The organism is Ruegeria sp. H3 (genome assembly GCF_056533095.1).
In genome coordinates, this window is sequence record NZ_JBQFOD010000005.1 from 1 (window position 1) to 111,978 (window position 111,978).

The following is a 111,978-nucleotide window of genomic DNA, read 5'->3' on the forward strand; positions in this document are numbered from 1 at the left end:
AATAGATTACTCATGTTATACCCCTGAAACTCAGGGGTTTGAATCACGCAGCCGAGATGACGGCAACCAAATTAATGGGTCCAGAACCTAGTCTTCGTGGATGAACAATGCGTGTTAATATTTGTTCATCTTGCGATCTGGAATGCCTGCGGAACTTGGGCAATCCGAAACGCCTGCTGGACAAAAACGCGCCTTTGTGACAAGAGCCGCGCCAACAGGAGACATCCATGACCACCACCCGTTTCGCCCCGTCGCCCACCGGTTACATCCATGTGGGCAACCTGCGCACTGCCCTGATGAACTATCTGATCGCCCGCAAGGCTGGCGGCACATTCATCCTGCGCATCGACGACACCGACCCCGAGAGGTCGAAGGAAGAATATGTTGATGCGATCAAGCAGGATATGGAGTGGCTGGGCCTTCATTGGGATAAGGTCGAGCGTCAGTCGGACCGGCTGGACCGTTACGCCGAGGCTGCTGACAAGCTGCGCGAGATGGGCCGGTTCTATGAAGCGTTTGAGACTCCGACCGAGCTGGATCTGAAGCGCAAGAAGCAGCTGAACATGGGCAAGCCGCCTGTCTATGACCGCGCCGCTTTGAACCTTTCGGATGTAGAAAAAGATGAGCTTCGAGCTGAACGTGGCAATGGCGTCTGGCGCTTCAAGCTGGATCATGAGCGGATAGAATGGAATGACGGCATTCTGGGCGATATCTCGATCGATGCGGCTTCGGTATCCGATCCGGTGCTGATCCGGGGCGATGGTCAGGTTCTATATACGATTGCGTCTGTCGTGGACGATACGGAGATGGGCGTGACCGACGTGGTGCGCGGCTCGGACCATGTAACCAACACTGCAACGCAGATTCAGATCATCAAAGCGCTGGGCGGTCAATGCCCGCGCTTTGCACACCATTCACTGCTGACCGGTCCGCAGGGTGAGGCTTTGTCGAAACGATTGGGTACGCTGGCTCTGCGTGATCTGCGTGAGCAGGGCGTGCAGCCGCTGGCGCTGCTGAGCCTGATGGCGCGGCTGGGGTCGTCTGATCCGGTTGAACTACGCTCTGACATGGCCGAGCTGATCGACGGCTTCGATGTAAACCGCTTTGGCGCCGCCCCGACCAAGTTCGACGTGCAGGACCTGTTCCCGCTGACCGCCAAGCACTTACAATCGCTACCGCTGGCGGATGTGGCGGATGCTGTGGCGGATGCGGGCGTTCCAGCTGAGCTGGCCGAACCGTTCTGGGCCATGGCGCGCGAGAACATTACCACTCTGGCCGATCTCAAAAGCTGGTGGGAGCTGTGCCGCGATGGGGCCGAGCCCTTGATCGCCGATGAAGATCGCGACTTCATTGCCGAAGCGATTGCGCTGCTGCCCGATAGCCCATTTGATGGCGAGACCTGGGGCAGTTGGACCAAAGCGGTAAAAGACGCCACGGGCCGCAAGGGCAAAGGCCTGTTCATGCCGCTGCGCAAAGCACTGACGGGTATGGAGCGTGGGCCGGAAATGGCGGCGCTGCTTCCGCTGCTTCAGGTGATCCGTGTGCGGGGCTGAGCGCCCAGTATCGAAAGCAAGCTAGAATTTGAACGAGGCAGGCAGTTCGTCTGCCTCTTTTTGATGCTGCGGCAGGATGATCGTCACCGATGCGCGCTGCAGGCGGTCGTCCACAAATGCGGTCTCGTCAGGTCTGAGCTGTTGGTGGCGCGGATACCTTGGCTCGGCCCGGTCATTCAGGACTGGCGCATCCCATCCGTCCGTTGTTGCAAAGAAACGGTCCGCCCCGTCCGGCCCGAATGTGCGCAGATATCCCTGTATAACCACATCGATATAGCTGAGCAGCAAGGGGTGGTGATCCGAGGGCTGATTATGACGCTCCTCTGGCACCGCATAGACCGCGATTTCGACGTCGTGGGTCAGCGGATGGGAGACCGATTGCGTTGTCGGGATGCGATCATAGGCCCATTCCCGTTCATCCAACGCGGCCCAGTCGTTCTTGGGAACATGCGCGATCATGCCTTCGATCTCGGAGTCTGGATCGGGCACGGCGGTCAGGAAGGCAACAGACCGCAAATCTGTGTGCTTCCATGCTCTCCGCCACCCTTTGAGCTTTGCCGGTCGTGGATCTGGAAAATCATGGGTGGCCAGGTTCACAAGGCTGCCATAGCCAAAGAAATAGGGGTCTGCCATCTGCTTGGGGCCTTTCGGTCAATTGATGTATGTCAAACCGCTTTTTCGCCCGACATGCAATAAGGCTGCATATTTGAGTGAGGGAGGCCCCTATGCGGATTACCAAACGAACGAATATTGCTGTGCGCCTGCTGATGTATTGTGCGGCGCATCCGGATCGGCTGGTGACGAAATCCGAGATTGCTGAGGTGTGCAACATCTCGGAAAACCACTTGGCGCAGGTGATCAATCAACTTGGCCAGTTGAATTATCTGAGTACGCAGCGCGGCCGAAACGGGGGCATGTCGCTGGCGCGTCCCGCAGATCAAATCCGGATCGGCGCCGTGTTTCGGCATGTGGAGGGATCGCTGCCAATTGCCGAATGTTTTGCGGATGCCGACAACACTTGCCCGCTGACCGATGCCTGCCGCCTGCGTGTGGCGCTGCGGGATGCGGCCGAGGTTTTCTATGCATCGCTTGATGACGTCACGCTGGACGCGCTGATCTGTGACAATGATCCGTTGTTGAAAATCCTGCAGCCAGTGGCTTGCGCGCGCTAGGGTCAGTCGCTGGCGCGTAATATGCGGGCCGGTCTGACAGATAGGGGCCGTAAGGCGAATATTAGCCCTGCACCGAGCGTGACAACGACCCCTGTGATCACGATGCCCAATGCCGAGGGCCAGATCACCTGGAACCCCGTGTCGAAGATATAGGTGGCAACCGCCCAGCCGCCCAGAATGCCGACCAGCAAGGCAATACAGCCCGCGGCAGCCCCCAGCAGAGTGGCGCGCAGCGTGAAGCTCAACAAAATACGACGGCGATCAGCACCGATTGTTTTGAGGATAGCCGCCTCATACCGGCGGGCCGGTTCGCCCGCGGCCGCAGCACCGATCAGGACAAGAAACCCGGTCAGAAGTGACACGCCTGCGCCGTACGAGGTTGCCGAGGCAAGCCCTGCCAACAGGTCCGAGACCCTGTCAATGGCGTCCCGTACGCGCACTGCAGTGATGTTGGGGAACTGGCCTGCCAGATCGCGCAAAATGGCGGCTTCGGCCTGTTCTTCGGCATAGACGGTTGCAATGAAACTATGCGGTGCGCCGGCCAGGGCCGAAGGATTCATAGACATGATAAAGCCCATGCCTGCCGTCGAAAAATCCACATCCCGCAGGGATGTGACGGTAGCGGTGATATCCCGGCCCAGAATGTTCACGGTCAGATTGTCGCCGATGTTCAAACCCATTTCCTCGGCCTCTTCAGCGGCAAAACTGATCTGAGGGCTGCCTGCATAGTCTTCCGGCCACCATTCCCCCGCTGTGATCCGTGCGTTTTCTGGGGGAAGGACAGAGTAGGTGACGCCTCGGTCGCCTTCCAAAACCCAGTGATTCCCCGCGACCTCTCGCGCGGGTTGATCGTTGATCTTGGTAATGATCCCACGCAACATGGGCGCGCTTTCCAGACGGCTGACAGCGGGGTCAGTTTCCAACCGTTCAGCGAAACCGGGCATTTGGTCTTTCTGGATGTCCACAAAGAAGTAGGAGGGCGCGACCTCGGGTAGGTTGCCTGAAATGGCATTCCGCAAGGTGCCGTCGATCTGACCAACCGCTGCAAGGACCGAGAGGCCCAGGCCCAGAGACAAGATCACGGAACCGGCTCCTTCGCGCGGGTCAGAGATGGCGGCTAGGGCCCATCGCAATGAGGGGCGACCACGCGACCACGGAACACCCCTGCGCGCCAGCCAGCGAACGGCGATAGCAGCCACGGACAGAAGGACCAGCGCCCCGACCAATCCGCCGCTTGTCCAAAGCGTAAGCTCGGTTGAGCCGCTGAACCAGGCAGCGGCAGCGATCAGGATTGCCAGCCCCAGCCCTGTCGCCATCACATAGGCCAGCCGGGGAATCTGTCGGGCCGAGGTCAAGGCATCGCGGAACAGGGTGGCGGCGCGGACCTCCTCGGTCCGGGCGAGCGGCCAGAGGGTAAACAGAAACGCCGTGAGCAGCCCATAAAGCGCGGCCTCGGCCAAAGGTTGGGGGTAGATCGAAAACACAGCAGGCACGGGCAGTTGGCTTTCAATGATCGGGGCCAAGATAACGGGAGCGAGCCCGCCGAGGACAACACCTATTGCGATACCAACTCCGGACAGCAGCCCGATCTGGATCATATAGGTCTGAAACACGGTTGCTCGATCCGCCCCCAATGTGCGCAGCGTGGCGATGGTTTCGGTTTTCTGTGACAGATACGCCCGGACAGCTGCGGATACACCGATGCCGCCCACAGCCAGCCCGGACAGGCCGACCAGGACCAGAAAGGCGCTGAGCCGCCCCACAAACTCAGCGATGCCCGGCGCGCCGTTTCGCGCATCCGTCCAGCGCATACCTGTGCCATCAAACGTTTCTGCAGCCTCGGCCGAGATCACCTCCAGCGCGGTCGTATCCGGCAGATCCAGCCGGTATTTGGTCGAGAACAGAGTGCCCGGTTCCAACAGGCCCGAGGCGCTTAGGTCTTCGGTTTTAACCAGTGTTCTGGGGCCAAGGCCAAAGCCTCCAGCCGCGCCATCAGGTTCTGCAGTCAGCGAAGCCATCAGGACGAATTCCTGCGTGCCCAAGGCAAAGGTATCTCCGAGCGAAAGCCCCAGCCGGTCCATCAAGACCTGTTCCATCACGGCGCCCGGCAGATTGATGTCACCGCCCAGAGCATCGGACAACAGCATGACTGGGTTCAGTCCAACCTCGCCCAGCAGAGGATAGCTGGCGTCAACGGCCTTTACCTGCGTCAGTGCACGTTCGGGGCCTGTTTCTTGTTGAACAACAGCAAGTGAACGAAAATCCACCACCTCTGATACCGCCTGGGCTTTTTTTTGCATCCAAGCGCGTTCTTCAGGGGTGGCGAACCGATAGGTGAACTCCAGCTCGGCATCACCCCCGAGCAAGGCTGCACCTTCCTGCGTCAACCCGGTTTGAATTGCATATCGAACCGAACCAACCGCAGCGATTGCGGCGACGCCAAGCGCCAGACAGGCAAGAAAGATGCGAAATCCGCGCAGACCACCGCGCAGTTCACGTCGCGCCAGCCGTCCGGCCAGTCGCAGGCTCATTCTGCCGCCTCTTTTTGTGCATCTTCTGCGATGCGCCCATCGCGCAATCGAACCACGTGGTCACAGCGGTCGGCCAGTGTGTGGCTGTGTGTGACCAGAACCAGTGTGGCACCATATTTGTCGCGCAGGCCAAACAGCAGGTCGACAATGGCGGCACCGTTAGCCTCATCCAGATTGCCCGTAGGCTCATCCGCCAGCAGGATCTGAGGGCGCGGCGCCGAGGCGCGGGCGAGCGCCACGCGTTGCTGCTCACCCCCGGACAGTTGCGCCGGATAGTGATCGCGCCTGTGCGACAGGCCGACCGAGTCAAGTTCGGCCTCGGCCCGGGCAAAGGCATCCTTGTGACCGGCCAATTCCAAAGGCGTGGCGACGTTTTCCAATGCCGTCATCGTCGGGATCAGGTGGAAATTCTGAAACACCACGCCCATCGTATCCCGGCGGAACCGTGCCAGGTGATCCTCATCCATCCCCGTCAGGTCCTGACCCAAGGCCTTGACCGAGCCTCCGGTCGCCTGTTCCAAACCGCCCATCAACATCAACAGGGACGACTTGCCCGACCCCGATGGCCCCACCAGCCCCAAAGTCTCACTCTGGTTTACCGACAGCGTAATGCCGTGCAGAATATCCACCCGACCGGCATTGCCTTCCAATGACAAAGCAGCATTTTGGAGGGAGAGAACGGTCTGTGGCATAAGACTTTCCATATAGGAGCAACATCTTGGGATATGGAGCACTTACGAGAATGCGCAAGGGTCTGCTGGCGGGCCTGTTTACTTGTTGCGGTTTTGCGGCCACAGCAGAACCTGTTGTCATCGCAGCCTTGGGGGACTCGCTGACACAAGGCTATGGGCTGGTCGAAGAGGACGGGTTTGTCCCGCAGCTGGAACGTTGGCTTGCGGCTGAGGGAGCAGACGTTCGCGTAATCAACGCAGGTGTCTCTGGCGATACGACGGCCGGGGGTGCGGCACGGGTCGAATGGACCCTGACCCCCAAGGTGGATGGTATGATCGTGGCGCTGGGCGGCAATGACTTGCTGCGCGGGATCGACCCGGATGTGTCGCGCACCAACCTAGAAAAAATTCTGATGGTCGCGCAGGCGGGGGATGTTGAGGTCCTGTTAGTGGGCATGCAAGCCCCGGGCAATTACGGGCCTGCATACAAGCAAAGCTTCGATGATATGTACCCCGAGTTAGCGCAGGAATACGATACGCTTTATGCCACCAGCTTCTTCGAAGGTTTGGTAGCGGATGGCGATCCTAATACTGTTGGAGAATTCATGCAGTCCGATGGTATTCACCCCAACGCCAGGGGTGTTGCTCTTATTGTCGAGGCTTTGGGGCCCACGGTTCTGGAATTGGTCAACGCGACTACAGATTAAGGGGGGCATATGCCTGGGCGATTCTTTCTGACGCGACCAATCTCCGACATTGCCGATGTGCTTGGCGTTTCGGGCAACGTTCCGGCGCAAACTGCCCGCCGCAATATCCAACCCGGGCAAGAGATGTTGGTGTTGACCCAATCGGGTCTTGTGCCGATGCGTTGGGGCATGATCCCGGTTGGTCGGGTCAATGCCCGTGGTCGCCCGGTGATGGAAACGATCATCAACGCCCGCTCTGAGACCGTGTTCGACAAAACCGCATTCGAAGGCGTTGGGCGTGCCGTTGTCCCCGTCGACGGGTGGTACGAATGGACAGGTGAGAAGCGCCGCAAGACTGCATGGCGTATCAGTTCCGCCGAAGGGGCCCCACTGTACTTCGCGGCGATCACAGATACATGGCAGGCTCCAGGCGGGTTGCTGGTCGATCAGTTTGCGACCGTCACTTGTGAGCCGAATGGTGATGTGAAACCCATCCACCACCGGATGGGTGTCCTGTTGAAACCTGCAGATATTAACACTTGGCTAACCGGCTCCGAGGATCAGGCCAAGGAATTGACCCGTCCCTTGCCGGACGGGTTGTTGCATATCGAAGAAGCAACGGACGTAGATTGGACCGCGCCGTAGGGGCTCAGACCACCGTCACGACCGTTCCAATCGGAACACGGTTGTACAAGTCGACCACATGTTCGTTCAGCATCCGGATGCACCCGTTCGAGGCCGCCCGTCCGATGGTCTGCGGCTGCGTTGTGCCATGAATACGGAAATAGGTGTCGACCCCGTTCTGGAACAGATAGAGCGCGCGGGCACCCAGCGGGTTGTCGCCTCCGCCCGGTTGAACATAGTCATTGTCCTTGAAGCGCGCATAGGCGACCGGGTCGCGTTCGATCATCTCATTCGTAGGCCGCCAGGTGGGCCATTCCTTCTTGACGTCGATGGTCGCGGTTCCAGTGAACTCCAGCCCCGCTTTGCCGACCCCGCAGCCATAGCGGATCGCTTTGCGCGGCTCAGTCACGAAATAGAGGTAGAAGGAGCGCGGCACGACCAGCAACTGACCCGGCAGGAATTGCTTTTTGATCCGCACATATTGCGGCGTTGGATCATACTCCACAGCCTTCTTGGCGCTGGCAATGCCGGGCAGCAGGCTAACAGCCGTTCCGGCAAGAAACACGCGGCGTGTGAACATGGGCGAACCCCTTCAATTGACCAATACAATCATGACTATGCTGTCAGAATGATAGCAAATCTGGTCAATTCTAGGGCAGATATCGCGAAAATATGATCTGTTCCGGCTGCATACCGAAGCGCGGAACGGAAAAAGGGTGAGGATTTCCCCTCACCCTGTGCTTGGCTTAGGCCAGCTGGATATCGTCCGCGCTTTCGCGGCCGTCACGACCCGAGCGCAGCTCGTAAGTGACTTTCTGGTTGTCGGCCAGACCGGTCAGGCCCGAACGCTCGACAGCCGAGATGTGTACGAAGATGTCTTTGCCGCCATCTTCAGGTGCGATAAAGCCGTAGCCTTTGGTGGTGTTGAACCATTTTACGGTGCCTGCAGGCATATCCGTTGTCTCCTGTTTGGTGCTGCCCACGGGGATGCGGCAGCCCGGCGTCGTTGTCTGTATCGATAGACTGAGCGCCGGAATCGGAGACAGTGGGTCGAAATAGAAAAACGTAAGCCCTTTGCATATGGCATTGACGAGGGCATGTGGCAAGGGTGGAGTGTGCGGAATATACTTTGCTTTCAGGGCTCAACGGGTGTTTTGAACGGAAATCCGCCGAGTGAAAACTAACCGTCCGCTCGCCAGTATTCGTCAATCCATTGTGATATTCGCGCAGGCCGGGTTAATCCGGAGTGGAGCGGTGTGGTCCCCGATGGCACGTTCGGAGAGCCGTAGGATGGGGTGAAACCCAATCCTACACTTGTTTGATACCATACCTATCTTCAAGGGTGACGAGCGCGTCTTTGAGATTTGAGGAAACGGCAACCCTAATAGACAACGTCTGATAAGACCTCAAAATGGTTTTGTTATTGCCCATGCTGGATGCAAAAAACCAAGAGAAGCATCTAGCGGTGTTGAAGTCGATCAATCCTCGAACCAGAGACAGATAGTGATTGGCTTCCGATGCTTCCAAGCCTGCTTTTTCTATGAAATCAACCAAAGCAGCAACCTGACTAACAAAAAAGAAAGCGCTGTCAGCCCTGAGATCCAATCTTAGGTGTTCATCAGGTGCAATTTTTGAATTTAGTGCCAGTTCGATTGTTAGTTTCTCACATGCGTCCGCTATAACAAGTAGCTGTGGCCGAAAAGCGTCCAGAGAAGTATCGATGCTCATCAACCGGGATCTTTCATCGGCAAGCAAAGTCATTCTCGAGAAAAACGAACTTTCGAACAACTGCTTATCCAAAGCCGACTTTTGAAGCTTCGAGATTTTTTCCTGTCCGGAAAGCAATGTGCGTGTATCGTTCCTTTCTTCCTTTACCAAATTGAGTTCCTCACGTTGTGACAAGAACGCGAGGATAAGAAAGAAAAGAGCGGACCCTGAGAATAGCGCGTTGACGGCACCAAAGGTGTCGCCAAGCGTTCCACCTTCAGCTCCTGAGTTAAGCGCATACAAGAAATTTGCTAGATAGAGCGCCAGCAGGACCACAGCAGCGATGGCTACTTTTCCAATGCTAACCTTCATCGACTACCGCGCAAATTTCTTATGCTTCAACCGCTTGGGCTCCAGCGCATCCGGTCCCAGACGGCGTTTTTTGTCCTCTTCGTAGTCTTCGAAGTTACCCTCGAACCATTCCACGTGGGCATCGCCCTCGAAGGCCAGAATATGCGTGCAAATCCGGTCGAGGAAGAAGCGGTCGTGCGAAATCACAACGGCGCAGCCGGCGAAATCGACCAGCGCGTCTTCCAGCGCGCGCAGGGTTTCCACGTCGAGGTCGTTGGTGGGTTCGTCGAGCAGCAGGACGTTGCCGCCCTCTTTCAACAGACGGGCCATGTGGACACGGTTGCGTTCACCACCTGACAGTAATGAGACCTTTTTTTGCTGGTCGCCGCCCTTGAAGTTGAAGGACGAGCAATAGGCGCGGGAATTGACCTGCGCGTCGCCCAGTTGGATGATCTCAGCGCCGCCGGTGATCGCCTCCCATACGGTGTCGTTGTCTTTCAGGTCGTCGCGGGACTGGTCCACGTAAGACAACTCGACCGTGTCGCCCAGCGTGATGGTGCCGCTGTCGGGTTGTTCCTGACCGGTGAGCATCTTGAACAGGGTCGATTTACCCGCGCCGTTGGGGCCGATGACGCCGACGATGCCGCCGGGGGGCAGGGCAAAGTCCAGCCCTTCGATCAGTTGCTTGTCACCCATGTGTTTCGACAGACCCTCGACCTCGATCACCTTGCCACCAAGGCGCTGGCCGTTGGGGATGACGATCTGGGCGCGGGTCAGCTTTTCGCGTTCGGACTGCTCGGCCAGTTCGTTATAGGCGTTGATCCGGGCTTTGGATTTGGCCTGACGGGCCTTTTGGCCCTGACGCATCCACTCCAACTCGCGCTGCAGGGTCTTCTGCTTGGACTTGTCCTCGCGGGCTTCCTGCTCAAGCCGTTTGGCCTTTTGTTCCAGCCATGCGGAGTAGTTGCCTTCGTAGGGAATGCCGCGGCCGCGGTCGAGTTCGAGGATCCATCCCGTAATATCATCCAGGAAATAGCGGTCGTGGGTGACGATCAGGATGGTGCCCTTGTAATCGATCAGGTGCTGTTGCAGCCAGGCGATGGTTTCGGCGTCCAGGTGGTTAGTCGGTTCGTCCAAGAGCAGCATGTCAGGCGCTTCCAGCAGCAGCTTGCAGAGCGCCACGCGGCGTTTCTCACCACCCGAGAGGTTGGCGATGTTGGCATCGTCCGGTGGGCAGCGCAGCGCCTCCATCGAGACATCGATCTGGCTGTCGAGGTCCCAGAGGTTCTCGGCGTCGATCGCGTCCTGCAGGGTGGTCATTTCCTCCATCAGCTCGTCCGAGTAATTCTCGGCGATTTCCATGGCGATCTCGTTGAAGCGGTCGACCTTGGCCTTTTTCGCGGCGACGCCCAGCATGACGTTTTCGCGGACGGTGAGCGATTCATCCAGCTGCGGTTCCTGCGGCAGGTATCCGACCTTGGCACCCTCGGCGGCCCATGCCTCACCAGTGAAATCGGTATCCAGACCGGCCATGATCTTCATCAACGTCGATTTACCCGCGCCGTTGACGCCGACGACACCAATTTTCACGCCGGGTAGAAAGCTCAGGTGGATGTTTTCAAAGCACTTCTTGCCACCGGGATAGGTCTTAGTGACACCCTGCATGTGGTAGACATATTGATAGGCGGCCATGTCGCGTCCTCTGGGTCGGGGAAATTGGGTTGAAACGCTTGATATCCAAGCGGGGCGGGCGGGGCAAGCTGGTGGTTTCGTGATTTTTGCTGAGACCTTGGGCGGGCTAGAGTGGCTTCGGTTTGAGAGGCGCGTGAGATGTCAGAACTTGCGGAATTGATTGCTGGTTGGGCAAAACCAGGTCGGGTCGATTGGATCGGAGTGCGTCCAGCCCGTCGGGTCGAGATCGTCACCTTAGGCGACGCTATGATTTCCGCTGATGGCTTGGATGGAGATCGCAGTCGAGCGGGCAAGAGGGCGGTGACGTTGGTCCAGCAGGAGCATCTGGCAGCGATTGGGTCGTATCTAGGGCAGGGGCCGGTTACACCCGCAATCCTGCGGCGTAATCTGGTGGTTTCGGGGATCAATCTGGCGGCGCTCAAGGGGCGCGAGGTGCAGGTGGGGGAGGCGATCTTGCGATTCACTGTGATCTGTGCGCCATGCAGTCGGATGGAGGAGGCGCTGGGTAGCGGCGGCTATTCCGCCGTGCGCGGGCATGGGGGCTGGTGTGCTGAAGTCATCCGACCGGGATGCATCAAGCTAGGCGATGCGGTGCAACCTGTTGATTGACAACACCTCCCAGTTCTGAACATCAGCGTGGGATGGAGCGATACCACATTCCATATGCGCGGCCCGGGCAGGTGATCGGGTTGTTCGGCGGCTCTTTTGATCCGCCGCACAAGGGACATGTGCACGTGACGCTTGAGGCGATGAAGGCCTTCGGGCTGGATCGGGTGTGGTGGCTGGTGTCTCCGGGCAATCCGTTGAAGGAGCACGGACCGGCCCCTCTGGCGCAGCGGGTTGAGGCCGCGCGGGGGGTCATACAGCACCCGGATGTCGAGATCACGGATATCGAGGCGCTGACAGGAACGCGGGCGACGGCGGATACTCTGATGGCGTTGCACCGGCTCTATCCGCAAGTCAAATTCGTCTGGCTGATGGGGGCTGACAATCTTTCGCAGTTTCATCACTGGAAGGATTGGCGGCGGATCATGGACAGCGTACCGGTAGGCGTTGTAGCGCGGCCGGGGGATCGGATCTCGGCCCGGATGTCGCCTGCGGCGCGGCTCTATGCCAAATACCGGATCGACGGGCAGGCGCGGCACCTGCTGGGGCGGGCGCAAGCCCCTGCGTGGTGTTTTGTGAACGTGCCGATGGTGGATATGAGCTCGACCCAGATCCGCAAGCGTGGGGGTTGGAGCGTTCAGGTGTTGCCGGAATAGCCACACTATCTGCATATTCTCATGCAATGGTTGTCTGATTTTCATCTCTGGGATTTTAATTGACCCATGGTCGATCGTATTTCGCGTCGTTTGTTTTTAGGGGGTGTTGGGGCGTCTTTGATCCCGGCGATGGGTCTGGCCGAGGCGCCTTTGACGTCGCTTCGCCCTCAGTTGCGCGGCAAACAGCTGACCGGCACGGATCGCCTGGTTCAGGCCGCCGGGCTGCGCGGAGAGGTTGTCTTCGCCGTGGCCGATGTGGATACAGGCGCGCAGCTTGAAAGCTATAGGGGAGAGCTTGGGCTACCCCCAGCCAGTGTCGGCAAAGCTTTAACCGCGCTATATGCACTGGACGTGTTGGGACCCGATCATCGGTTTGAGACCAGATTGCTGGCGGATGGACCAGTTGTACACGGGGTTTTGCAGGGTGATCTGATCCTAGTGGGCGGATGCGACCCATTGTTGGATACGGACGGTCTGGCCACTATGGCGGCCAACTTGCGGAGTGCCGGGATCACCGAGGTGCGCGGGGCGTTCAAAGTTTATGACGGCGCGCTGCCCTTTGTTTTCAGTATTGATCCGGGTCAGCCGGACCATCTGGGCTATAGCCCGGCGATCAGCGGGATTTCGTTGAATTTCAACCGGGTGCATTTTGAATGGAAGCGGGAGGGCACTGATTACGCTGTCACCATGGATGCCCGCACCGCCAAGTATCGTCCAGATGTGGATATGGCTGCGATGCGGGTCGAGGGGCGCAGCCTGCCGATCTATACCTATCAGGCCAGTGCACGTCAGGACCGCTGGACCGTTGCCAAAGCAGCGTTGGGGAATGAAGGGTCACGTTGGTTGCCGGTGCGCAAGCCTGCGCTTTATGCAGGGGATGTGTTCAAAACGCTGGCACGGGCCAATGGGATTGTCCTGGGGCGGGTTGAGGTCACCCGAGAAATGCCCAAAGGCACTGTTCTGGTCGTGCATCAAAGTGATCGTTTGGACAGTATCTTGCGCGGGATGCTGAAGTATTCGACGAACCTGACGGCTGAAACTGTGGGGATGGCTGCGACCCGGGCGCGGGGGGTGATGCCGCATTCGCTCGCTGAGTCAGCGGCCGAATTGAACCTGTGGGCGTCGGAGACTTATGGCGTCAATCAAATTGCAATGGTGGATCATTCCGGCTTGGGTGATGCGTCGCGCATGGCACCGGGGGATCTGGTCTCGGCCCTGGTGCAGGCGCGTAAAACGGGGGCGTTGAGACCTTTGCTGAAACCCTTTGCCTTGACCGACAGCCAAGGCCGACCGGTCAAGGATCACCCGATCAAGGTTGATGCCAAAACCGGCACCCTGAACTTCGTATCGGGCTTGGGTGGTTTTCTGACAACGGCGGACGGGTCAGAGCTGGCTTTTGCGATTTTCACCGCAGATGAGGCCCACCGCGCCACGATCACACGTGCGCAACGAGAACGCCCCGAAGGTGCGCGCGCTTGGAATCGGCGGTCGCGCAAGCTGCAACGCGCGTTGATCGAACGATGGGGCGCGCTCTACGGCAGTTGAGCCTAAACCAAGCTCAGACAACGTGACGGGCGCGTGCACCGCGTTCGATTGCGGCGGCGTGCAGGCGGTCAATACTCAGTTCGTACCGGATTTCTTCCAACAGCCGCAGCTCTGTCTCGGCCAATGACCCGTCTGCTGCGGCCACGTCGCAGGCCAGAGCGTAAGCGGTTTCGTTCAGGCGTTCGGGCAGGTTGTCGCGGATCAGACCAAACAGAGCGTCCAGACCGTCTTCCTGTTCGAACAGATCGAACACGGTTTGCGATATATGGCGCATGCGATCGGCATCATAGCCCGCAAAAACCGGTAGCATATTCACGGCGCCCTGAATCTTGACCAGCTCAGCTGTGCGGATGTTTTCGTCCGAAGCGGAGATCGCAACCATGATCGCCACAAGGCAATCCTGCGGAGACATGGGATGAGGGGTTTGATCGGGCATGAATGCGTCCTGCGTGAAGGTTTTCAAGGCTGTACGATATGTGCGCGCACGTGCGGGTTCAACAGCTTGTTTGGTCGCATTCTTTGCCGTTGGTTCAGGTGCGCCGACCCTGCCAGCCCAGCAGGCTAAAACAGGCGAATACTAGTGCGGCCACGCAAACAATAGAAGGGCCGGCGGGCGTGTCGAATACATAGGCGGCCCGGAGGCCTGCTACCGACGACAGAGCGCCAATCCCGGCGGCAATTAGTGCCATCGATTCTGGCGAGCGGGCTAGGCTGCGCGCGGCGGCGGCTGGAATAATCAGCATGGCTGCGATCAGCAGAACACCCACAACCTTGATTGCGACGGCAACCGTAACGGCAAGAGCCAGAGTCAGGATTAGCTGCTCGCGTTTGGGGTTATAGCCACTCGCGTAGGCCAATTCTTCGTTCAGGGTCGCTGTTAGCAGCGGAGACCAGCGCCAAGTGATCAAGGCCACAACCAGTGCGGCCCCACCCCAAATGACGATCAGGTCAGCTTTTGAAACGGCAAGGATATCGCCAAACAGATAGGCCATCAGATCAATGCGAACACCCGACAGGAACGAGACGGCAACAAGACCGAAAGCCAGCGCAGAATGGGCCAGTACGCCCAATAGAGTATCCATTGCATACCCTCGGCCCGCCAATAGAGTCACCGTCATTGCCATGATCAAAGCTACAGCCAGCGCTCCGGTAAACACGGAAATCTGGAAAGTTAGAGACAAAGCGACGCCCAAGATGGCGGCATGCGCGGTTGCATCGCCGAAATAGGCCATCCGACGCCAAACGACGAAACACCCCAAAGGCGCAGCTGCCATAGCCACGCCAATCCCGGCGAGCGTTGCCCGAGTCATAAAATCATCAAGCATTATTCAGCGGCTTCCTGCGGGTTTGCGTGGTCGTGATGATCGTGGTCGTGGTGGTGATGATCGTGATCATGGCGATAAAGGGCCAGTGCGCCGCCGGTGCCCGTGCCAAAAAGGGCGCGGTATTCAGGGGCCGAGGCGACCACTGCAGGCGAGCCTTCGCAGCAGATATGCCCATTCAGGCAGATCACGCGGTCCGAGGCGCTCATCACCACGTGCAGTTCGTGACTGATCATCAGGATAGCGCAGCCGGTATTGCGCCGGACATCTTCGATTTGGCGATAAAACGCGGCAGAGCCGGGCTGATCCAACCCTTGGGTCGCTTCGTCCAACAGCAAGAGCTCGGGACGATTGATCAGGGCGCGGGCGAGAAGGACCCGTTGGAACTGACCACCGGATAGCTGCGACATCTGGCGTTTCAGCAGGTCCGGTACGCCCGCTGTTTTCAACGCTTCGGCGCAATCCTGTTTCGATACCCGGTCTGTCAGGCGCATGAAGCGATCAACCGAAATGGGCAGTGTTGGGTCGATGTGCAGTTTTTGCGGAACATACCCGATTTGTAGCCCTTGCTTGCGCTCGACGCGCCCGGCTGCGGGTTGTGTGGCGCCGATGATTGCACGCAATAAGCTGGTTTTACCCGAGCCGTTGGGGCCAACAATGGTAACGATCTCGCCTGGGTTGATGACCATATTTACATGGCTCAGCACGGTGTTCGCGCCATAACTGACGCCAAGGTCTTTGACGGAGACGAGGGCCATGATCAGCGTTTCTCGATGCAATCGGGGCAAATGCCTTCGGCCTCGACGACCGTGCGTTCGATCTCGAACCCGACGGCGCGTGCAGCGGCCCCAAGCGCACCCTTGGCAGGGGCCGAATAGGCCTCGGCCACAGCATCGCATTTGCGGCAGATCATGAAGGCGGGCGAATGGGAGCCGCCGGGATGGGCGCAGGCGACGAAGGCGTTGAGGCGTTCGATCTTATGGGCGAAACCATTCTCCACCAGAAAATCCAGGGCGCGGTACGCAACCGGTGGCTGTGATCCGAACCCTTCGTCGCGCAGACGATCCAGAATGGCATATGCACCAAGTGCGCGATGTTCGTGTAGCAGCATCTCTAACACCTTGCGGCGAACAGGCGTTAGTCTTAGCCCTTCTGCCTCACACCGTGCCTGCGCGGTGGCCAGCCCGGTTTCAACGCAGGAGGCGTGATCGTGCTTGGCAAAGCCAATCAGGTCGGCGTTGTCGGCCGGGGTCGAGGGTGTCTCGCTTGTCATGTTATTATATATCATGTATGTCGCTGCTGACGTTATAAAATCACATAGGGTGTCTGATGTCCAGAAAGCTTCTTCCTGTTTCGATCACGGCGGTTTTGATGGGGGGGACGGCCTTGGCCGAGGTCCCCAATGTCGCCGTCGATATCGCTCCGGTTCATTCGCTTGTCGCACGTGTGATGGACGGTGTTGGTGAGCCAGCCCTGATTGTACAAGCAGGCGCATCCCCCCATGAATACAGCCTGCGCCCGTCCGAAGCTGCCGCGTTGCAAGAAGCCGACCTGGTGTTCTGGATGGGGGAGGATCTGACGCCTTGGATGGAAGGCGCGGTCAAGACGCTGGCAGCCGGCGCGACCGTTACTACTTTGCTGGAATCAGACGGCACGGTCCTGCTGGATTTCCGTGAAAACGCGCTGTTTGAAGCGCACTCCCACGATGACCATGATGACCATGGGCATGACGATCACGATCATGAGGGCCACGACGATCATGCGGACGAAGGGCACGACGATCATGACCACGGGGATGATCACGCAAAACATGATGACCATGATCATGCCAAAGATGACGACCACGATCATGACGATCATGCTGATGCGAAAGATCATGATGATCATGACCACGGCGAAGAACACGCGGACCATGACGATCATGAACACGATGACCACGCAGGCCACGACAATCATGATGGGCATGATCACGGTGCGCATGATCCACATGCATGGCTATCGCCTGAAAATGCGAGCACATGGCTAAACCTGATCGCGGCACAACTGTCGGCTGCTGACCCGGACAATGCGGGCACCTATTTTGCAAATGCTGCGGCGGCTCGTGAAGAGATGGCGGCGCTGTCTGCTGAAGTTGCACAGACGCTCGAACCAGTGCGCGGTGGAAGCTTTATCGTTTTCCATGACGCCTATCAGTACTTCGAAAACGATTATGATTTTCCGGCGGCGGGGGCCATTTCGCTGGGGGATGCGGCTGATCCAAGCCCGGCGCGTATCGCTGAAATCCAGGGTCGCATCACCGGCGAAGGTGTGGATTGCGTTTTGGCGGAACCGCAGTTCAACCCAGGGATCATCGAAACGGTTCTGGCTGGAACCGAGGCGAATACGGGTGTGATTGACCCGCTGGGCTCAGAACTTGAGCCGGGCAAGGACCTTTATCCACAGCTCATTCAAAACATGGCCAAGACTTTGGCTGAGTGCCTCTAAAGTAGCACCGATCCCGACCGGATCAGTAAATTCGGTCGGGATATCCTGCTGGAAGTCGCGTCGCTGTTGAACACGGTTTCCAGTTTTCCCTTTTCATGTCCGAATTCGCCAGTTTGGCAGGCTGTTCCGATTGCCCGGCGCAGTTGTGACGAACCGGAAAAAGCACGTGTCGTTATTGACTCATGCTGCGCTCGCACAATAGGAGGGGTCGGTCCGATGGCATGGGGCGATCGGGACGGTTTTCCCTTATGGAGCACACCAAAAAATGTCTGAACTGCGCGATACCGCCATGACGTCCAAGGCCTGGCCTTTTGAGGAGGCGCGCCGGTTGCTCAAACGGTACAAACAAGGTGCTCCAGAGAAGGGATATGTGCTGTTCGAGACGGGCTATGGCCCCTCGGGGCTGCCGCATATCGGCACCTTTGGCGAAGTTGCGCGGACCACGATGGTCAAGCGCGCGTTTGAGGCGCTATCGGATATTCCAACCAAGCTGATCTGTTTCTCGGACGATCTGGACGGGATGCGCAAGGTGCCCAGCAACGTGCCGAACCCGGAGATTCTGGAACAGCATTTGCAGCGCCCGCTGACCTCGGTGCCTGATCCGTTCGGTGAATACGACAGCTTTGGCGCGCATAACAACGCGATGCTGCGGCGGTTCCTCGATACTTTTGGTTTCGAATACGAGTTCTATTCGGCCAAGGAGTTTTACGAATCCGGGCAGTTTGATGAGATTCTGAAACGTGCCGTCGAACGCTATGATGAGATCATGGCGATCATGCTGAAAAGCCTGCGCGAAGAGCGCCAGCAAACCTATTCGATCTTCCTGCCGCTGCACCCCGAAAGCGGGCGGGTCATGTATGTGCCGATGAAAAAGGTCTGCGCCGAGACCTATACCTTGACCTTCGATGATGAGACGGGCAAGGAATGGACCGTTCCTGTCACCGGTGGCAACGTCAAGCTGCAGTGGAAGCCGGATTTTGGCGCACGCTGGGCAGCGTTGGGCGTGGATTTCGAGATGTATGGCAAGGAACATGCGACTAACGAGAAAATCTATGACGCGATCTGCCGGGCCTTGGGTGGTCGTGCGCCCGAGCATTTCTCGTATGAACTGTTTCTGGATGAGAACGGGCAGAAGATTTCGAAATCATCGGGCAACGGTGTGTCGATTGACGAATGGCTGACCTATGCGCCGACCGAGTCGCTGGCCTATTTCATGTATCAAAAGCCCAAGACCGCGAAACGGATGCATTTCGATGTGATCCCGAAAGCCTATGATGAGTATCATCAGCAGTTGCGGGCTTATCCGGGACAGGACCTCAAGGCGCAGTTGAACAACCCGGTGTGGCATATCCATGGTGGGGATGTTCCTGAATCCACGTTGATGGTGCCGTTTGCAATGCTGCTGAATCTGGCTTCGGTATCCGGGGCCGAGGATAAGGAGGCACTGTGGGGCTTCATTCGTCGTTATGCGCCCGAGGCGACGGCCGAGACGCACCCCGATCTGGATCAAGCGGCGGGCTTTGCGGTGCGCTACTTCAACGATTTCGTGAAGCCGACGCGCAAACATCGCGCGCCGACGGATCAGGAGCGCGAGGCGCTGGAAGCGTTGAAGGTGGCGTTGGAAGCCTATGACGGGCCGATGGAAGACGAGGCGCTGCAATCGGTGGTCTATTCCATCGGGCGCGAGCGGTTCGACCCGATGCGCGGTTGGTTCACGGCGCTCTACGAGGTTCTGCTGGGCGCGTCGCAAGGTCCGCGTTTCGGCGGCTTTATCGCGCTCTATGGCGTGTCCGAAACCGTAGCGCTGATCGACAAAGCGCTGGCCGGAGAACTGGTCTGATTTGACCTGAAACCGCTTGGGGCTACCCTCTGTTCAGGAGGTGGCCCCATGCGTCGTATTCTGTTTATTTTGTTGCTAAGCTTTGGATTGGCCCCGATCGCGGCGGCCCAGAGTGCCGAGATCGAAGCCAATATTGCGGCGCAGATACAGGCCTTCAAGGCGGATGATTTTGACACCGCCTTCACCTATGCCAGCCCCAATATTCAAAGGTTGTTCCAAAATCCTGATAATTTTGGCGCGATGGTGCGTGGTGGATATCCGATGGTTTGGCGACCGGCCGAGGTGCGGTTTCTGGAACTGCGTGAGATCGCGGGATTGCTCTGGCAAAAGGTGATGATTGTGGATGGGGACGGCCAGACCCACATACTGGATTACCAGATGGTTCAGCAGAACAACACCTGGAAGATCAATGGTGTACAGCTGTTGGGCAACTCTGACCCCTCTGCGTGATGCAACACCACCGTAACGGTGGAATGAACTGCGGTTAATTCCTTTTCGATACTCAGACTTTCACGTTCGGGCTGGACCCGAGCACCGGGTTTGAACGTGTCGCTGTGATGCGCGGCGCGATTGGGAAAGGGATTTCTATGAATAAGGCAATCACCGACGGCATCGTGTTCATGCCGCCTCATTTCGCCAACGGGTTAGATGTGTGGTCCGCAGGGGATGGCACGCCGGGTACGCCAACCTATGCCGGGTCCGGCACTGGTGTGTTTGTCCCAGCGGATGCAGATTTTGGCGGCTGCCTTGAAATTCTGAAGATCAATCCGACGCAGCAATTGCGGTATATGGGGCAGACACCTTTACTGCCGGGCTGCTACTTGCAGATCAAGGCGCGCGTGAAGGCGATCAGTGGTCCTTTGCCCGAGGTGCGGATCGCAGCCTGGGCAGGTGGTGCCGGGGATGCACATATCGATGGTGTGATCGAAGAGGGACCCGCCACGCAGTTGTCCGGTTATGGCGAAGTGCATGAAATCAACGCCATCGTCGGGACCGGGCGCCGACCGGGTGTCGATATGCCCTGGGGCGTTTCGGCCTTGTACGGGCATTTCGGCCTGGACATTGAGGGTGCAAATGGCGCGCTGGTCCGTGTGGACGATATAGAAATCACTGATGTGACAGGTGTTTTCCTGCGCGAGATGATCAGCATCGTCGACGTACGGGATTTCGGTGCAATTGGTGACGGCGTCACCGATGATTCGGCTGCGTTCGAGGCTGCGGACCAAGCGGCTGGCGGGCGTCGGATTTATGTCCCGCAGGGCACATACCATCTGGGTGAAAACACTAGCATAGCCTCCGAGATGGATTTTGAAGGCACGGTTACGATGCCTGACGACAAGATGCTGTTGCTGACCAAAAACTTTGACCTGCCCGCATATATCACGGCTTTCGGCGATGAGGAGTTGGCCTTTAAGAAGGCGTTTCAGGCATTGCTCAACAATGCTGATCACGACTCGTTGGATTTGGCGGGCCGGAAGATCTCGGTCACGGGCCCGATTGATATGGCCGCTGCGGTGCCCAACAAACAGGGTTTTTCCACGCGCCGGGTTATCAGGAACGGCCAGTTTGATGTCAAAAGCAGTTCGGACTGGGACACCGAGACCTTCACGTCGGTCGCCACATATGAACCTTTGGATGCCACCCGCCTGACAGATGTGGCGAATGTGGCGAATATTCCCGTTGGTTCGTTAGTTCAGGGTGCAGGCGTCGGGCGCGAGATCTATGTGCGATCCAAGGATGTGGGCGCAGGTGAAATCACACTGAGCGCACCGCTTTATGATGCTTCGGGAACGCAGACATATACCTTTCAATCCTTCAAATACCTGCTGGATTTCAGCGGCTTCAGCACCTTGCGCAAATTCGGGATGGAGCAGATTGAATTCCAGTGTAACAGCCGATGCAGCGCCATTCGTTTGGCCCCATCGGGCAGTACGTTTTCACTGACCGATTGCTTTGTCAGTCGTCCCAAGGATCGTGGCATCTCATCCATTGGCACGGGCTGCAAAGGGATGCTGATCGACAACTGCCAGTTCTTGTCGGCCGAGGAATCCTTTATCGTCCCCGACCGGAATTCGATCGCGCTGAACACAAACGCGAATGATGTGAAACTGCGCCACAATCGTATTGTTCGCTTCAAGCACTTCGCAGTTGTCGGTGGCGACAACAACATGATCCTGGGCAACCACTTCTTCCAGGGTGATAGCATCCCGCAAGGCGTACGGACGGCTGGTCTGATCATGATCGGGACTTACAACAGTTCGACGATTGCCGAGAACTATGTGGACAACTGTTTTATCCAATGGACGAATGAGCGGGATGCGGAGCCCAGCTACGTTTCGGGCTATTCGTTCAGCGCCATGAGTATCACGGATAATATCTTCTATTCCAGCGAGGCGCCGCCTTGGTTCAGCTACATCGTGATCCGCCCGCATGGTCCCGGCCACTTCCTGAATGGTTTGGCGGTGACGGGGAATAAGTTCCGGTCTAGCAGCAGCGATATTGAACGCGCTGAAAGGGTGGATACGACCTTTGCCGATTTCAACAAGAATAGTCACATCAATGTGACGTTTCAGAACAACACATACCACGGGATTGATAAGAAGGCGGCGAACCCACTGCGGGTGCGTCACGATCAAAATACAGCCAGCAGTGCATGGGTTATAGCGACCTCTGAACAGCTGCCGTTTGAAAGTAAAGCCCGTAGCTGTGATGCCGTCACAATGTTGGGTCCGATCCTCAGCACCTTTGGTTCTGCCAGGTTTTTTGAGCCCTATGTTGAACTCGAGCAAGGTAGCGATGGCAGCAGCATTCGTCTGAGATGGCCGGAAAGCTTGCGGGGCACTGCATCTGTTTTGATCCGTATGGAGCAATAACTATCTGGACGGTCGCCCAAAGGGCGGCCGTCTTTCTTTCGGGTTGCGCTTGTTAATTGGCCAGGAAATGGACGACATATCAGTTCTCTGTGTTACGCTTGATACAGCCACAGGAGGAGCAGATGCCGACCATAGCAAAAAATGCCAGCGTACAGACTGTCATCACTACATTTGAAATGACCCCGGGCACCTGTCACGATCTGCTCGACGCGTTGACGGATGCTTATGCCGAGTTCATTTCGAAGCAACCCGGATTTATCTCGGCGGGGTTGCATGTGAACGATGCCCAGACCCGGATCGCGAACTATTCGCAATGGGAACGGCGCGAGGATTTTCTTGCCATGCTGCGCACGCCTGAGATGCGCAAACGGAACCGTAAGATCAACGAGATGTGCAAGAGCTTTGAGCCGGTCATGTATGATGTGGCCGACACATTTGATCGCCCTTAGTGGGCAATCTTCCTAGAGCCTGACGACCAATGTGCCACAGCTTTGATATGCTCAATGCGGATCGCCTCGGCTTCGCCACAAATGTGGTTTAGATTCGGGTCATGGATTTGGACAACACAGTGCAAAAGCCCTCGGGTCAGACCTCGAAGCCGACCAAGCGGCAATTGCGGGCCGAAGCGACACGCCGTAAGGCGCTGTCGCCGTTTCGGATTTCGCTCATGCTGCTTGCGTTGCCTGTGACCACGCTTCTGCTGGCGGTGAATATCTATATCCGGACGTCTGAGTATGACCGCAACGGAGCGATCCTGCACCTGATCGCCCTAACCGGCTGTTCAGCGCCCGAGGCGATTGGCTTTGGCCCGTTCCGCAAAGGCTATGCAGGCTATCACGAACGCTATGACCCGGATGGCAACGGGGTTTCCTGTGAAAGATCGGGGGGGTCGGTGCAGGTTCAAAGCACCCCCGCGCAACGCAGCACTGATGCGCCTGTACGCTCGGTCGGAAACGCGAAGTTCGTGCGGCCTTGAGCGTTGGGTGGGGTGACCCGCCGCCGTTATGAAAGCTGCGCGCCGGCGCAATCGCGAAAGATGCGAACCTCGGGAGCTGCACCATCCAAAGGAAACTCGGTAAGACCGTCTTGCGTAAAGGCATAGGCGGTTTGATTGTATTCCAGCCCATCCAGAACATTGCCAAACCCGTTATCGGTGACGGTTAGCGAGGCCGCATTGTCCGACAACACATGGCGCGGCGTGGCGATTTCGATGGGCCTCGGACCGTCAAAGCGCATAGCGAACCATGGGGTTTGCGTCCAACCTTCGGTCTTGCGGGTGACAGTCAGCGTATAAAGCGGCTGAGACGGGTCGTAGGTCAGGAAGATGTCTGCTTGGTCGGTGCTGTGAGAAAGGGTGCAGATTTGCCCGACCGTCGCCTCCCACGCAGAGGCTGGGGTGGCGAGGATTATTGAGAGCAGGACGGTACGCATGAACGGTAACTTAGCTGCCAATGGGCCTCGGGCAAGGATTGGGTCTTGGTATCGTGTTTCGAGCTGCTGATTGCATGCTAGAATTGTAGTACAAGATACTTACTCGCCAAAATAGAATCCGGCTGTTATCTGCATGCTTATGGATACTAGGAACGCTCCAAAACTGGACTTGAGCATTAAGCGTCGGCTACGTGCGTTGAACTGGGATTTGGACCGTATTGTCGCAGAAGTTAAATTTGATGCGCAGGCCACAATTTGGGATCAGTCATCGATTAATTTAGAGAGCTTGGATATCAAGGTCGTTCAAATGATCTTGCTAATCGAGGATAGACGTTTTTTTCGACACCTTGGATTTGAGTTTCGGGCAATACCTCGATTGATCAAAAGAGCGCTTAAGTTTCGAAGACCCGCTGGTATCAGCACTTTGGATCAGCAGCTTGTACGTATCATTACGAACCGACGCGAAAGAACTGTTTCGCGAAAAGTTAGGGAAACTGTTCTTGCAGCGGCTATCAACACTTGGCTAACCAAGGACCAACTATTGCTGTCTTACCTAAAGAGGAGCTATTTTGGGCGAGGTTTGATCGGTATAGAGGCAGCTTCAAAACGCTTGTTCGACAAGGACCCCAGTCAACTGTCAACAAACGAGGCAGCATTCATTGCCTCGCTACTAGCTCGCCCCATACCGGGAATAGTTTTGGATTGCTTAAATGATTTCACTCTACTTAAGTCGCGACGACCAGAAGACTACATCGGTATGGCTAGGGTCTGTGCGCCTACATGGGCTATCGCTGCGCGAGCACGCTATCTGTATACTTTGAGGCTATTTTACGATTCCAAAGAGTCTAGAAACCAAAAATAGCACAGAAATATCCTCCAGCTTGCCATGCTGCGTATTGTTCCAGTATTGTACGGAGCCGAACTCGTCGTTTTCGACGCGCTCAAGTAGATTGCGCTGAAAGCTCTGAAAGTTCCTTCGCGCCACTTGCAAATTCTGAAAAATACGCGAGGCAATATCTGTGTCTACGCCGCTCAAGTCCCAGCCATGTCGATATCTAAGTTGCAGACCGTCACCGCTATCCTTCAACGGATTGTGGCAATCAAAGACAAATGCGTTTGCCGTTTCTCGGTCGAAATAGACTGACAGCCTCGCCGAGATTCTTGATAGAGCTGTCATCCAGGCATCAACTTCCTTGTTGTATTGCGTATATATGTCCGCCAGGTTTTTGTCCTCGGAATTGAGTGCTCCGAGAAGTTTCCGATGGGCAAGGTATCTTTTGTCGAATGCATCACCAATTAACTCGACAGTTTGAAGTGCGGCTTCCCTTTCATCTTTGCGTATCTCTTCGCGATTTTTTTCACGCCAACTCCGGGCCTGAAAAGCAAAGGTCGTCACCGCGGCTATCAGCCCGAGGGTTACAGTTGAGAGAAATCCCCACATCGATTTACCTCTTCCTTCTCTTCACATTCCCACCCCGCTGCCCCGGCCTCCCAGCCGTTGACCGTCCGCGCGATTTCACCGCGTCTTCCGAGGCCTTCTCGACCGCCCATTGGCGGGCCATGGGGTCGTCGGCGACGGCCAGATCGACCGCTTCCAGACGTTTGATCTCGTCCCGGATGTTGGCGGCCTCTTCGAATTCCAGGTTCTCGGCGGCTTTGCGCATCTGCTCGCGCAACCCGTCTAAGTGCGCTTCCAAATTCGCGCCGTGCATCGGTTTGTCGATGGTGGCGGTGACGCGGTTCATGTCGACGTCGCCCTCATACAGCCCGGCCAGAACGTCCTCGACATTCTTTTTCACCGTCTCGGGCGTGATGCCGTGTTCCTCGTTATAGGCGAGCTGTTTGGCGCGGCGGCGGTTGGTCTCGCCCAAGGCGCGCTCCATCGAGCCGGTGATCTTGTCGGCATACATGATCACCCGGCCATCAGCGTTCCGCGCGGCGCGGCCGATGGTCTGGATCAGCGAGGTTTCAGACCGCAGGAAGCCCTCCTTATCCGCGTCCAGAATGGCGACCAGCCCGCATTCGGGGATGTCGAGGCCTTCGCGCAGCAGGTTGATGCCGACCAGCACGTCAAACGCGCCCAAGCGCAGGTCGCGCAAAATTTCGATGCGCTCCAGCGTGTCGATATCCGAGTGCATGTAGCGCACCTTGATGCCCTGTTCGTGCAGGTATTCGGTCAGGTCCTCCGCCATGCGTTTGGTCAGCGTGGTGACCAGCGTGCGATAGCCGTCAGCGGCAACCTTGCGCACCTCGTCCAGCAGGTCGTCCACCTGCATCGACACGGGGCGGATTTCGACCTCGGGGTCCAGCAGGCCGGTGGGGCGGATCACCTGTTCGGTGAAGACGCCGCCGGTCTGTTCGATCTCCCACTTCGCAGGCGTCGCCGAGACAAAGACGGATTGCGGGCGCATGGCGTCCCATTCCTCGAATTTGAGGGGGCGGTTGTCCATGCAGGAGGGCAGGCGGAACCCGTGTTCGGCTAGCGTGAACTTACGGCGATAGTCGCCCCGGTACATGCCGCCGATCTGCGGGACGCTGACATGGGATTCGTCGGCGAACACAATGGCGTTGTCGGGGATGAACTCGAACAGGGTTGGGGGCGGTTCACCCGGCGCGCGACCTGTCAGATAGCGAGAATAGTTCTCGATCCCGTTGCAGACGCCGGTGGCCTCGAGCATTTCGAGATCGAAATTTGTGCGCTGCTCCAGACGTTGCGCTTCCAGCAGCTTGCCCTCGCCCACCAGCTGATCCAGCCGGATGCGCAGCTCCTTTTTGATCCCGATGATTGCTTGGTTCATGGTCGGCTTCGGAGTGACGTAGTGCGAATTCGCATAGACGCGCACCTGCTCCATCGTCGCGGCGCGTTCTCCGGTCAGCGGATCAAACTCGGTGATGGTCTCCAACTCCTCGCCGAAGAACGAGAACTTCCAGGCGCGGTCCTCAAGGTGGGCCGGCCAGATCTCCAAGGAATCGCCCCGCACGCGGAACGAGCCACGCTGAAATGCCTGATCGTTGCGGCGGTATTGCTGGGCGACCAGATCGGCCATCACCTGCCTCTGGTCGTATTCCTTACCCACCTTCAGGTCCTGCGTCATCGCGCCATAGGTTTCGACCGAGCCGATACCGTAGATGCACGAGACCGAGGCGACGATGATCACATCGTCTCGTTCCAACAGCGCCCGCGTGGCTGAGTGGCGCATCCGGTCGATCTGTTCGTTGATCTGCGATTCTTTTTCTATGTACGTGTCGCTGCGCGGCACATAGGCCTCGGGCTGGTAGTAATCGTAGTAAGACACGAAATACTCGACCGAGTTCTCGGGGAAGAAGCCCTTGAACTCACCATAAAGCTGTGCCGCCAGTGTCTTGTTGGGTGCAAGGATGATCGCAGGGCGTTGCGTTTCCTCGATCACTTTGGCCATGGTGAAGGTCTTGCCCGTGCCGGTGGCACCCAGCAGAACCTGATCTCGCTCTCCGTCCTGAACCCCACCTGCCAGTTCTCTGATGGCTGTTGGTTGATCACCTGCAGGCGCAAATTCAGTGTGCATGACAAACTGCTTGCCGCCTTCCAGTTTCAGGCGGGCGCGCACGTCTTCTGCGGTCAGTTGGGTCTTGTCGGAATGGGCGTATGGCATGGGAAGGCTCCGGGTCAGGTCCCTACATTTGTTCTTATTTTGTCCATCTGCAAGGGCTGATCCGAGTATGATATGGACTTATGCGGCTGAAATCAGGCTGCTGCGGTGTAGCGGTGCCCATATCGTATTCAGGGATAGATGGGATTGATCCTGAAAACTGGGTTTGCCTGATCGTATAGATTCATCTGATGACAGATTTTGTCATCAGATGAATCCGAAGCTTCCGACGGTCGAAAAGTGTCGGCCCTATCGAAATGGGCGGGCCAACATGCTGACGCGGATCTACCCAGATACGCCAGCGCGTTCCAAAGCCTGATCAGGCCAATCCGTAATCTGCGCGGGATCGGTCACGATAATCTCGGGCCGCCCGGTGTCATTGTCGGGGAACATCTTGGTGGGGCCTGTGACATACGCATAGGAGCGGCGCGGTTGCTCCTCTCCATCCGCGCGGTAGCGGTTCAGGATCAGGTTCATTATATCTTCGCCACCGCCCACGTTCCCATTTGGAATGAACAACTGATACGGCTGGGTCAGGCTGCCGGTGTGAAACAGGATATGGTCGCCAGAGGTGGGTGTGAAGTCACGTAGTTCTATGAACACTGTGGTTTCCTGGCCTGCTTTGGCGATCTCAACCAGGCGATCATAGTCCAGACGGGTGTTGAACATGTTGATCTCGGGGTTCCGGCGCTTGATTTCGCGGTAGCCTTCGATGATGCGTGCCCGCAGGTCCCACCAGGTTGTCAGGGCGGCATAGTTGCGCATGACCGAGCCATTGTTGGCCACCTGGTCCCAAATGCCCAACGTTCCGGATTGCGCCATGCGTTCGGCCTCGCGATACCGGTCATGCAAATGGGCAAATTCGGCATAGCCGTATTTCTGGAAATAGGGTGAAAGACCTTCCTGAATCATCACCTGCTGAAAATCGGTCCCGTCTTCCAGTTCGAGATAGCACAGAACCCGACCAAAATTGCCTCGGTACTTCTGCAAGGCTTCGGCACGTGGCTCGTTTCCGGGCAGGATCAGTTTGACCGTATCCCCGGGCGCAATCAGTTCCTTAGCACGGTCGGAGGCGGCGTGACCAAGTGGGGTAACCGGTTTACTGCCAGCAAATACTTCTTCGGTATCAAGCGCCAGAATGCGCAAGCTTTCGCTTTTATCGGCATCGTCCTCAAGAAAGACACGAACGGTATCCCCATCAACAACACGGTCTACACGGGCGGTAAAAGATGTCCCTGACATCTGGCTTCTCCAATCAATTGAAACAAACACACTTAGGATACCATGTTTGCGCGACAGTTTGTTAACTGCTGCGCGTGCAGTCTTGCCCCTGACGCCGCACTGGCGCATAAACACGCCAGCCAAGTGAGTACGGAGAGGCGATATGCGCGCACGGATCTACCAGCCCGCCCGAAATGCGATGACCTCGGGCATGGCCAAGACCCGCAAATGGGTGCTGGAATATGCCCCTGCCTCAGCGCGCGAGGTTGATCCGCTGATGGGCTGGACCTCATCCAACGATACCCAGACCCAGGTGCGTCTGAAGTTCGACACCAAGGAAGAGGCGTTGGATTATGCCAAAGACAATGGCATCGACGCACAGGTAAGCGAGCCGCACAAGCGCAAACCCAACCTGCGGCAACGCGGCTATGGTGAGAATTTTGCCACCGACCGCCGCGCGCCCTGGACCCACTAAATGATCGAGATTCGCGCCGCTGATCCCGGATCAGAGGCTCTGCGTCCGATTATTCAGGCCCATCTTGCCCATAGTTGGGAGGCAACGCCGCAGACTTCAAATCACACTCTGGACGTCGAGGCTCTGCGCGCGCCCGAGATTCGGTTTTGGGGCGTTTTCGAAGATGATGTGGCGCTTGGGTGCGGTGCGCTCAAAACCCTTCCCGATGGCACGGGCGAGGTGAAATCGGTCCATGTCGTGTCGGCGGCACGCGGTCGCGGCCTTGCACGTGAGATCATGACCTATCTGGCTGACTTGGCCAAAGCCGAGGGAGTTTCCGCGCTTGTACTGGAAACCGGCGCGGCCCATCTTTCCGAATACGACGCGGCACGCAAACTCTATGAGGCGCTGGGATATTCTTATTGCGGCCCGATCTTTGGCTATGAAGAAGATCCCAACAGCGCGTTCATGCGCTTGGCCCTTGAACCCCGCTTATAAAAACCGCAAGAAGGGCGCAGCGGTCCCTTAGCTCAACTGGATAGAGCAGCTGACTTCTAATCAGCAGGTTGAGGGTTCGAGTCCTTCAGGGATCGCCATTTCCAAAACTCTATGAAATCGCCCGTTTTTCTTACGGGACAGGGGCACGGCCTCAAAACGCTTTTTCATTCCTACGGTCGCACAAAGGTGCGGGGCTAAGCGGCGGCACATCTCGAAAGGCCAAAAAGAGCGAAAAATCAGGTGAGGGTTCGAGGGGCTGGGTGAGGGGGTTTGGGCCAGCCCCTCGCAAGGGGGTTATTCAGTGGTAATGTTAACCGCTGATTCACAATCTAGCGAAAGCCGATGATCCGCGAAATTGGGGGATTCCCGTAGAACAGACGATTTTTTGTGTGGTCTCTGGGAAATGCTGTGGGAAAACATCGAAATCCAACAGGCTGTCGCGCCCAAGAGGCCTGAAATTTCCAAGTGGTTCCGGCGCTTTGGTGATATGGAGGGATCGTCTAAAAAAACACCTTGCAACCGGTTGCAAAAATTAACATTGTGAAGCGCAATAGGATTCGGGAGAGATGCATGCTGAGTGTTGGACTGCTTGGGGCCGGTCGGATTGGGCGCGTTCATGCGCAGGCGATTACGGCACATCCTGAAAGCACCCTCTCTGCGGTCTCAGATGCGGTCGCGGACGCCGCCAGCCAGCTTGCGGGTGAATATGGCGCACAGGTACGCAGTTCAGATGAAATCATTGCAGACCCCGCGATTGATGCCGTTCTAATCGCAACGCCAACTGATACGCATTCGGACCTGATCGAGGCGGCGACGCAGGCCGGCAAGGCGGTTTTGTGCGAAAAGCCGGTGGATCTGGACTTGCAGCGAGCGATGGCGTGTCAGGCCAACGTGGCGGATTACCAAAAGCCCATCATGATTGGGTTCAACCGCCGGTTTGATCCGAATTTTTCAGGGATGAAAGCGGCCTCAGATGCCGGAGAGATCGGCAAGACCGAGCTGCTTTCGATCACGTCCTTCGATCCGGCACCGCCACCTGTAAGCTACATCAAAGTGTCTGGCGGGTTGTTTCGGGACATGATGATCCACGATTTTGATATGGCGAACTACCTTATGGGTGACTTGCCTGTGGCGATTTCCGCCGCTGGCTCGGCGGTGGTTGATCCCGAAATCGGACAGGCCGGGGATGTAGATACAGCTGTCGCGACACTGACCTATGCGGATGGTCGGATCGCGGTCATCAAGAATTCGCGCCGCGCGGCCTATGGCTATGACCAGCGGGTCGAGATGCTGGGGTCTGAAGGTCTGTTGCAGGCCCAGAACGTGCTGGAAAACACCGTGATCAAATCCACCGCCGATGGCGTTGTTGGTGCCAAGCCGACCTATTTTTTCCTTGAGCGGTACATGACTGCCTACAAGGCTGAATGGGCCGCTTTTGTCGATGCGATCACGGCAGGTCAAGCTGTGCCAGTCACTCTGGAAGACGGTGTCGCGGCGCTGGCCATGGCCGAGGCAGCGACCCAATCCGCCCGGTCCGGAAGGCCGGTTCAACTTAGCGATATTTTGAAACCGGTTGCAAAATGAGTGAATTTATTCAAACTGAACGCAGCTCGGAACCTAACCCGAGCCTCGGAGATTCGGCCTGGCCGGATGAACAGGGGTAAACGCCCAGAGCAAAAATCGACGGTTTTTATGGGAGGAAACCAAATGAACAAATTTGTAAAAAGTGTTCTTGCGGCCAGCGCGCTTGCGGTTGCAGCCGCGACAGGTGCTGCAGCAGAAGGCGAGAAGTACATTCTGGTCAGCCACGCGCCTGACAGTGACAGCTGGTGGAACACGATCAAGAACGGGATAGCGCTTGCAGGTGACCAGATGGGTGTTGAGGTTGAATACCGCAACCCGCCCACCGGAGACCTTGCCGACATGGCGCGGATCATCGATCAGGCGGCAGCCTCGGGTCCGAACGGGATCATCACCACTCTGGCTGATCCGGATATTCTCGAAGGCCCCATTAAGGCCGCTGTGGATTCTGGTATCGACGTGATCATCATGAACACTGGCACGCCCGAAAAAGCGCGCGAAGTGGGTGCGCTGATGTATGTCGGGCAGCCCGAATACGATGCGGGATATGCCGCCGGTCTGCGCGCCAAAGGCGATGGCATCGGGTCGTTTCTGTGCGTGAACCACTATATCGTTCAGCCTTCAAGCCAAGAGCGCTGCCAGGGTTTCGCGGATGGTCTGGGTATTGACCTGGGCGAGCAGATGATCGACGCGGGTCAGGACCCGGCCGAGATCAAGAACCGTGTTCTGGCCTATCTGTCGGCCAACCCAGACACAGATGCCGTTCTGACGCTTGGTCCGACATCGGCGGACCCGACCATCCTTGCCCTGCAGGAAAACGGCATGGCTGGTGACATCTATTTCGGCACCTTCGATCTGGGCGGTGAAATCGTAAAGGCCATCAAGGACGGCACCATTCAGTGGGGGATCGACCAACAGCCCTTCCTACAGGCTTACCTGCCGGTTGTTGTGATGACCAACTACCACCGCTATGGCGTTCTGCCCGGCAACAACATCAACTCGGGCCCCGGTTTTGTAACTGCTGACGGCCTTGAGAAAATCGAAGAATTCGCGGGCGAATACCGCTGATCTTCAATAGTCGAGCGGGCGTGATCTGACGCCCGCTCAACCCAAATTTCTTATTCTTCGGGATCACCCGCGAGGGGAGGACCTTTATGTCAGAGTCAGCTCAATCCACGGCAGGCAGCGACGAACGGATCAAAGAGATCTCGCCGTTGCGCCGCGCCCTGATCCGCCCGGAACTGGGTGGCATGGTCGGGACCGTCGCCGTTTTCACCTTTTTCCTGCTGTTCGCTTTTGACAGCGGCATGTTCAACTCGCAGGGCGTGATGAACTGGTCGATCGTTTCGGCCCAGTTCATGATCATCGCTGTAGGGGCTTGCCTGTTGATGATCGCGGGTGAGTTTGACCTGTCCGTCGGGTCGATGATTGGTTTTGCCGGGATGATGATTGCCATCTTCTCGGTCACGCTGACTTGGCCGGTCTGGATGGCGATCATCGTCACGTTTGTTCTGTGTGTCTCTATCGGTGCCCTCAACGGCTTTATTGTCGTGCGCACCGGATTGCCCAGCTTTATTGTGACGCTGGCGTTTTTGTTCATCCTGCGCGGCTTTACGATCTTTCTGCCGCAGACGATTGAACGCAAGACCATCATCGGCGGCATCAAGGATGCAGCAGAAGGCGATTGGCTCGCTTCGGTTTTTGGCGGCAAGGTGTTTCAGGGCCTTTTCGTTTGGCTGGGTGACAATGGGATCATTGCCACGTTCGAGCGCGGATCGCGCCTAGGCGAACCAGTGGTGGACGGCATTCCGATGCTGATCATCTGGGCCATCGGCATCATCATTTTTGGCCATGTTTTGCTGACTAAAACCAAGTTCGGAAACTGGATTTTTGCCGCAGGTGGAGACGCCGAGGCCGCACGGAACTCCGGCGTGCCTGTGAACAAGGTGAAAATCCTGATGTTCATGTTCACCGCCTTCTGCGCCACTGTTTTCGCTACCTGTCAGGTGATGGAGTTCGGCTCGGCCGGGGCGGATCGTGGTTTGCTGAAAGAGTTCGAGGCGATCATCGCGGTGGTCATTGGCGGCGCATTGCTGACGGGCGGCTATGGCTCGGTTCTGGGGGCGGCTTTGGGCGCGCTCATCTTTGGTGTGGTGCAGCAGGGGCTGTTCTTTGCCGGGGTCGAAAGCTCGCTGTTCCGGGTGTTCCTGGGTGTGATCCTGCTCGGTGCGGTGATCTTGAACACCTATATCCGTCGCATCATCACAGGAGAACACTGAGATGACTGAAGACACCAAATTCCATCATGGCGACGCGCAAGAGCAAAAACCGATCATCCGTATGGTCGACATCCAGAAACACTTTGGGTCTGTGATTGCGCTGGCCGGTGTCAGTTTCGACCTCAAACCGGGTGAGTGTCATTGCTTGCTGGGCGATAATGGCGCGGGCAAGTCGACCTTCATCAAAACCATGTCAGGTGTGCACAAGCCAACAGCGGGTGAGATTTTCTTCGAAGACAAGCCTATGCATTTCGAAGATCCGCGCGACGCGATTTCTGCGGGCATCGCTACGGTGCACCAGCATCTGGCCATGATCCCGTTGATGAGCGTCAGCCGCAACTTCTTCATGGGTAATGAGCCCACGCGCAAGGTGGCCGGTATCAACTTCTTCGACAAGAAGCTGGCGGATGAGATCACCATGGAAGAGATGCGCAAGATGGGCATCAACCTGCGGGGACCGGATCAGGCGGTTGGCACATTGTCGGGCGGCGAACGCCAGACCGTTGCGATCGCGCGCGCGGTGCATTTCGGAGCGAAGATCCTGATTTTGGACGAGCCGACCTCGGCCCTTGGGGTGCGTCAAACCTCGAACGTGTTGGCGACTATCGATAAGGTGCGAAGTCAGGGCGTAGGCGTCGTGTTCATCAGTCACAACGTGCGTCACGCGCTGGCTGTCGGCGACAGATTTACCGTTTTGAACCGGGGCCAAACACTGGGCACTGCGAAACGGGGTGAGATCACGCCAGAAGAGCTTCAGGACCTGATGGCAGGGGGTCAGGAGCTGGCCCAGCTGGAAGGCTCGCTGGGCGGAACAGTTTAAACCACCGATGCTCCGCAGACATGCGGAGTATCGAACTAAGTGGTGGTGCAAAACCACAAATCGTCAGGTCCATTCGGTTGGCCTGGAACCTTCAAAAATGTGAATACCGACGGAATGCCGATGGCGGCTTCGTGTGGAAAGGGATCATGATGAGCAAGACAGTCCGACTGACCGCGGCGCAGGCTCTGGTGCGCTATATCGGGGCGCAGTTAAATGAGGCCGGGGAGCCCTATATCGCAGGTGTCTGGGCCATCTTTGGCCATGGCAATGTGGCGGGGTTGGGTGAAGCTTTGCATGCCGTCAGAGACAGCCTGCCTACCTATCGTGGTCACAACGAACAAACGATGGCCCATTGTGCGATTGCCTATGCCAAACAGATGCGCCGCACGCGGGCGATGGCGGTGACGTCGTCCATTGGGCCTGGGGCCACGAATATGGTGACAGCGGCGGCTTTAGCCCATGCCAACCGCTTGCCAGTTCTGATCATCCCCGGTGACGTGTTCGCCACGCGCGGGCCCGATCCGGTGCTGCAACAGATCGAAAACTTCGGCGATGGTACCGTCAGCGCCAATGACTGTTTCCGCCCGGTCAGCCGGTACTATGACCGTATCTCGCGCCCCGAACATCTGTTGACCGCGCTGCCGCGCGCCTTCCGCACCATGACGGACCCGGCTGATTGCGGCCCGGTGACGCTGGCCTTCTGTCAGGACGTGCAGGCCGAGGCTTATGACTATCCTGAAAGCTTCTTTGAACCACGCGTCTGGTATCAGCGCCGCATTCGCCCGGATGAGGGCGAACTGGTGCGCGCTGTCGCCGCGATCAAAGCCGCCAAGCGTCCCGTTATTGTGGCCGGAGGCGGGGTGCATTACTCGGGTGCGACCGATGCGCTGCAAAGCTTTGTTGAAACCCACAATTTACCCGTCGCTGAAACGCAGGCGGGCAAGTCGGCTTTGGCCTGGGACCATCCATTGAATCTGGGCCCCATTGGCGTGACCGGTGGAGAGCCTGCCAACGACGTCTGCGCCGAGGCTGATCTGGTCCTAGCGGTTGGTACGCGGTTGCAGGATTTCACCACCGGATCCTGGGGCCTGTTTTCGAACCCCGAGCGCGAGATGGTGTGCCTGAATACAGCCGCCTATGACGCCGAAAAGCACGGGGCAATGCCCCTGCAAACCGACGCTCGGGTTGGTTTGGAAGAACTTGGCGCAAGCCTACAGGGTTACAGCGCTGACCCTGTGGCTGACACGCTCAAAGCGGATTGGTTTGGCAAGGTCGACAAGCTGACCGACGCGCCCGGAGACGGGAATGCACTGCCTACCGACATGCAAGTGGTCGGCGCGGTTCAGCGTGCCTCGCATGACGACACGGTGGTGATGTGTGCGGCAGGCACCATGCCGGGTGAGCTGCACAAGCTGTGGAAAGCCCCGCGCCCCGGGGCCTATCACATGGAATACGGATTCAGCTGTATGGGGTATGAGATCGCCGGTGCGATGGGCATCAAGATGGCCCAGCCGGATCGCGACGTGATCTGCTTTACCGGCGACGGCACCTATATGATGGCGAACTCGGAAATGGCCTCTGCCGCGATGATGGGTATCTCGTTCACCGTGGTGATCACCGACAACCGTGGATTTGGCTGTATCAACCGCTTGCAGATGGGCACTGGCGGGGCTGAGTTTAACAACCTTCTGGATCACGCGGTGCACGAAACGCCCTCGGCCATTGATTTTGCCGCCCACGCGGCGGCGATGGGGGCGACCTCGGTCAAGGTCAGTTCGATTGCGGAATTGGAAGACGCGTTGGCCAAGCGTGCCGGCATCAAAGGGCCATACGTGGTTGTCATCGACACCGATCCATACCCGTCCACCGAATATGGCGGCACGTGGTGGGAGGTCGCCGTGCCCGAGGTCTCGATCCGTCCCGAAGTCAACGAAAAACGCGCGGCCTATGAAGTTGCGATCAAAGAAAGAAACACGAAATGAGCGTGAAGATCGGCATCTCTCCGATTGCGTGGCAGAATGATGATTTACCCGACCTGACGGCGGCCTACACTATGGAACAGGCGCTGAAAGAGGCGCGAGAGATTGGCTATACGGGCGTCGAGCGCGGCCAACGGATGCCCGGCGATACCGAAGGGTTGCGGGCTTATCTGGATGCCAGCGATATTGCCCTGTGTGGCGGCTGGTGTTCCGGCGCATCGTTGCTCAATGACTTCGCAACCGAGCGTGAAGCCGTCCGCGAACAGGTCGAGCAGTTCGTGGCGCTGGACAGCCCGTGCATTGTCTATGCGGAATGTTCCAACACCATCCAGACGGAGGCAGGTACGCCGGTCAATCACCGGCCCAAACTGTCAAAAGATGAGTTGCTGGCCTACGCCGCCAAGATCACCGAACTGGCAAAATGGATGGCCGATCAGGGCATGCCCATGGCTTATCACCATCACATGGGCACCATCATCGAAAGCGAAGATGATGTGAACTGGCTGATGGAAGGGTCAGGTCCCGAGGTGGGATTGTGTTTTGACACCGGTCATCTGTTGTTTGGCGGCGGCGATGTGATGGCAACCTTGAACCGTTGGGGCGACCGAGTGCGTCACGTACACTTCAAGGATATCCGCCCTGCTGTTGTGCAGGATGTGCGCGAGAATAATCGCAGCTTTTTGGATGCGGTCATCGCTGGGGCCTTCACCGTGCCTAGTGACGGCTGCATCGACTTTCAGGCCGTCGCAAACGCGCTGAAGGCGATGGACTATAGCGGCTGGATCGTGGTCGAGGCGGAACAGGACCCGGCCAAAGCACCGCCCTGTGAATACTCCAAACTGGGTTACGACCACATCGTTGATGTCTGCGGCAAGGCAGGATTGGAGATAGCGGCTTAGTACACCGCCCCAAGGGGCAACACCGAAGGCCATGAGAAAGGAGTCTGTCATGGTAACTCAAGACCTCGGATATGTCGGCTATTTCGACCGGGAATCCTGTGATCTGGATGAATTCAAGGTGTTGACTTCTCAGAACCTTTTGATTGATGCGGTGCCCCACGCGGCAACGGTCGAAAAGAACGTGCCGGTCTATGACATGCAGGTACTACGCCCGATGCTGGAGCGGCCCGACGCGCGGCAAGCATTGCTGGCGGAATGGGGCTGGGTGTTGGACAAATCCGCCGGGGTGATCGCGCTGAAAAGGGCCTATCCGGATACCGCTGTTATCGACCGTGCGACGGATGTGTTTCGCCAGATTATTGACGAGGAACGTCAAAGCGGGTCTGGTGAAGGCGACCACTTCGCTGCCTCAGGCGCCAACGACCGGATTTGGAATGCGCTGCAAAAACAGTGCCTGCGTGATCCCGAAGGCTTCGCGCTTTACTTCGGGAACACGGCTATCGCTGCGGCTTGTGAGGCATGGCTAGGTCCGAATTATCAGATGACTGCCCAAGTCAATCAGGTGCGACCCGGTGGCAAGGCGCAGCAGGCGCATCGGGACTATCACCTTGGGTTTCAAAGCGCAGACAGTGCGGCGCGGTATCCGGTCCATGCGCATCTGGTAACAGCCTCGCTGACCTTGCAGGGCGCAGTGGCCCATTGCGACATGCCTGTGGAAAGCGGCCCAACCAAACTACTACCCTTCTCGCAGCTTTATCAGCCGGGCTATCTGGCGTTTCACGATGAAGCCCACCGGGCGTATTTCGAGGACAACTATATCCAGTTACCGCTGGAGAAGGGCGACGCGGTGTTCTTCAATCCGGCGCTGTTCCATGCTGCGGGGGAGAACAGCAGCGCTGATATTCACCGAATGGCGAACCTGCTGCAAATCTCATCAGCTTTCGGGCGCGCGATGGAGGCTGTGGATCGCCAGGCGATGTCTCTGGCGGTTTTCCCATTGCTGGTTTCCTTGAAACAGCGTGGGGCGTTGGATACGGCGCAGTTGGAGGCCGCGATAGCGGCCACTGCAGAGGGTTATCCGTTCCCAACCAATCTGGACACGGACCCTCCGGTCGGCGGCAACGCGCCGGAAAGTCAGGCGGATATCCTGCGACGTGCGGTTGCAGAAGGATGGACCAAGGCGCAACTGGTCCAAACACTCTCGGCCCTGACCCAAAGGCAAGCTGCCTGAAACAATAGCCGGGCGGCCTATGGGGTCGCCCGCAAGGAGAACAAGATGGCGGATTTGCACAAAAAACCCCTCGGCACGCACGGGAAAGTTCACGATATCACCCCGGCCAGCGCCGGGTGGCGTTATGTGGGTTTCGGTCTTTATCACCTGCGCGCAGGTGACAAGGCGGCAGAACTCACCGGGGATCGAGAGGTCATTCTGGTGATGGTCGAGGGCAAGGCGCAGATCACCGGGGCGGGGCAGGAATGGGGCGTTCTGGGTGACCGGATGGATGTGTTCGAGAAGACACCGCCGCATTGCCTTTATCTGCCTAACGGAACCGAATGGGAGGCTGTCGCAGAAACCGATTGCGTCATCGCTGTGTGTTCGGCACCGGGCAATGGCGGGCACGAGGCACGGCGGATCGGTCCCAATGGCATTACCCTGACTGAACGCGGCAAGGGCGTGAACACGCGCTATATCAACAACATCGCGATGGAAAATGAAGACTACGCCGACAGCCTGCTGGTGACCGAGGTCTTCACGCCGAACGGCCACTGGTCCTCCTATCCCAGCCACCGCCATGATGAAGACGATTACCCTCGGATCACTTATCTGGAAGAAACCTATTTCCACCGTCTCAACCCGGCCAACGGGTTTGGCGTACAGCGGGTCTATACCGATGACGGTCAGTTGGATGAAACGATGGCGGTTTCGGATGGCGATGTTGTGATCGTGCCGCGTGGACATCACCCTTGCGGTGCGCCCTATGGGTTTGAGATGTACTACCTTAACGTCATGGCCGGACCCCTGCGGAAATGGCGGTTCGTCCCGGCCCCGGAGGTCGAATGGATCATGGAGCGTGATGGATAGGCCCCAATGCGTCCAAAGCCGGATGAAATTGTTCTATACCCGAGTGTTTTCTGCTCTATCGCGCGCCGGTCGCTTCAATAGGCGTCGGAGCAGAGGTTTGAACGGCCAAATGATCGCGCGCCCGCTCAGAACGAAAACAGGCCTCGAATTGCGTAGCATCGAACTTGCAAATTCGTTGGCTTCCTTTTCTTGCTTAGCCACCTGACCGCCTTCGCCGTGCCCCAGAATGTGATGCCCGACTTCATGGTAGAAGGTGAACTCTGCCGTGATGCGCGCCCACCACAAGCGCAGGCCCTTGGGGGATGGAGGTGGCCAGGTCAGGACAATGTAAGAGAAAAACAGATTGTACTTGCCGAGATAGTCCATGTCGGCCCGCCGGGCGATCACATCTATCCGGGTTACCTGTTCAAGGGTGACGCCTTTGGTCCTACTCCATTTCGTCAGGTTTTTAATGACCCGCGCGCGATCTACGATGTCATCGCTGATGAATACCGGGGTATTGTCGCTTAGGACAATGGCTGGTTGGTCATCAAGACGTTTTGCCAGAATGTTCAGCGTCCGACGATGGATGGGATGTAATTTTACCCCCTTAAGACGACAGATTTCTTGTCTGAAAACAACGGGGTCCAATTCGTCAAGAAGTGCAAGGAGCGCGCCGAAGTATCTGGGTGAAGGCCCGCGTGGGTTGTCTTTCCAGGCTTTGGACGAGAGCCTTTTTTGAACTTCAGGCACCGCGCTTTCACGACATTGCATGAGCGCCCGCCAAGTATCTCGGATGGTCTCGATATGGTGCGTCGAAATTCCCCGCAGGAACTTATCGACAAGTTGGCTGGTGTTTTGGGTCATATCCTATGACTAGTGCGGGTTTGTACCAGAATTTTGATGTGCTTCCGGATGTTTAACGAGCTGAAACGCCTGCCCACCCATCCTGCGGCGGCGCACCGAATGCGCGGATAACCACGCGGGCGGCGGCCTCAACCGGGTCGTGCGTTTCTTTCAGGATCGTCACACGGTCGAACCTCTCGGGGTCAGCGTTCACGGCCTCACGCAGAGCTTGTCCGAACGCCATGCGCAGCTCGGTTCCGATGTTGAACTTGCAGATGGATGTTTCGCGGGCAAGGCGTGCGCGCTGTTCGACCGGCACACCCGAGCCCCCGTGAATGACCAAAGGCACATCGGTCTTGGCATCGATCTGAGCGATGCGGTCCTCGTCCAGACCGCCCTCTTTGTCCTGCTGCAAATGCACATTCCCGACCGAGATTGCCATTGCATCTACACCGCTGTCGCGGGCGAATTGTGCGGCCTCGGACGGGTCGGTTCCGTTGGATCCTTCGCCGCCGGAATAACCCACGAACCCGATCTCGCCCTCGCAGGAGATCCCTGCCGCGTGGGCCATTTCAGCAATGGCTGCGGTCTCGTCTATGTTCTGTTGCAGCGGCTTGCGCGAGCCATCGAACATCAGTGAGGTAAAGCCGCTGTCCAGCGCGATCTTGCAGTCTTCAAACGTATAGCCGTGATCCAGATGAGCGACGACGGGGACAGAGGCCCCTTCGGCCAGATGGCGGAACATCTTGCCCAAAATGGGCAGCGGCGTGTGCTCGCGGCAGCTGGGCCCCGCTTGCAAGATAACGGGCGCGTTCTCAGCCTCGGCAGCGGCCACATAGGCGCGCATATCTTCCCAGCCCAGGGTCACAAGCCCGCCTACCGCATAGCCCTGCCGATAGGCGGGTTGCAGCACGTCTTTCAATGTCACGAGCGTCATTTGAACTTTGCAATCATGTCTTTGATGCCCGGGATCGTCTCGACCTGATAGGCATGGGTGGGTTGGAAATACTGTACCAGAGAGCGCTGCGTCAGCCCGCCAAGGATGGTGAAATAGTACATCTCATACCCCGGCAATACGCAGCAGGGATGATACCCCTTGTCGATGCAAACGGTCGATCCATCGACGATGTGATAGGCATCCCCCGGTTCATTGTCTTCACGCTGAAGCATTTGCAAGCCCGAGCCCCAGTTGGGTTTGAAGCGGAAATTATAGGTCTCGTCGTGGCGCGTTTCATCTGGCAGCCGGTTGGTGTCGTGCTTGTGGCTGGGAAAGCCGGACCAGCCGCCCTGACCTACAGTGAACAGTTCACTGACCAGCAGGCGACCTACTTTGTCATGTTGTTTCTGTCCGAGGATGTGCTTGATCTTGCGGTGCGTTTTGGTGTCGTCGCTGCCATATTGCACAAGATCGTGTTCACGCACATCGAAGGGCTCTAGCACTTTGTCATACTTCGCCCCTGCAACAAAAACCTCGGTCGCGTCCGAGACACAGACAATCTGCACCTTTGCGCCAACAGGGACATAGACCCCTTCTGGGTCGCCGTCCCAGACGTCTTCACCCCGGTTGCCAAGCTGGGGGAACTGCACCCCTTCAACCGACACATCGACCGAGCCGGTTGCGGGTACGATGCAGGTTTCGTAGCCGGGCACCTGATATTCGAACGCTTGGCCTTTTTGTAGTTTCACGATGTTGAAATAGTTCAGGGGAACCATGGGGTCATCGATATCAACGATGGCGGTGTTCTTGTTATCATATGGCGCAATATGCATGGGATATTCCTATGTGGTCGGGCCGGGATGATCGGCCAGAAATGCGTCGAGTTCGGCAGTCGTAGGCATGGCCGGGGCGCAGCCGGGTTTTGAGACCACGATAGAAGCGCAGGCCGATCCGCGCATCACGGCTTCTTTCAGCGGATACCCTGCCGCGATTGAGGCCAAGAGCCCGGCCATGAAGCTGTCACCAGCCCCGACCGGCTTGATCGCGTCGACCGGGTAGATACCGGTTTGGGTTTCCTGCCCATCTGCCAGCGTTACGGCGCCTTTTTCACCCATCTTGTAGATGACGACCCGGCCCGGTTTTTTCGCGAGTTCTTGAGCTTTGGCAAAACCCTTTTCGATGCCGCCCGCCATAAAGCCGAACTCTTCATCATTGCCTACGATCAGATCGCTTGCTTCACCTGCGCGCGAAAGAACTTCTGCGGCAACCTCGGGCGAGGGCCAGCTATAGGGCCGATAATCGATATCGAAGATGATGGGCAGACCGGCCTTTCGCGCGTTTTCAAACCCGCGGAACGTCGCACTGCGCGAGGGTTCGGCGGCGAAAACGGTACCGGCGGACACCAGAGCGGTGAATCTGCTGAAATCAACGCGATCCATGTCTTCTTCGGTGACCTGAAAGTCGACCGCATTGTTTCTGTAGATGACGTTTTGGAAATCGTCCGTTCGGCTTTCATAGATCGCAAGTGACATGCGATGCTCACCGCCGATGGTTCGAATGCAAGACATATCTACGCCGTAGTGGTGTAGGCGGTTCATGCAGAACCGTCCGATCGCATCATCCGAGATTGAAGTGATCAGCGCCGCCTGACTGCCTAGCTTGACCAGGCCGGCCGCGATATTGGCGGATGATCCGCCCAAGTCGGCGTGAAAGGTATCGGCCTCCTCGCTTTTTGCGCCAATGGGCGCTGCGGTCAAATCCATGCCCGCGCGCCCCAGAATAGCAAATCGGTTTCCTTTGATGCCGTCGATCAGGGCGCTCACGTCTTTAGTCCTCCGACAGAGATAATGGCAAAGTTTGGACCTTGCGCTGAATCGATTCACACGATACTCATTTTGCAACCGGTTGCAAATACAATGTTCGGAGCCGCAAAAGATGCCTGAGATCGGAATTGGAATTGTGGGTGGCGGCTATATGGGCAAGGCGCATTCCGTTGCTATGTCCGCAGTGGGCGCGGTGTTCAACACAGCACTCAGACCACGGCTTGAGGTGATCTGCGCCTCGACCCCCGAAAGCGCAGAGCGCTACCGCGTGGCATACGGTTTCCAGCGCGCTACCGCCGATTGGCGGGTCTTGGTCGATGACCCGAAGATCGAGGCCATAGTCATCGCATCGCCGCAGGAAACCCATCGTCACATTGCCGAAGCGGCCTTTGCTTTGGGTAAACCGGTTTTGTGTGAAAAACCTTTGGGCGCCTCGCTGGAGGATAGTCAGGCCATGGTCAATGCCGCTGAAGCAGCGGGCGTCGTCAACATGGTCGGCTTCAACTATATCCGCACACCTGCCAGCCAATACGCGCGCAAGCTGATTGCCGATGGCGAGATCGGCGATGTCACCTGGTTTCGCGGAGAGCACACCGAGGATTTCTATGCCGACCCGCAGGCCCCAGCCACCTGGCGTACCACGGGGATGGCAAACGGCACCATCGGGGATCTGGCCCCGCATATGGTGAATGGCGCGTTGGCCCTGATTGGGCCGATTGCGCAGGTGATGGCTGATGTCGAAACCGTTCACCGCACGCGTCCGGGTGGTGGGGTCACAAATGATGATCACGCTCAGATGATGTGCCGGTTCGAAAACGGTGTGATGGGCAACCTCTATTTCAGCCGTGTCGCAACGGGCCGCAAGATGGGCTATGCCTATGAAGTATCGGGCACAAAAGGGGCGATCCGCTTTGACCAGGAAGATCAGAATGCCCTGTGGCTGTATCGACGCGAAGGCCCTGAGGCGCAGCGGGGGTTCACCAAGATCCTGACCGGCCCGGCCCACCCGGATTATGAACCCTTCTGCCAGGGCCCCGGTCACGGCACCGGATATCAGGACCAGATTATCATCGAGGCCAAGGATTTCCTGCATGCCATCCACACCGGCGAGGCGATCTGGCCAACCTTCCGCGACGGGCATGAGGTGAACCGGGTACTGGCGGCGGCGCTGGCATCCTCGGACCAGCGACAGTGGAAAGACATCAGCGATTTCTGATCGCTCAACGACACGTTCTGAAGAAAGACTTAAGACCATGGCAAAGCTGAAATGGGGCATGATCGGTGGCGGCGAAGGCAGCCAGATCGGACCTGCTCACAGGTTGGGTGCGCAAGCAGACGGGATGTTCGAATTCGCCGCAGGTGCGCTGGATCATCGCCCGGATGTGGGCAGGGAATATGCTAAAAGGCTCGGGATCGCTGCTGATCGTGCCTATGGCAGCTGGCAGGACATGCTGGCAGGTGAAAAAGACCGCGACGACCGGATTGATCTGGTGACAATTGCGACTCCGAACTCAACCCATTTCGAGATTGCCAAGGCCTATCTGGAGGCCGGGTTCAACGTGCTGTGCGAAAAGCCGATGACCATGACGGTAGAAGAGGGCGAAGAGATTGTGCGCGTGGCCGAGGCGTCCGGCAAGATATGTGCAGTGAACTATTGCTACTCGGCCTATCCAATGGTGCGCCAGGCCCGTGCCATGGTGCGAGCTGGAGAGATCGGCAAGGTTCGTCTGGTCGTGACCAATTTCAGCCATGGGCATCATGGCGACGCGGCAGACGCCGATAATCCGCGCGTCCGATGGCGCTATGATCCGGCCATGGCAGGTGTCTCGGGCCAGTTCGCGGATTGCGGTATTCACGCGCTGCATATGGCCAGCTTCATCTGCGATGATGAGGTGAACTCCCTGTCGGCCGATATGGCCTCGACCATTGCCAGCCGAGAGTTGGAGGATGACGCAATGGTCAATTTCCGGATGGAAGGCGGCACGGTTGGGCGGCTTTGGACCTCATCGGTGGCGATTGGGCGACAGCACGGGTTTGATATTCAAGTGTTTGGCGAAACCGGCGGTCTGCGCTGGGCGTCCGAGCAGCCGAACCAGTTGATTTATACACCGGTCGGCGGGCGCACTCAGATCATCGAAAAGGGTGAAGGTGGACTGCATGACGAAGCGCGGCGTCTGTCACGCGTCGCCATCGCCCATCCTGAAGGTTTCCCGCTGGCCGTGGCCAATATCTATTGCGATCTGGCAGACGCGATCCGCGGTGAGGTTCGGAATGGTCTGCCAGGCGCCTCAGACGGTGTGCGTTCGATTGCCGCGGTTCATGCTGCTGTTGCGTCGGGCAAAGAGGACGGCGCGTGGAAAGACGCGCGTCCGCCAATGTTCCGCTAATCAGGGGCGGGGCCGCAACGTGCCCCGTTCGATCACGCGGCAGGGGAATATCCGCGCCTCAGGGTATCTTTGAGGCTCTTTCAGCATCTCTTCGACCAGGTCGACCGAGGACGTAATGATCTGCTTGATTGGCTGATGAATAGTCGTCAGATCAACGCTTTCCCAGCGTGCCATTTCCATGTCATTCAGGCCGATGATGCCAATATCCTGGCCCGGTTCCAGCGCATGATCTGAAAGGGCGGACAACGCACCGACAGACAGGATATCGTCACCGCAGAAATACCCGTCTGCCGGAGCGCCACTTAGCAAGCGCAGCATCTCGGCCCGTCCGGCCTCAAACGAATAGTTGTCTGCGAAGGAATACGAAATCTGCAGCTCGGGATGCTGCTCGGCTTCCTCAATGAACCCGCGGTATCGATCCAAAGCCGAGGTCGCGCTTTTTGGCCCGCCCAGATATCCGATATGCTTGTATCCGCGCGCGACAAGCTCGCGCGCCGCCATGCGCCCACATTCGACATTGTCGATACCAACCACATGCACCTCAGGCGACGTTGCTGAACGCCCAAACGTGTGCACCACGGGCACACCAGCATCGTGGAACGCTTTGGCAAAGCTGGGGGGTAGGGTCGAAGAGGCCACGATGACCGCATCGACTGAATACTGACGCAGCATGCGGACGGAATTGGCGGGCTCAGTCTCATCAGTCAGGTTTACGATCAGCGGACGCAGCCCGCGTTCCTGCAACGCGCGGGTGAACTGGTCGAACACCTCAAGGAAAATAGGGTTGTGAAAGTTGTTGGAAATCAAACCAATCAGCTTAGTCCGCCCGGTTGTCAGCGATGAGGCCAGCGCGTTTGGACTGTACCCCAGCTCTTGCGCGGCTTTTTCGACCTTGCTGCGGGTCTTGGCCGAGACCGAGGCGCCTTCGGTAAAGGTTCGCGAAACTGCGGACCGGGATACGCCTGCCAGTGCTGCGACGTCTTTCAGTGTAACGCTCAAAATTGATACCGTCTGTGCCGTGCAGGAGTTGGGATTGTCATTGCAAACTATTATGCATCTAAGCAACGGTTCTGCAACCGATTGCAAGCCGCACGAAAAGCACGTTGTTGGTATCGCAAAATCGTCGGGCGCGACCTGTGGCAGCACCCATAAAGAAAGCCCGCGGCCAAGCGCGGGCTTTCATTTTGGTTCTACGCCAGTGGCTTATTGCGGAATCTCGCCTTCCAGTCCTTCGACGTAGAAGTTCATACCTGCCAAAGTGCCATCATCGGCCACTTCACCGTCAGCCAACCAATCGCTGCCATCCTGCTTTTTGATCGGGCCAGTGAAGGGGTGGTACTCACCAGCAGCCATGGCCGCTTTCATTGCCAGCGCTTCTTCTTTGACATCCGCCGGAACGGCGTCAGAGATTTCGCCAATGGCGACCATACCTTCGCGGATACCGTCCCAGGTGTTTACAGATTCCCAGGTGCCGTCCATCACGGCCTGTGTGCGCGCGATGTAGTAAGGCGCCCAGTCGTCGATGATCGATGAGACGCGCGGGAACGGAGCATATTCGCTCATGTCCGAGGCCTGGCCAAAGGTGACAACATTGCCCGCCTCTTGCGCAGCCGCCTGCGGCGCAGTCGAGTCCGTGTGCTGCAGAATCACATCGGCGCCCTGTTCGATCAGAACCTTCGCAGCATCAGCCTCTTTCGCGGGATCAAACCAAGTGTAAGCCCAGACGATTTTAAACTCGACATCCGGGTTGACCCGTTGCGCGTGAATAAAGGCCGAGTTGATGCCCCGGATCACTTCGGGGATCGGATAGGAACCGATATAGCCGATGATGTTCGACTTGGTCATGTTACCCGCGATGTGACCCTGAACGGCGCGACCTTCATAGAAACGTGCCGAATAGACCGAGACGTTATCGGCGGTCTTGTAGCCAGTTGCATGTTCGAACTTCACATTCGGGAACTTCTTGGCCACGTTGATCGTGGGGTCCATGTAGCCGAACGAGGTGGTAAAGATCAGATCGGCCCCTTCCAGTGCCATCTGGGTCATGACGCGTTCGGAATCCGGGCCTTCGGGTACGGATTCAACAAACACGGTTTCGACCTTGTCGCCAAAGTGTTCTTCAACCGCCAGCCGACCCTTGTTGTGCTCATAGGTCCAGCCACCGTCGCCCACGGGACCAACATAGACAAAGCCGACCTTTGTCTTGTCTTCGGCCATGACCCCCGAGGCCAGACCCAGCGCCATGGCGGCGCTTGCCAGAAGTGTAGTGAATTTCATGTGTTACTCCCCAAGTTGGTTCAGTTGGCCCCTAGTGTGAGGCATGGAATATTCGGCCCAGTGAGGCAGGTGCGCTGCTCTTGTCGGCCGAAAGGATCACAAGCACAAGGATCGTGATGATGTAGGGCGACATTGCCAGATACTCGACCGGGATGGCAACGCCCGCTGCCTGCAAATTAAGCTGCAACACGGTGATGCCGCCGAACAAATAGGCACCCAGCAAGGCGCGCCATGGTTTCCAGCTGGCAAAGACCACCAGCGCCAGGGCAATCCATCCCACACCGGCGGTCATGCCTTCGGTCCACTGTGGTACTCGGATCAGACTGATATAGGCGCCACCGAGACCCGCACAGGCACCCCCGAACAGGATCGCCAGAATGCGGATCTTTATGACCTTGTAGCCCAAGGCATGGGCTGCATCGTGGTTTTCACCCACCGCGCGCAGGATCAAACCCACACGGGTGTATTTCAACGTGGCCCAGACCGCCGCCGTAAGCGCGATGCCAACATAGAGGATCGGGTCATGCTGGAACAGGATCGGGCCAATGACAGGAATATCGCTGAGTATTGGGATATGGATATCCCCCATGCTGGGCGGCTTGATGCCCACATAGCTTTGTCCCATCAGCGCGCTGAAGCCGAGGCCGAACAGGGTCAGCGCCAGTCCGCTGGCCACCTGGTTGGCCAGCGCCACTTGCGTCAGCAAAACAAACAAAAGGGATAGCACCGCACCACCAATCGCTGCGGCGACAAAGCCCAACCACGGAGAGCCGGTCTCGACCGATATCGCAAATCCGCTGATTGCACCAACGATCATCATGCCCTCGACACCGAGGTTCAGAACGCCTGCTTTCTCGACAACCAGCTCTCCGATTGCGGCCAGCAGTAGGGGGGTTGCGGCCACCATCAGCGAGGCGATCAGAAGGACGGGATTGATTTCACCAAGGTCCATTATGCCACCTCGCTACGAGCCGCACGGATGCGGTAGTTTGTCAAAAGATCGAAGGCCAGAAGGAAGAACAGCAGCATCCCCTGAAACACCTGAATGGCGGCGGCTGGTAGCCCCAGCTGGGACTGTGCGATTTCACCGCCGATATAGGTCAACGCCATCAGGCCACCGGCCAGCAGAATACCCACCGGGTGCAATCGGCCCAGAAAGGCCACGATGATCGCCGTGAAGCCATAGCCGACGTTGAAGTCGATGCTGACCTGCCCAGAGGGTCCAGACACTTCGAACATTCCCGCCAGCCCGGCCAATGCACCAGACATGCCAAGGCAGAACAGGATCAGACGGGCCGGGTTTACCCCTGCGAATTTCGCAGCGCGTGGTGCTTCGCCGGTAAGTCGAATGTGAAACCCCAGCATATGGCGGTTCAGCAGCACATAAGAGAAGATCACCGCAACGAAGGCCGCGACGACACCCCAATGCATCCCCGACCCTGCGATCAACTCGGCATTATGCGCGCTGTCATAGGATTGCAGATTGCGCGAACCGGGAAAGCCGAACCCTTCGGGGTTTTTCAGGAGGCCCAGCGAGACCGAGGCCAGCATCTGCTCGGCCACATAGACCAGCATCAGAGACACAAGGATTTCATTTGTCCCGAAGCGTACCTTCAGAAAGGCTGGGATCATCGCCCAGAGCCAGCCACCAAACGCCCCGGCAAGTACCATGATCGGAAAGATGTAGAACGCTTCCATCGGGTAGAAAGCCAATCCAGCACCCGCCCCGAAAATGGCACCCATGATGTACTGGCCCTCGGCCCCGATATTCCAGATCCCAGCCCGGAACCCCAGCGACAGGCCGATGGCGATCAGCACCAAAGGCGCGCCTTTCACCAAAAGCTGTGGACGGTAGTAGAACGCGAACTCACCGAACAGCGGTTCCCAGAAGATCGTGCCGATCGCTTCGACCGGGTTCTTTCCCAGAATGGCGAACAGGACACCGCCAAACACCATCGTCGCCAAGACAGCCACCAGTGGGGTCGCATAAGACCACGCCTTGGACGGCTGTGGCCGTTTCTCCAACACAATCATCTGCCCATCCCCCTGCGCATTCTCGTTTGTTTTTTGTCTCTTTTGCCGAAGGCGGGCATCGGATCACACATGGGCCACCTCCATGCCATGCGCGCCGCCCATCATCAGGCCGATCTCATCCACCGTCAGGCCTGTGGTCTCGCGCGGCGCGCTCAGGCGGCCTTCATTCAGTGCGGCGAAACTGTCCGAGATTTCCATCAGCTCATCCAGATCCTGCGAGATGCAAATGACGGCGGTTCCTTTGGCCGCCAGGTCCAAAATGGCTTGCCGGATCGAGGCCGCAGCCGCCGCATCCACACCCCATGTCGGTTGGTTCACCACCAGAACATCTGGGTTCTGCAGGACCTCACGACCGATCACGAATTTCTGCAGGTTTCCGCCTGACAGCGACCGCGCGGCGTTTTCGGGCCCCGGCGTGCGCACATCGAACGCGCTGATGATTTTCTCGGCAAAGCTTTTGGTATCGGCCCATTTCAGAAAACCGTTGCTTTCCAGCCCCTCCCTTACCGATCCCGTGAGCAGGGCGTTTTCCGTCAGGCTCATATCGGGTGCGGCGGCATGACCCAGCCGTTCCTCAGGCGCGGTCAGTACGCCCAGCTTGCGGCGTGCGGTTGGGCCCAGCTTGCCAATCGGTTGGCCGTTGAACTTGATCGCATCAGTGGCGGTTTGGATTTCACCTGACAACACGCCCAGCAGTTCGTCCTGACCGTTCCCGGCGACGCCGCCGATCCCCAGAACCTCGCCTTTGCGGACGGTCATATGAACGTTCTTCAGCGCGGTTCCGAATTCCGAAGGGGAAGGCACCGACAGACCGCTGACATCCAACGCAACTTCACCGAAGGCGCGGCCCGACCGTTCCGGGGTTTGCAAGGTTGATCCCACCATCATCTCGGCCATGTCACGGGCCGACGTCTCGGCAGGCACGCATTCCCCCACATTCTTGCCCAAACGCAGGATTGTGGCGTGGTCGCAAAGCGTGCGGATCTCTTCGAGTTTATGCGAGATATAAAGGATCGAGGTGCCCTCAGACCGCAGCTTGTTTAGCGTCTCAAACAGGATTTCGACCTCTTGTGGGGTCAGCACGCTGGTTGGTTCGTCCATGATCAGCAGCTTGGGGTCCTGCAGCAGGCAGCGGATGATCTCGACCCGCTGACGCTCTCCCGCGGACAGGTCGCCGACCGTGCGGTACGGGTCCAGCGGCAGGCCGTAAGTTTCAGACACCTCTCGGATACGCGATGCCAGATCGCCCATGGGCGGAGGGTTTTCCATCCCCAACGCAATATTTTCAGCCACGTTCAGCGCATCGAACAGCGAGAAGTGCTGGAACACCATCGCAATCCCATCCGCCCGCGCCGCGCGGGGTTCCGCAGGGGCGAAGGGCTGGCCTCGTAGCATCATAGTGCCGCTGTCTGGCTTCACCAGCCCATAGATCATCTTGACCAGCGTGGATTTCCCCGCGCCGTTCTCGCCCAGCAGCGCATGAACTTCGCCTTCGCCGATGTCGAACGACACCTGATCATTGGCCACGACGCCGGGATAGGCCTTGGTCAGCCCTTGCAGGCTTAAGAGTGGAGTGGTCACGCGCTCAGGTCCTTCTTCAACTCAGTCCGTCGGGCCGGACGCAGAAGCTGCGCGGCGACGCCAACGGCGATCATTTGCGGGTGTTTGCCCAGAGCGGGATCGCCGATTGGACAGGTGATCCGGCTGATCTGTTCAGGCGAATGCCCAAGAGCTGCCAGCCGCGACCGGAATCGCGCCCATTTCGTAGCCGAGCCGATCAGCCCCGCAAAGCGGAAATCATGCGAAAGCAGCCGGTTGCACAGTTCTAAATCCAGATTGTGTGAATAAGTCAGCACAAGATGCTCAGCATTGGGCCGTACATGGCGAACCAGCTCGGCTGGTTTGGCCACTGGAACTGTGGTGACACCTGCTGGGACCGAGGCCGGGAAGCGCTCGGGTCCTGTGTCGACCCAGGTGATCGCGATGTCGGGCAGGGGGGACAGAACGTCCACCAGCGCACGGCCTACATGACCAGCACCCCAGATCCACAGGTCCCGCGTGGGTTTGTGAACGGGTTCCACCATCCAGCCATCGATCAGCTGCGGTTCGGGGGCAATCCCCTGACCGCGCGCAGTCGCCAACAACCGTTTCACTGACAGAGGCATTTCGTCTTCAGATGCGGATCGCGCTATGATCGTGTCGTCGAGTGCTTCAACCGTCTTTGTATCAAAGACCTCGCTGAACAGTGAAACTGCGCCGCCGCAGCATTGGCCCATATCGGGTCCAAGCGCGTGATGGGTTAGACGGGTGGGGAGGGATTGGGACCGCGCGGCTTCGGCGGCCTGAAACTCCAATGTGCCGCCGCCAATCGTTCCGCTCTGGCCATCCCGCCAGACCAACATCGCGGCACCAACCTCGCGTGGGGACGATCCCTTGATTGCGGCGATGACGACCCGAGTCACCTTACCGTGGGTTCTGACCGCCTCCCTCAAAGCCTCTAGGTCGAAACCCATCAGATGCCCCCCTTCACCCGCTGAACACCGCGCCAGACTTCCTCGGCCGTGGCGGGTGCATCCAGCGCCGGATAGCTGTCGCCGCAGGCTGCGACCGCATTCGACAGGGCCAACCATGCCGAAATGCCCAGCATGAAGGGTGGCTCACCCACCGCCTTCGAGCGATAGATCGTATCCTCGCGGTTCTCGCCATCCCAAAGCGCGACGTTGAAGATATCAGGCCGGTCCGAACAGGCTGGGATTTTGTAGGTCGAGGGCGCGTGTGTGCGCAGGTTGCCCTTGCCATCCCAAACCAGTTCCTCGGTCGTCAACCAGCCTGCACCTTGCACATAGCCGCCTTCGACCTGTCCGATATCGAGCGCCGGGTTCAGCGACGCGCCTGCATCATGCAGGATATCGGTGCGCAGAATGCGGTTTTCGCCGGTTAGGGTGTCGATGGCCACCTCGGTGACGGATGCGCCATAGGCGAAGTAAAAGAACGGACGGCCCCGGCCTGCGATCCGGTCCCATTCGATCTTGGGTGTTTTGTAGAAACCGGTTGCCGACAGGCTGATGCGACCCTGATAGGCCAAAGCGGCGGCCTCAGAGAAGGTATAGCGTTCCGCACCGACCGAGACGTGACCGTCCGAGAAAGTAACAGTCGACGGGTCCGCCTGATGACGCTCGGCCAGATAGTCGGCCATCCGGTCGCGGATCGTGTCGCAGGCCGCTTTGACCGCCATGCCGTTCAGGTCACTGCCCGAAGACGCCGCGGTGGCCGATGTGTTCGGTACTTTGGCCGTGTCGGTTGCGGTGATCTTGACCATCTCCAGCGGAATGCCAAAGCGCGACGCAGCGACCTGTGCGACTTTCTGGAACAGGCCCTGACCCATCTCGGTGCCGCCATGATTCAGATGAACCGAGCCGTCCTGATACACATGCACCAACGCACCTGCTTGATTGAGGTGGGTGAGCGTGAAGGAAATCCCGAACTTGACGGGGGAAAAGGCGATGCCCTTTTTGACTACGCTATTCTCGGCATTCCACTTTTCGACGGCGGCTCTACGCGCAGCGTAGTTGCTGGATTTCAGCAGCGCTTCGGTCATGCCATGCAGTTCGAAATCGCTGACCTCCATGCCGTAGAGCGTGGTGTTGCCGCCTGCGGGCAGAGGGCGCACGGGTGCGTCGCCCATCTCAACTGCGCCCCGGCTTGTCAGGTCTTCGTGCGGATCGGGGTGACCCAGTGGTTTCTCTTCTGGCCGCGTCTCGGCGACTGTATGTGCCGGTTCATAGTAGTTCCGGCGACGCAGCTCGACCGGGTCCAGGCCCAATTCATGCGCGGCGTGATCCATGACGCGCTCGATGCCGACCATGCCCTGAGGGCCGCCGAACCCGCGATAGGCGGTGGCGGATTGGGTGTTGGTTTTCAGCCGGTGGCTCTCGATCCGAGCATTGGGCAGCAGGTAGGCGTTGTCCGAATGCAGCATCGCTCGATCGGCGACGGGCAGAGACAGGTCCTGCGCCCAGCCACAAATCGCGTGGTGTAGGAACGAGACGCCTTGAATGTGGCCGTTCTCATCAAACCCGGCTTCGTAGGAGATGCGGAAGGCATGGCGTTTGCCGGTAATGATCATGTCGTCATCACGATCATAGCGCATCTTGCAAGCCTTGCCGGTGGCGCGCGCGGCAATAGCACAAGCCACTGCTAGAGCGTTGCCTTGACTTTCCTTGCCGCCGAACCCTCCGCCCATCCGGCGGGTCTCGACCCGGACCGCGTGCATGGGAACGCCCAGCGCATCGGCTACTTTGTGCTGAATCTCGGTCGGGTGCTGGGTGGAACTGTGGACCAGCATATCCGCGCCTTCATTCGGCACGGCAAGCGCCGCTTGACCTTCGAGGTAGAAATGCTCTTGCCCGCCAAGCTCGAAGCTTCCTTCGATTATATGGGGCGCGCTAGCGATCGCGGCGTCAGCGTCGCCCTTGGAGTATATGCGGGGGCCATCCTCGAACCGGCTGTCGGCAGCCAGAGCGTCTTCGATGGTCAGGATCGGGGTGTCTTCGGCATAGTCGATCTTGCCCAACCGCGCGGCCTTGCGGGCGGCGAGATGGCTGGTGGCGACGACCAGAAACACGGGCTGACCGATATAGTGCACCGTTCCATCCGACAGTAGTGGCTCGTCGTGGATCGAGGGCGAGACATCGTTGGCGAAGGGCAGATCCTCGGCCGTCACCACCTGCATCACGCCATCCGCAGCTTTCACGGCCGACAGGTCCATCGCGTTGATCGTGCCTTTGGCAATCGGGCTCAGACCAAAGGCCAGATGGAGGGTGCCTTTCGGCGTCGGGATGTCATCCACATAGCGTGCAACACCGGCCACATGCAGAGGGGCCGCGTCGTGGGGGAGGGGTTTGGTCACGCTCATGCCGTCACCTTCAGCACGTCGGTCACTTCGCCCTGATCTTCCAGGAAATACCGTTCCAGCATCGCTTTGGCGGTCTCCAGACGATAGGTGGCCGAGGCGCGCATGTCCGTGAGTGGTGAATAATCGTCCGCAAAGCTGGGCAGCGCGGCGTCAATCACCGCGCGCGACCAGGGTTTGCCGATCAGTGCGGCCTCGACATGGGTTGCCCGTTTCGGAGTTCCTGCCATGCCACCAAACGCAATACGTGCCTGCGTTACGGTGCCGTCCGTAACGGTGATATTGAAACAGCCGCACACGGCCGAGATGTCCTGATCGAACCGTTTGCTGAGTTTGTATGCCTTGAGCCTGTCGGGCTGACGCGGGAAGCTCACGGCCTCGACGAACTCGCCAGGGGCACGGTCTTGCTTGCTGTATTCGATGAAGAAATCCTCAAGCGGGATCGAGCGCCGTTCGCCGCTCTTGCGCAGATGCAAAGTTGCACCCAAAGCGATCAGGGCGGGCGGGTTGTCCCCGATGGGTGAGCCATTGGCGATATTGCCGCCGACGGTCGCTGCGTGGCGGACCTGAACGCTGGCATAGCGCCGGATCATCTCGGCGTAAGAGGGGTGGATGTCGGCAAGCGCGTCACCCATGCGGTTCATATCGACCATTGCTCCGAAACGGATGTCGTCATCGGTGAAGGTGATCTGTTTCAGGTCGTCGCAGCGGCTGAGAAAGATCACCGGGTCGAGATCGCGCAACTGCTTAGTGACCCAGAGGCCAACATCGGTGGCCCCCGCGATCAGGGTCGCGTTGGGGTGCCGTGCATAGACTTCCGCCAATTCGTCGGATGACGTGGGGAGCAAGGGGGGCTCTGCCCCCCGGCCTGCGGCCTCCCCCCGAGGTATTTTTGAACAAGATAAGGACTGGTCGTCGGTGATCCATTCCGGGGTCGGTTGGGATTCGGCGGCTTGGGCGGCGCGGATGATCGGGGCATAGCCGGTGCAGCGGCACAGGTTCCCGGCCAGTTGCGTGTCGTGGTCCGTGGCGCCGGTGGCGTGACTTGTGACCATGGACATCACAAAGCCCGGCGTACAGAAGCCGCATTGCGAGCCATGCAGGTCGACCATGGCCTGTTGCACCGGGTGCGTCTCGCCGTTCGGGCCGCTTGCCCCTTCGACGGTGCGGACCGCTTTGCCGTGCAACTGGGGCAGGAACAGAATGCAGGAATTCAGCGCCTTGTGGCCATCCGCATCCGTCACCATGACGGTGCAGGCGCCGCAATCACCTTCGTTGCAGCCCTCTTTGGTGCCGGTCAGGTCGCGATCTTCGCGCAGCCAGTCCAGCAGGGTGGCTGTCGGATCGACATCCTCCAGTTCCACTGTCTCTCCGTTCAGAAGAAACGTGATCGTCATACGAGAAACCCGTCGCCTTACCCGGTTGCGCCCTTTCGGCCCTCCTTCGATGCGACGTAGAAAGAGTGGCGGGCGAGTAGCTTGCCGTATGATGTTAGAAACAGCGTGGCTTATCTGGCAAGAAAAACTGCCTATATAATGTACCATTGCAGCCGAACAGTGTGAAAACATCGGTGTTCGGTAGTGCTCAGCCCGTTGAAATTAAATTGTTTTCTGAACTGAACTTGCCGCCATCCCCGAAGCACCTTCTGAAAAAGCCGAATAATCCGCGCTGATTTTTTAGGCATCCCAAAGCGTCGGTTCCCGCTTTTGTGCGACTGCTGGCTGCGATAGCGTAGAGGGTATGAGCAGTACCCCTCGATTCATTCATCTCCGCGTTCACACCGAATATTCTCTGCTGGAAGGGGCCGTGCGGCTGAAAAAGCTGCCCGCCTTGTGCGAGAAAATGGAGATGCCCGCGGTCGCCGTCACTGACACGAACAGCATGTTCTCGGCTTTGGAGTTTTCCGTCTCGGCCAGCGGGGCCGGGATACAACCGATCATGGGCTGTCAGGTCGATCTAACCTACCTGCAGGCGCAGCCAGGCGAGAAGCCCAAGGCGCCCGCACCGCTGGTGTTGCTGGCGCAATCCGAAGCGGGGTATGAGAACCTGATGAAGCTCAGTTCTTGTCTATACGTGGACAAGGGCGGGCAGTTGCCACAGGTGACGTTGGACGAGCTGGCAGAGCGGGCTGACGGCCTGATCTGCCTGACCGGTGGCCCTGATGGGCCGGTGGGCAGGCTGTTGCAGCAAGGGCAGCGCCCTGCGGCTGAGGTTCTGGTAGACCGGCTTGTGGGGATGTTCCCAGGCCGTTTGTATGTCGAATTGCAGCGCCATCCCGGCGAAGATGGCCAGCCCGAGGCCGAACGCCTGACCGAACGTGGCCATGTGGAAATGGCTTACGCCAAGAAGCTGCCATTGGTGGCCACCAACGATGTCTACTTCCCGACCTCGGACATGTATGAGGCGCATGATGCGCTGATCTGTATCGCTGAGGGCGCTTATGTTGATCAGCAAGAAGGCCGCCGTCGCCTGACAGCGCAGCATTATTTCAAGTCGCAACAAGAAATGACGACTCTGTTCGCCGATCTGCCTGAGGCCATCGAAAATACAGTTGAGATCGCAAAGCGCTGCGCCTTCATGGCGTATCGCCGCGATCCGATCCTGCCGAAATTCGCGGATGATGAGGTGGCCGAACTGCGCCGCATTGCCAATGAAGGCTTGCAGAAACGTCTGGCTGTGATCCCCCATGCGGTGACGCCTGAGGAATATCAGAAACGGCTGGATTTCGAGCTGGACATCATCGAAGGCATGGGTTTTCCGGGCTACTTCCTGATCGTTGCTGATTTCATCCAATGGGCCAAGGACCACGACATTCCGGTGGGGCCAGGGCGGGGCTCGGGCGCGGGCTCATTGGTGGCCTATGCGCTAACGATCACCGACCTTGACCCGCTGCGCTATTCACTGCTGTTCGAGCGGTTCCTGAACCCCGAGCGGGTCTCGATGCCGGACTTCGATATCGATTTCTGCATGGACCGGCGCGAAGAGGTGATCCGCTATGTGCAGCAGAAATACGGCCGCGACAAGGTGGGGCAGATCATCACTTTTGGTGCATTGCTGTCGAAAGCTGCCGTACGTGACATCGGGCGGGTTTTGCAGATGCCGTATGGGCAGGTCGACCGGCTGTCCAAGATGATCCCGGTCGAAGGAGTCAAACCCGTCTCCATCGAAAAGGCCCTGAAGGACGAACCGCGCTTGCGCGAAGAGGCGCGCAGCGAGGAGGTCGTGGACCGCCTGCTGAATTACGGCCAGCAGGTCGAAGGGCTTTTGCGCAACGCCTCGACCCACGCTGCGGGGGTCGTGATCGGAGATCGGTCTTTGGACGCGCTGGTGCCGCTTTATCAGGATCCGCGTTCGGATATGCCGGCCACCCAATTCAACATGAAATGGGTGGAACAGGCCGGGCTGGTGAAGTTTGACTTTCTGGGTTTGAAAACGCTGACCGTGATCCAGAACGCGATGGATTTGATCTTCAAATCCGGGCGGGATTTGCACATCGCGCCGGATGGCACGGAATTGTACGAGCCGGCGGAAGGAGCCGTGAATCAGATCAACGCGATCCCGCTGGATGATGAGGCGACGTACAAGCTCTACTCCGCAGCCAAGACGGTGGCGGTGTTCCAGGTGGAATCCTCGGGCATGATGGACGCGCTGAAGCGGATGAAACCGGACTGTATCGAGGACATCATCGCCCTTGTCGCGCTGTATCGCCCTGGCCCGATGGAGAACATCCCCAAGTTCTGTGAGGTCAAGAACAAACTCAGTGAACGGGACACGCTGCACCCGTCGATTGATCATATCCTGGACGAAACCCAAGGCATCATCGTCTACCAGGAACAGGTGATGCAGATCGCGCAGGAAATGGCGGGCTACAGCCTTGGCGGCGCGGACTTGTTGCGGCGCGCGATGGGTAAGAAAATCCAAGAAGCGATGGATGCCGAGCGGCCCAAATTCCTCAAAGGTGCCGCCGAGAATAACGTGGATGAGGCCAAGGCGACCGAGGTTTGGAACCTGCTGGACAAGTTTGCCAACTATGGCTTCAACAAATCCCACGCCGCCGCCTATGCGGTGGTCAGCTATCAGACAGGCTGGCTGAAGGCGAACCATCCGGTTGAGTTCATGGCCGGTGTCATGAACTGCGATATCCATCTGACCGATAAACTGGCCGTTTATTTCGAAGAGGTCCGCAAGGGGTTGGAACTGCCTTATGTGCCGCCCTGCGTGAACCGGTCTCAGGCGACCTTCGATGTTGTGGATGGGCATCTGGTTTATGCGCTGGGCGCGCTAAAAAACGTGGGCGTGGAGGCGATGAACCTGGTGGTCGAAGGACGGGGCGAGAAACCGTTCGTGAACCTGTTTGATTTTGCCCGCCGGGTCGATTTGAAACGGGTTGGCAAACGCCCGCTTGAAATGCTGGCGCGCGCCGGGGCCTTCGATGAGCTTGATAAAAACCGCCGCCGCGTGTTCGAAAGCCTGGATCCGTTGGTGCAGTATTCTGCGGCGATCCACGAACAGAAGAACTCGAACCAGGTTTCGCTGTTTGGTGAGGCGGGGGATGACTTGCCCGAACCGCGCTTGTCACCCACGCCCGATTGGTTGCCTGCGGAACGCTTGAGTGAAGAATTCAAGGCGATTGGCTTCTACCTCTCGGGCCATCCGCTGGATGACTACATGCCAGCATTGAAACGCAAGCAGGTACTAACCTTGGATGAGGTGATGGAAAAAGCGCGCTCGGGGCCGTTGATCGCCAAAATGGCGGGTGTTGTTGCCGGGCGGCAGGAACGGAAATCTGCGCGCGGCAATCGCTTTGCTTTTGCTCAATTGTCTGACCCGACCGGGGCCTATGAGATCACGCTTTTCTCCGACACGCTGGAAAAATGCCGCGAGTTTCTGGAAACCGGGGCGCAAGTGGTGCTGACAGCCGAAGCGACGATGGAGGCCGATCAGTTGAAGCTGCTGGGCAGGTCTGTTGGGCCAGTCGACTCTGTCGTGGCCGATGCTGGTGCAACCGGGTTGCGTATCTTCGTGGATCAGCCTCAGGTGTTGCCCACTGTTGCCAAAGTGCTTGAGGATGCAGCAAGCGCAGCCAAAGGGGCCACGAAGGGGCCAATTCAACTGTGCCTTCTGGATCCCGGCCTGCCGGGCGAAGTTGAAATGGACCTGGGGCAGGTTTTCCCGATCAATCCACAGATCAAAGGCGCGATCAAATCCCTGGAAGGCGTGATGTCAGTCGAGGAATTCTGACCTCGGCTTTTGTTGCCAGAGAAGACCCGCCCCGCTAGGCTGAATTGCAGATTGATTTTGAAGTTATACAGGAGGGCATACTCATGGCGGTTTCAGGCCTGATGATTCGATCACTTGCACTGGCAGTTGTGGCGTCGCTGGCGCTGGCTTCGACTGCAGTGGCGGATGATAAGAAGAAGAAAAAGAACACCATCGAAGGCGCCTTGATCGGCGCGGGCGTTGGCGCGTTGCTGGGTGATGGCAAGGGCGCGGCGATTGGTGGCGTGGCCGGGGCCTTCATCGGGCATAACTGGAAATGAGAGCTATGCGTTTGAACCTATCAAAGTACGTGTTGGCCAGCTTTTGCTTGTCTTTGCCGTGTATGACCCTTGCCGACGAAGCTGCTGAACAGATGGTGCAGGATGCGCTGCCTCTGATGTATCATACCTGCGCCACGGTAGTGGAAGAGGCTGATGGCGATGAGACGATTATTTACGGGATCGTCGAAAAGATGACAGCCCTGTCGATCTATAACCGTCAGATCAATATCAACGATCACACCGGTTCGGATGAGGACAAAGCCCAGCTGCGAGAGGCGTTCATCGCCGCTTTGAGAGAGGGATGTGCCGAGGATAAGGATGCCTTGCTCGGCGGCGTGGTCGATAATGCGGTGAAGACGACGTTGGGGTTGTGATCCCAGGGTTGGTTACTCAGTCGGGAGTCCGCAAGGCAGGCAGGCCCACGCCTGTACTATCGAAACCACCATCTGATGCAATCACTTGACCTGTCACATAGCTGGCTCTGTCTGAGCATAGGAAAAAGATCACCTGCGCGATCTCGTCTTCTGAGCCGTAGCGGTTCAGTGGTATGGCGTCATGATAGGCAGCGATGATTTCGGGCGTGTGAACGGCCATGGCAAGCTTGGTGCGGACCGGACCAGGACAGACGCAGTTGGCGCGAATGCCATATTCGCCCAATTCAGCGGCTTGCTGCTTGGTCAGATGGATCACGCCGGCCTTTGAGGTTCCGTAAGCAACGCGCAGGGTGCTGGCCCGCAGGCCCGAGATTGACGCGATGTTGACGATTGCGCCTCGACTTTCTTTCAGTGCGGGTATCGCGGCCTGAGACACCAAAAAGACCCCGTCCAGATTTGTTTCCATAACCCGGCGCCACATCTCAAAGCCGTGTTGTTCGATCGGTCCGAAATCCGCAACCCCGGCATTATTCACCACGGCGTCTATTCGACCGAATTCCGCCATGACGGTTTGTATCATATCGTCGACCTGATCGGGGTCCGAAATATCGGCAACAATGGGCATTGCGCCCTCAAGATCGCGTGCTGCCAGAGCCAATGTTTCTGCGTCCCGGTCGATCATCGCAACATTCCACCCGTCCGCCAGAAACAGTTTGGTGGTTGCCAGACCGATGCCACGTGCGGCACCCGTTACCAACGCGAGTTTCTGTACCATGGGGTCTCTCCTGTCAGTGAAGCGCGGCGGGTTCATTGGGATGTGGGCAAGCGCACTGTTTGACGCTCAATCAAGGGTCAATAATGCGGGGGCCGCTCATCTCCGAACACGACCCCACCCGAGCCTTCCTGTGCTCGTTCCGCCTCGCGCTGTAACAGCATCTCAACCCGTCTTGTCAGGCGGTCGATCTCGCTTTGCTGCCGGGTGACAACCGTATTCAACTCCTCAACCGTGCGCGACAGATGGGCGATCTGTTCTTCCAGATGCTGCATTGTGGTCTCCTTCGGGGTTGGTCATAGCCCTCCGCAAGACCCAATGCCAGCGAAACCCCGCCTTGCCCCGATGCGGGCCATGAGATAGACCGCGCGCGGAACACTATGCCCCAAGGACGCCCCACATGGCCAAGCCCAAGAAACAGCCCCGCCCCAAGGCCGTAACGCCAAAAGGGTTCCGTGACTATTTCGGCGAGGAAGTCACGCAGCGCACCGAGATGCTGCGGACGATTGCGGGCGTGTATCATCGTTACGGGTTCGACGCCTTGGAGAGCAGCGCGGTTGAGACGGTTGAGGCGCTGGGCAAGTTTCTTCCGGATGTGGATCGCCCGAATGAGGGCGTGTTCGCGTGGCAGGAGTTCGAGGAGGGCGGCAAGGGCGATTGGATGGCCCTGCGCTATGACCTGACCGCGCCTTTGGCCCGGGTCTATGCACAGCATCGTAACGACCTGCCCACGCCCTATCGCCGTTACGCGATGGGTCCGGTTTGGCGCAACGAAAAGCCGGGGCCGGGGCGGTATCGTCAGTTTTATCAGTGCGATGCGGATACGGTTGGCACGGCTTCGATGGCCGCAGATGCCGAGATCTGTGCGATGCTGTCGGATACGTTGGAAGAAGTCGGCATCCCACGCAGCGACTATCTGGTGCGCGTGAACAATCGCAAGGTGCTGAACGGTGTGCTGGAGGCGATGGGATTGGGCGAAGATGTTACTGCCCGCGACAATGTCCTGCGCACCATCGACAAGTTCGACAAGGTGGGGGAGGCCGGCGTCCGCGAGCTGCTGACCAAAGGGCGACTGGATGCCTCTGGTGCGTTTATTGATGGTGTAGGTCTCAGCGAAGATCAGGCTGAGCCGGTCATTGCCTTCCTGACGTCCAAAGCTGCGGATACGTCCGGTACGCTGGCCAACTTGCGCGCCGCTGTTGGCGACAGCAAGATCGGTGCAGACGGTATTGCCGAACTGGAACAGATTGGTGCGCTGCTGGATGCAGGCGGTTATGGGTCTGACCGGATTGAGATCGACCCATCAGTTGTACGCGGTCTCGGCTACTACACCGGACCAGTCTACGAGGCTGAGCTGACTTTCGAAATTTTCGACGAAAAAGGCCGCAAGCGTCAGTTCGGCTCGGTCTCGGGCGGCGGTCGTTACGACGATCTGGTCAAGCGGTTCACCGGGCAGGAAGTGCCTGCGACCGGAATCTCAATTGGTGTTGATCGACTGCTGGCCGCCCTGCGTGAAAAAGGCCGCCTGAGCGCGCAGGCCAAAGGTCCGGTGGTTGTAACCGTCATGGATCGCGACCGCATGGCCGACTATCAGGCGATGGTTGCCGAACTGCGAAACGCGGGTATCCGGGCCGAAGTCTACCTGGGCAACCTCAAGAACTTCGGCAACCAGTTGAAATATGCGGACAAGCGGAACTCGCCCATTGCAGTGATCGAAGGCGGCGACGAAAAGGCCAATGGGATCGTCCAGATCAAGGACCTGATCCTGGGGGCCAAGATCGCCGAAAGCGCCACGCTGGAGGAATGGAAAGAGCGCCCCAGCCAGTTCGAAGTGCCGCGTACTGATCTGGTCGCCAAGGTGCGTGAAATTTTGGACAGTCAGGACTGACCCATGGCCAACCGTTCCCAGATACAGGCCCGCGCTGCGATGATGCGTGTCCGTTTTGAGGCTGCGGGCGCTCAGGTGGTGGATACGCCTCTGTTGCAACCGGCAGACACGCTGCTGGACCTTTACGGTGAGGATATTCGCGGACGCGCTTACATCACTTCGGATGCGCTGCGGGGCGAACAGATGTTGCGCCCGGACTTTACCTTGCCGGTGGTGCAAATGCACATGCGCGACGGCGCTGAACCTGCGCGGTATACCTATTCGGGTGAAGTGTTTCGCCGTCAGGAGCATGATCCGGATCGATCCAATGAATATATTCAGGTCGGCTATGAGGTGTTTGACCGCAACGATCCGGCCGGGGCGGATGCCGAGGTGTTCTCGCTTATCGCTTTGCAATTGCGCGGGTTGCCTTTGCGGGCTGCGACCGGGGATATCGGGATACTGATTGCCGCCGTCGAAGGGTTACGCACAACAGACCGCCGAAAGGCGGCGTTGATGCGCCATCTGTGGCGGCCGCGCCGGTTCCGCGCTCTGCTGGATCGGTACGCGGGCCGCAAGTCTGGGTCTGAAGGGCGCGATGCTCTGCTAGATTCCACTGACCCGCTGTCGTTCGATTTTCCGATGATCGGCAAGCGCCGAGCGCCAGAGATTGCCGAACGGATCGAAGCGCTGCGCGAGGATCGCAATGCGCCGCCCATTTCTGACAATGAGTTGGTGGGGCTGGAAACCCTGTTGAATGTGCGCGAGACGATGCCTTTTGCGCTGGAACAGCTGCGGGATGTGGCGGTCGATCTGCCGCAGATCACCCCGGCGCTGGACCGACTTGAGGCGCGGATTGCAGCCCTGCAGGCGCGCGGCGTGGATGTCGAACGGCTGGATTTCGAGGCGTCCTATGGCCGGACATCGATGGAATACTACGATGGGTTTGTTTTTGGCTTCTATGCCGAGGGTCGACCTGATCTGCCGCCGATTGCCACGGGCGGGCGCTATGATGCGCTGACACGGCAATTGGGTGACGGGTCTGAGATCCCCGCAATTGGTGGCGTGATCCGACCCGACCTGATGCTGGACATCGAGGAGGCCGCGCAATGAGTGTAAAGCTGGGCGTGCCCTCGAAGGGCCGGTTGATGGACAAGACATTCTCGTGGTTCAAAAAGCGCGGCATTACCCTGTCGCGCAGTGGATCGGATCGGGAATATGCCGGAACGGTAGGTGGTATCGAAGGGGTTTCTCTGATCCTACTCTCTGCCGGTGAAATCCCGCGCGAACTGGCTTCGGGCCGTATTCATCTAGGCGTGACCGGCAACGATCTGGTGCAAGAAAAGCTGCCGCGCTGGGAACAGCAGGTTGCTGAGGTTTCAGCGCTGGGCTTTGGCCGGGCCGATCTGATCATTGCGACGCCTGCCTGCTGGGTCGATGTAGATACGTTGGATGATCTGGACGCGGCGGCAGCCGCATTCCGTAAGGTACATGGGCACCGGCTGCGGATCGCCACCAAATTCCACCGGCTGGTGCGCGAGTTTCTTACCGATGCGGGCGTCGCGGATTACACTCTGGTTGATAGTCAGGGCGCGACCGAAGGCACGGTGATGAACGAAACCGCTGAAGCAATCGCCGATATCACCTCCACCGGAGAAACACTGCGGGCCAACCACCTCAAGGTTCTGTCGGATGGGTTGATCTTGCAATCGCAGGCGACGTTGTGGCGTAGCCGGGTGGCCAAGCTTGATGCGGCCGACAAAGCGGTTCTGAGCGAATTGCTGGAGCGGTTGCAGTAACTACAGAACGCCGATTTCAGCCAGCGCGCGGTTCAGATCGTCGGGCAGGGCGTCCTCCTGCGCGCGGTTTTTGGGTAGGTCGGCGGGTGTGTCTTCCGGTTTGAGATAACGCCAGCCTTGAAACGGACGTTTCAGGGCGTTTTGGGTGCGATGTACCTCGGGGTCCAGCACTATGGCGCAGCGACGGATACCATCCTCGCCGCGCACTTCATCCAGCCGAAGGATACGTTGGCGGCACTGAACGACACCCTTGATGACCCAGTAGATGGACCCACCGTTCAGAATCTCGGCTTCACGCTTGGGCCACATACGCGTGACATGGCGCGGGCAGCCATCCTCGTACAGCGGTTTGCGACTGTCCTGCCAGGCCTGCAACGTGTCCACGCTTTCAGAGCCAACCGAAAGTTTTATGAGATTTACATACTTATCCACAATTTGCCCACCGAGTCTTCCAGAAGGAATTCGTTAAGATGGTAGGGTTAACCACCCAAATCATCAAGTTATGGTAGCGCTTTGTGATGAAAATGGTCTATCTTGTATGCCTCTTAGCTAAGTAGGAATCACCAATGAGCCGCTTTGCCGCCCCCATCGCCGAGCAAATCTGGGATATGAAATACCGCTTTAAACAAGCGGATGGCACGCCCATCGATCAGACGGTCGAAGACAGCTGGCGGCGCATCGCCCGCGATCTGGCCCGGGTGGAAAAAGACCCCGCGCAATGGGAAGGCAAGTTCTACGAGGCGCTGGAGGATTTCAAATATCTGCCCGCCGGCCGCATCACTGCTGGGGCAGGCACCGCGCGTCAGGTGACCCTGTTCAACTGCTTTGTCATGGGCACGATACCGGACAGCATGGGCGGTATCTTCGACATGCTGAGAGAGGCGGCCCTGACAATGCAGCAGGGTGGCGGGATCGGCTATGATTTCTCGACCATTCGTCCGCGCGGTGCGGATGTGCATGGGGTGGCTGCGGATGCCTCTGGCCCGCTGTCATTCATGGATGTCTGGGATGCTATGTGCCGGACCATCATGTCTGCAGGCTCGCGCCGTGGGGCGATGATGGCCACCATGCGGTGCGATCATCCGGATATTGAGCAGTTCATCACCGCCAAATCTGACCCCGCGCGCTTGCGCATGTTCAATATGTCCGTGCTGGTGACTGATCCCTTCATGGAAGCCGTCAAGGCCGATGGACCATGGGAGTTGGTGTTCGATGGCAAGGTCTATCATACCGTGCAGGCGCGTGATCTGTGGAACAAGATCATGCAGGCCACATATGACTATGCCGAGCCCGGTGTCATCTTCATCGACCGGATCAATCAGGCCAATAACCTAAGCTATGTTGAAACCATCGCGGCAACCAACCCCTGTGGTGAACAGCCATTGCCGCCGTATGGGGCTTGTCTGCTGGGTTCGGTCAATCTGGCCCGATTGGTGGCGGAGCCGTTTGAGGACGCAGCGCATCTGGATGAAGCAGCCCTGCAAGAGTTGGTCGCCACCGCTGTCCGCATGATGGACAACGTGGTGGACGCATCGAAGTTTCCATTGGTCGAGCAAGAGGCTGAAGCGCAGGATAAACGCCGCATCGGATTGGGCGTCACCGGGTTGGCCGATGCGCTTCTGATGCTGGGCCTGCGCTATGGCTCGGACGAGGCGGCGCGACAGACCGAACGCTGGTTGCACGCGATCGCCCGCGCCGCGTATCTGGCGTCGGTCGACTTGGCAAAGGAAAAAGGGGCGTTCCCCCTGTTCGATGCCGAGAAGTATCTGGCCAGTGGTACGATGCAGCAGATGGACGCAGATGTGCGGGATGCGATCCGCGAACACGGAATCCGTAACGCGCTGCTGACCTCGATTGCGCCGACGGGGACGATTTCTCTTTACGCTGGCAACGTGTCGTCAGGGATCGAACCGGTCTTTGCCTATGCCTACACCCGCAAGGTGCTGCAGAAAGATGGCTCGCGTACCGAGGAAGAAGTGGTGGACTATGCCGTCCAGATGTGGCGCGACAAGTTTGGTGATACCGAACTGCCGGATTACTTCGTCAACGCGCAGACTCTGTCGCCGTCTGATCATGTGAAAATGCAGGCGGCGGCGCAGAAATGGATCGACAGTTCAATTTCCAAGACGATCAACTGCCCGGAAGATATCAGCTTTGACGCGTTCAAGGACGTGTACATGCAGGCCTGGGATCAGGGTTGCAAAGGCTGCACCACCTATCGGCCCAACGACGTGACTGGCTCGGTCCTGACCGTGTCAGAGAGTGACGATAAGGCACCAGGCGAGAGCGCCAGCGCACCGCATGAGGTGGATGGCGGCGATGTGATTTACATGTCCGAGCCACTGGACCGCCCGCAATCTCTGGAAGGGTCGACCTACAAGCTAAAATGGCCGGACAGCGAACACGCGATCTATCTGACGATCAACGACATCGTAATCGCAGGCCGCCGCCGGCCGTTTGAGGTGTTCATCAACTCGAAGAATATGGAGCACTACGCCTGGACCCTTGCCCTGACTCGAATGATCTCGGCCGTGTTCCGCCGAGGCGGGGATGTGTCATTCGTTGTGGAAGAGTTAAAGGCCGTCTTCGATCCCCGTGGCGGGGCCTGGGTGAAAGGCAAGTATATCCCTTCGATTTTGGCCGCTATTGGCGGTGTCATCGAACAGCATATGGTCAATATCGGCTTTCTGGAAGGCGAGGGGATGGGGCTGAAATCCGACCCTCAGGCGCAGGTTGTCAACATGGATGCCCCACGCGGCAAGGCCTGCCCTTCTTGCGGGCAGTTTGACATGGTGATGATTGAGGGGTGCATGACCTGCAGAAGTTGCGGGCACTCCAAATGCGGATAGGCTGTGCAGAAGCCAACCATCGAGCGACGTGTCACGCGACATGAGCTAAGCGGCCCAATAAGACTGTCTTAGCGGGTGGTTATCAGAAACGGCGGCAGCGTTCTTCAAAAGCTGTTTGAATCTCTCGCAGGGACCAATCCTTCTCAGGCAGGCAGCGAGATATCTTGCGATTCAGTTGTCCTCAATCCGCCGATCTTCATCAAAAGATCGACTATCGCGTCCACCCCCTGCCTATGACGAAGCGATGAAAATAAAAAGGGTCGCCCGTTGCGCATTCTGTTGGCATCCCGCTCCATTACGTCCAGCGACGCGCCAACATGAGGGGCAAGGTCGGTTTTATTGATCACCAAGATGTCTGACTTTGTAATCGCGGGGCCACCTTTGCGGGGGATCTCTTCGCCAGCGGCAACGTCGATGACATAAATGGTCAGATCTGCAAGCTCCGGGCTGAACGTGGCTGAAAGATTGTCTCCTCCACTTTCGATCAAGACCACGTCGAGATCAGGATGACGTGTTCGCATTTCGGCAACGGCCGCCAGATTGATCGAGGCATCCTCGCGGATCGCCGTATGCGGACAACCGCCTGTTTCAACACCGATGATCCGATCCCGTGGCAAGACCTGCATGCGCATCAGCGCTTCGGCATCTTCCTGAGTGTAGATGTCATTGGTGATGACGCCGATTGAACAAACATCACGCAGTGCTTCGGATAGGGCGGCGGTCAAAGTGGTCTTGCCAGCGCCAACAGGGCCGCCAATCCCAACCCGCAAAGGGCCATTCATCTGAGTCATGTGCGAAACATCCTTGAATATTGGGTTTCATGTGTCATCGACGCGATGTCCGACAGAAACGCGGTTGAGGTCAGCTGGTCCAAGCCAGCCAAGTATGCATTCTGGGCGATCTGTTCACAAAGTGGTGTCAGGTCGCGGATCAGCCTTTGTGCATCCGTCTGACCCAGAGGCACCAGCCGCGTCGCGCAAGCGACCAGATTGCTGGCGAAAGCCTGCAGAAACATTTTGGCTGTTAGCAGGACCGGCAGGGCCTGCAAATGTGCGGCGCGTCCAACCGCAACAGGGTAGGAGAGTTGGGTAAGCTCTACAGCCCACACGTCGCCTGTTACTTGCCCGAATGCCTGACCCAGCAGATCGGTTTCCATGACCCGTTCGGACGATGCGCAAAAGGCCCGGGCCATCGAATCGATATCATCCAACGCGTCGACGTCTTGCGCGTTGTAGGCCGCAAAAAGGAACAAGGCATCGTTCCAACCAGACCCATGTTCCAGCACATCCCAAATCCAGGCCTTGGCATCCTGCGCAGATGCAACGGTGCCAGCGTCGATGGCAGCCTCCAATCCATGCGAATAGGCAAAGCCGCCTACTGGATAGGCAGGGGATAGCCATTGGGTCAGCGTCAGGATATCGGCGTCAGTGGGCGTGGCCATGTGTCCTGCCATGACCATAGGCCCCACCTTCGGGGGTAAAGGGTTCTCGCACTTCTCGCACCGTTGCGCCGATTTTTAGCAACATGTCGCGGATAACGTGATCGATCTGGATCAGCAGACGTTCGGCTTCGATCTGACAGGGTGTATGGCGATTGCCAATATGCCATGCAATGCGCGCCAGGTCCGGGGCTGTAACCTCCAGCAGGGCTTCGGGTGCCGCCTGTATTTTCACTTGGCGACCATCGTCCAGAACCAGCGCGCCGCCATGGTTCAGAGAGGTGGTCTGTGCCAGATCCACCAGAACTTGCATACCGCTTTCGCAGGTCAGCATTTTACGGCGCAAGAACCTGTCGTCATATGTCAGCGACAGTTCATCATTGGGATCACCGTGAAGATGATCCGAATATCGGTGGGCAGTGCAGAACAGGGCGGTCATAGAAACGCCCTATCTGCAGTTGCGGTGTTCAGCGCCAGACGGAGTCCGAAAAGACGTGATACACGATTTGGTCGCGAGAGATGCCGCGCTTTTTCAAAGCTTCGTCGCTGAGCGATTGCAGAAACTCGATTTGCTTCGAGCGTGATCGCGCTTCGGCCAAGGCTATCATCCCGTTGTAAAATGCCTCGCCAACAGAGCGGAAGAAGCCAGCAATCGAAAAGCCAGTGCGTGGGTTGGTTGTTGAATGTGCCATCAGGACCTCCAGTAAACTGGTCTAAGTTGGTCCTCCCTTGGTTTTCATACTTGGTCATTTCGTCCTCGGTGAGTAGAGGGCCTTTCGTCATGGCCGCGTTGCATATGCTGCATTGCAGCACAAATATTGATCAGAATAAAAAGTATCGCTGTGCCATAGGTAGAACTTCGGCCGGCTGGCAGATCAGCAACTCGCCATCTGCGCGGACCTCGTAGGTTTCCGGATCGACTTCGACATGCGGGGTCGCGTTGTTTAGCAGAAGATCCTGTTTGCTGATCTCCCGCGTGTTTTGAACGGCGACGGTTTGCTTTGCCAATCCCAGCGTATCGCCAATCCCGTCGGCCTGAGCGGCTTGAGAGACGAAGGTGATGGCGGAGTTTTCGACCGAGCGGCCATAAGCCCCGAACATAGGGCGGCTGTAAACTGGCTGCGGTGTCGGGATCGAAGCATTGGGATCGCCCATCTGCGCACACGCAATGGTGCCGCCCAGCAATACCATCTCGGGCTTCACGCCAAAGAAGGCCGGGTTCCATAGCACCAGATCGGCGCGTTTGCCTTCTTCGATACTGCCGATCTCGTGGCTCAGACCGTGCGCAATGGCCGGGTTGATCGTGTATTTCGCGATGTAGCGCCGGACACGCAAGTTGTCGTTAGCGCCCGTTTCTTCTGACAGGCGACCGCGTTGCTTTTTCATCTTGTCGGCGGTTTGCCAGGTGCGGATCAGAACTTCTCCGACCCGGCCCATGGCTTGGCTGTCCGAGGCGATGATGCTGAAGGCGCCGATGTCATGCAGAATATCCTCGGCGGCGATGGTCTCGCGCCGGATGCGACTTTCGGCAAAGGCCACATCTTCAGGGATGGATTTGTCGAGGTGATGGCAAACCATCAACATATCCAGATGTTCCTCGACCGTGTTCACAGTGAACGGGCGCGTGGGGTTGGTGGATGAGGGCAGAACGTGGTTCTCGCCGCAGATCTTGATAATATCTGGTGCGTGACCCCCACCTGCGCCTTCGGTGTGGAAAGCGTGGATCGTGCGACCTTTCATGGCGGCCACTGTGTTTTCGACAAAACCCGATTCATTGAGCGTATCGGTGTGGATCATCACCTGCACGTCCATCGCATCCGCGACCGAGAGGCAGCAGTCGATCGCGGCAGGGGTTGTTCCCCAATCCTCATGTAGTTTCAGCGCACAAGCCCCGGCTTTGACCTGTTCCTCAAGAGCGGCGGGTAGAGAAGCGTTGCCTTTGCCCGCAAATGCCAGGTTCATGGGAAACGCATCTGCTGCTTGCAGCATCCGTCCGATGTGCCAGGGGCCGGGCGTACAAGTCGTGGCCAATGTGCCATGTGCCGGACCGGTGCCGCCGCCCAGCATCGTAGTCAGGCCAGAATGCAGCGCGTCTTCAATCTGTTGCGGGCAGATGAAATGGATGTGGCTGTCGAATCCGCCTGCTGTTAGGATGCGCCCCTCGCCAGCAATGGCTTCGGTCCCCGGGCCGATGATGATATCGACGCCCGGCTGCGTATCCGGGTTTCCTGCCTTTCCGATCTTTTCGATGCGCCCGTCTTTGAGGCCCACATCCGCCTTGTAGATGCCCGAGTGGTCGACGATCAAAGCATTGGTGATGACCGTATCCACGGCCCCCGCAGCGCGCGTAACCTGAGATTGCCCCATCCCGTCGCGGATCACCTTACCTCCGCCGAACTTGACCTGTTCTCCGTAGAGCAGCGCGTTGTCACCGGTCCCTCCGGTCGCGGCTGCGCCGGCACGCTCGGCGGTCAGGTCGCGTTCGACTTCGATCACCAGATCGGTATCAGCCAGCCGCAGTTTGTCGCCGGTGGTGGGGCCGAACATGGCGGCATAGTCAGAGCGTTTGATTGTTGCGGGCATTAAAGCGATCCCATGACTTTTTGGTTGAACCCATAGATCTCCCGCGCTCCCCCGACAGGGATCAGCGAAACCTCGCGCGATTGACCCGGTTCGAACCGCACGGCGGTGCCTGGGGCGATGTCCAGGCGCATCCCGTGCGCGGCTGCCCGGTCGAAGTCGAGCGCTGGGTTGGTCTCGGCGAAATGATAGTGCGAGCCGACCTGAACCGGTCGGTCACCAGTATTGGCCACCATCAGTGTCAGCGCCGTTGCGCTTGCGTTCAGGGTAATCTGGCCTTCGGCCGGGAACAGCTCGCCGGGGATCATTTGTTCAGCTTTGCAATCACCGCGATGGCGGCCAGCGCGATGAGAGCCAGGCCAACGCCTAGAGCGATATAGTCCGTGCCATGGGCGTGAATATGCGTGTCGGTATGTGCCGCTGCAGGGCCAGCGAGGATGAAGGCGGGAAAGAGCATACGGGTCATATCAGGGTTCCTTTTTCAGCGGATGGGATTGTGGACTGTCACCAGCTTGGTGCCGTCGGGAAAGGTGGCCTCGACCTGAACCTCGTGGATCATCTCGGGCACGCCTTCCATGCATTGCGCGCGGCTGATCACCTCGGCCCCGGCCTGCATCATGTCGGCGACGGACCGACCATCGCGCGCGCCTTCAACCACCGCGTCGGTGATTAGAGCAATCGCCTCGGGGTGGTTCAGCTTGACGCCGCGCGCCAGCCGTTTGCGGGCAATTTCGGCAGCCATGGCAACCAGCAGCTTGTCTTTTTCACGAGGGGTCAGGTTCATCTCAGATCATCCAGCATCGGGGTAAAGTGTCGTTGTTCAATTGCCGCAGGATCGGGATCAAGGCGCGGCGCAACTCAAAACTGTTTGGTGTCAGTATCCTGACGACCAACATGTCATTTTTCAGCAGCGTAGCCCCCGCGGCCGTTTCTGGCAGCATCTTTCGGATCGCATCCAACTGACCTTCGGCAGCTGACGAAACATAGACGACCAGCGCCATTGCACCGGCGCCGTTGGCGATGTTGGGTCTGGCCAAATGGGCATTCAGATCGCCGTTGAACTGCATCGCATCCAGAAAGATGGGTTTGCCGTTCCTTCGAATTTCAATCCTGTCGCGCAGGCGAATGTCGGTCAGTACCTCGCCCATCGCCGCGCGCCCAAAGACCCAGGATTCCGCCATCAAAACCGAGGCTCCCGAGGTGAGATCAATACTCAGATGACGATCGAGCGCGCTGCCTTCGAACAAAATTGTCTCTTGCGGTAACCAAGTGAGCCGGGCGCCGGCATCGACTTTCAATAGGTTTGATATCTGGCCCGGCGGCCCCGGTTTAGCCTGATAGGCGCGTTCGCAGGCTTGTGTCGTAAGCGTCAGCGCCGTGCCCTCGGTTGCGTGACCCTGAAACTTGAACACATCACCGCCCGTAATCCCTCCGGCGGTGTTCAAAAGGACAGCATCCAGCGCATCCCCATCTGTCCGAGGGAACAGACATTTGAACGAACCTGATTGGCGAAACGCATTCAGAACCGAGGTTTTGCCCAAACGTTTTGTGCTGAGACGAACCGATCCCTGCGCGCGCGGCGGCGCGGCGGTCAAAGGGGGCGGTATCGAAGCGTGATGTGTAATGGCGGACCTGCAACGCAAAGAACTGTGTCGTCTGTTTTCCCTTTTCAGCGCCGGGACTCTATTCCAAGGGTCAGAATTCGAAGCGTTTCCTGAAGGGGCGTCTAAATTTTAGGCTTCACGCCGCCTGACTGATTAAAAAATAGTCAGGTGGGACTGATCTGCGGAAATGATCAATCCACGAATTGATAATGATGCTGCAATGCAGAAACCGTAAGCGTGCCCACTTGGGAAAAACCAAGGGTGTGTGACGGCTGCGCGAATTGGACCTCGAACACAACCGCCACACGTAACGCAACAACAGTTGCGGGGATCAGGTAGAAGAGAAACGCGCCTTTGTGCAAGCCCTCTCTCCCGGCCCCGCGAGGAGGATTACATGAAATCGCTCAAATCCACGCTTGCCGGATCGGTTGTTTTTACAGCTATAGCGACCGCTGCGTTGGCGGATGAAGATACGATCAAAGTTGGTGTTTTGCATTCGCTGTCTGGCACGATGGCAATCTCGGAAACTACGCTAAAAGACACGATGCTGATGCTGATCGACCAGCAAAACGCCAAGGGCGGCCTGCTAGGCAAACAGCTTGAGGCGGTTGTTGTCGACCCAGCCTCGGACTGGCCGCTATTTGCCGAAAAAGCGCGCGAGCTGCTGACTGTGCATGAGGTGGACGTGATCTTTGGCAACTGGACCTCGGTCAGCCGTAAGTCGGTTTTGCCGGTGATCGAAGAACTGAACGGCCTGCTGTTCTACCCGGTTCAGTATGAGGGCGAAGAGTCTTCGAAAAACGTATTCTACACAGGTGCCGCCCCGAACCAGCAGGCTATCCCTGCAACCGACTATTTCCTTGACGAGTTGGGCGTCGAGAAATTCGCTCTGCTCGGCACAGACTATGTCTACCCCCGGACCACCAACAACATCCTGGAAAGCTATCTGAAGGGTAAAGGCATCGCGGACGAGGATATCTTCGTCAACTACACCCCCTTTGGTCATTCTGACTGGTCCAAGATCGTCGCAGACGTTGTTGCGCTGGGTGCCGACGGTAAGAAAGTCGGCGTGATCTCGACCATCAATGGCGACGCGAATATCGGCTTCTATAAGGAGCTGGCTGCTGCGGGCGTTTCGGCGGATGACATCCCGGTCGTGGCCTTCTCGGTCGGTGAGGAAGAACTCTCGGGTCTGGATACCACCAACCTGGTCGGTCACCTGGCCGCGTGGAACTACTTCCAGTCGGCAGATACCGACGTGAACGCCGGTTTCGTTGAGACGTGGAAAGCCACCATGGGTGAAGACCGCGTGACCAATGACCCAATGGAAGCGCATTATATCGGCTTCAACATGTGGGTAAACGCCGCGACAGAGGCGGGCTCGACCGAGGTCGATGCTGTACGCTCAGCTATGTACGGGCAGGAATTCCCGAACCTGACCGGTGGCACGGCCGTAATGCTGCCGAACCACCACTTGGCCAAACCGGTTCTGATCGGTGAGATTCAGGAAGATGGACAGTTCGATATCATCAGCGAAACGGACGTCGTTCCGGGTGATGCATGGACAGATTTCCTGCCGGAATCGGCGGTTCTGATCTCGGATTGGAAAGAGCTGGGTTGCGGAATGTACAACACCGAGACCAAGACCTGCGTTCAGACCCTGTCGAACTACTAACCTTCTCGCAAGGCGGGTTTCATCGCCCGCCTTGCCCTAACGACGCCTCGGGTTTCACCACATGTTAAGACTATTCCTTGCGGGCCTCGCAATCCTATGCGCCTGCCTAACGGCCAATGCGCAAGAGAGCGGTTTGCAACCGATCCTGCAAGAGCATCAGGAGATCATCGCCAAAAGCTCGCGCAAAACGATTGGGCCTGCGATTGATGCGATTGCCAGCAGCGGGTTGTCGCAAGCGCAGGTGATGCTTGAGACATGGGCGGCCAAAGACGTGTGGATGCGCAAATCGGATGGCCTGTTCTTTGCCGGGAAAAAGGCTGAGGGGCGGTCGTATGAACTGACCGATTTCGACACCGGAGACGTCGTTGGAACGTTCGAGAAATCCGACCTGAAGCAGTTGAAACCCAATAGCGGCATCCGCGCGATGATTGGAACAGCTTTGGTCCAGTTCCAACTGACCGACCCGGACCGGGCAAAACGTCTGGCCGCTTTGGCTTCTATTCAACGCGATCCCGAAGGCGCTCTGTTGGAGCCGCTGCGCGCCTCGATTAACAACGAGCCCGATGCCGATCTGAAGGCGCAGAAGCAACGCCTCGAGCGGTTGCTGACTATCGGGTATGATGAGGATACCGCAGCGCGAGTTGCTGCAATTGAAGACATGTCCGACGATCTGGGAGTGGACGTCCGCGCGGCCCTGAACCCTTTGGTCGTGACGAAGCGACAGGCAGGCACAGAACTACCTGCTGATGCGAACATCGCCACTATTCTAGACCCCGGATCGGATGACCTGTCGCGGGGCGAGGCATATGACCTGTTGGTCGCCAATGACCTTGCCGCACCGCGCACGTCGCCCGATGACATACGCGCTGCACTGGCCGCCAATATCGACGGCGGCCGCGTGGGGGGCATTCCTGTCGCGCACCTGAACTCTGACGCCGTGCGTGTTCGGGCTTACGTTGCTCTGGCCGATGCCGGCTTCGTTCCAGCTTTGATCACCGACGCCGATATCGATACCGCTTTGGAAACGCATGTCTTCTTTGAGACCTACGCCGAACCCTTGCCCGAAGTCACAGCCGCCGCCGAAGAGGCGCTGGAGCAAATCGAGCTGAAGGTCGGCTTGAACCAGACCCTTGACCTGACGCTGGACGCGATCTCGTTGGCGTCGATCTATTTCCTGGCTGCCATCGGTCTGGCCATCACGTTCGGCGTGATGGGCGTGATCAACATGGCCCATGGCGAGTTCATCATGATGGGCGCCTACACCGGCTACGTCGTACAGCAGTTCATCCCCGACCATACGATTTCAATCATCGTCGCCATCCCGATGGCCTTTGCTGTCACCTTCGCCATGGGCGTCGCGATGGAGCGGCTGGTGATCCGTTGGCTCTACGCCCGCCCGCTTGAGACCCTGCTGGCGACGTTCGGCATCTCGATCGCCCTTCAGCAATTGGCCAAGAACATCTTTGGCACACAAGCGCGACCGCTAACCGCGCCCGGCTGGCTGGACGGGGCATGGGTGCTGAACGATGTTGTCTCGATCAGCTATATCCGCATCGCGATCTTCGTTCTGGCGATGATCTTTCTTGGGCTGTTCCTTTACATCATGAAACGTACCCGGTTGGGGCTTGAGATGCGCGCAGTGACGCAGAACCCACGCATGGCGGGATCGATGGGCATCAATCCGGGGCGCGTGAATATGCTGACCTTCGGCTTGGGCTCGGGCATTGCCGGGATCGCCGGGGTTGCGATTGGTCTATTCGCCAAGGTCACATCCGATCTGGGCAGCGACTATATCGTTCAAAGCTTCATGACCGTAGTCGTCGGCGGTGTCGGCAACATCTGGGGCGCGTTGGCGGGGGCCGGCATGATCGGCTTCTTGCAGAAGGGGATCGAGTGGATGAACCCGTCGAACACCCTCGCGGCCCAAACCTACATGATCATCTTCATCATCATTTTCATCCAGTTCCGGCCCAGGGGCATCATCGCCCTCAAGGGCCGCGCGGCGGGGGATTGAGCCATGGAACGTAGCTTTGTCGCCAAGAACCCCTCGGTACTGGTCTTTCTGACCATCCTGTCCCTATTCACCTTGGGCGTGACCATCCTGTCCGAAGGGTTCGGAATCGGCGTGATCTCAACCAGTTTCGTCAAGACACTGGGCAAGACCCTGTGCCTGTGCCTGATTGCCGTAGCGATGGATCTGGTCTGGGGATTTACCGGCATCCTATCTTTGGGGCATTTCGCCTTCTTCGGGCTAGGAGGCTACATGATCGGCATGTGGCTGATGTACGAACGCACGCGTCTGATCGTGGTCGAGTCTCTGTCACAAACTGAAATCCCTCCCACCCCGACCGAGGTCGTGGACGCCATCGGAACGCAGATTTTTGGCGTGGTCGGATCGTCGGATTTCCCCTTGATCTGGGCCTTTTCCCATAGCCTGACCCTGCAACTGATACTGGTCGTTTTGGTGCCCGGGCTTCTGGCGCTGATCTTCGGCTGGCTGGCCTTCCGCAGCCGGGTGACGGGTGTATACCTGTCGATCCTGACCCAAGCCATGACACTGGCGCTGGCCCTCTATCTGTTTCAGAACGACAGTGGATTGCGCGGGAACAACGGCTTGTCGGGCCTTCAGAACCTACCCGGAATTAGCGCCTCTCAGGATGTGGTATCGATCTGGTTTCTTTGGGCATCCGCACTGGCGCTGGGGCTGGGCTATATGACGGCCGCGTGGATCGTATCGGGCAAGTTCGGATCGGTTCTCAGGGGCATTCGCGACAATGAGGCGCGGGTTCGGTTCCTAGGGTATTCTGTCGAGGTTTATAAACTTACCGTCTTCACGCTGACCGCCTGTATCGCCGGGATCGCAGGCGCTCTCTACTACCCACAAGCAGGTATTATCAACCCCGAGGAGATCGCCCCGATCGCCTCGATCTATCTGGCCGTGTGGGTCGCTATCGGTGGGCGTGGACGTTTGTACGGCGCAGTTATCGGCGCCGCCTTCGTCAGCCTGCTGAGCACGTGGTTCACCGGCGGGCAGGCGCCGGACATCCCACTTGGGTTCTACACGATCAAATGGGTCGACTGGTGGCAGGTCCTGTTGGGCGTTTCCTTTGTGCTGGTTACGCTGTTCGCCCCACAAGGGATCGGAGGCTTGTTTGACCTTTGGGCTAAGCGAAACCACCCAGACCGGCACGGCGCGGCCCTTGGCCCCGATGACGGGGCATTGCGTGAAAAGGAGGCTACGGAATGAGCACTCTGCTTGAGGTGAGCGGCGTTTCTGTCACCTTCGACGGGTTTCGCGCCATCAACAACCTTTCCTTCCAGATCGGTGAGGCGGAGTTGCGTGCTGTCATTGGCCCAAACGGCGCCGGGAAAACGACGTTCATGGATATTGTGACTGGCAAAACCCGGCCCGACGAAGGTCGTGTGATCTGGGGCGAGAAATCCGTCTCGCTTTTGCGGATGAGCGAGGCCAAGATCGCCCAGGTGGGAGTTGGCAGAAAATTCCAGAAACCGACTGTGTTCGAGGATCAGACGGTGCAGGAGAACCTGCTTATGGCATTAAAGAACAAACGCGGATGGTTGGGTGTTCTGCTGTATCGTCCCGTTGCAAACGACTTGCACAAGGTCGAAGAATTGGCGGCTGAAATTGGCCTGGGCCATGACCTCGACCGCAAGTCAGGTGAGCTGAGCCATGGCCAAAAGCAATGGTTGGAAATTGGCATGTTGCTGGCGCAGGACCCGCGTCTGCTTTTGGTCGATGAACCCGCCGCTGGTATGACGCCGCAAGAACGCGAACACACAACCGATATTCTGGTCAATGCGGCCAAAACCCGTGCCGTCGTGGTCGTTGAACATGACATGGAGTTTGTCCGGCGGCTGAACTGCAAAGTCACTGTCTTGCACGAGGGCTCGGTTCTGGCTGAAGGCAGTCTTGATCATGTGACATCCAACCAGGACGTGATCGATGTCTATCTGGGGCGCTAACTGATGTTAAATTTAACCGATCTGACGTTGCACTATGGGCATTCTCAAATCTTGAACGGAATCTCCATGGAAGCCCGGCAAGGTGAAGTTACCTGTGTCATGGGAACCAATGGCGTTGGAAAAACCAGCCTGATGAAAGCGATCTCAGGCACGCACCCACGTTCAGGAGGCAAGTTAGAATTGGATGGCGAGTCACTGGGCGCCCTGCCTGCGCATCGGATGGCGTTGAAAGGCGTCGCCTACGTGCCGCAAGGGCGCGAGATTTTTCCACTGCTTACGGTGCGTGAGAATCTGGAAACCGGATTTTCGTGTCTGCCGGCATCTGAACATGTCATCCCCGACGAAATCTACGATCTTTTCCCTGTCCTGAAGAAAATGCAAAACCGGCGCGGTGGGGATTTGTCCGGGGGGCAACAGCAGCAGCTGGCTATCGCGCGGGCCCTGATCACAAAGCCACGACTTCTGTTGTTGGACGAGCCGACGGAAGGTATCCAGCCAAATATTATTCAACAGATCGGAGAAGTGATCCGGCACCTCAGAGCCACAGACGCCATGGCAATTGTTTTGGTTGAGCAATACTTCGACTTTGCTTATGACGTTGCCGACAGGCTCGTCGTGCTGCGGCGCGGGGAGGTCATGATCAAAGGTGCAAAGAAAGATTTGACGCGTGATCAGGTCTTGCGGATGGTTAGAGTTTAGATGGTCGGATTTGAATCCGTTCTGCAACAATCTTTGTTATGTTTGAATTTGGTCTCTTTTTTGCCGAATTTCTGGTTGATAGATAGCCACTGGTAACAAGTTAAGTGTGTTTAGGGGTGAACGCGGGCAGATGAGATCAAATCTTAGTGGTCATATAGCAATAACGTGGGCGCAGACCGAGCTTGACGAGCTTGAAGCAGCGCCTTTGGATTCCTTGGTGGTTGGCGCGGCTTGGTCCTGGCGTGGGCAAGCCGTTGTTTTGGCCACAAGCTTGGAGCAAAGCATCGAACGTGTTGGCTCGATGGGTGCGACTTCGTCCTCTGTTGCTGATCGTTTTGCTATTATTCGGGAAGTTGCGGGTGATACCTGCGCCTCAGTCGTTCTGTCGAACGGGGCGCAACAGTTCTGTGCGGATTTGGTCGTGCAAGAGGGTGATGTTGACCCGACATTTGTATTTGAAAACGGCTGCCCGGCACGGGACCAGCAGTTTTGGATCAGCGAAGTGTCGCGCTACGCCACGCCTGCATCGGCGCGCACCGCGCCGGATGCGAACGTTGTCAGCTTTCCTCACCCAGGCTTGTCCTGACTCTTTTTCCTTTGCTGTCTGCATGTAATTGTTCCGGGTTGGTCTAGCTGATCCATAGAGTATGTGTGCCTTGCAGGTTCGATGCATCGAACCGCGGATTAGCGTGTTGACTCTTCCCTTTTTGCAGATATAAGCGCGGCTTCATTGGTGTTGGTGGCCCCCGTAAGGGGATGCCTGTCATGGGGGAAACCTCAAGAGGACAACGCCCTTCATAGTGGCCCTTTGGGCCTCGACTAATACGAAGGAGATCAGCCGTGACCAAACGCACGTCTGCCAAGTACAAAATCGACCGCCGGATGGGCGAAAACATCTGGGGTCGTCCGAAATCCCCGGTTAACCGTCGTGAATACGGCCCCGGCCAGCACGGCCAGCGCCGCAAGGGCAAACTGTCGGACTTTGGTCTGCAGCTGCGCGCCAAGCAGAAGCTGAAAGGCTACTACGGCGACCTGACCGAGAAGCAATTCCGCCGCATTTACGCAGAAGCCGAGCGTGTTAAAGGCGATACCGGTGAAAACCTGATCGGTCTGCTGGAGCGCCGTCTGGACGCTGTTGTTTACCGTGCCAAGTTCGTGCCGACTGTGTTTGCCGCACGTCAATTCGTGAACCACGGCCACGTCAAGGTGAACGGCAAGCGGGTCAACATCCCTAGCTACCGCGTCAAAGAAGGCGATGTGATCGAAGTGCGTGACAAGTCGAAGCAACTGGCTGTTGTTCTTGAAGCTGCTGCTCTGGCCGAGCGTGATGTGCCTGACTACATCGATGCCGACCACTCGAAGATGACCGCGACTTTCGTGCGCGCACCGGGCTTGGGTGATGTGCCTTACCCGGTCATGATGGAACCGAACCTGGTTGTTGAATTCTACGCGAAGAACTGATCTTCGCAGACAAATCGAATTCAAAGGGCCGCGCCATTTGGCGCGGTCTTTTTTGTTTGAAGGGGGGCTCTGCCCCCGTCGCTGCGCGACTCCCCCGGGATACTTCTGGCCAGATGAAGTTGGGATCAGAGGGGGAGCGGGCGCCCTTCGGCAATGGCTTCCATGGCGAAATATGATGTGACACTGTCCAGCTCGACCTTTTCGATCAAGCGTTGGTAAACCTTATCGTAGGATGCCATATCCTGTGTGACGACCTTGAGCTGATAGTCATAGTCTCCACCAATCCGGTGAAAATCCACCACTTCTGGGATCGTCAACACGTGGCGTCTGAAGGCCTGCAGCCAATCGGCCGAGTGATGGCGCGTTCGCAGCATGACAAAAACCACAAGCGTCAGGCCCAGTTTCTCACGTGCGATCCGCGCGGTCGAGCCGATGAGCACTCCGTTTTCATTCAGAGCCTTCAGGCGCCGCCAGCAAGCATTTTGCGACAGGCCAACACGATCCGCCAGTTCGCGCTGAGACAGCGTGGCGTCTTTTTGCAGCTCCTTGAGGATGCGCGTGTCTATCTGATCTAATTTATGCGACATTCCTAATCATATGACACAACTATTAAGAAATATATGCAAAAATAAATGAGCTATTCCCGCGAAGAGTAAATCACCTTGGTGGCATAGCTAGGAGCAATGACATGACCCTGTCCAGATTTCGTGCGGAACTCTGTTCCACCACTCAAAATTCCAATCTGCGCGACGGATTGATCGGAGAGAACGTTCTGATCCCGGGTTTGAATGGGGATGTGCCGCTTGTATATGCGGATTACGTAGCTTCGGGTCGCGCGTTGCAGCAGGTCGAAGATTATGTGGCCCAACATGTTCTGCCGTTCTATGCAAACAGCCACACCGAGGCCTCGTATTGCGGATCATATATGACGGGTCTGCGCCGCGAAGCGCGTGCCGAAATTGCCCGTATTGTGGGGGCTGCCGAGAACGACGCGGTGATCTTCACTGGCTCGGGCGCGACAGCAGGGTTGAACCGTCTGGTTAATTTGCTGGGCGTAGAGGACGCAGCGCAGCCGGTTGTTTTGATTGGTCCATACGAGCACCACTCGAACATTCTGCCTTGGCGGGAAAGTAAGACGCAGGTCGTCGAAATCCCTGAAGCTAAGGGTGGTGGGATTGATCTGGGCGTATTGGAAGAAACGCTGGCGGCACATGCCGATGCTGATCTGGTGATTGGGTCCTTTTCTGCGGCTTCGAATGTCACGGGCATCATCACTGACCCGGATCCGGTCACACGGATGCTCAAGGCACATGGTGCGTTGGCTGTTTGGGACTATGCCGGGGGCGGGCCCTACCTGCCGATGGATATGGGCCCCAAGGATGCGCGTAAGGATGCGATAGTGGTTTCCCCGCATAAGTTTCCGGGCGGGCCGGGCGCGTCGGGTGTCTTGATCGTGAACAAACTCGCGGTGCAGCGGCGACGCCCAAGTTGGCCGGGCGGGGGAACTGTCAGTTTTGTCTCGCCCTGGCGTCATGACTACAGCGACGATCTGTCGGTGCGGGAAGAGGCCGGAACACCCAATGTGATCGGCGACATCCGTGCGGCGTTGGCCTTTATCGTCAAGGATGTTGTCGGCACGGATGAGATCGCCCGGCGTGAAGTGCAGTTCAATCAGATGGCGCTGGACGGTTGGAAAGACAATCCCAATCTAACCTTGTTGGGGGTCGAAGCCGCGCATCGCCTGCCGATCTTCTCGTTCCTGATCCGGGACAACGCGGGTCAGCCCGTGCATCAACAGCTGTTCACCCGGATGTTGAGTGATATCTATGGCATTCAGGCGCGTGGCGGGTGTGCCTGTGCGGGGCCTTATGCGCATCGTTTGCTGGGGATCGAACGCGCCGCATCGGACGAACTGTATGCAGCGCTTTCAGCCGGGGAGGAAATGAAAAAGCCGGGTTGGGTGCGTTTGAACTTCTCCTACCTCATGAGCGAAGAGACGGTTCAATTCATAATCGATAGCGTCAATGACCTATCTCGCCGGACCGAGGAGTTTGCGCCCTATTACAACGCTGACCCGGCGACGGCCCGTTTCAAGGCGGCATAGAGGAATTGCTGCTTTTCTCAATCCCTTGAGACGGGTATGAGAGGCTCATTGAACGGAGCCTCTCATGACCAAGATCACCCCACAACCCGGCATTATGGATATCACGCTCTATCAGGGCGGACAGTCGCATGTGGCCGGTATGGAGCATGTGATCAAGCTGAGTTCGAACGAAAACCCGTTCGGGCCAAGCCCCAAGGCGATTGAAGCGATACGTGGCAGCGCCGCCACTTTGCACCGTTATCCCAGCACCGATCACGCCAGCCTACGTACGGCCATAGGCGCGCGGCACGGTTTAGACCCAGCGCAGATCATATGCGGTGTCGGCAGTGATGAGGTGTTGCAATTCGTCGCTCAGGCTTATGCAGGACCGGGGGATGAGGTGATCTATACCGAGCATGGGTTTTCCATGTACCCGATCATCGCGCGCATGGCCGGGGCGACACCCGTTATGGTGGCCGAGCGGGACCGCAAAGTGGATGTAGATGCCATTTTGGCCGCTGTCACTGGGCAGACGCGGATCGTATTTGTCACTAACCCCGGCAATCCAACCTCGACCATGATCTCAAATGACGCGCTGGAGCGTCTGGCGCAGGATCTGCCTGACAGCTGTCTGCTTGTACTGGACGGGGCCTATGCCGAATTTGTGGATGGGTTCGACGGCGGTGCCTCACTTGTAGATGCCCACGAGAATGTCATTATGACCCGGACCTTTTCGAAAGTGTACGGGCTGGGTGGGATGCGAGTTGGCTGGGGCTATGCGCATCAGACCATCATCGACGTGCTGAACCGGGTGCGACAGCCTTTCAACCTGTCGCTGACCGCTTTGGCCGCGGCGGAGGCTGCTGTGAATGATGTGGAGTTCCTGTCCTTCTGTCAGGCTGAAAACGCGCGGTTGCGCGTGTGGCTGGCCGACGAGCTGGCCAAGATCGGGGTTCACTCGGATCCGTCCTGTACCAATTTCATCCTCGCGCGTTTTGTCGACAGGGCTGAGGCTGAGGCCTGCGACGACTATCTGAAGACGCAGGGTTTGATTGTGCGTCGTGTTGCAGGCTACAACCTGCCAAACGCTTTGCGGATCACCGTGGGCGATGAAGAGGCCTGTCGCCGCGTCGTTGCAGCGATCACCGCATTCAAAGAGGGCGCCGCATGAGCCAGATTTATGACCGCGTTGCGCTGATTGGGCTGGGCCTGATCGCCTCGTCCATGTTCTGGGCCATCAAGCGCGCCGGTTTGGCCGGTGAGGTCACTGGGTATGCGCGGTCCGAGGCAACCCGCGGCACGGCCCGCAAGATCGGCCTATGCGATCGTGTTTGCGACACGGCGCGCGAGGCCGTGGACGGGGCCGATCTGGTGGTGCTTTGCGTTCCGGTCGGCGCGATGGGAGCGGTGGCCGAGGAGATTGCGCCGGTTTTGAAGCCCGGTGCCACCGTCTCTGATGTAGGCTCGGTCAAGCGACATGTGATCCAAAGCGTTCAACCGCATATTCCCGAAGGCGTGCATTTCATCCCTGCACACCCATTGGCAGGGACCGAGCATTCCGGGCCCGAGTCCGGTTTTGCCGAACTGTTCGACAATCGCTGGTGTCTGCTGGTTCCGGTTCAAGGCTCTGATCCGGATGCGATTTCTCGCCTGCGTGCGCTATGGGAGGGTATGGGCTCGAATGTCGATGAGATGGACGCGGATCACCATGATCTGGTTCTTGCCGTCACCTCTCATGCGCCGCACCTGATCGCTTACACGATGGTTGGGGTTGCAGATGATCTGCGCCGGGTCACGGATACCGAGGTCATCAAATACTCGGCTGCCGGCTTCCGTGATTTTACGCGTATCGCTGCCTCGGACCCGACGATGTGGCGGGATGTGTTCCTGTCCAACAAAGACGCGACACTGGAAATTCTGGGGCGGTTTACCGAGGAGCTTTTTGCCCTGCAACGCGCCATTCGCACAGGGGATGGAGAGCACCTGTTCGACTATTTCACCCGCACACGGGCGATCCGGCGGGGCATTATCAATGCGGGCCAGGATACGGACGCACCAGATTTTGGCCGGGGCAAGATCGGATCATGAGGCCGATTGCGGGACACCTTTTGATCGTGGTGGCCGCACTCTGGTGCGGCACCGGCCACGCGTCGGCGCCCGAGCAATCGTTGGTCCCCATCGCGCGCCCATCGGACACCGTCGATCTTGCGGCTGTTACCAGTCGGACGGCAACCCCGTTGAGCATCCCAAACATGCGGCCAGTCCCGCGACCTGTGTCGCCTCAGATCGCCGCCGTTGCGGCGCGACCATCTGATCTGCCGCTGCTCAGCCCGGATACCTCTTTGACGCCGTTTGCGCGGCCAGAGGCTTTGGAACAGCAGATTTTGTTCAAGAAACGCAAGCTGCGCAAAGGCTCTGTCTGTGGGGATATTGCAATACAGGGCAAGCCTGTTGGTCGTGTGACCAGTAAGACCAAGGCTTGTGGGGTCAAGGATGCTGTACAGATCACCTCGGTCTCGGGTGTCACGCTCAGCCGCGCGTCGACGATGGATTGCGGCACGGCAATTGCGCTGAACGAATGGGTCGACAAGTCCGTCAAACCGACCTTCAAGCGACGCGGGCCCGTGGTGCAGTTACAGGTGGCGGCCCACTACGCCTGTCGCACCCGCAACAATCGCAAAGGCGCGCGAATATCAGAGCATGGCAAAGGTCGGGCCATTGATATCTCGGGCTTTGTCATGGCGGATGGAGAGGTTGTGACCGTGCTGAACGGATGGCGCAAGAACCCATCGCAAAAGCAACTTAAGAAAGTCTGGCGTGGAGCGTGTGGGCCGTTTGGCACGGTTCTGGGCCCAAACTCAGATCGGTACCACCGCGATCATTTTCATCTGGACACGGCCCGTTATCGCAGCGGCGCCTATTGTCGCTAACGCAGGATCAGGCGCGGGGCTGGCCCCAAGGGTAGGGGGCCCAATGCCACGAACCCGTCGCGGAAATTCAATTGCAGATCCAGCGCATTTGGATTGCCGCCCAGCCCGGCCAGAAAGTTCAGCGCGCGGGTAACTGGATCAACGGCTTGATCCGGCAGAGCCCCTGCCGCATTGGCCATGGCGATCATATCGCGCCAGTTCTCGGCCTTGATCGCGATTTCACCGGTTGGAATGCCTTGAGCGTCCACATCCAGTTCACCTGCCGCAAACAAGCGAAGCTCACCCCATTTGATTTCGGCCAGTTTCAACGTGATTTCGATAGGTTGGGGACGGTTCTGCTCAATGGCGGTTCGATCCCATGGTTTGTCGAAAACGGTCACCATATCCAGTTCCAGCGTCTCGAACCGTTGGGGCAGCGATGTGGCGGAATGCATAAGCGCGCGCAGGTCATTCCCCGGAGCAAAACCGTCGATCTGCGCGGTGACCGCATAGGCTTCGGGCGTGTCAGTCTGTTCCATCATTAGGCTTAGCGTATTGCCACCGGCCAGCGCATCGGCGTCATCGGTGATTTGCCAGGGCCCTGCTGTTAGCGCCATCTTCTCAAGCATCAGGGCCACGCCCGGTTGTAGCTGTAGTTCGGCCTGCAGATCATCGGCAGTGATGGTCGCGGTTTGATCAAAATAGGACAGACGTTGGGGTGTTTCGGCAAAGCGCAGGATTTGGCGACCGGGCCAGATCGCGGGGCTTTTGAATTCGATCCAATCTGCGCTCCACGCGGTTCCGGTGGCGGGATCGGCCAGTGCTGGGCTGTTCAAGCGGGTGACGTGATGTCCGGGAAAACCCGAGGTTTCAACATCCGCGAATTCGGATTGCCATCCGCGCGCCTGCTGCGCATCAAACCAGCTGGTGATCGCATTGCGCAGCCCAAAGCCCGCAACGAACCAATACAGGCTCCACAGGGTGACGATGAAAAAGAGAACTCGTATCAGTCGGCGCATCCGCTTTGGCCTTTTTCCTGCCTCGGATTTGATGTTTATAGGCCCAAACGGGCAAGGACCAGTGCAATGACGATGTGGGTATTCGGGTATGGATCGCTGTTGTGGAATCCGGGATTTCCCGTCGCCCGCAGCGAGCTTGCAACGCTGCACGGTTACGCGCGCTCCTTCTGCATGAGCTCGATCCATCATCGTGGCACTGAAGAGCATCCGGGCCTTGTGTTGGCGCTGGATGAACAGGCTGAGGCCCATTGCAAAGGGCTGGCTCTGGCGGTTGAGGCCGGGCATGAAGACCGTACATTGCACGAGCTGCGCGAGCGCGAGTTGATCTCATCTGCCTATGTCGAACGGATGCTGGATGTGCATCTGGACAACGGCGACGTCGTGAACGCCGTCACTTATGTGATCGATGCGCATCATGTGCAGTATTGCGGGGGGATGCCACTGGAAGAACAGGCCCAGATCATTGCCCACGCAATTGGCGGGCGGGGGCCGAACACTGAATATCTTTATAATACCACGGAACATTTGGCCGAGATCGGGTTGCATGACCCTGATCTTGAGTGGTTGTCGCAACGGGTGCGGAGCATTACCGCATAAACCCTTGGCGTCACCGGCGGAATTTCGCTATTTTCAAGTCAGAGCAGGCAAAATCGGGAACCACGCGCATGGCGCAGGCACATCAGGGCGCGAGACCCCATTTCTCGCATCCCATTCGTCAGATCGTGATGATGCTGATAGCAATCGGTCTGGCCGGGCTGGGTGTGTTTCTGGCGTTGCCATATGTGTTGCCGGTCTTCTTCGCCAACCCATATTTAAACGGCTTCATTCTGATGGTCTTCGTCATCGGTGTGATCGCGTGTTTCTATCAGGTCACCCAGCTGATCGGATCGGTCCGCTGGATCGAGGCGTTTGTCGGTGGGGTCGTCCGCGAAGATGCGCGCACACCGCAACTTTTGGCGCCTTTGGCCTCGCTGCTGCGCGAACGCGGCGCGCGGTCCCAGATCAGCTCGACTTCAACCCGGTCCATTCTGGATTCGGTTGCGGAACGGGTTGAAGAAGAACGCGAAATCACGCGCTACATTACCAATGTCCTGATTTATCTGGGTCTGTTGGGAACCTTCTTCGGTCTGGCCACCACGGTTCCAGCGATCGTCGACACAATCCGCAGCCTGAACCCGCAAGAGGGTGAGGAAGGCTTGACCGTTTTCAACCGTCTCATGACGGGGCTTGAGGCGCAGCTGCAAGGCATGGGCGTGGCCTTCGGGTCCTCGCTGCTGGGCCTTGCCGGGTCGCTGATCGTGGGTTTGCTTGAGGTATTCGCAGGTCATGGGCAGAACCGGTTCTATCGCGAGCTTGAGGAATGGCTGTCATCGATTACTCGTGTGGGCTTTGCCTCGGGCGAAGAAGGGGGTGCGGAAATCGCCGTACTGGCCCCGGTTCTGGACGCGATGTCCGAGCAGATGGATGCGCTGCAGGACCTGTTTTCCGCGCAGGAGCAAGACCGGGCGGAGGTATCGGGCAAGCTGGGTCAACTGGTCGGCGTGATCGGCGAGATGAACCAGCGTCAGACGGATAATGAGGGGATCACCGCCGCGTTGGAACGCGTTGCGCTTGGGCAGGATGCGCTGCTGGATCACATGCGCGAACATGGTGCAGGCGAAGGCATTGATGCCGAAAGCCGAATGCGCCTGCGGTCTATGGATGTGCAACTGCTGCGTATTCTCGAAGAGATTTCGGCAGGCCGTCAGGAAAGCATGAATGAGTTCCGCAAGGATATCGAATTGCTGGTCAAGGCGTTGACACTTCCTCGCGGTGCGGTGCGCCGCACCCACGAAGGAGAGTAACTCATGGCCCTCTCCCGTCGTACTGGTCAGCGATTCCAGGGCTCGGTCTGGCCCGGTTTCGTGGATGCGATGACGGGCCTCTTGATGGTGCTGACCTTTGTGCTGACCATTTTCATGGTCGTGCAGTTTGTACTGCGAGAAACGATCTCTGGGCAAGAAGATGAACTGACCGCACTCGCGGACGAGGTGGCAGCGCTGGCGGGTGCCTTGGGTCTGGAAGAGCGCGAAAACAGCCGTTTGCAAGCGCGGTTGGGGGCTTTGAACGCAACCCTGACACAGGCCGAGGAAGATCTGGCCCAAGCGAAGGGCCGCATCACCGATTTTGAAGCCCAGGTCGCGGCGCTGTTGGCCGATCAGGCCCGGGCGCAAGAGGATATCGCTGCGTTGGAAGATCAGCGCGCATCTTTGAACCAGGCCCTGGCGCAAAGCCGCGCGGAAATTGACGCGCAGGCCGAAGCTGCTCGTCTTGCCGCCGCCCGCCGTGAAGCGCTGGAAGCACTGGTTGCCGATCTCGAACAAACCGGCGAGGAGCGGGCCGCACAGATCGCAGAGCTGGAACAACAGCTGACCGAGGAAGAAGCCGCGCGCCTTGCTGAGGCCGCAGCAGCCGAGAACCTGCGCAACCGTTTGCAGGACGCCGATGCCGAGTTGACAGCCATGACCCTTGCGCTTGAAGCACAGCGGAAAGAGGCCGAGGAAACCCTGACATTGCTGGCCGCAGCGCGCGCCGCGCGCGCGGAACTGGAACGTCAATTCGGTGATTTGGACACCGAGGAGCTTAGGGCCCAGTTAGAAGCCGCTTTGGAGGCCCAGACCGAAGCGCGGGCAGACGCGGCAGAACAGCGATCGCTGGTCGAACAACAAGCTGCCCTTCTAGATGTCGCGCGCGAGACGCTGTCGGCTGAGCAAGCGATTTCTGCCAAGGCACAGCGCGAGGCTGCTTTGCTGAACCAGCAGATCGCGGCCCTGCGTGGTCAGTTGGGATCATTGCAGGCGCTGTTGGATGACTATGAAGAACGCAATACGGCTGCTGAGATTCAGATTCAAACCCTCGGTCAGGATCTGAACGCAGCATTGGCCCGCGCCGCCTCAGAGGAGCGCCGCCGCCGATTGCTGGAAGAGGCAGAGCGGATCCGGCTGGAGGCCGAGGCGGAGGAACTGACGGATCAGAACCAGGAGCTGACGGCGCAGGCAGAAGATCTGCAACGTTACCGGTCAGAGTTCTTTGGTCGATTGCGCGACGTTCTGGGCAATCAGGAAGGCGTGCGGATCGAAGGCGACCGGTTCGTGTTCTCGTCCGAAGTATTGTTCGACACAGGTTCGGCCGTGTTGTCGCCGGAAGGTAGGCAAGAGGTGGCGAAAGTCGCTGCGATCCTGCGCACTGTAGCCGCAGAAATCCCTGAGGGTTTGAATTGGGTCATTCGGGTCGACGGTCACACTGACAACGTACCGCTTGCCGGGTCCGGACGCTATCGCGACAATTGGGAGCTAAGCCAGGGCCGCGCGTTGTCGGTGGTCCGCTATATGGTCGACGCTTTGGGCATCCCGCCGAACCGTCTTGCGGCCAACGGGTTTGGAGAGTTCCAGCCGGTAAACCCAGACAATACGCCACAAGCTCGGGCACAGAACCGGCGAATCGAGCTGAAGCTGACCGAAAGGTAGCTTCAGCCTGTCCGATGCGGGGCTTGGGGCTTCAACGTCTTCCGAATTTGAAGCTTTGGTCAGGTGTCCCTTTGAAACAGCGCGGAACCACCGGATAATCCTCGGTTAGAAAGTAGGCATATGTCCCGTCGGGATACTCTTCAGATACCGTGAATGCGCCATTGCATTGATCCAGCGTGCCATGGCCAGATGTATAAACGTAATCCTCGTTGAACGTGCCATCGTATCGTCCGCTCGGGCCATCGCCGCCAGGGCGGTTGCCGGATTTCAAGCGATAAGATGGGGTCATTTCGGTCACGCGCCCGTTGACAACCCCCGTCATGGCGTAAATCGGAAACCCGTCTGCGGCGTATCCAATCAGGGGCGAATGCCGTTCAGGTGACCAGTTTATTAGCTCGATCAGGCCGGTTGGGATGCCGTGGTAGTGATACTTACCGTTCGGTTGAACATGCGCATAGTTGGCATCCAGACCTAAGGCGATCGCACCGCCTAGGGCATTGTAAGACCAGCCCGAATTTGGATCCCCATGCCAGAATTCCGCAGCGAGCGGGTCGAACACAACGCCGTTCAATGAAACACCAAAATTCCACCCCATGCGCAGAGGTGTTACGTTTTCGGTGCTTTGGGGGTTGGCAGGAACGCTCAGCTTGACGTTCTGAGTTGAGACTTGGTGCGGGTTGCCGCGATTTGGAAACTGTCCCACCAGATGATCCGGGATACCGTTGGCCGACAGTTTGATGTTCGAGCCGGTCATGTTTACTTTCGATCGGCTTTTGCCTGGGTCAACGGTTGCGGGAAGCAAATCCAGTGGTCTGGTCTGTATTTCATCATGATAACGGAACCGATGCTGAGCCGTGGCAACAACCGCAGCGGCCGAGATTGCAAACGCGGTGCTCCAGATAATGGCGATCTTGGTGTTCACACCGTTCTCCCTTGCTGATGTGTTATGGAATTGAAACGCAAGAGCGAGGTTTTTCCGTCGCCTGAGCTACCAGAGCTATATGAAATTATCTTTGTTCCACTCCCTAGCCGCAGAAAAAGCGCCCGACGGCGAATGGCCATCGGGCGCTCAACTTCGTGGATAAATGTAGTCAGCCCTTAGTCAGCTGTCAGCAATGGCGGCTTATCCCCCGGAATTCGGGGCTGATCGGGGCCGAGGATTTCAAGGTTGAGCTCACCTTTCTTGATCGACACGCGCACCACGCCACCCTTGGCCAATTTGCCAAACAGCAACTCCTCGGCCAGAGGCTTCTTGATATGTTCTTGGATCACGCGGCCAAGCGGGCGGGCGCCCATCTTGTCGTCATATCCTTTGTCAGCCAACCACTCTGCCGCTTTGGGTGTCAGGTCGATGGTCACTCCGCGATCCAGCAATTGAGCCTCTAGCTGCAGCACGAATTTCTCGACCACTTGCAAGATGACCTCTTTCGGCAGCGGCGCGAAGGAGATCACGGCATCCAAACGGTTGCGGAATTCTGGTGTGAACATACGCTCGATCGCGGCGGTGTCCTCACCCTCGCGCCGGTCACGTCCAAAGCCGATGGCGGCCTTGGCCTGTTCCTGCGCGCCCGCATTAGAGGTCATGATCAACACCACGTTGCGGAAATTCACGGTCCGGCCATTGTGGTCGGTCAACTCGCCATGGTCCATGACCTGCAGCAGGATGTTGAACACATCCGGGTGCGCCTTTTCGATCTCGTCTAGCAGCAGCACACAATGCGGATGCTGGTCGACGCCATCGGTCAGCAGACCGCCCTGATCGAACCCGACATAGCCCGGAGGTGCACCAATCAAACGGCTGACGGCGTGTTTCTCCATGTATTCCGACATGTCAAAGCGCAGCAGCTCGACCCCCAGCGTATCGGCCAGCTGTTTTGCGACTTCGGTTTTACCCACACCGGTCGGACCAGCGAACAGGTAGTTGCCGATGGGCTTTTCGGGCTCACGTAGACCGGCGCGCGCCAATTTGATCGCACTGGACAGTGCTTCGATTGCCAAATTCTGCCCAAACACGACTCGTTTCAGCGAGGCTTCAAGGTCTTTTAGAACCGCGGCATCATCCTTGGTGACATTTTTCGGCGGGATGCGCGCAATTTTGGCCACGACAGCCTCAATCTCTTTGACGCCAATGGTCTTGCGACGCTTGCTTTCAGCAACGAGATGCTGAGCAGCACCGGCCTCGTCAATCACATCGATGGCCTTGTCCGGCAGTTTCCGGTCGTTGATATAGCGCGCCGCCAATTCAACGGCAGTCTTGATTGCATCTGCGGTATATTTGATGTCGTGATGGTCTTCGAAATACGGTTTCAGACCCCGCAAAATCTTGACGCTGTCCTCAACCGAAGGCTCGTTCACGTCGATCTTCTGGAACCGGCGGCTGAGCGCGCGATCTTTTTCGAAATGCTGACGGAATTCCTTGTAGGTGGTCGAGCCCATGGTGCGAAGCTTGCCGCCCTGCAACGCAGGTTTCAGCAGGTTGGACGCATCCATCGCGCCGCCAGAGGTCGCCCCGGCGCCGATGACTGTGTGAATCTCGTCAATAAACAGGACTGCGTCGGGATGATCTTCCAACTCGGTCACAACCGCTTTGAGGCGTTCCTCGAAATCGCCGCGATAGCGCGTCCCAGCAAGTAGGGCACCCATATCGAGCGAATAGATGGTGGTTTCAGACAGCACATCGGGGGCCTCACCGCCCACGATCTTGTGGGCAAGACCTTCGGCGATGGCGGTTTTGCCAACCCCGGGATCACCCACCAGTAGCGGGTTGTTCTTGCGGCGGCGGCAAAGGACCTGGATGCAGCGTTCAACCTCATCCGAGCGCCCGATCAGCGGATCCACATCGCCAGCCCGCGATTTGGCGTTCAGGTCGACGCAGTATTTCGCCAGCGCGCTTTCTTTTTGCTCGCCCTCGCCGGCGCTGGACTGAACCTCTTCCTCGGCCTGATCCGCGCCGGAAACTGTACGGCTTTCGCCATAGGCAGGGTCCTTGGCGACACCATGCGCGATGAAGTTGACCGCGTCGTAACGGGTCATGTCCTGTTCCTGCAGGAAATAGGCGGCGTTGCTTTCGCGCTCAGCGAAGATAGCCACCAACACGTTGGCGCCTGTTACTTCGGTACGGCCAGAGCTTTGAACGTGGATCGCGGCGCGCTGGATCACGCGCTGGAAAGCAGCCGTTGGCACGGCCTCCGATCCATCGATATCGGTGACAAGGTTCGACAAATCTTCGTCGATAAACTCGACCAAAGTGCTGCGTAGCTCATCCAGATCGACGCTACAGGCTTTCATGACGCGGATCGCGTCAGGTTCTTCCAGAAGCGCCAGAAGCAGATGCTCCAGCGTTGCAAACTCGTGTCGCCGTTCATTCGCAGCCGCCAGGGCCGCGTGGATGGCTTGTTCTAATGTGCTCGAGAATGAAGGCACGCGGGTGCTCCTCTGTCTTGGGTCAGAAGGGGGCGGGCTGTCGGCCGGATCCCCATCCCAACCATGTCCTCATAGTATTAGAGTTTGGTTGATCGTGGCCCGGCTTCAAGGGTTTTCTTTCACTTGACAGTCACATTTGTTGTGACCGTGGCCGTGAAGAGGGGGAAATAGGCATCAGAATCGGTCTTTTCTAGCCCTGATTTCGGCAAAAACCGCAGCGGGATCAGCACCAGCCATGCCTAGATGTGCTTGAATCGCAGAATCTGCTGCACGCAGAAACGGATTTGTCGCCTTTTCCAGGGCCAAAGTTGAGGGCACTGTTGATTGCCCGGCATCTCGTGCGCGCGCAATATCCGCCACGCGTTGCAGCAAATCTGCGTTGTCAGGATCGACCGTGAGGGCGAATTTGGCGTTGGATTGTGTATACTCGTGGCCCGAGCAGACGATTGTTTCGTCGGGTAACGACGCCAGCTTGGTGAGTGATGACAACATTTGCGCCGGTGTCCCCTCGAACAGGCGGCCACAGCCCAAGGCCATCAGGCTATCTGCGGTGAAGACAGTCGCGCTGTCGGGCAGGTAAAATGCGATGTGACCTACCGTGTGCCCCGAGACGTCTAGCACCTCGACCGGTTCGCCACCCAGTTCGAAAATATCCCCTTCCGACACCTGTTGGTCCAGTGGCGGCAGACGATGGGCATCTGCGGCCGCACCAATCACCTTCGCCGGGTGCTTTTCGAGAATGCCGGGTAGGCCATCGACATGATCCCAGTGATGATGCGTCAGCAACACGTGGCTCAGAGTCCACCCGCGTTGGTGCAGTTCGGCCAGAATCGGGCCGGGTTCTGGCGCGTCCACTAACGCGGTCTGGCCAGAGGCGGCATCATGCGCCAGAAAAGCGTAGTTATCGCTGAGACACGGGATAGTTACGATCTCAAGAGGCATGGCCTTTTGCCCTTTCGTTGCTAGACTGCGCCCAGCTAAGCCGATTGATCAGGTCACCGCAATGCATCTTGATGTGCAGGATCTCAGGAATTTTTACTACCGCAGCACTTTGGGGCGCGCGGCACAGGGCGCTATTCGCGGTCGCCTGCTGGACCTGTGGCCCGAGGCCAAGGGGCAAACGGTTGCCGGCTTTGGCTTTGCGGTACCGCTCTTGCGGCCATACCTGAAGGATGCGCGTCGTGTGATCGGCCTGATGCCGGGGCCGCAGGGGGTGATGCCGTGGCCCGCAGGGATGCCGAATGTATCGGTTCTGACTGAAGAAACCATGTGGCCGATTGAGACCGGACATGTGGACAAGTTGGTGGTGATGCATGGGCTTGAGACATCAGAGCGACCAAGTCAATTGCTTGAGGAATGCTGGCGTGTGCTCGGTCCCGGTGGCAGGGCCTTTTTTGTGGTGCCGAACCGGGCCGGGCTATGGTCTCGGTCGGATAAAACCCCGTTTGGATATGGGCGACCCTATTCTGCGACACAGCTGGAAAATCAGCTGAAGGCCCATCACTTTGTGCCCGAAAATCACTGTTCTGCCTTGTATCTACTGCCCTCGTTTCGAAAATACTGGCTGAAATCCAGCGGGCTGATTGAAAAAACAGGTCAGCGCTTGCCAACAATCATGGCGGGCGGCGTGTTGATGGTTGAGGTCAGCAAACACCTGCGCCCACCTAGCGGCAGCGTGACAAAAGATGCGGTGAGACGACCGATCAAAGCAACCGACGGATTGCTGAGACCGGCCTGACACAATGTCGTCGTTTTGAGGCGAATTCAGGTGTAAATCCGCGGTAAATAGGCCGCAGGAATCGCAAAAACCTGCAGTTTCGAAACATTTTTCAAACGGTCAGACAGGTTCAAAGCGTCGCACTTTTTCTAACTTGCTGAATTTAAACGTTTTGTGGATAAATTCATCGTCACTATATTATGTTGCTAGGTTGGTTCACCTCTGCTACATCCCCGGTGATTTTGATCCCCGCCCTTTACGGACGGGGTTTCCTCACGCCCCAAGGTAGCGGCCGCTACTCAAAATCGGGGCCTCAAATATCGGAAGGGTGGACGTGTCCGAACCAGCTTCGATTTCCACAGGTATCGCCGAGCGCTATGCCACTGCGATCTTCGAGATCGCGAAAGAGAATAACGACCTTGCAGGTCTGGAAACCGGAATCAACGATCTGGCAGCAGCTTTGGGCGAAAGCGCCGATTTGCGCGATCTGATTGCTTCGCCGCTGGTTTCCCGCGCCGAGCAAGAGGGCGCGATTGCAGCAATCGCTTCGAAAATGGGTCTGAACACCCTTCTCAGAAACACGCTTGGTCTGATGGCACAAAAACGCCGTCTGTTCGTGGTGCCTCAACTGGTGCAGGTTCTGCGCGAGATGTTGGCCGATGAGCGTGGCGAAGTGACAGCCGATGTCGCCTCGGCCAAGGCGCTGACCAAGACACAAATGGATAAACTGTCCAAGACGCTGTCCGAGCGTGTTGGCAAGACCGTGACAATAAATGCGACCGTTGATGAAAGCCTCATCGGCGGTCTTGTCGTTAAAGTGGGCTCGAAGATGATCGACAGTTCGATCCGTTCGAAGCTCAACTCCCTACAGAATGCAATGAAAGAGGTCGGATAAATGGGAATCCAAGCTGCAGAGATTTCTGCAATCCTGAAGGACCAGATCAAGAATTTTGGTCAGGAAGCCGAAGTGGCCGAGATCGGCCGCGTGCTGAGCGTCGGTGACGGGATTGCCCGTGTATACGGCCTGGACAACGTGCAAGCGGGTGAAATGGTCGAATTCCCAGGCGGCATCATGGGTATGGCGCTGAACCTGGAAAGCGACAACGTTGGTGTCGTTATCTTCGGGTCTGACCGTGACATCAAAGAAGGTGACACCGTCAAGCGCACCAACTCGATCGTGGATGTTCCGATCGGTGACGAACTGCTGGGCCGCGTTGTTGACGGTCTGGGCAACCCGCTGGACGGCAAAGGCCCGATCAACGCGTCGAAGCGTGGCGTTGCAGACGTTAAAGCCCCAGGCATCATCCCGCGTAAATCGGTGCACGAGCCGATGGCAACCGGCCTGAAATCGGTTGACGCGATGATCCCGATTGGCCGAGGCCAGCGGGAACTGATCATTGGTGACCGTCAGACTGGTAAAACCGCCGTTGCTCTGGACACCATCCTGAACCAAAAAGTCTACAACGAAGCTGCTGGCGACGACGAGTCGAAGAAGCTGTACTGCGTGTACGTTGCGGTTGGTCAGAAGCGTTCGACCGTTGCGCAGCTGGTGAAGAAGCTGGAAGAATCCGGCGCGATTGAATACTCGATCGTTGTCGCCGCGACCGCGTCCGACCCGGCGCCGATGCAGTTCCTGGCGCCATACGCCGCGACTGCCATGGCCGAGTACTTCCGCGACAATGGCCGCCACGCTCTGATCATCTATGATGACCTGTCGAAACAGGCCGTTTCGTATCGTCAGATGTCGCTGCTGCTGCGCCGTCCGCCCGGACGTGAAGCCTATCCGGGTGACGTTTTCTACCTCCACTCCCGTCTGCTGGAACGTTCGGCGAAGCTGAACGAAGACTTCGGCGCAGGCTCGCTAACCGCTCTGCCGGTTATCGAAACGCAGGGTGGTGACGTATCAGCCTTTATTCCGACCAACGTGATCTCGATCACCGATGGTCAGATCTTCCTAGAAACCGAACTGTTCTACCAGGGCATCCGTCCTGCTGTGAACACCGGTCTGTCGGTTTCGCGTGTGGGCTCTTCGGCTCAGACTGATGCGATGAAATCGGTTGCTGGTCCGGTTAAACTGGAACTGGCTCAGTACCGCGAAATGGCGGCCTTTGCGCAGTTTGGTTCGGACCTGGACGCCGCAACGCAGCAGCTGCTGAACCGTGGTGCGCGTCTGACCGAGCTGATGAAACAGCCGCAGTACTCGCCGCTGACCAACGCGGAAATCGTCTGCGTCATCTTCGCAGGCACCAACGGTTACCTCGACAAGATCGACGTCTCGGATGTTGGCCGCTACGAGGCCGGTCTGCTGGCGCACCTGCGTGGTAAGCATGCTGACCTGCTGAAGTGGATCACCGAAGAAGATCCCAAGGTCAAAGGTGAAGCGTCCGACAAGATCAAGGCAGCGATCGACGAATACGCCGCAACCTTCGCTTGATAGGAGGTTCCGATGCCTAGTCTGAAGGACCTTAAAAACAGGATCGAGTCGGTCAAGTCGACCCGCAAGATCACCAAGGCCATGCAGATGGTCGCGGCCGCAAAACTGCGCCGCGCCCAGGAATCTGCCGAAGCCTCGCGCCCCTATGCCGAGCGGTTCAATGCCGTGATGGCGGGGCTGGCGGCGTCGGTCGGGGGCAGCGACAGCGCCCCCAAGCTGCTCCGGGGTACGGGCAGTGATGATGTCCATCTGCTGGTTGTGATGACAGCTGAACGCGGCCTGTGTGGCGGCTTCAATTCGAACATTGCCAAGCTGGCCCGCCAAAAGGCGGACGAGCTGCGGGGCCAGGGCAAGACGGTCAAAGTTTTGACCGTCGGCAAAAAAGGCCGCGACGCGCTCAAGCGTGATTTTAGCGATCTGTTTGTTGGGCATGTCGACCTGAGCGAGGTCAAGCGCATTGGCTACACCAACGCGCAAGACATCGCCAAGGACGTCCTGTCCCGCTTTGACGGGGGTGAGTTCGATGTTGCCACGATCTTCTATTCGAAGTTCGTCAACGTTGTGACCCAGATCCCGACGGCGCAGCAGGTCATTCCCGCCTCGTTCGAGGACGATGCGGCGGGTGACGATAGCGGTGCCATTTTCGACTACGAGCCCAGCGAAGAGGCCATTCTGGCCGACCTGCTGCCCAAGGGGGTTGCAACCGCGATCTTCTCGGCTCTGCTCGAAAACGGAGCGTCCGAACAAGGTGCACGGATGTCCGCGATGGACAACGCGACACGCAACGCGGGTGAGATGATCGACAAGCTGACGATCCAGTTCAACCGCTCGCGTCAGGCCGTGATCACCAACGAGCTGATTGAAATTATTTCCGGCGCCGAAGCGCTGTAGAGACAAACCGGAGACGAAACATGGCGAATGCAAAAGGCAAAGTCACACAGATCATCGGGGCCGTCGTTGACGTGCAGTTCGATGATGCGCTGCCTGAAATTCTGAACGCGCTGGAAACCACCAACAACGGCAAGCGCCTAGTGTTGGAAGTTGCTCAGCACCTGGGTGAAAACACAGTCCGTACCATTGCGATGGACGCGACCGAAGGTCTGGTTCGCGGCGAAGCCGTGACCGACACCGGCGCTCCGATCTCGGTTCCTGTTGGCAACGCCACCCTGGGCCGCATCCTGAACGTGGTCGGTGAGCCGATCGACGAAAAAGGTCCGGTTGAGGCAAGCGAAGCCCGCGCAATCCACCAGCCTGCACCGACTTTTGCAGAACAGTCGACCGAGTCGGAAGTTCTGGTCACCGGCATCAAGGTTGTTGACCTTCTGGCCCCTTACGCCAAAGGCGGTAAGATCGGCCTGTTCGGCGGCGCCGGCGTTGGTAAAACCGTTCTGATCATGGAACTGATCAACAACATCGCAAAAGTGCACTCGGGCTTCTCGGTGTTCGCGGGTGTTGGTGAACGGACCCGTGAAGGCAACGACCTATATCACGAGATGATCGAATCCAACGTGATCAAGCCCGACAACCTGTCGGAATCGCAGGTTGCGCTGGTTTATGGTCAGATGAACGAACCTCCGGGTGCGCGTGCCCGTGTTGCTCTGACCGGTCTGACCCTGGCCGAGCAGTTCCGCGACCAGTCCGGTACCGACGTTCTGTTCTTCGTCGACAACATCTTCCGCTTCACGCAAGCGGGCTCCGAGGTTTCGGCTCTGCTGGGTCGTATTCCTTCGGCGGTGGGCTACCAGCCGACACTGGCGACCGACATGGGTGCTCTGCAAGAACGCATCACCTCGACCAAGTCGGGCTCGATCACCTCGGTGCAGGCGATCTACGTACCTGCGGATGACCTTACCGACCCCGCGCCGGCCACCTCGTTTGCTCACTTGGATGCGACCACCGTTCTTAACCGTGCGATCTCGGAAAAGGGTATCTACCCGGCTGTTGACCCGCTCGACTCTTCCTCGCGTCTGCTGGACCCGGCCATCGTTGGTGAAGAGCACTACGCGGTTGCGACCGACGTTCAGCAGATCCTCCAGCGCTACAAGTCGCTGCAGGACATCATCGCCATCCTCGGCATGGACGAACTGTCGGAAGAAGACAAACTGACCGTTGCCCGTGCCCGTAAGATCGAACGATTCCTGTCGCAGCCGTTCGACGTTGCCGAAGTCTTCACCGGCTCGCCGGGTGTTCAGGTTCCACTGGACGTGACCATCGCATCGTTCAAAGCTGTTGTGGCGGGAGAATACGATCACCTGCCCGAGGCGGCCTTCCTGATGGTTGGCGGCATCGAAGAAGTGATCGCCAAAGCGGAAAAGATGGCCGCAGAAGCCGCCTAAGGAGTATCCCTGATGGCAAACACAATGCAATTCGACCTCGTCAGCCCCGAGCGGAGCCTTGCTTCGCTTGAGGCCAGCGCGGTCCAGATTCCCGGCGCAGACGGCGACATGACGGCGATGCCTGATCATGCCCCTACAATTACCACGCTCCGCCCCGGTCTGCTGAAGGTTGAGGCACCCGAAGGCACCAGCGAATATCTGGTCACCGGCGGGTTTGCCCAGATCAACGGCGACAGCCTGTCGGTGCTGGCCGAAAAGGCCATCCCGGTCTCGGAAGTGACCCGGTCGCATCTGGATGAGATGATCGAAGAGGCGCGCGCCTCGCACGAGGCCGCCAAGGCCGGTGACGATCAAACCATCGTCGATGATGCCGCCAAACTGCTGGCCGATATGGAAGCTCTTGGAACACACATGAGCCTGTAACAGGTTCAACAGCGCAACACTCGAACGGCCTCGCTTTTGCGGGGCCGTTTTTTGTCGTGCTTTCGCCAAAAAGGCAGAGTAGGTTTCTGGAATTCAAGAACAATGATGACAGAATGAAGAAATTTCTAACCCATCCCATCGGCATCGATCAGGGCGAAGAGGTGCTGTTTTCCGAGTTCGCCGAAGGGGGCGACATGTGGACGGGCGAGGGCCCGCGCGAACGCCGATCTGCGATCCGGTTCACCGAAGCCTTCCGCACCGCGCCAGTGGTTCAGGTCGGAATATCGCTCTGGGATGTAGATACATCGTCCGCATTGCGCGCCGAAGTCAAAGCTGTGGATGTGACGCCCGAGGGGTTTACTGCGGTGTTCCGCACTTGGTCTGATACCCGGATCGCACGCATTCGGGTGAGTTGGACAGCCTTCGGTGAGGTGGCGCATCCAGATGATTGGAACATATCCTGAGGTTCAGACTATGGTCAGACGCGAGCGTTCGTGATGAGTTTGGTAGCTGTGCGTCGAACACTCGTCCCGCTGCTGGTCATGCTCGCTTTGACGACCGGCTACATCTTATCATTTGATCGAACGAATGAATCTTTGCCCGCTTTACTGCAGGGACTCCCGGCCAACTTCGAAGAAGCAGGGGATCAACTTCAAGCCCGCCTAGACGATGAGTTCGCACCACCGTTTCCTGAGGTGGAACTGGTTCATCAGTTGCAGCTACAAGGTATTTCCGTCGACCTCGAGAACCGATTTGCACGCTTCAGAAAAGCAGATTTTGCGTGCACTTATATCTGGGATATCTGGTGGCAATCCGAAGATGCTATGGTGATAAGGTTCGAAGCCCAGGTTGATGCAATTTGCCTTTAGCCTAGAGCTACAACCGTGGCGTTTGACTGATGGCGATAAATAAGCGCTCAGTCTTCAATCATGTCCACGCGGGCCGCATGTCGGCCGCCCTCAAATTCAGCACCCAGAAACGCATCCACGATATCCAGTGCCGTACCTTCGCCTACGACGCGGGCGCCGATGGAGAGCATGTTGGCATCGTTGTGCTGGCGGATCATGCGGGCCGAAAAGGTATCGGAACACACGCCACAACGAATGCCCGGTACTTTATTGGCCGCCATCATGATGCCCTGGCCGGTGCCACAAAGGATGATGCCCAGCTGACAATCGCCCGATGCCACGGCCTGAGCAGCGGCCTTGCCGTGTTTGGGGTAGTGCGTGCTTTCCGGCGTCGTCGGACCGATATCCAAAACATCCCAGCCCTGCGCCGAGATATGGGCTGCAACCGCCTGTCGCAGATCGATTGCGGCATGGTCGCTGGAAAGGACGATACGTTTGATTGCGGTCATCTCACCGATATCCTGTTCAAAATGGGTCGAACGATGGGTCTGCGCCCACCCTCGAACTCAGTCCATGTGATAGAGCGACTCGTAGATCGGCGTCAGCGTCTTGTCTTCGAACAGCGACGACACGCTGGTGCCGTTCCAGATATTCAGAATGGCCTGCGTGAAGATCGGTGCAGTCGGTACGACGCGGATGTTCGGGGCTTTCGCAACTTCGGGCGTCGGCTGGATCGTATCGGTCAGCACAAGCGACTTCATGACCGAGTTCGTCACACGCTCGACCGCCGGGCCACTCATGACACCGTGGGTGATGTAGGAATGGACTTCCTTGGCACCGTTATCCAGCAGCACCTGCGCTGCTTTACATAGCGTTCCGGCGGTGTCGCACATGTCGTCTACTATCAGACAGATCTTGTCCTTCACGTCCCCGATCACTGTCATTTCGGCGACTTCACCGGCTTTCTCACGGCGCTTGTCCACGATCGATAGCGGCGCGTTGATCCGTTTGGCCAGTTCCCGCGCGCGGGCCACGCCGCCGACATCGGGTGAGACCACCATGATCTCGTCTAGATTGTTCTTGAACTGGGTTTTCACATCCAACGCAAAAATCGGCGAGGCATAGAGGTTGTCGACCGGGATATCAAAGAACCCCTGAATCTGTGCAGCATGCAGATCCATGGTCAAAACACGTTCGATCCCGGCGCCGGTCAGCATGTTGGCCACCAGTTTGGCGCTGATAGGCGTACGCGCCTTGGTGCGACGATCCTGGCGGGCATAGCCGAAATACGGGATCACTGCGGTGATGCGCTGAGCAGAGGATCGGCGCAGCGCGTCGGCGATAATCAGTAGCTCCATCAGGTTGTCGTTCGCCGGGTTCGAGGTCGGCTGGATAATGAACATATCCTCACCGCGCACGTTCTCAAAAACTTCGACAAAAATCTCGCCATCATTGAACCGTTCGACCCGCGCATCGACCAATCCCTGGTCAACACCGCGATGCAAGCTCATGCGGCGTGCGATGGTTTCGGCAAGCGGAAGATTGGCGTTCCCAGCGATAAGCTTGGGTTCGTGAAGTGTCGGCATCGGCTGAGGTCCCCGGGCAGCTTTGGCAATGTGACAGATTCGTGATGTTGACACCGCTTAGCATGGGTCTACCGTCCCGCAAAGGTAACGCAGCGGAGAAAGTGAACATGACCCAGATTGACTACTATTTTGCGACAATTTCGCCCTATAGCTACCTTGCCGGCACCCGACTGGAGGAGGTCGCAGCGAAGCATGGAGCGACGATTAACTACAAACCGCTGGATATCATGGCCCTGTTCGCACGCACCGGGGGTATTCCGCCGAAAGACAGGCATATCTCTCGCATCGAATACCGCGCGCAAGAGCTGCTGCGGCAGTCCAGAAATCTGGGTATGGATTTCAATCTGCAACCGGCGTATTGGCCTACCAATATGGCACCGTCGTCCTATGCGGTGATCGCGGCGATCAAGGATGAATCAGGCGATGTAGGTAAGCTGTGCCATTCGCTGTTGCGCGCTTGCTGGGCTGAAGAAAGGGATGTGGCACAAGATGATGTGATCCGGTCCTGCCTGTCTGATGCCGGGTTTGATCCGGATCTGGCCAATAGTGGGCTTTTGGTTGGGGCGGAAACCTATGCCGCCAATCTGGAAGAGGCCGTAGACCGAGGCGTGTTCGGTGCACCGTTCTACATCACGCCAGATGATCAAAGGTTTTGGGGGCAAGACCGATTGGACGACCTCGACCGGCATCTGGCTGAACTGAAAGGGTGACATTGCCTTCCGAACCACAGCCCTCGATCTATGTCAGGCGGATCGGAGAGGGCGCGCGCGATGTGCTCGCCCTCCATTGCACGATTGCACATTCCGGAGCGTGGTCTGGTTTGGCCAGGGCATTGAGCCCGAAGGTCTGCATTACCGCGCCAGATATGCTGTCGCATGGTCTGAGCTCGGATTGGGACGGGCAGCGTGACTATTTCGGTGCGGTAAGCGGATTGTTTGCGGCTGAATTGACCCGGCCGATGGATATGATCGGACATTCGTTCGGCGCAATGATCGCGCTGAAACTGGCGATCGAACAACCCGATCGCATTCGCAGTTTAGTTTTGATCGAACCTGTCTTCTTCGCGATAGCAAAACGGGACGCGCCACATCTTTTCGACCAGCATGAAAAGGATGCTGAGCCGATAGCTGACGCCCTTGCCAACGGTGACAAAACCCTGGCGGCACGGCTGTTCAACCGGATGTGGAGCACACAGAACAGCGCCAAGTGGTCGGATCTGCCTGAACGAACGCGGGCCAGTATGGTTCGGGGCATTGATGCAGTCCCCGCTGTTCATGCGGCGCTTTATGATGACGCGTTTGGGTTGCTCGCCCCTGAAACCCTAAAGCGCGCCTCAATGCCAATCCTGCTGTTGAGCGGGTCCGAAAGTCATCCGGTGATGCCAGCCATTTGCAATGGGCTAAAACAGCGCCTGCCCGATGCAGTCCACACCAAAGTGTATGGTGCAGGGCATATGCTGCCGATTTCACATCCGGTCGAAACAGCGGCGCTGCTTGATGAGTTTTGGGAAAGTCGAAGCCCGCTCAAAGCAGATTGAGAAAGCGATCGATATCCTCAGCCCCGATCGACCAGTCGCAGACCAGTCGGCAGGCGAGCAACTCGCTCTCATCTTCACCGTCCAGCGTATCACCCCAGAGGTGATAGGCGGCACCCGCCTCGTGCAGGTGCTTGTGCTGCGCGCGTGAGAATGAGGCGAAGATCATATTGGCCTGCGGTTCATGCAAAAACTCGGCCCCTTTTTCACGCAGACCATCGGCCAGCCGGGCTGCGTTTGCATTCGCCTGTCGCGCCAGTTTCAGCCACAGGTCATCATCCAGATAGGCCGCCATCTGGGCGGACAGGTAGCGGTGTTTGGAAAACAGATGCGCCCCGCGTTTGCGGCGCAACTCAAACTCCCACGCCTTGCTTTCGTCAAAGAATACAACAGCCTCGACACCCAACAACCCATTCTTGGTGCCGCCAAAACTGACCGCATCTACGCCAGCTTTCCATGTCATTTCGGCTGGAGAACAGTTCAAAGCAACCAAAGCGTTGGAGAAACGTGCGCCGTCCAGATGCACCGGCAGCTCGAATTCCTTGGCCACGGCGCAGAGCGCTTGCAACTCTTCCAGCGTATAGACCGATCCGCGTTCAGTCACCTGCGTGATCGACACGGGCCCGCGCTGCGGGCCGTGAACGCCGCGTGTTTCCTCTCCAAGGATCGAACCCCGCAACGCTTCGGGCGCCATCTTGTCACCGCCCGGAACAAGCGTCAGCTTGGCTCCGCTGTAGAATTCGGGCGCGTTGCACTCATCCTCGTGAATGTGGGCAACTGGCGAACAAAAGATCGTCTCCCACGGGTTGGACAAGGTGGCCAGAGCCAGCGAATTCGCCGCCGTCCCGGTTGCCACCAGGTAGACGGCAGCGTTCGGAGACTCGAAGATTTCGCGAATGCGTGCGCGAACCTCATCCATCATCGTGTCCGCCCCATAGGCCATCTGATAGCCCTGATTGGCTTCAGCCAGTTTGGCCAGAACATTGGGATGGACCGGGCCGGAATTGTCAGAGGCAAAGAACATTAAGTTGGCTCCTCAATAATGTGATCTTCCCACTCTTCCAAGGGGGTTTCAAACTCGGAGACAGTGCGCCCCTGAACGGAAACGCCCGCCGCGTGCACGCTGTCCGGCGTGCCGGATATCAGTGGGTGCCAGTCGTACAACCGCTTGCCTTCCCAGAGCAGACGATAGGCGCAGGTTTGTGGCAGCCAATAGGCGTGATCGTCGATGTTGTCGGGCGTCATAACGATACATTCGGGCACAAATTGATGTCGGATATCATATTGCGTGCACCGGCAGCTTTCGTCATCCAGCAATCGGCAAGCAACGCAGGTTAGGGCAACCTCACCACTGTCCTCGTCTTCCAGCTTGTTCAGGCAACATTTGCCGCAGCCGTCGCACAAAGCTTCCCACTCGCGCTGGTTCATCTTGCGCAGGGGTTTGCGTTCCCAGAACCGGGCGGGCAAGCCTGTGCGTTCAATCGGATCTGTGCTCATAGGCTGTCCAGAATGCTGCGCGCCTTTTCGCAATCCGTATCCATTTGCGCGATAAGGGCGTCCAGCCTGTCAAAGGTCAGTTCCGGGCGCAGGAAATCAATCAAACCCACCGACAGAGTCGCCCCGTAGAGATCGCCTGAAAAGTCGAAAAGGAAGGTTTCAATATTGGGCACCTCACCGTTGAACATGGGCCGCACCCCAACCGACGCCGCGCCGTGATAGCTGCCCTGATGCGGGCCATCCAGCACATCGACCAATACGGCATAGACACCGAATTTTGGTGGATGTAGCCCTTCGATGGACATATTTGCGGTGGGAAAACCCAACTCGCGCCCGCGCTGCTCACCCCCGATCACTTCACCTTCGATCCTGTGCCAGTGGCCGAGCATGGTGGCAGCGTCCCGCGGGTGGCCTTCGCTGAGTGCTGTGCGGATCGCGGTCGAGGATACCACGTTGTCGGAGCGCTCCATCAGCGGTGCGATGGTCACGCCAAATCCCATATCCTGCCCAAAGCGGACCAGATCGTCTGCCGTTCCGCTGCGCCCTTTGCCAAAGCAGAAATCGGCGCCGACAACGACATGCGACAGGCCGAGGCCATCGCAGATCACATTGCGGGCAAACTCTTCGGGTGAAAGACCAGCGAGTGCAGCGTTGAAGGGCAGTTCATACAGTTTCTCCACGCCCATCTTTTCCAGCCGGTGCGCCCGCGCATTCCCGCGCATCAGCCGGAAGGGCTGTGTGTCGGGGGCAAAATACTCACGCGGATGTGGCTCGAACGTCAAAACACCCAGCGGCGCATCAGGGGCCGCGTTGCGGGCCAGCGCGATGACGGACTGATGCCCAAGGTGCACGCCATCAAAATTCCCGATCGCCACGCTCGCGCCGCGATCTTTTGGCTCAACAAACTGGAAGTCTCGGATGATCTGCATGCGAAGTGGGTACTGTTCATCCCAGCTATGTTCAAGCACCTCATCCGAGTGGTTGAAAAATTCCTGCTAGGAACGCTGCGGGTCTTTCTGACTAGTCAGAGCGTCGGAGCGCTTCAGCCTTGCCCTAATGTACTTGGCGGCTGACCGGAAATGACTGGGTCCTGCTGCCTCAGCCCAACGGCCTGTTGTCCAGTTGTTGTTCGCCCCTTTCATAGGGCCATCATAAAGTTCGGCGTTTGAACAGGATTGCAAGAATGCATCCAGCTTTGCCGCAGCTTGATCCAAAGCCACCAGGGCATCCTCCCAAGAGATGTGTGACTGTTGCTGACGCAATTCAGCATTGTAGCGGCTCAGATCGTTCCATTTGTAGCCCTCTGCCGGAAAATACACTGTCTTTCCGGCCTGACCATCGGTGTACCAACCCAAGAACAACTCGATCCAATGTGCCCTATGCGCGATTACATCCTTGATTGATGTATCCTCATCATCCTTGCGCAGTGCATCGGCCGCCGAAATAGGGGCGATCAGTGTCTTCAGTTTCAGGAACTCTTTCTGCGTAATGCTTAGCAATTCTTCTTTGCTTGTTGCGGCCATAGATAACCCCTATTGCGAAACCTGTGGATTGCGCAGAGGCTATCGGTTTTGCATCTGAGGCGAATGACACAGATCAACTGTGCTCAACGGCATCTTAGAAAATAGTGCTGATCAGTCGAATTTACGCGACGGGGCCAGCACCATGGCTTCGCCGATCAGAACCTTCTTCCCGTCGACCGAGCAATGACAATCCAGCTTGACGCGGCGCTTGGAGAATTCGATGTCGATCACTTTGACCTCGGCATAGACCATATCGCCGGGACGCACCGGGGCCAGGAACTTCAGCGACTGGCCCATGTAAACTGTGCCATGGCCCGGCAGTTGTTCGCCAATCACGGCCGAGATCAGACCCGCTGTTAGCATCCCATGTGCAATACGGCCCTCAAAGATCGTATCGCGCGCATAGTCATCATCCAGATGCACCGGGTTCCGGTCGGTCGACACCTGGGCAAACATCTCGATATCTTCGTCTGTCACCACTTTGCGCAAGTAACGGGTCATGCCCATTTCGATGTCTTCGATACAGATCGTTCCGCGCGGAAGATTGTCCAACATGTTGCCCTCACTCGACATCGATCGTGAAACAAAAATCCACTGATCGCCCTAGAATGGCAACTTTATTACTTCGCAACTGCAGAAAATCAAGCCCAAAATTTCTATCTCAAACGCCCAATCGTGTAGGTTGGGTTGATCTTTTCTTTTTGAATATAGCCAGTTAGGGATTCTTCGTGCGGATGATGTGTTGTTTTTGTTTCAGCTGCGGCCAAACCGCCCGAGATAAACAGCGTATCGATTCCCTCACCCATACCACCCAGAATGTCGGTGTGGGGGCCATCACCAATGGCCAGGATGTCCCCATCCGGGATGTCTGCGCCCAGCTCCTGTAGCCTGCGACGGGCCAAATCATAAATCGGGGGATGAGGCTTGCCAAAATAGAGGCTTTCGCCTCCCATCTCAGTATACAGCTTCGCCAGAGCCCCTGCGCACCACTCGCGTACCTCGCCCCGATCCACCACGATATCCGGGTTTGCGCATAGCAGTTTCATCCCCATTTGCTTGGCATACAGGAAATCCGCGCGGTTCACATCCGGGTCCGCCATGGGATCAAAGGGCCCGCAACATACGATCCCTTCGGCCTGATCCAGTGGAACGCGGTCGACATGGATTGGGTGATCCAGCAGCTTCAGTGGTTCGAAAAAACCGGCGTCGCGCTCCCATTCCCCCATGAAATAGACCTTGTGCCCAACAACGCCGCGGAACATTGCAGACCGGGCGGAATCTCCGCTGGTCGCGATGGTGTCATAAGCATCGGCTGGCACATTGAACTGCGCCAATTGCGAGGCAACCCCGGCCCGTGGTTTGGGCGAGTTGGTCACCAGAACAACCAAACCGCCCGCCGCACGATAGGATTGCAATGCAGCCACCGCTTCGGGAAACGCCGTAATACCGTTGTGGACGCATCCCCAGAGGTCAACAAACAGCGCTTTATAACGGTCCGAAATCTCGGTCAGCGAGGAGATGATCTGGGTCATTGGCTTTCTTTCAGCGTTGGGGCGCGGGTGGCCTAGGCTATGGCAGACGGAAACAGGTTTTGCCAGAGGGGGCTCTGCCCCCGCCCCCCTTTGGAGGGCTCCCCCGAGATATTTTGAGCCAGATGAAGCAGGGATCCTTTATTCATCTGGCTCTAAATATCCCGGAGCGCGAGGCAGAGCCTCGCAAAAAGAAGAAAGGCGCCCGGATGGGCGCCTTGGTATCTCGGTTTGTTTGCGATCAAACTTTCAGATTTGGGATGATCTGCTTTTTGCGGCTCATGACGCCGGGCAAGACCACGGTGTCTCCATCAACGGCAGCGTCAAAGCTCTTTTCGGCAACGCTTTTGACCAGATCGTTGGGCACCAGCAAAGTGGCTTCTTCGTTCAGGATATCAACGACGAACAACAGCACCTGATCGACGCCGTCTTCCTTGGCGACATCTACCATCGAAGCGGCCAGGCTGTCTTTGCGGTCCAGCACAACTCCGGGCGCTGTTGTTTCCAGAACCGAGACGCGAAACTTGGTGCCGTCAACTTCGTATTCCTTGCTATCCATGCGGATCAACTCGGCGTCCGAGAAAGACGAAACATCCGATTTTGCTGCGAACATATCGGCCGCATAGGCCGAGACATCCAAGCCCAGTTCCGCAGCCAGTTTCTCGGCCACGGCGCGGTCATGCGCAGTGGTGGTGGGTGAGCGGAATTCCAGTGTGTCCGACAGGATGCAGGTCAGCGCGGCACCTTTGACGGCGTCTGGCATCTTGGCCGCGTCGTCACCGATCAGGTCGACCATGATCGTCGCGGTACACGCAAGCGGGCGCACAGTGATGTCGATCGGGCCTTTGGTTTCCAGACCGCCAACCAGCTTATGGTGGTCGATGATCGCGCGGATATCGGCGTTGTTGACGCATGCGGGCAGTTCGGCCGGGTTGTTGGTGTCGACGATGACAACCGGTGCGTCTGCCTCCACATCCGAGATGATGCGCGGTTTGGGCAGGTCCCAACGCTGCAGCATAAAGGCAGCCTCGGTGTTGGGTTCGCCCAGCAAGACGGGCTCGGCCTGTTCGCCTTTGATTTCGTTCAAATACCAGGACCACAGGATCGGCGAGCCTGTGGAATCGGTATCCGGAGATTTGTGACCAAATACAAGGGTTGTCATGACAGTATCCTGAGGATTGTAGTTTTGCGCGCCTTATAGGTTGGTCCAAACCAATTGTCACCAAGAGCTTCGCGCATGCGACGGTTCGTCTGATGCGTAGTGGGTAGTGACCGAATGGCTAAAAGGGTGCGGGGGTCAGCGTGTATCCGGCCTGTTCCAGCAAGGCCAATAGCCCGAAATCATCACCCAGGTGGCCAGCGCCCACCGCGATGACGGCGGTCTGGTTCTGAATGCTCAGGATGTGCTCCATCCAATTGGCATTACGTTCTATCAGCATCTTATCTTCGAACCGGTCCCATTCCGCTGCGTATTCGGTTTCAGACAATCCCGAAGCCTCAAGCCCCTGTAGCCGTGCAAGTTGCAGAATCTGGGCATGCTTTTCTTCTAGATAGGCGTTGGCAATCGTGGTCAGGTGATTGGCGTCGCTTTGCAACGCACCGGTCATCCGAACCAGTGATTCCACCTGATCTTGCATCGGAAGATCGTCAAACATGGTCATAAGGTCTTCGACCCGTTCAAGGGAATGCTGCGGGATGTCATGGGCCTCGGCCAGATCGGTCAGCCGCGCATCCATTCCATATTTGGCATCTGGGCTCTGCATCAGGCAGGGCGGGATGCCCAGCATCATACTGAGAAACCAGGGGCGCATCTTTGCCGCCATCCAGCTGGGGATGCCACGTTCCGCTAGTGTGTTGGATAAATTCGCCCAGTCTTCAGCGCTCATCAGGTCGATCAGTGTGGGCCCTGAGTTGATCATGACCGGGCTGAGATCCTGTGCGAGACCTTGTTCAAATGTCTTCATCTCGGCCTGAGTGACCTCGAAGTAAAAGGCATCGGCCTGGCTGAGGGCAGGGGCCAGGCGTTCAACCACCGCATCCATGCGAGGATCATTGGTATGGAGCGTTCCGATCAGGTGCAGCGTGGTGTCCCCTTTGCGGGCAACCCAATGGTTGCCTTCCGCATAGGGAATGTTGGCGAGGGATTGATCCAGGCGGTCCTGCTGTGCGGTAGACATCAGCGGGCGCAGGTCGTGCCCTTCGCAGGTGGCGTGTACCGCAGCGGGCAGCAGCATAAATCCGATCAGGGCCAACAGGCGCATGTGCGATCCTCCGGGATGGGTCAGGCAAGGACTTAGTCATGCAAATGCAGCATATTCAAGGCGACGCATCTGGTATTTCTGTCGGAAACCCATAGCATCGGGTCATGGAGCGCGAGCAGGATCTTTATCCCCCGATCAAGGCGTTGTTAGAGCGTCAGGGTTATACCGTGAAGGGCGAAGTGGGCCCGGCGGATATCATGGCGGTGCGCGACGGATCTGACCCCGTGATTGTCGAGCTGAAATTGCGGTTTTCTCTGGCCTTGTTTCATCAGGCCATTGCGCGGCTAAAGATCACCGATCAGGTCTATATCGGGGTGTGCAAGCCA

Annotated in this window: 112 protein-coding genes and 1 tRNA gene (1 of these 113 only partly in view); 59 read left to right on the forward strand and 54 right to left on the reverse strand. The window is 57.8% G+C overall.

The features are described 5' to 3' along the window. Positions 1-227: 227 nt before the first annotated feature. Positions 228-1,553: a glutamate--tRNA ligase gene (gltX, locus tag ACR0JE_RS07630; protein ID WP_480863742.1), complete on the forward strand. Its 1,326-nt coding sequence runs from the start codon at positions 228-230 to the stop codon at positions 1,551-1,553. Positions 1,554-1,574: 21 nt separating this feature from the next. Here gltX and ACR0JE_RS07635 read toward each other — a convergent pair whose 3' ends face one another. After that, positions 1,575-2,186: a gamma-glutamylcyclotransferase family protein gene (locus ACR0JE_RS07635; RefSeq protein ID WP_480863743.1), complete on the reverse strand. Its 612-nt coding sequence runs from the start codon at positions 2,184-2,186 to the stop codon at positions 1,575-1,577. Between the two features lie 92 nt (positions 2,187-2,278). Between ACR0JE_RS07635 and ACR0JE_RS07640 the strand changes: the two genes are divergently transcribed. Beyond that, on the forward strand, positions 2,279-2,725 hold the full coding sequence (locus ACR0JE_RS07640; RefSeq protein ID WP_480544301.1) for an RrF2 family transcriptional regulator: 447 nt from the start codon (positions 2,279-2,281) through the stop codon (positions 2,723-2,725). A 2-nt stretch (positions 2,726-2,727) separates the two neighbouring features. Here the strand turns inward: ACR0JE_RS07640 and ACR0JE_RS07645 are convergent, their stop codons facing one another. Together ACR0JE_RS07645 and ACR0JE_RS07650 are read right to left on the reverse strand one after the other, a co-directional pair. Beyond that, on the reverse strand, positions 2,728-5,256 hold the full coding sequence (locus tag ACR0JE_RS07645) for an ABC transporter permease (RefSeq protein WP_480863745.1): 2,529 nt from the start codon (positions 5,254-5,256) through the stop codon (positions 2,728-2,730). After that, on the reverse strand, positions 5,253-5,948 hold the full coding sequence (locus ACR0JE_RS07650; protein ID WP_480863746.1) for an ABC transporter ATP-binding protein: 696 nt from the start codon (positions 5,946-5,948) through the stop codon (positions 5,253-5,255). Before ACR0JE_RS07650 ends, ACR0JE_RS07645 begins: the two co-directional genes overlap by 4 nt. 50 nt (positions 5,949-5,998) lie before the next feature. Here ACR0JE_RS07650 and ACR0JE_RS07655 point away from each other — a divergent pair, with 50 nt between their 5' ends. Together ACR0JE_RS07655 and ACR0JE_RS07660 are read left to right on the forward strand one after the other, a co-directional pair. Next, a complete protein-coding gene (locus ACR0JE_RS07655) occupies positions 5,999-6,634 on the forward strand; it encodes an arylesterase (protein ID WP_480863747.1) in 636 nt (211 codons plus the stop codon). Positions 6,635-6,643: 9 nt separating this feature from the next. After that, positions 6,644-7,258, forward strand: a complete 615-nt coding sequence (locus ACR0JE_RS07660; protein ID WP_480863748.1) for an SOS response-associated peptidase — start codon at positions 6,644-6,646, stop codon at positions 7,256-7,258. A 4-nt stretch (positions 7,259-7,262) separates the two neighbouring features. Here the strand turns inward: ACR0JE_RS07660 and ACR0JE_RS07665 are convergent, their stop codons facing one another. The 4 genes from ACR0JE_RS07665 to ettA all read right to left on the reverse strand — a co-directional run bounded on the left by ACR0JE_RS07665 (position 7,263) and on the right by ettA (position 10,987). Next, a complete protein-coding gene (locus ACR0JE_RS07665) occupies positions 7,263-7,817 on the reverse strand; it encodes a L,D-transpeptidase (protein ID WP_480863749.1) in 555 nt (184 codons plus the stop codon). A 166-nt stretch (positions 7,818-7,983) separates the two neighbouring features. After that, the gene (locus tag ACR0JE_RS07670) at positions 7,984-8,190 is read right to left on the reverse strand and encodes a cold-shock protein (protein ID WP_170350547.1); all 207 of its coding nucleotides are present in this window, start codon (positions 8,188-8,190) and stop codon (positions 7,984-7,986) included. Positions 8,191-8,545: 355 nt separating this feature from the next. After that, positions 8,546-9,316, reverse strand: coding sequence for a hypothetical protein (locus ACR0JE_RS07675; RefSeq protein ID WP_480863750.1), 771 nt, complete (start codon positions 9,314-9,316; stop codon positions 8,546-8,548). Between the two features lie 3 nt (positions 9,317-9,319). Beyond that, entirely contained in the window at positions 9,320-10,987 is a 1,668-nt protein-coding gene (gene ettA, locus ACR0JE_RS07680) for an energy-dependent translational throttle protein EttA (RefSeq protein WP_480863752.1), read from the reverse strand. Positions 10,988-11,125: 138 nt separating this feature from the next. Here ettA and ACR0JE_RS07685 point away from each other — a divergent pair, with 138 nt between their 5' ends. The 3 genes from ACR0JE_RS07685 (at position 11,126) to dacB (ending at position 13,794) form a co-directional block, all read left to right on the forward strand. After that, positions 11,126-11,596 carry an MOSC domain-containing protein gene (locus tag ACR0JE_RS07685; protein WP_480863753.1) on the forward strand — a complete coding sequence of 157 codons (471 nt, stop codon included), beginning with the start codon at positions 11,126-11,128 and terminating at the stop codon, positions 11,594-11,596. Positions 11,597-11,628: 32 nt separating this feature from the next. Continuing rightward, on the forward strand, positions 11,629-12,249 hold the full coding sequence (locus tag ACR0JE_RS07690) for a nicotinate-nucleotide adenylyltransferase (RefSeq protein WP_480863754.1): 621 nt from the start codon (positions 11,629-11,631) through the stop codon (positions 12,247-12,249). A 66-nt stretch (positions 12,250-12,315) separates the two neighbouring features. Next, positions 12,316-13,794, forward strand: a complete 1,479-nt coding sequence (gene dacB, locus ACR0JE_RS07695) for a D-alanyl-D-alanine carboxypeptidase/D-alanyl-D-alanine endopeptidase (protein WP_480863755.1) — start codon at positions 12,316-12,318, stop codon at positions 13,792-13,794. A gap of 13 nt (positions 13,795-13,807) precedes the next feature. On the opposite strand, the gene ACR0JE_RS07700 is transcribed toward dacB, so the two are convergent. From ACR0JE_RS07700 to ACR0JE_RS07715, 4 genes are all read right to left on the reverse strand, one after another. Next, positions 13,808-14,230, reverse strand: coding sequence for a tellurite resistance TerB family protein (locus ACR0JE_RS07700; protein WP_480544290.1), 423 nt, complete (start codon positions 14,228-14,230; stop codon positions 13,808-13,810). A 94-nt stretch (positions 14,231-14,324) separates the two neighbouring features. Continuing rightward, a complete protein-coding gene (locus ACR0JE_RS07705) occupies positions 14,325-15,119 on the reverse strand; it encodes an iron chelate uptake ABC transporter family permease subunit (RefSeq protein WP_480544289.1) in 795 nt (264 codons plus the stop codon). After that, complete coding sequence (locus ACR0JE_RS07710) at positions 15,119-15,874, reverse strand: ATP-binding cassette domain-containing protein (protein WP_480863757.1); 756 nt, start codon at positions 15,872-15,874, stop codon at positions 15,119-15,121. Before ACR0JE_RS07710 ends, ACR0JE_RS07705 begins: the two co-directional genes overlap by 1 nt. 2 nt (positions 15,875-15,876) lie before the next feature. Then, positions 15,877-16,389 (reverse strand): Fur family transcriptional regulator, encoded by a 513-nt coding sequence (locus ACR0JE_RS07715; protein ID WP_480544287.1) that lies wholly within the window; start codon positions 16,387-16,389, stop codon positions 15,877-15,879. Between the two features lie 56 nt (positions 16,390-16,445). Here ACR0JE_RS07715 and ACR0JE_RS07720 point away from each other — a divergent pair, with 56 nt between their 5' ends. The 6 genes from ACR0JE_RS07720 to ACR0JE_RS07745 all read left to right on the forward strand — a co-directional run bounded on the left by ACR0JE_RS07720 (position 16,446) and on the right by ACR0JE_RS07745 (position 23,289). Continuing rightward, positions 16,446-17,600 carry a zinc ABC transporter substrate-binding protein gene (locus tag ACR0JE_RS07720; RefSeq protein WP_480544286.1) on the forward strand — a complete coding sequence of 385 codons (1,155 nt, stop codon included), beginning with the start codon at positions 16,446-16,448 and terminating at the stop codon, positions 17,598-17,600. A 265-nt stretch (positions 17,601-17,865) separates the two neighbouring features. Next, on the forward strand, positions 17,866-19,440 hold the full coding sequence (locus ACR0JE_RS07725) for a lysine--tRNA ligase (RefSeq protein WP_480863758.1): 1,575 nt from the start codon (positions 17,866-17,868) through the stop codon (positions 19,438-19,440). Positions 19,441-19,488: 48 nt separating this feature from the next. Then, entirely contained in the window at positions 19,489-19,890 is a 402-nt protein-coding gene (locus ACR0JE_RS07730) for a DUF4864 domain-containing protein (protein ID WP_480863759.1), read from the forward strand. 137 nt (positions 19,891-20,027) lie between these two features. After that, positions 20,028-22,313, forward strand: a complete 2,286-nt coding sequence (locus tag ACR0JE_RS07735; RefSeq protein WP_480863760.1) for a glycosyl hydrolase family 28-related protein — start codon at positions 20,028-20,030, stop codon at positions 22,311-22,313. A 122-nt stretch (positions 22,314-22,435) separates the two neighbouring features. Further along, positions 22,436-22,762, forward strand: coding sequence for an antibiotic biosynthesis monooxygenase family protein (locus ACR0JE_RS07740; protein WP_480863761.1), 327 nt, complete (start codon positions 22,436-22,438; stop codon positions 22,760-22,762). A 101-nt stretch (positions 22,763-22,863) separates the two neighbouring features. Further along, positions 22,864-23,289 carry an excalibur calcium-binding domain-containing protein gene (locus ACR0JE_RS07745; protein ID WP_480544282.1) on the forward strand — a complete coding sequence of 142 codons (426 nt, stop codon included), beginning with the start codon at positions 22,864-22,866 and terminating at the stop codon, positions 23,287-23,289. 26 nt (positions 23,290-23,315) lie between these two features. Here the strand turns inward: ACR0JE_RS07745 and ACR0JE_RS07750 are convergent, their stop codons facing one another. After that, positions 23,316-23,744 (reverse strand): hypothetical protein, encoded by a 429-nt coding sequence (locus ACR0JE_RS07750; RefSeq protein WP_480863762.1) that lies wholly within the window; start codon positions 23,742-23,744, stop codon positions 23,316-23,318. A gap of 139 nt (positions 23,745-23,883) precedes the next feature. On the opposite strand from ACR0JE_RS07750, the gene ACR0JE_RS07755 reads away from it, so the two are divergent. Next, positions 23,884-24,606: a biosynthetic peptidoglycan transglycosylase gene (locus ACR0JE_RS07755; RefSeq protein WP_480863912.1), complete on the forward strand. Its 723-nt coding sequence runs from the start codon at positions 23,884-23,886 to the stop codon at positions 24,604-24,606. Here the strand turns inward: ACR0JE_RS07755 and ACR0JE_RS07760 are convergent. The 3 genes from ACR0JE_RS07760 to ACR0JE_RS07770 all read right to left on the reverse strand — a co-directional run bounded on the left by ACR0JE_RS07760 (position 24,568) and on the right by ACR0JE_RS07770 (position 28,615). Beyond that, the gene (locus tag ACR0JE_RS07760; RefSeq protein WP_480863763.1) at positions 24,568-25,185 is read right to left on the reverse strand and encodes a hypothetical protein; all 618 of its coding nucleotides are present in this window, start codon (positions 25,183-25,185) and stop codon (positions 24,568-24,570) included. The two genes, ACR0JE_RS07755 and ACR0JE_RS07760, sit on opposite strands and share 39 nt — an antisense overlap. Before the next feature lie 4 nt (positions 25,186-25,189). Beyond that, positions 25,190-27,376 (reverse strand): excinuclease ABC subunit UvrB, encoded by a 2,187-nt coding sequence (gene uvrB, locus ACR0JE_RS07765; protein WP_480863764.1) that lies wholly within the window; start codon positions 27,374-27,376, stop codon positions 25,190-25,192. A gap of 282 nt (positions 27,377-27,658) precedes the next feature. Then, the gene (locus tag ACR0JE_RS07770) at positions 27,659-28,615 is read right to left on the reverse strand and encodes a thermonuclease family protein (protein ID WP_480863766.1); all 957 of its coding nucleotides are present in this window, start codon (positions 28,613-28,615) and stop codon (positions 27,659-27,661) included. A 142-nt stretch (positions 28,616-28,757) separates the two neighbouring features. Between ACR0JE_RS07770 and ACR0JE_RS07775 the strand changes: the two genes are divergently transcribed. The 11 genes from ACR0JE_RS07775 (at position 28,758) to iolB (ending at position 39,187) form a co-directional block, all read left to right on the forward strand. Then, entirely contained in the window at positions 28,758-29,069 is a 312-nt protein-coding gene (locus ACR0JE_RS07775) for an ETC complex I subunit (RefSeq protein ID WP_353011777.1), read from the forward strand. Further along, positions 29,070-29,546 carry a GNAT family N-acetyltransferase gene (locus ACR0JE_RS07780; protein ID WP_480863768.1) on the forward strand — a complete coding sequence of 159 codons (477 nt, stop codon included), beginning with the start codon at positions 29,070-29,072 and terminating at the stop codon, positions 29,544-29,546. It abuts the gene before it with no gap. Between the two features lie 21 nt (positions 29,547-29,567). After that, positions 29,568-29,644: transfer RNA gene (locus tag ACR0JE_RS07785), tRNA-Arg, on the forward strand. Between the two features lie 472 nt (positions 29,645-30,116). After that, positions 30,117-31,130 carry an inositol 2-dehydrogenase gene (gene iolG / locus ACR0JE_RS07790; protein WP_480863769.1) on the forward strand — a complete coding sequence of 338 codons (1,014 nt, stop codon included), beginning with the start codon at positions 30,117-30,119 and terminating at the stop codon, positions 31,128-31,130. 123 nt (positions 31,131-31,253) lie between these two features. Then, positions 31,254-32,195, forward strand: coding sequence for a sugar ABC transporter substrate-binding protein (locus ACR0JE_RS07795; RefSeq protein ID WP_480863770.1), 942 nt, complete (start codon positions 31,254-31,256; stop codon positions 32,193-32,195). A gap of 86 nt (positions 32,196-32,281) precedes the next feature. Beyond that, complete coding sequence (locus tag ACR0JE_RS07800) at positions 32,282-33,406, forward strand: ABC transporter permease (RefSeq protein WP_480544274.1); 1,125 nt, start codon at positions 32,282-32,284, stop codon at positions 33,404-33,406. A gap of 1 nt (position 33,407) precedes the next feature. Then, entirely contained in the window at positions 33,408-34,226 is an 819-nt protein-coding gene (locus ACR0JE_RS07805; RefSeq protein ID WP_480500018.1) for an ATP-binding cassette domain-containing protein, read from the forward strand. A 149-nt stretch (positions 34,227-34,375) separates the two neighbouring features. Continuing rightward, positions 34,376-36,208 carry a 3D-(3,5/4)-trihydroxycyclohexane-1,2-dione acylhydrolase (decyclizing) gene (gene iolD / locus ACR0JE_RS07810; RefSeq protein WP_480863772.1) on the forward strand — a complete coding sequence of 611 codons (1,833 nt, stop codon included), beginning with the start codon at positions 34,376-34,378 and terminating at the stop codon, positions 36,206-36,208. After that, on the forward strand, positions 36,205-37,104 hold the full coding sequence (gene iolE, locus ACR0JE_RS07815) for a myo-inosose-2 dehydratase (RefSeq protein ID WP_480863773.1): 900 nt from the start codon (positions 36,205-36,207) through the stop codon (positions 37,102-37,104). The genes iolD and iolE overlap by 4 nt, the downstream gene beginning before the upstream one ends. Before the next feature lie 49 nt (positions 37,105-37,153). Further along, positions 37,154-38,335 carry a phytanoyl-CoA dioxygenase family protein gene (locus ACR0JE_RS07820; RefSeq protein ID WP_480863774.1) on the forward strand — a complete coding sequence of 394 codons (1,182 nt, stop codon included), beginning with the start codon at positions 37,154-37,156 and terminating at the stop codon, positions 38,333-38,335. A gap of 45 nt (positions 38,336-38,380) precedes the next feature. Further along, positions 38,381-39,187, forward strand: a complete 807-nt coding sequence (iolB, locus tag ACR0JE_RS07825) for a 5-deoxy-glucuronate isomerase (RefSeq protein ID WP_480863775.1) — start codon at positions 38,381-38,383, stop codon at positions 39,185-39,187. 33 nt (positions 39,188-39,220) lie between these two features. Here the strand turns inward: iolB and ACR0JE_RS07830 are convergent, their stop codons facing one another. Genes ACR0JE_RS07830 through iolC form a run of 4 tightly spaced genes read right to left on the reverse strand, consistent with a single transcriptional unit; the run spans position 39,221 to position 42,772 of the window. Continuing rightward, positions 39,221-40,033, reverse strand: a complete 813-nt coding sequence (locus ACR0JE_RS07830; RefSeq protein ID WP_480863776.1) for an ImmA/IrrE family metallo-endopeptidase — start codon at positions 40,031-40,033, stop codon at positions 39,221-39,223. 52 nt (positions 40,034-40,085) lie between these two features. After that, positions 40,086-40,949: a class II fructose-bisphosphate aldolase gene (locus tag ACR0JE_RS07835; protein ID WP_480863778.1), complete on the reverse strand. Its 864-nt coding sequence runs from the start codon at positions 40,947-40,949 to the stop codon at positions 40,086-40,088. Continuing rightward, complete coding sequence (locus ACR0JE_RS07840) at positions 40,946-41,782, reverse strand: 5-deoxy-glucuronate isomerase (protein ID WP_480863779.1); 837 nt, start codon at positions 41,780-41,782, stop codon at positions 40,946-40,948. The genes ACR0JE_RS07835 and ACR0JE_RS07840 overlap by 4 nt, the downstream gene beginning before the upstream one ends. 9 nt (positions 41,783-41,791) lie before the next feature. After that, complete coding sequence (gene iolC, locus ACR0JE_RS07845; RefSeq protein WP_480863781.1) at positions 41,792-42,772, reverse strand: 5-dehydro-2-deoxygluconokinase; 981 nt, start codon at positions 42,770-42,772, stop codon at positions 41,792-41,794. Between the two features lie 112 nt (positions 42,773-42,884). Here iolC and ACR0JE_RS07850 point away from each other — a divergent pair, with 112 nt between their 5' ends. Both ACR0JE_RS07850 and ACR0JE_RS07855 read left to right on the forward strand, forming a co-directional pair. Further along, a complete protein-coding gene (locus ACR0JE_RS07850) occupies positions 42,885-43,988 on the forward strand; it encodes a Gfo/Idh/MocA family protein (protein WP_480863782.1) in 1,104 nt (367 codons plus the stop codon). Between the two features lie 37 nt (positions 43,989-44,025). After that, positions 44,026-45,159, forward strand: coding sequence for a Gfo/Idh/MocA family protein (locus tag ACR0JE_RS07855; protein ID WP_480863784.1), 1,134 nt, complete (start codon positions 44,026-44,028; stop codon positions 45,157-45,159). Here the strand turns inward: ACR0JE_RS07855 and ACR0JE_RS07860 are convergent, their stop codons facing one another. From ACR0JE_RS07860 to xdhA, 8 genes are all read right to left on the reverse strand, one after another. Continuing rightward, on the reverse strand, positions 45,160-46,158 hold the full coding sequence (locus ACR0JE_RS07860; RefSeq protein WP_480544263.1) for a LacI family DNA-binding transcriptional regulator: 999 nt from the start codon (positions 46,156-46,158) through the stop codon (positions 45,160-45,162). It lies immediately after the preceding gene. Positions 46,159-46,362: 204 nt separating this feature from the next. Beyond that, positions 46,363-47,436 carry a BMP family ABC transporter substrate-binding protein gene (locus tag ACR0JE_RS07865; RefSeq protein ID WP_480863785.1) on the reverse strand — a complete coding sequence of 358 codons (1,074 nt, stop codon included), beginning with the start codon at positions 47,434-47,436 and terminating at the stop codon, positions 46,363-46,365. A 31-nt stretch (positions 47,437-47,467) separates the two neighbouring features. Further along, positions 47,468-48,388 (reverse strand): ABC transporter permease, encoded by a 921-nt coding sequence (locus ACR0JE_RS07870; RefSeq protein WP_480548726.1) that lies wholly within the window; start codon positions 48,386-48,388, stop codon positions 47,468-47,470. Beyond that, a complete protein-coding gene (locus ACR0JE_RS07875; RefSeq protein ID WP_170536120.1) occupies positions 48,388-49,470 on the reverse strand; it encodes an ABC transporter permease in 1,083 nt (360 codons plus the stop codon). Before ACR0JE_RS07875 ends, ACR0JE_RS07870 begins: the two co-directional genes overlap by 1 nt. A gap of 63 nt (positions 49,471-49,533) precedes the next feature. After that, the gene (locus ACR0JE_RS07880; RefSeq protein WP_480863786.1) at positions 49,534-51,051 is read right to left on the reverse strand and encodes an ABC transporter ATP-binding protein; all 1,518 of its coding nucleotides are present in this window, start codon (positions 51,049-51,051) and stop codon (positions 49,534-49,536) included. Continuing rightward, positions 51,048-51,983 (reverse strand): xanthine dehydrogenase accessory protein XdhC, encoded by a 936-nt coding sequence (gene xdhC, locus ACR0JE_RS07885; protein ID WP_480863787.1) that lies wholly within the window; start codon positions 51,981-51,983, stop codon positions 51,048-51,050. Before xdhC ends, ACR0JE_RS07880 begins: the two co-directional genes overlap by 4 nt. Beyond that, the gene (gene xdhB / locus ACR0JE_RS07890; protein WP_480863788.1) at positions 51,983-54,385 is read right to left on the reverse strand and encodes a xanthine dehydrogenase molybdopterin binding subunit; all 2,403 of its coding nucleotides are present in this window, start codon (positions 54,383-54,385) and stop codon (positions 51,983-51,985) included. Before xdhB ends, xdhC begins: the two co-directional genes overlap by 1 nt. Further along, positions 54,382-55,779, reverse strand: coding sequence for a xanthine dehydrogenase small subunit (xdhA, locus tag ACR0JE_RS07895; RefSeq protein ID WP_480863789.1), 1,398 nt, complete (start codon positions 55,777-55,779; stop codon positions 54,382-54,384). Before xdhA ends, xdhB begins: the two co-directional genes overlap by 4 nt. 343 nt (positions 55,780-56,122) lie before the next feature. Here xdhA and dnaE point away from each other — a divergent pair, with 343 nt between their 5' ends. The 3 genes from dnaE (at position 56,123) to ACR0JE_RS07910 (ending at position 60,296) form a co-directional block, all read left to right on the forward strand. Continuing rightward, complete coding sequence (dnaE, locus tag ACR0JE_RS07900; RefSeq protein WP_480863790.1) at positions 56,123-59,623, forward strand: DNA polymerase III subunit alpha; 3,501 nt, start codon at positions 56,123-56,125, stop codon at positions 59,621-59,623. Positions 59,624-59,706: 83 nt separating this feature from the next. Beyond that, a complete protein-coding gene (locus ACR0JE_RS07905; RefSeq protein ID WP_480548738.1) occupies positions 59,707-59,922 on the forward strand; it encodes a YMGG-like glycine zipper-containing protein in 216 nt (71 codons plus the stop codon). 5 nt (positions 59,923-59,927) lie between these two features. Next, positions 59,928-60,296 (forward strand): hypothetical protein, encoded by a 369-nt coding sequence (locus ACR0JE_RS07910; RefSeq protein ID WP_480863792.1) that lies wholly within the window; start codon positions 59,928-59,930, stop codon positions 60,294-60,296. A 16-nt stretch (positions 60,297-60,312) separates the two neighbouring features. Here the strand turns inward: ACR0JE_RS07910 and ACR0JE_RS07915 are convergent, their stop codons facing one another. Then, complete coding sequence (locus ACR0JE_RS07915) at positions 60,313-61,071, reverse strand: SDR family NAD(P)-dependent oxidoreductase (RefSeq protein WP_480863793.1); 759 nt, start codon at positions 61,069-61,071, stop codon at positions 60,313-60,315. A gap of 77 nt (positions 61,072-61,148) precedes the next feature. Further along, a complete protein-coding gene (locus tag ACR0JE_RS07920; RefSeq protein ID WP_170536130.1) occupies positions 61,149-61,343 on the reverse strand; it encodes a SlyX family protein in 195 nt (64 codons plus the stop codon). Between the two features lie 125 nt (positions 61,344-61,468). On the opposite strand from ACR0JE_RS07920, the gene hisS reads away from it, so the two are divergent. From hisS to hisG, 3 genes are read left to right on the forward strand one after another with little or no spacing between them, the layout of a single operon-like run. After that, positions 61,469-62,956 carry a histidine--tRNA ligase gene (gene hisS, locus ACR0JE_RS07925; protein WP_480863795.1) on the forward strand — a complete coding sequence of 496 codons (1,488 nt, stop codon included), beginning with the start codon at positions 61,469-61,471 and terminating at the stop codon, positions 62,954-62,956. Between the two features lie 3 nt (positions 62,957-62,959). Continuing rightward, positions 62,960-64,048 (forward strand): ATP phosphoribosyltransferase regulatory subunit, encoded by a 1,089-nt coding sequence (locus ACR0JE_RS07930; protein ID WP_480863796.1) that lies wholly within the window; start codon positions 62,960-62,962, stop codon positions 64,046-64,048. Then, positions 64,045-64,734, forward strand: coding sequence for an ATP phosphoribosyltransferase (gene hisG / locus ACR0JE_RS07935; protein ID WP_480863797.1), 690 nt, complete (start codon positions 64,045-64,047; stop codon positions 64,732-64,734). Before ACR0JE_RS07930 ends, hisG begins: the two co-directional genes overlap by 4 nt. Here hisG and ACR0JE_RS07940 read toward each other — a convergent pair whose 3' ends face one another. Then, complete coding sequence (locus ACR0JE_RS07940) at positions 64,735-65,166, reverse strand: DUF1489 family protein (RefSeq protein ID WP_480863798.1); 432 nt, start codon at positions 65,164-65,166, stop codon at positions 64,735-64,737. It abuts the gene before it with no gap. Between the two features lie 134 nt (positions 65,167-65,300). Here ACR0JE_RS07940 and ACR0JE_RS07945 point away from each other — a divergent pair, with 134 nt between their 5' ends. Continuing rightward, positions 65,301-67,583 (forward strand): adenosylcobalamin-dependent ribonucleoside-diphosphate reductase, encoded by a 2,283-nt coding sequence (locus ACR0JE_RS07945; RefSeq protein WP_480863799.1) that lies wholly within the window; start codon positions 65,301-65,303, stop codon positions 67,581-67,583. A gap of 143 nt (positions 67,584-67,726) precedes the next feature. Here the strand turns inward: ACR0JE_RS07945 and ureG are convergent, their stop codons facing one another. The 9 genes from ureG to ACR0JE_RS07990 form a co-directional block, all read right to left on the reverse strand. Then, the gene (ureG, locus tag ACR0JE_RS07950; RefSeq protein WP_480863800.1) at positions 67,727-68,374 is read right to left on the reverse strand and encodes an urease accessory protein UreG; all 648 of its coding nucleotides are present in this window, start codon (positions 68,372-68,374) and stop codon (positions 67,727-67,729) included. After that, entirely contained in the window at positions 68,371-69,024 is a 654-nt protein-coding gene (locus tag ACR0JE_RS07955) for an urease accessory protein UreF (RefSeq protein ID WP_480548754.1), read from the reverse strand. The genes ureG and ACR0JE_RS07955 overlap by 4 nt, the downstream gene beginning before the upstream one ends. After that, a complete protein-coding gene (locus tag ACR0JE_RS07960; protein WP_480827985.1) occupies positions 69,008-69,460 on the reverse strand; it encodes an urease accessory protein UreE in 453 nt (150 codons plus the stop codon). Before ACR0JE_RS07960 ends, ACR0JE_RS07955 begins: the two co-directional genes overlap by 17 nt. 28 nt (positions 69,461-69,488) lie before the next feature. Beyond that, on the reverse strand, positions 69,489-69,713 hold the full coding sequence (locus tag ACR0JE_RS07965; RefSeq protein ID WP_480544241.1) for a DUF1127 domain-containing protein: 225 nt from the start codon (positions 69,711-69,713) through the stop codon (positions 69,489-69,491). A 130-nt stretch (positions 69,714-69,843) separates the two neighbouring features. Next, positions 69,844-71,604, reverse strand: a complete 1,761-nt coding sequence (gene ureC, locus ACR0JE_RS07970) for an urease subunit alpha (RefSeq protein WP_480863801.1) — start codon at positions 71,602-71,604, stop codon at positions 69,844-69,846. Continuing rightward, entirely contained in the window at positions 71,604-71,909 is a 306-nt protein-coding gene (locus ACR0JE_RS07975) for an urease subunit beta (protein WP_480863802.1), read from the reverse strand. Before ACR0JE_RS07975 ends, ureC begins: the two co-directional genes overlap by 1 nt. Beyond that, a complete protein-coding gene (locus ACR0JE_RS07980) occupies positions 71,906-72,067 on the reverse strand; it encodes a hypothetical protein (RefSeq protein ID WP_480544238.1) in 162 nt (53 codons plus the stop codon). Before ACR0JE_RS07980 ends, ACR0JE_RS07975 begins: the two co-directional genes overlap by 4 nt. Before the next feature lie 15 nt (positions 72,068-72,082). Next, positions 72,083-72,385: an urease subunit gamma gene (locus ACR0JE_RS07985; protein WP_480499696.1), complete on the reverse strand. Its 303-nt coding sequence runs from the start codon at positions 72,383-72,385 to the stop codon at positions 72,083-72,085. 1 nt (position 72,386) lies between these two features. Then, positions 72,387-73,196 carry an urease accessory protein UreD gene (locus tag ACR0JE_RS07990; protein WP_480863803.1) on the reverse strand — a complete coding sequence of 270 codons (810 nt, stop codon included), beginning with the start codon at positions 73,194-73,196 and terminating at the stop codon, positions 72,387-72,389. 403 nt (positions 73,197-73,599) lie between these two features. Between ACR0JE_RS07990 and urtA the strand changes: the two genes are divergently transcribed. The 7 genes from urtA (at position 73,600) to rpsD (ending at position 81,024) form a co-directional block, all read left to right on the forward strand. Beyond that, on the forward strand, positions 73,600-74,880 hold the full coding sequence (urtA, locus tag ACR0JE_RS07995; protein ID WP_480863804.1) for an urea ABC transporter substrate-binding protein: 1,281 nt from the start codon (positions 73,600-73,602) through the stop codon (positions 74,878-74,880). A gap of 61 nt (positions 74,881-74,941) precedes the next feature. After that, entirely contained in the window at positions 74,942-76,894 is a 1,953-nt protein-coding gene (gene urtB / locus ACR0JE_RS08000; protein ID WP_480863806.1) for an urea ABC transporter permease subunit UrtB, read from the forward strand. Between the two features lie 3 nt (positions 76,895-76,897). Beyond that, positions 76,898-78,127, forward strand: a complete 1,230-nt coding sequence (gene urtC, locus ACR0JE_RS08005) for an urea ABC transporter permease subunit UrtC (protein ID WP_480863807.1) — start codon at positions 76,898-76,900, stop codon at positions 78,125-78,127. Then, positions 78,124-78,864: an urea ABC transporter ATP-binding protein UrtD gene (urtD, locus tag ACR0JE_RS08010; protein ID WP_480863809.1), complete on the forward strand. Its 741-nt coding sequence runs from the start codon at positions 78,124-78,126 to the stop codon at positions 78,862-78,864. The genes urtC and urtD overlap by 4 nt, the downstream gene beginning before the upstream one ends. Positions 78,865-78,867: 3 nt before the next feature. Further along, the gene (urtE, locus tag ACR0JE_RS08015) at positions 78,868-79,563 is read left to right on the forward strand and encodes an urea ABC transporter ATP-binding subunit UrtE (RefSeq protein ID WP_480863811.1); all 696 of its coding nucleotides are present in this window, start codon (positions 78,868-78,870) and stop codon (positions 79,561-79,563) included. Positions 79,564-79,693: 130 nt separating this feature from the next. Continuing rightward, entirely contained in the window at positions 79,694-80,149 is a 456-nt protein-coding gene (locus ACR0JE_RS08020; RefSeq protein ID WP_480863812.1) for a hypothetical protein, read from the forward strand. 254 nt (positions 80,150-80,403) lie between these two features. Further along, positions 80,404-81,024: a 30S ribosomal protein S4 gene (gene rpsD, locus ACR0JE_RS08025; RefSeq protein WP_170536174.1), complete on the forward strand. Its 621-nt coding sequence runs from the start codon at positions 80,404-80,406 to the stop codon at positions 81,022-81,024. 125 nt (positions 81,025-81,149) lie between these two features. Here the strand turns inward: rpsD and ACR0JE_RS08030 are convergent, their stop codons facing one another. After that, positions 81,150-81,611 carry an Lrp/AsnC family transcriptional regulator gene (locus tag ACR0JE_RS08030; protein WP_480863813.1) on the reverse strand — a complete coding sequence of 154 codons (462 nt, stop codon included), beginning with the start codon at positions 81,609-81,611 and terminating at the stop codon, positions 81,150-81,152. Positions 81,612-81,712: 101 nt separating this feature from the next. On the opposite strand from ACR0JE_RS08030, the gene ACR0JE_RS08035 reads away from it, so the two are divergent. From ACR0JE_RS08035 to ACR0JE_RS08050, 4 genes are all read left to right on the forward strand, one after another. Continuing rightward, positions 81,713-83,128, forward strand: a complete 1,416-nt coding sequence (locus ACR0JE_RS08035) for an aminotransferase class V-fold PLP-dependent enzyme (protein WP_480863814.1) — start codon at positions 81,713-81,715, stop codon at positions 83,126-83,128. A 64-nt stretch (positions 83,129-83,192) separates the two neighbouring features. Beyond that, positions 83,193-84,278, forward strand: a complete 1,086-nt coding sequence (hisC, locus tag ACR0JE_RS08040) for a histidinol-phosphate transaminase (protein ID WP_480863815.1) — start codon at positions 83,193-83,195, stop codon at positions 84,276-84,278. Further along, positions 84,275-85,195: a prephenate/arogenate dehydrogenase family protein gene (locus ACR0JE_RS08045; protein ID WP_480863816.1), complete on the forward strand. Its 921-nt coding sequence runs from the start codon at positions 84,275-84,277 to the stop codon at positions 85,193-85,195. The genes hisC and ACR0JE_RS08045 overlap by 4 nt, the downstream gene beginning before the upstream one ends. Continuing rightward, the gene (locus tag ACR0JE_RS08050; protein ID WP_480863817.1) at positions 85,192-86,037 is read left to right on the forward strand and encodes an extensin-like domain-containing protein; all 846 of its coding nucleotides are present in this window, start codon (positions 85,192-85,194) and stop codon (positions 86,035-86,037) included. Before ACR0JE_RS08045 ends, ACR0JE_RS08050 begins: the two co-directional genes overlap by 4 nt. On the opposite strand, the gene ACR0JE_RS08055 is transcribed toward ACR0JE_RS08050, so the two are convergent. Then, positions 86,034-87,035, reverse strand: a complete 1,002-nt coding sequence (locus tag ACR0JE_RS08055; RefSeq protein WP_480863818.1) for a DUF2125 domain-containing protein — start codon at positions 87,033-87,035, stop codon at positions 86,034-86,036. The two genes, ACR0JE_RS08050 and ACR0JE_RS08055, sit on opposite strands and share 4 nt — an antisense overlap. Positions 87,036-87,101: 66 nt before the next feature. On the opposite strand from ACR0JE_RS08055, the gene ACR0JE_RS08060 reads away from it, so the two are divergent. The 3 genes from ACR0JE_RS08060 (at position 87,102) to ACR0JE_RS08070 (ending at position 90,541) form a co-directional block, all read left to right on the forward strand. Then, entirely contained in the window at positions 87,102-87,632 is a 531-nt protein-coding gene (locus ACR0JE_RS08060) for a gamma-glutamylcyclotransferase (protein ID WP_480863819.1), read from the forward strand. A 68-nt stretch (positions 87,633-87,700) separates the two neighbouring features. Continuing rightward, positions 87,701-88,879: a biopolymer transporter ExbB gene (locus ACR0JE_RS08065; protein ID WP_480863820.1), complete on the forward strand. Its 1,179-nt coding sequence runs from the start codon at positions 87,701-87,703 to the stop codon at positions 88,877-88,879. 3 nt (positions 88,880-88,882) lie between these two features. Next, complete coding sequence (locus ACR0JE_RS08070; protein ID WP_480863821.1) at positions 88,883-90,541, forward strand: peptidoglycan -binding protein; 1,659 nt, start codon at positions 88,883-88,885, stop codon at positions 90,539-90,541. Between the two features lie 31 nt (positions 90,542-90,572). Here ACR0JE_RS08070 and ACR0JE_RS08075 read toward each other — a convergent pair whose 3' ends face one another. The 3 genes from ACR0JE_RS08075 to gloB all read right to left on the reverse strand — a co-directional run bounded on the left by ACR0JE_RS08075 (position 90,573) and on the right by gloB (position 94,906). Next, positions 90,573-91,463, reverse strand: a complete 891-nt coding sequence (locus ACR0JE_RS08075) for a YHYH protein (protein ID WP_480863822.1) — start codon at positions 91,461-91,463, stop codon at positions 90,573-90,575. A gap of 176 nt (positions 91,464-91,639) precedes the next feature. After that, a complete protein-coding gene (gene clpA / locus ACR0JE_RS08080) occupies positions 91,640-93,964 on the reverse strand; it encodes an ATP-dependent Clp protease ATP-binding subunit ClpA (protein ID WP_480863823.1) in 2,325 nt (774 codons plus the stop codon). A 174-nt stretch (positions 93,965-94,138) separates the two neighbouring features. Continuing rightward, a complete protein-coding gene (gloB, locus tag ACR0JE_RS08085; RefSeq protein WP_480863824.1) occupies positions 94,139-94,906 on the reverse strand; it encodes a hydroxyacylglutathione hydrolase in 768 nt (255 codons plus the stop codon). A gap of 61 nt (positions 94,907-94,967) precedes the next feature. Here gloB and ACR0JE_RS08090 point away from each other — a divergent pair, with 61 nt between their 5' ends. From ACR0JE_RS08090 to ACR0JE_RS08125, 8 genes are all read left to right on the forward strand, one after another. Continuing rightward, positions 94,968-95,702, forward strand: coding sequence for a class I SAM-dependent methyltransferase (locus ACR0JE_RS08090; RefSeq protein WP_480863825.1), 735 nt, complete (start codon positions 94,968-94,970; stop codon positions 95,700-95,702). Between the two features lie 313 nt (positions 95,703-96,015). Next, complete coding sequence (locus ACR0JE_RS08095) at positions 96,016-96,576, forward strand: F0F1 ATP synthase subunit delta (RefSeq protein ID WP_480863826.1); 561 nt, start codon at positions 96,016-96,018, stop codon at positions 96,574-96,576. After that, on the forward strand, positions 96,577-98,115 hold the full coding sequence (gene atpA / locus ACR0JE_RS08100) for a F0F1 ATP synthase subunit alpha (protein ID WP_480863827.1): 1,539 nt from the start codon (positions 96,577-96,579) through the stop codon (positions 98,113-98,115). It abuts the gene before it with no gap. A gap of 12 nt (positions 98,116-98,127) precedes the next feature. Beyond that, positions 98,128-99,006 (forward strand): F0F1 ATP synthase subunit gamma, encoded by an 879-nt coding sequence (locus ACR0JE_RS08105; protein ID WP_480544217.1) that lies wholly within the window; start codon positions 98,128-98,130, stop codon positions 99,004-99,006. A 20-nt stretch (positions 99,007-99,026) separates the two neighbouring features. Next, positions 99,027-100,451, forward strand: coding sequence for a F0F1 ATP synthase subunit beta (gene atpD / locus ACR0JE_RS08110; RefSeq protein ID WP_480863828.1), 1,425 nt, complete (start codon positions 99,027-99,029; stop codon positions 100,449-100,451). A 12-nt stretch (positions 100,452-100,463) separates the two neighbouring features. Next, positions 100,464-100,874 (forward strand): F0F1 ATP synthase subunit epsilon, encoded by a 411-nt coding sequence (locus tag ACR0JE_RS08115; RefSeq protein ID WP_170536213.1) that lies wholly within the window; start codon positions 100,464-100,466, stop codon positions 100,872-100,874. A gap of 113 nt (positions 100,875-100,987) precedes the next feature. Next, complete coding sequence (locus tag ACR0JE_RS08120) at positions 100,988-101,338, forward strand: H-type lectin domain-containing protein (protein WP_480863829.1); 351 nt, start codon at positions 100,988-100,990, stop codon at positions 101,336-101,338. A 33-nt stretch (positions 101,339-101,371) separates the two neighbouring features. Continuing rightward, positions 101,372-101,743 (forward strand): hypothetical protein, encoded by a 372-nt coding sequence (locus tag ACR0JE_RS08125; protein ID WP_480827999.1) that lies wholly within the window; start codon positions 101,372-101,374, stop codon positions 101,741-101,743. Positions 101,744-101,790: 47 nt separating this feature from the next. Here ACR0JE_RS08125 and rpiB read toward each other — a convergent pair whose 3' ends face one another. Together rpiB and ACR0JE_RS08135 are read right to left on the reverse strand one after the other, a co-directional pair. Next, positions 101,791-102,231: a ribose 5-phosphate isomerase B gene (rpiB, locus tag ACR0JE_RS08130; protein WP_480863830.1), complete on the reverse strand. Its 441-nt coding sequence runs from the start codon at positions 102,229-102,231 to the stop codon at positions 101,791-101,793. Between the two features lie 57 nt (positions 102,232-102,288). Continuing rightward, positions 102,289-103,308 (reverse strand): ribose-phosphate pyrophosphokinase, encoded by a 1,020-nt coding sequence (locus tag ACR0JE_RS08135; RefSeq protein ID WP_353010405.1) that lies wholly within the window; start codon positions 103,306-103,308, stop codon positions 102,289-102,291. A 107-nt stretch (positions 103,309-103,415) separates the two neighbouring features. Here ACR0JE_RS08135 and ACR0JE_RS08140 point away from each other — a divergent pair, with 107 nt between their 5' ends. Together ACR0JE_RS08140 and ACR0JE_RS08145 are read left to right on the forward strand one after the other, a co-directional pair. Continuing rightward, positions 103,416-104,018 carry a DsbA family protein gene (locus ACR0JE_RS08140; protein WP_480863831.1) on the forward strand — a complete coding sequence of 201 codons (603 nt, stop codon included), beginning with the start codon at positions 103,416-103,418 and terminating at the stop codon, positions 104,016-104,018. Continuing rightward, the gene (locus ACR0JE_RS08145) at positions 104,015-104,845 is read left to right on the forward strand and encodes an alpha/beta fold hydrolase (protein ID WP_480863832.1); all 831 of its coding nucleotides are present in this window, start codon (positions 104,015-104,017) and stop codon (positions 104,843-104,845) included. The genes ACR0JE_RS08140 and ACR0JE_RS08145 overlap by 4 nt, the downstream gene beginning before the upstream one ends. On the opposite strand, the gene ACR0JE_RS08150 is transcribed toward ACR0JE_RS08145, so the two are convergent. The 8 genes from ACR0JE_RS08150 to ACR0JE_RS08185 form a co-directional block, all read right to left on the reverse strand. Beyond that, the gene (locus ACR0JE_RS08150) at positions 104,832-105,866 is read right to left on the reverse strand and encodes a threonine aldolase family protein (protein WP_480863833.1); all 1,035 of its coding nucleotides are present in this window, start codon (positions 105,864-105,866) and stop codon (positions 104,832-104,834) included. The two genes, ACR0JE_RS08145 and ACR0JE_RS08150, sit on opposite strands and share 14 nt — an antisense overlap. Further along, a complete protein-coding gene (locus ACR0JE_RS08155; protein ID WP_480828004.1) occupies positions 105,866-106,339 on the reverse strand; it encodes a YcgN family cysteine cluster protein in 474 nt (157 codons plus the stop codon). The genes ACR0JE_RS08150 and ACR0JE_RS08155 overlap by 1 nt, the downstream gene beginning before the upstream one ends. Then, positions 106,336-107,268, reverse strand: coding sequence for a bifunctional riboflavin kinase/FAD synthetase (locus ACR0JE_RS08160; RefSeq protein WP_480863834.1), 933 nt, complete (start codon positions 107,266-107,268; stop codon positions 106,336-106,338). Before ACR0JE_RS08160 ends, ACR0JE_RS08155 begins: the two co-directional genes overlap by 4 nt. A gap of 66 nt (positions 107,269-107,334) precedes the next feature. After that, the gene (locus ACR0JE_RS08165; protein ID WP_480863835.1) at positions 107,335-107,862 is read right to left on the reverse strand and encodes a ClbS/DfsB family four-helix bundle protein; all 528 of its coding nucleotides are present in this window, start codon (positions 107,860-107,862) and stop codon (positions 107,335-107,337) included. Positions 107,863-107,973: 111 nt separating this feature from the next. Next, positions 107,974-108,417 (reverse strand): MaoC family dehydratase, encoded by a 444-nt coding sequence (locus ACR0JE_RS08170; RefSeq protein WP_170536235.1) that lies wholly within the window; start codon positions 108,415-108,417, stop codon positions 107,974-107,976. Positions 108,418-108,518: 101 nt separating this feature from the next. Then, on the reverse strand, positions 108,519-109,394 hold the full coding sequence (locus tag ACR0JE_RS08175) for a TIGR01459 family HAD-type hydrolase (protein WP_480863836.1): 876 nt from the start codon (positions 109,392-109,394) through the stop codon (positions 108,519-108,521). 238 nt (positions 109,395-109,632) lie between these two features. Then, positions 109,633-110,553 carry a manganese-dependent inorganic pyrophosphatase gene (locus ACR0JE_RS08180; protein WP_480863837.1) on the reverse strand — a complete coding sequence of 307 codons (921 nt, stop codon included), beginning with the start codon at positions 110,551-110,553 and terminating at the stop codon, positions 109,633-109,635. 118 nt (positions 110,554-110,671) lie between these two features. Then, a complete protein-coding gene (locus ACR0JE_RS08185) occupies positions 110,672-111,652 on the reverse strand; it encodes a TraB/GumN family protein (RefSeq protein WP_480863838.1) in 981 nt (326 codons plus the stop codon). Positions 111,653-111,756: 104 nt separating this feature from the next. Between ACR0JE_RS08185 and ACR0JE_RS08190 the strand changes: the two genes are divergently transcribed. Further along, a protein-coding gene (locus tag ACR0JE_RS08190; protein ID WP_480548826.1) for a DUF2161 domain-containing phosphodiesterase crosses the window boundary here: on the forward strand, positions 111,757-111,978 show its 5' end (the start). Its footprint extends 459 nt past the window's final position; only the first 222 of its 681 coding nucleotides appear in the window; the start codon lies at positions 111,757-111,759; the stop codon falls past the right edge of the window.

Bases quoted from the DNA above. Each gene is read 5' to 3' on its own strand.
- gltX (WP_480863742.1), top strand. From the start codon at position 228: ATGACCACCACCCGTTTCGCCCCGTCGCCCACCGGTTACATCCATGTG.
- ACR0JE_RS07635 (WP_480863743.1), bottom strand. From the start codon at position 2,186: ATGGCAGACCCCTATTTCTTTGGCTATGGCAGCCTTGTGAACCTGGCC.
- ACR0JE_RS07640 (WP_480544301.1), top strand. From the start codon at position 2,279: ATGCGGATTACCAAACGAACGAATATTGCTGTGCGCCTGCTGATGTAT.
- ACR0JE_RS07645 (WP_480863745.1), bottom strand. From the start codon at position 5,256: ATGAGCCTGCGACTGGCCGGACGGCTGGCGCGACGTGAACTGCGCGGT.
- ACR0JE_RS07650 (WP_480863746.1), bottom strand. From the start codon at position 5,948: ATGCCACAGACCGTTCTCTCCCTCCAAAATGCTGCTTTGTCATTGGAA.
- ACR0JE_RS07655 (WP_480863747.1), top strand. From the start codon at position 5,999: ATGCGCAAGGGTCTGCTGGCGGGCCTGTTTACTTGTTGCGGTTTTGCG.
- ACR0JE_RS07660 (WP_480863748.1), top strand. From the start codon at position 6,644: ATGCCTGGGCGATTCTTTCTGACGCGACCAATCTCCGACATTGCCGAT.
- ACR0JE_RS07665 (WP_480863749.1), bottom strand. From the start codon at position 7,817: ATGTTCACACGCCGCGTGTTTCTTGCCGGAACGGCTGTTAGCCTGCTG.
- ACR0JE_RS07670 (WP_170350547.1), bottom strand. From the start codon at position 8,190: ATGCCTGCAGGCACCGTAAAATGGTTCAACACCACCAAAGGCTACGGC.
- ACR0JE_RS07675 (WP_480863750.1), bottom strand. From the start codon at position 9,316: ATGAAGGTTAGCATTGGAAAAGTAGCCATCGCTGCTGTGGTCCTGCTG.
- ettA (WP_480863752.1), bottom strand. From the start codon at position 10,987: ATGGCCGCCTATCAATATGTCTACCACATGCAGGGTGTCACTAAGACC.
- ACR0JE_RS07685 (WP_480863753.1), top strand. From the start codon at position 11,126: ATGTCAGAACTTGCGGAATTGATTGCTGGTTGGGCAAAACCAGGTCGG.
- ACR0JE_RS07690 (WP_480863754.1), top strand. From the start codon at position 11,629: ATGGAGCGATACCACATTCCATATGCGCGGCCCGGGCAGGTGATCGGG.
- dacB (WP_480863755.1), top strand. From the start codon at position 12,316: ATGGTCGATCGTATTTCGCGTCGTTTGTTTTTAGGGGGTGTTGGGGCG.
- ACR0JE_RS07700 (WP_480544290.1), bottom strand. From the start codon at position 14,230: ATGCCCGATCAAACCCCTCATCCCATGTCTCCGCAGGATTGCCTTGTG.
- ACR0JE_RS07705 (WP_480544289.1), bottom strand. From the start codon at position 15,119: ATGCTTGATGATTTTATGACTCGGGCAACGCTCGCCGGGATTGGCGTG.
- ACR0JE_RS07710 (WP_480863757.1), bottom strand. From the start codon at position 15,874: ATGGCCCTCGTCTCCGTCAAAGACCTTGGCGTCAGTTATGGCGCGAAC.
- ACR0JE_RS07715 (WP_480544287.1), bottom strand. From the start codon at position 16,389: ATGACAAGCGAGACACCCTCGACCCCGGCCGACAACGCCGACCTGATT.
- ACR0JE_RS07720 (WP_480544286.1), top strand. From the start codon at position 16,446: ATGTCCAGAAAGCTTCTTCCTGTTTCGATCACGGCGGTTTTGATGGGG.
- ACR0JE_RS07725 (WP_480863758.1), top strand. From the start codon at position 17,866: ATGTCTGAACTGCGCGATACCGCCATGACGTCCAAGGCCTGGCCTTTT.
- ACR0JE_RS07730 (WP_480863759.1), top strand. From the start codon at position 19,489: ATGCGTCGTATTCTGTTTATTTTGTTGCTAAGCTTTGGATTGGCCCCG.
- ACR0JE_RS07735 (WP_480863760.1), top strand. From the start codon at position 20,028: ATGAATAAGGCAATCACCGACGGCATCGTGTTCATGCCGCCTCATTTC.
- ACR0JE_RS07740 (WP_480863761.1), top strand. From the start codon at position 22,436: ATGCCGACCATAGCAAAAAATGCCAGCGTACAGACTGTCATCACTACA.
- ACR0JE_RS07745 (WP_480544282.1), top strand. From the start codon at position 22,864: ATGGATTTGGACAACACAGTGCAAAAGCCCTCGGGTCAGACCTCGAAG.
- ACR0JE_RS07750 (WP_480863762.1), bottom strand. From the start codon at position 23,744: ATGCGTACCGTCCTGCTCTCAATAATCCTCGCCACCCCAGCCTCTGCG.
- ACR0JE_RS07755 (WP_480863912.1), top strand. From the start codon at position 23,884: ATGGATACTAGGAACGCTCCAAAACTGGACTTGAGCATTAAGCGTCGG.
- ACR0JE_RS07760 (WP_480863763.1), bottom strand. From the start codon at position 25,185: ATGTGGGGATTTCTCTCAACTGTAACCCTCGGGCTGATAGCCGCGGTG.
- uvrB (WP_480863764.1), bottom strand. From the start codon at position 27,376: ATGCCATACGCCCATTCCGACAAGACCCAACTGACCGCAGAAGACGTG.
- ACR0JE_RS07770 (WP_480863766.1), bottom strand. From the start codon at position 28,615: ATGTCAGGGACATCTTTTACCGCCCGTGTAGACCGTGTTGTTGATGGG.
- ACR0JE_RS07775 (WP_353011777.1), top strand. From the start codon at position 28,758: ATGCGCGCACGGATCTACCAGCCCGCCCGAAATGCGATGACCTCGGGC.
- ACR0JE_RS07780 (WP_480863768.1), top strand. From the start codon at position 29,070: ATGATCGAGATTCGCGCCGCTGATCCCGGATCAGAGGCTCTGCGTCCG.
- iolG (WP_480863769.1), top strand. From the start codon at position 30,117: ATGCTGAGTGTTGGACTGCTTGGGGCCGGTCGGATTGGGCGCGTTCAT.
- ACR0JE_RS07795 (WP_480863770.1), top strand. From the start codon at position 31,254: ATGAACAAATTTGTAAAAAGTGTTCTTGCGGCCAGCGCGCTTGCGGTT.
- ACR0JE_RS07800 (WP_480544274.1), top strand. From the start codon at position 32,282: ATGTCAGAGTCAGCTCAATCCACGGCAGGCAGCGACGAACGGATCAAA.
- ACR0JE_RS07805 (WP_480500018.1), top strand. From the start codon at position 33,408: ATGACTGAAGACACCAAATTCCATCATGGCGACGCGCAAGAGCAAAAA.
- iolD (WP_480863772.1), top strand. From the start codon at position 34,376: ATGAGCAAGACAGTCCGACTGACCGCGGCGCAGGCTCTGGTGCGCTAT.
- iolE (WP_480863773.1), top strand. From the start codon at position 36,205: ATGAGCGTGAAGATCGGCATCTCTCCGATTGCGTGGCAGAATGATGAT.
- ACR0JE_RS07820 (WP_480863774.1), top strand. From the start codon at position 37,154: ATGGTAACTCAAGACCTCGGATATGTCGGCTATTTCGACCGGGAATCC.
- iolB (WP_480863775.1), top strand. From the start codon at position 38,381: ATGGCGGATTTGCACAAAAAACCCCTCGGCACGCACGGGAAAGTTCAC.
- ACR0JE_RS07830 (WP_480863776.1), bottom strand. From the start codon at position 40,033: ATGACCCAAAACACCAGCCAACTTGTCGATAAGTTCCTGCGGGGAATT.
- ACR0JE_RS07835 (WP_480863778.1), bottom strand. From the start codon at position 40,949: ATGACGCTCGTGACATTGAAAGACGTGCTGCAACCCGCCTATCGGCAG.
- ACR0JE_RS07840 (WP_480863779.1), bottom strand. From the start codon at position 41,782: ATGCATATTGCGCCATATGATAACAAGAACACCGCCATCGTTGATATC.
- ACR0JE_RS07850 (WP_480863782.1), top strand. From the start codon at position 42,885: ATGCCTGAGATCGGAATTGGAATTGTGGGTGGCGGCTATATGGGCAAG.
- ACR0JE_RS07855 (WP_480863784.1), top strand. From the start codon at position 44,026: ATGGCAAAGCTGAAATGGGGCATGATCGGTGGCGGCGAAGGCAGCCAG.
- ACR0JE_RS07865 (WP_480863785.1), bottom strand. From the start codon at position 47,436: ATGAAATTCACTACACTTCTGGCAAGCGCCGCCATGGCGCTGGGTCTG.
- ACR0JE_RS07870 (WP_480548726.1), bottom strand. From the start codon at position 48,388: ATGGACCTTGGTGAAATCAATCCCGTCCTTCTGATCGCCTCGCTGATG.
- ACR0JE_RS07875 (WP_170536120.1), bottom strand. From the start codon at position 49,470: ATGATTGTGTTGGAGAAACGGCCACAGCCGTCCAAGGCGTGGTCTTAT.
- xdhC (WP_480863787.1), bottom strand. From the start codon at position 51,983: ATGGGTTTCGACCTAGAGGCTTTGAGGGAGGCGGTCAGAACCCACGGT.
- xdhB (WP_480863788.1), bottom strand. From the start codon at position 54,385: ATGAGCGTGACCAAACCCCTCCCCCACGACGCGGCCCCTCTGCATGTG.
- xdhA (WP_480863789.1), bottom strand. From the start codon at position 55,779: ATGACGATCACGTTTCTTCTGAACGGAGAGACAGTGGAACTGGAGGAT.
- dnaE (WP_480863790.1), top strand. From the start codon at position 56,123: ATGAGCAGTACCCCTCGATTCATTCATCTCCGCGTTCACACCGAATAT.
- ACR0JE_RS07905 (WP_480548738.1), top strand. From the start codon at position 59,707: ATGGCGGTTTCAGGCCTGATGATTCGATCACTTGCACTGGCAGTTGTG.
- ACR0JE_RS07910 (WP_480863792.1), top strand. From the start codon at position 59,928: ATGCGTTTGAACCTATCAAAGTACGTGTTGGCCAGCTTTTGCTTGTCT.
- ACR0JE_RS07915 (WP_480863793.1), bottom strand. From the start codon at position 61,071: ATGGTACAGAAACTCGCGTTGGTAACGGGTGCCGCACGTGGCATCGGT.
- ACR0JE_RS07920 (WP_170536130.1), bottom strand. From the start codon at position 61,343: ATGCAGCATCTGGAAGAACAGATCGCCCATCTGTCGCGCACGGTTGAG.
- hisS (WP_480863795.1), top strand. From the start codon at position 61,469: ATGGCCAAGCCCAAGAAACAGCCCCGCCCCAAGGCCGTAACGCCAAAA.
- ACR0JE_RS07930 (WP_480863796.1), top strand. From the start codon at position 62,960: ATGGCCAACCGTTCCCAGATACAGGCCCGCGCTGCGATGATGCGTGTC.
- hisG (WP_480863797.1), top strand. From the start codon at position 64,045: ATGAGTGTAAAGCTGGGCGTGCCCTCGAAGGGCCGGTTGATGGACAAG.
- ACR0JE_RS07945 (WP_480863799.1), top strand. From the start codon at position 65,301: ATGAGCCGCTTTGCCGCCCCCATCGCCGAGCAAATCTGGGATATGAAA.
- ureG (WP_480863800.1), bottom strand. From the start codon at position 68,374: ATGACTCAGATGAATGGCCCTTTGCGGGTTGGGATTGGCGGCCCTGTT.
- ACR0JE_RS07955 (WP_480548754.1), bottom strand. From the start codon at position 69,024: ATGGCCACGCCCACTGACGCCGATATCCTGACGCTGACCCAATGGCTA.
- ACR0JE_RS07960 (WP_480827985.1), bottom strand. From the start codon at position 69,460: ATGACCGCCCTGTTCTGCACTGCCCACCGATATTCGGATCATCTTCAC.
- ACR0JE_RS07965 (WP_480544241.1), bottom strand. From the start codon at position 69,713: ATGGCACATTCAACAACCAACCCACGCACTGGCTTTTCGATTGCTGGC.
- ureC (WP_480863801.1), bottom strand. From the start codon at position 71,604: ATGCCCGCAACAATCAAACGCTCTGACTATGCCGCCATGTTCGGCCCC.
- ACR0JE_RS07975 (WP_480863802.1), bottom strand. From the start codon at position 71,909: ATGATCCCCGGCGAGCTGTTCCCGGCCGAAGGCCAGATTACCCTGAAC.
- ACR0JE_RS07980 (WP_480544238.1), bottom strand. From the start codon at position 72,067: ATGACCCGTATGCTCTTTCCCGCCTTCATCCTCGCTGGCCCTGCAGCG.
- ACR0JE_RS07985 (WP_480499696.1), bottom strand. From the start codon at position 72,385: ATGAACCTGACCCCTCGTGAAAAAGACAAGCTGCTGGTTGCCATGGCT.
- urtA (WP_480863804.1), top strand. From the start codon at position 73,600: ATGAAATCGCTCAAATCCACGCTTGCCGGATCGGTTGTTTTTACAGCT.
- urtB (WP_480863806.1), top strand. From the start codon at position 74,942: ATGTTAAGACTATTCCTTGCGGGCCTCGCAATCCTATGCGCCTGCCTA.
- urtC (WP_480863807.1), top strand. From the start codon at position 76,898: ATGGAACGTAGCTTTGTCGCCAAGAACCCCTCGGTACTGGTCTTTCTG.
- urtD (WP_480863809.1), top strand. From the start codon at position 78,124: ATGAGCACTCTGCTTGAGGTGAGCGGCGTTTCTGTCACCTTCGACGGG.
- urtE (WP_480863811.1), top strand. From the start codon at position 78,868: ATGTTAAATTTAACCGATCTGACGTTGCACTATGGGCATTCTCAAATC.
- ACR0JE_RS08020 (WP_480863812.1), top strand. From the start codon at position 79,694: ATGAGATCAAATCTTAGTGGTCATATAGCAATAACGTGGGCGCAGACC.
- ACR0JE_RS08030 (WP_480863813.1), bottom strand. From the start codon at position 81,611: ATGTCGCATAAATTAGATCAGATAGACACGCGCATCCTCAAGGAGCTG.
- ACR0JE_RS08035 (WP_480863814.1), top strand. From the start codon at position 81,713: ATGACCCTGTCCAGATTTCGTGCGGAACTCTGTTCCACCACTCAAAAT.
- hisC (WP_480863815.1), top strand. From the start codon at position 83,193: ATGACCAAGATCACCCCACAACCCGGCATTATGGATATCACGCTCTAT.
- ACR0JE_RS08045 (WP_480863816.1), top strand. From the start codon at position 84,275: ATGAGCCAGATTTATGACCGCGTTGCGCTGATTGGGCTGGGCCTGATC.
- ACR0JE_RS08050 (WP_480863817.1), top strand. From the start codon at position 85,192: ATGAGGCCGATTGCGGGACACCTTTTGATCGTGGTGGCCGCACTCTGG.
- ACR0JE_RS08055 (WP_480863818.1), bottom strand. From the start codon at position 87,035: ATGCGCCGACTGATACGAGTTCTCTTTTTCATCGTCACCCTGTGGAGC.
- ACR0JE_RS08060 (WP_480863819.1), top strand. From the start codon at position 87,102: ATGACGATGTGGGTATTCGGGTATGGATCGCTGTTGTGGAATCCGGGA.
- ACR0JE_RS08065 (WP_480863820.1), top strand. From the start codon at position 87,701: ATGGCGCAGGCACATCAGGGCGCGAGACCCCATTTCTCGCATCCCATT.
- ACR0JE_RS08070 (WP_480863821.1), top strand. From the start codon at position 88,883: ATGGCCCTCTCCCGTCGTACTGGTCAGCGATTCCAGGGCTCGGTCTGG.
- gloB (WP_480863824.1), bottom strand. From the start codon at position 94,906: ATGCCTCTTGAGATCGTAACTATCCCGTGTCTCAGCGATAACTACGCT.
- ACR0JE_RS08090 (WP_480863825.1), top strand. From the start codon at position 94,968: ATGCATCTTGATGTGCAGGATCTCAGGAATTTTTACTACCGCAGCACT.
- atpA (WP_480863827.1), top strand. From the start codon at position 96,577: ATGGGAATCCAAGCTGCAGAGATTTCTGCAATCCTGAAGGACCAGATC.
- ACR0JE_RS08105 (WP_480544217.1), top strand. From the start codon at position 98,128: ATGCCTAGTCTGAAGGACCTTAAAAACAGGATCGAGTCGGTCAAGTCG.
- atpD (WP_480863828.1), top strand. From the start codon at position 99,027: ATGGCGAATGCAAAAGGCAAAGTCACACAGATCATCGGGGCCGTCGTT.
- ACR0JE_RS08115 (WP_170536213.1), top strand. From the start codon at position 100,464: ATGGCAAACACAATGCAATTCGACCTCGTCAGCCCCGAGCGGAGCCTT.
- ACR0JE_RS08120 (WP_480863829.1), top strand. From the start codon at position 100,988: ATGAAGAAATTTCTAACCCATCCCATCGGCATCGATCAGGGCGAAGAG.
- ACR0JE_RS08125 (WP_480827999.1), top strand. From the start codon at position 101,372: ATGAGTTTGGTAGCTGTGCGTCGAACACTCGTCCCGCTGCTGGTCATG.
- rpiB (WP_480863830.1), bottom strand. From the start codon at position 102,231: ATGACCGCAATCAAACGTATCGTCCTTTCCAGCGACCATGCCGCAATC.
- ACR0JE_RS08135 (WP_353010405.1), bottom strand. From the start codon at position 103,308: ATGCCGACACTTCACGAACCCAAGCTTATCGCTGGGAACGCCAATCTT.
- ACR0JE_RS08140 (WP_480863831.1), top strand. From the start codon at position 103,416: ATGACCCAGATTGACTACTATTTTGCGACAATTTCGCCCTATAGCTAC.
- ACR0JE_RS08150 (WP_480863833.1), bottom strand. From the start codon at position 105,866: ATGTTCTTTGCCTCTGACAATTCCGGCCCGGTCCATCCCAATGTTCTG.
- ACR0JE_RS08155 (WP_480828004.1), bottom strand. From the start codon at position 106,339: ATGAGCACAGATCCGATTGAACGCACAGGCTTGCCCGCCCGGTTCTGG.
- ACR0JE_RS08160 (WP_480863834.1), bottom strand. From the start codon at position 107,268: ATGCAGATCATCCGAGACTTCCAGTTTGTTGAGCCAAAAGATCGCGGC.
- ACR0JE_RS08165 (WP_480863835.1), bottom strand. From the start codon at position 107,862: ATGGCCGCAACAAGCAAAGAAGAATTGCTAAGCATTACGCAGAAAGAG.
- ACR0JE_RS08170 (WP_170536235.1), bottom strand. From the start codon at position 108,417: ATGTTGGACAATCTTCCGCGCGGAACGATCTGTATCGAAGACATCGAA.
- ACR0JE_RS08175 (WP_480863836.1), bottom strand. From the start codon at position 109,394: ATGACCCAGATCATCTCCTCGCTGACCGAGATTTCGGACCGTTATAAA.
- ACR0JE_RS08180 (WP_480863837.1), bottom strand. From the start codon at position 110,553: ATGACAACCCTTGTATTTGGTCACAAATCTCCGGATACCGATTCCACA.
- ACR0JE_RS08185 (WP_480863838.1), bottom strand. From the start codon at position 111,652: ATGCGCCTGTTGGCCCTGATCGGATTTATGCTGCTGCCCGCTGCGGTA.